Raw genomic sequence first — 95,786 nt, forward strand, 5'->3', positions numbered from 1 at the left:
CGGCTCTTTTCCACGTATACGACTGCACTCACTGAGATCTTTCTCCGAGAGCTTCGTGAGAAACACGATGTCGACGACGCGCTGTTTCTCGTTGATGATGCGGATTGGCTCCAAACTGCGCTGCAACGACACGGCCTCGATTTCAGATACGAACGCCACGGAAATCGGAACAGCGTCGAACGTGTCTTTCGTGAAGTAAAACGACGTACCTCTTCATTCTCAAACTGTTTTAGCCACGTTGATCCAAGCACAGCTGAAACGTGGTTACACACCTTCGCCGTCTGGCACAATGTTACAAACTAAACACGACCCGAGTGAGGGCCCGAAGGTATATCCCGGGTCGGGCGGGCAGGGGACGTATGGCGACACACGAACTCACGTCGATCGATATCGGATCGTTGCTCAGGATCGGCGCCGTTCTCGGCGCGCTCTACGGCGCGCTGTTCGGCGTCCCGCTCGGGCTGCTCAGCGTGCTGCTGGACAGCGGCTTCGGGCTCGTCGGGGCCGTCCTGATCGTCGTCATCAGCGCTCTCTCCGTCGCGGTCTCGGTGGCGATCACGGGCGTGGCCTACAACCTCATCGCGACGCTGGCCGGCGGCGGCGTCAAGGTCACCCTCGAGGGCGCCGGCCACGGCTCCGGGCACCAGCGCCGGTGAGAAGCCCCGACCCCGAACGCCGAGCCGCCGCCAGCCGATCGAACGCGGACCGGCCGAAACGTACTGGTCCGTCCCCGTGGATCCACTCGACGCCCTATGACCCGACCGTCGATCTGTGACCACTGCGGGGCAGATCCGATACGCGACCGCACCGGGGGTCCGCGTCCCCGTCTTGAGCCGAGCACCGCAGCGAGGACAGTGCCGCCTCACGCTGCGACACCCCCTCGATCCGGGGCGTTGTCTCCGCGCTTTGACACTCGGATCCGCGGGTTACCTGTCGTTATTTCCTTCTGATGTTTCTCCACCGTATTTTTGGCTCCCTGAACGGTGTTTTCGGCGGTTTGAGTGGAATCTCCTGTCCGTTGTGGAGAAACTATAACAAATTTTATGGGACCGCCGAGAATCGAACTCGGGTCATACCGACCCCATCGGCATAGGATACCACTACCCCACGGTCCCAGGGCGTATTCGAATCGAGGGGTGTCCGTTAATTAAGGGCTTCGTTTCATCGCCCGACCACCTGCGCCGACCGTCAGACCAACACGCGCTCGAGGGCGACGACGGTCCCCGCCTCGGCGCCGGGATCGCCGACGAGCCGGCCCAGACAGACCGCGCTCCCGTTCGGCAGGGAGCAGGCGACCAGCGGCGCGTCGGCGTCGTCGGGGACGGTGCCCGTGGTGACGATCTCGGCGGCGATGTCCGCGGCCGGACCGGAGCCGACGTCGACGTCGATCACGCCGGGTGCGTAGATCGGTGCACCGGTGGCGACGGTCGCGGCCGCCGAGGGGGCGATCGTGACCGTCGGCAGGTGGTCGAGGGCGTCCTCGGCGGGGCGAACGACCTCACGGAGGAACGCCGCGTCGCCCTCGCGAGCCCACGCCAGCGCGTCCCACAGGTCCTGCAGCGTGTGGAGGGCGGCGTCGTCGAAGGGGTCGGTCGCTGACCGACGCAACGCGCCCATATGGGCGCCCGTGCCCAGCGCGAGCCCGAGGTCGTGACACAGCTTACGCACGTAGGTTCCCGACTCACACCGGATCCGGAGGAGCGCGCGCCGGTCCGCGACTTCGAGGACGTCCAGTTCGTGGATCGTCCGCGTCCGAAGTCGGCGGGTCACGGCGCTCTTTCGCGGGGGTTTCTGGTAGATCTCGCCCTCGAACTCGGCGACGACGGCCGCCAGGTCCGACGGCGCGGACGCGTGCAGCTCCAACTCGGCGACGTACTCCTTGTGCCCCTCGAGGAACACCTGGGCCGCACGCGTCGCCGTCCCGGTGAGCGTCGGGAGACAGCCCGTCACCTTCGGGTCGAGCGTCCCCGAGTGGGCGACCCCGTCGATCCCGGGGCCGTCCGGGTCGAGGTCGGCGAGGGCGTCGTTGATCCCGTCCCGCACCCACGCCGACACCTGGTGGGAGGAGGGGCCGGCCGGCTTGTCCAGGTTGACCACGCCGAACCGCAACAGCTCGGCCGGCGACCGGTCCTCGGGAGCCGGCCGGAGGCGGTCGGCCGGGGATCCAGGATCCGACTCGGCCCCGTGTACGTCGCGTTCGTCGACCCCGTGCGTGTCGGCGTCGTGAGCATCGGCGTCGTGCTCGTCAGGGTCGCGTGCGTCGTCGTGCTCGTGACCGTCGGCGTCGTGTGTCCCGCGTTCGTCGGCGTCGGTGTCGTCGACCATTCGATGCGTTCCCGTGTTCGTTCCGTCCCGTCGCTTAAAAGTCGTACCGGACGCCCTCGACGGGGTGTTTGCCCTCGTCGAGCGCCGGCTCGTAGGCCTCCACGGTCGCCACGATCGACTCGAGGACGGCGTCGGGGCCCCAGCGGGACGTGTTGTAGACGATGTCGTAGATGGAGAGATCGCCGATGTCGATGTCGTAGTACTCCCGGTAGCGTTTCGCCTCGCTCTCCTCGCGCCGGCGCGTCTCCTCGCGGGCCCGATCGACGGCCTTGCCCTCGCGGTCGGCGATCCGGGCCGCGCGGACGTCGAGGGGGGCGTCGAGCCAGATCCGGACGTCGGCGTGATCGCCGGCCAGCCACCCGGCCAGCCGGGACTCGAGGACTACGTCGTCCTGCGTCGTCGCGATCTCCCGGAGGCGGCGGTCGAGGTCGCGGTCGATCCGGTCGTCGGTCTCGGCGTGTTCGTTGAACTCGACCGGCGTCATGTCGTTCTCGGCGGCCATCTCGCGGAAGATGTCGCCGCCGCTGACGTGCTCGAGGTCGAGCGCCTCCGCGAGTCCGACGGCCGTGGTACTCTTCCCGCTTCCCGGCGGGCCGGAGACGGTCAGTAACATATCCACACTCACTGGAGCGGCTTACAAACGGTTGTCGTTTCCACGTCGCTCGGCCGACGTCGAAGCGACCGTCGCCGACCACGCCCGAGCACGCCCCGGCCCTCACGGGCGGTCGTCGCGACGACTCGCAAACCCCTAAGTCCCGGCGCCCGAACCCCGGGTATGGTCGAGGCGCCACAAACCGACGAAGGATGGTTCGCCCTCCACGACGTCCGGTCGATCGACTGGGACGCCTGGCGGGCGGCACCCGAACACGAACGCGAACGGGCGATCGAGGAGGGCCGGCGCTTCCTGTCGGCCCGCGAGTCGCTCGCCGACGCCGAGGCGGGCGATTCCGCGGTCTTCTCGATCCTCGGGCACAAGGGCGACCTGCTGTTCCTCCATTTCCGTCCCGAACTCGACGATCTCTCGGCGATCGAGCGCCGGTTCGAGGACACCGCCTTCGCCGCGTTCACCGAGCAGGAGACCTCCTACGTCACGGTCACCGAGGTCTCGGGATACGTCTCCGACGACTACTTCGAGGGCAACGAGGAGGAGATCGACGAGGGCCTGCGCCGCTACATCGAGGGGAAACTCAAGCCCGACATCCCCGACGACGAGTACGTCTCCTTCTACCCGATGAGCAAGCGCCGCGGCGAGGAGTACAACTGGTACGACCTCTCCTTCGAGGAGCGCGCCGAGCTGATGGCGGGCCACGGCGAGGTGGGCCGGGAGTACGCCGGTCGCATCAAGCAGGTGATCGCCTCCTCGGTCGGCTTCGACGACCACGAGTGGGGCGTCACCCTCTTCGGGGCCGACCCAACGGACCTCAAGGACATCGTCTACGAGATGCGGTTTGACCCCGCCTCATCGCGATACGGCGAGTTCGGCGATTTCCTCGTCGGCCGCCGGTTCCCGCCGTCGGACCTCGGCGCGTACCTCGACGGCGCGAAGGTCCCGACGAGCGAGTACGGCGGCGGAGCGGGTGGACACCCCCACGGCGGCGATGAGGGCCATCACCACGGCGACGCCGACGGCCACCATCACGGCGACGGAGACGGTGAGAATGGCCATCACCACGACGGCGACGCCGGTACCGAGGACGCGGACGCCGACAGGAATGGGACCGATGCGGACTCGATCCGTGGTGAACTCGAGGACCTCGACGTCTACGCCGGCCAGCCCCACGGCGAGGACGTCTACGCCACTGTCCTCTACAGCGAGGCCGACGTCGACGACCTCTTCGAGGAGGTCGACGGGCTCCGCGGCAACTTCGACCACTACGACACGCACGTGAAGACGGCGGTCTACGAGGGACACGCGACCGACCGCGCCGCGGTCGTCTCCATCTGGGACACCGCCTCGGCGGCCGAGACCGCGGCCGGGTTCCTCTCGGAGCTGCCGGGGATCGTCGCCCGTGCGGGCGAGGAGTCCGGCTTCGGGACGATGGGGATGTTCTACACCGTCGTCCCCGACCACCGGGAGGACTTCGTCGACACCTTCGACGACGTCGCCGGACTGCTCGACGGGATGGACGGCCACCTCGAGACCGACCTGCTGGCCAACGTCGAGGACGAGAACGACATGTTCATCGCCAGCCAGTGGCGCGCCAAGGAGGACGCGATGGCGTTCTTCCGCTCCGAGGAGTTCTCGGAGACCGTCAAGTGGGGCCGGGAGGTTCTCGCGGACCGCCCGCGCCACGTCTTCCTGGCCTGACCGACCTCACTCGGCGTTCGTTCCCGCGTCGTCCACCGACCCGTCCTCGCCTCGGGGATCCGGATCGACGATCCGCACCGCCGCCGCCACGCAGCCGAGCGCGAGGACGATCCCGCCGAGGACGTCGATCAGCCAGTGGATCCCGAGGTACATCGTCGCGATCCAGACGGAGACGGCGATCCATGCCGTCAGGACGGCCCAGGCGGGGTCCGAACCGCGCGTCCGGTAGGCGAACGTCGCGACCGTCATCGACAGCGAGGTGTGCAGCGACGGGAAGACGTTCGCGTTCTCGTTGACCTGGGCGGCCAGCTCCTGGAAGTCCGGGTTGTAGGTAAAAAGCAGCGACGTCACGAGGTCGGGCATCACGTTTCGCGGGCCGTGCGCGAAGACGATCGTGTAGACGATCAGCCCGATCCCGTAGTTGAGCGCGTACGCGACGAGCAGTCGTCTGAGCGTCGTCGGCGTCCGTCGCGATCCGTAGACGATGACCGGAAAGACGAGCAGGAAGACGTACGCGTAGATGTATATCCACGAGAAGTATCGCGTCGCGATCGGCGAGAACAGCGACGCCTGTACCCACGCGACGAACTGGCCCTCGATCGCCACGATCGTCCCTGTGGCTCGCCACCCGTACACTTCCGAGACCGACTGGAGCGCGCCGCGTCCGACCGCGCTCGCGGCCAGCACGGCCAGGAGCCCCAGGATCTCTCGCCGGAGCTCCCAGGGGTACCGTCGCAGGTTCGTTTGGAGCCGGGCTATCCGACCGCGGTCGAGGAGCGCCATTCCGACCACGAGACACAGCGACGCGACGACGATGAACAGCCACGCCACCACCGAGATAACGACGATCATTCCGCGGAGTCCGGGACCAGTAGCGCGCCGTTCTCGTCGTATCGATAGCCGATCTCTCGAAGCGCCTCCCGCGCGGCTGCGGCGTCGAACTCGCCGTCGGACTCGAAGAAGGGGGTCGCCGGGTCACCGTCCGTCCAGCGTAACTCGTCGGCGAGCCACGACCCCGACAGCGCGAGCGGCGACGCTGTCGGCCGAGCGTATCCCTGGAACGCCGACCCCACGAGCGCGGCCTTGTCCAGCAGCCGAGCGAGCACCCGCCGGAAGTACGGGTTCGACAACGGCACCCGCCGCGTGTTGTAGCCGACGTGGTAGAACGCCCCCGACCGTTGGCTGACCAGACGAGCCGCCGCTTCCCTGCCGATTCGGGGGACGGCGTCCGGGCCGAGGTTCGAGGTGCTCGCGTCCGCGAGCCCGTCGCCGACCTGCTGGACCGCGGCGACGTCGGAGGGGACGACCCGCAGCTCCAGCGTCTCGAAGGCGGGCTTCCCGCGGACCCGCTCGGGGAACGACTCGGGCTCGGCCGCGATCGCGTGTGCAGGGTTTCGCTCGAAGACGACCCGCTCGTCCGCCTCCGCCTCGCGGAATCGGAGCGGGCCACAGCCCACGGGATCCGGGTTCTCCCACACCTGTGCCTCGGTCGTCATCTCGTTGATCGTGATCCCGGCGGGGAGCTCCACCAGGTCGGTTCGGGAGCGCCAGACGTGTTCGGGGAGGATCGGAACCGTCAGTCCCCGGCGCTGCGTCGCGGCCGCCGCGTCCGTGAACCGGACCTCGAGCGTTCGGTCCCCGATCGCGGTCGCCGAGTCGACGAGCGTCGACCGGCCGCGAAAGCGGGGCGACGGGATCGGCGTTTCGGCTTTCCCGAGCGAGGTGTCCGCCAGGAACGCGTAGGTGAACGCGGCGTCGGCGGCGGTGACGGGTTCCCCGTCGTGCCAGACCGCCTCGCGCATCTCGACCCGGACCGTCCGCTCGTCGACGCGGACGACCCGACGTGCGAGCCACGGAACCTCCTCGCCGTCGATCGCTCGCACGAGCGGGTCATACACGAGCCCCGTGAACGTTCCGTATCGACGGTGTTCCGGCGCTATCGGGTTGCGGTTGGTCGTGATCCGTGAGTCAGTCGTGACGAGACGCAGCCGCCGATCGTCCGTCGGGTCCCCGTCCCGGTCCTCACCGTTCGCCGGTTCCTCGTCCGTCGGTTCCCCGTCCCGGCCCTCATCGTCCGTCATCGTTCCGACGACGGCGTTCGCGTCCAACTCGAGCAGTCCCTCGGACGTGGCCGGGCGGGTCCGCTCCCACCCGATGAACCGGTCGTCGTGCACCGCGGTCAGCATGTCCGGGAACGCGACGACTGTGAACGGCTGTCTGCGAGCGACCGCGTCCTGTAGCTCCGCAACCGCCCGCCGTCGGTCCTCGTGGTCGGCTCGTCGCTGGCGGTCGAGAAGATCGTCGATCGCCGGGTCGGTGAGTCCGAAGGGGTTCTGCCACCCGGGCTCGGCGACGAACGAGGAGTGCAACAGCGAGTAGAGGGCGTCGGGATCGATCGGATCTGCGCTCGGGAACTGTCCCACGTAGGCGTCGAAGTCGTGGTTGATGAGGATCTCCCGATACAGGCCGGCGTCGTCGACCGTTCGGATGCGGGGCTCGATGCCGACCGCCTCGAGATGCTCGGCGAGGTGTCTGACGATCCGGATGGCGTGTGGATCGCTGTCGGCGGGAAGCGTCGTGATGGTGAGCGTCATCCGACTCGGCTGGTCGCGCCCGGCGACGTTCTTCTCCGCGCCGAGACACCCCGACACGCCGCCGCTCGCGGCCGTCGCAGCCGTGGCCGCCAGCACCTGTCGTCGGGTCGGCATCGATCCCATTCGTTCGAAATGCTTGGTATGCTGTCGTATAACAGTCCTGCGGTTACCGTTCCTTGTTCCGGGGGTACCACCGCACCTGCCCGCGGAACGTCGCGCGTCTCGCCCGGTCCGTGCCAAAGGATCGCGTTTCATCGAGCCTCGGGTCACGTCCGCGAGCGGTACTCAGATCACGTTCGCGAGCGGTAACGCCAGCACGATCGCCCAGCCGAACAGTCCCACGGCCACGATCGCCAGCCCCGGGAGGGTCTCCTCGGCGTTGTTATCGACCGCCAGCTCCCCGTCATCGTCAACCGTGTCTCGCCCGTCTACCACGCTTCGTCCGTCTACCGCGCTTCGCCCGTCCATCGCGTCTCGCCCCTCCATCGCCCGTCCGGCCGCGATCGTCGCCAGCGCGGCGACGACGGCGACACGATGGGCGAGCAGGCCAGCCGGCACGGCGACGCCGAGCGACGCGAAGTCGATCAGAAACCCGCCGCCGAGCCCGAGCGTCACGCCTAGCACCGCGACGTCCGGGTCGCAATGGTCCGCGATCGACGCAGTGAACGCGGGGAGGCCGACCGCAAGCACCAGGTACAGCGGCGCGGCGGCGACCTTCGGCGAGAGGGTTGGATACGCCGCTTCGAAGGCGATTCCGGACGCCCTGACGCCGAGAACGAGGGCGGCGAGTCCGACGCCGAGGAGGGCTGCGTATCGGTGCCGGACCGCGTCCGCAAGGAACCGCCGGCCGGCGACCCGGATCGACCGGCGCGTCGTCCGGCGGAGGAGGACCGCGAGGAACGGCAGCGCCGCGAGGTCGATCACCGACAGCCAGCCGTCGCTGCGCCCACCGTCGATCCCGTGGTACTCCCGGGCCACCGTGGCGCCCGAATCGATGAAGTCGTTCTCGACCGTCCGTGCCGACTCCGAGACGTCCGTGACCGTGTGTCGGAGCCGGAACCAGTCGTAGTACTCGCCGTGGGCCTGGACCGCCGTGTAGGTCCCGTCCGGGGACCCGTATCCGCGGATGTGGGTCCGCGTTCCGAGGTAGGTGCCGGCGTGCAGTTGGAACGTTTCGGCGACCCAGGTGCCGTGTCCGCCCTCGTGTTCGAAGTACGCGTACCGCCGCGAACCGTGCGCGCGCTGCCAGTCGGTGGTGACGGCCTCCTCGATGAGCTCCTCGTCGACGTCGCTCACGTTGACGTCGCTCGCGGGTTCGTCGCTCGCAGGTTCCTCGCTCGCGTTTGTGGGACTCGCATTCGTTTCCTCGGCAGTCGCGTTTGCGCTCCCGCCAGCGTCGGATGACTCCTCCTGCTCAGTCCCCGATGTGTCGGCGTCGGGCGGCTCCCGCCAGTCCGCGTCCGGGTCGTTCTGCAGCGCCTCCCGCACGGTCTCCGGATCGTCCCGAAAGACGACGTTGATCGCCAGCGTCCGCCCGGCGGACGACCGTTCGCGGCTCGTGTAGGGCCACAACGCGTACTCCCCGTCGACCGTCACGAGCGATCCCTCCGGGACCGACGGAGGGTCCGGTTCCGCCCCCTGGTCGGGTTCGACGCCCGGCTCGGGAACGACGCCGGAGACGGCGAGCCCGATCGCGACCGCGACGAGCAGGGCGGCGATCCCGACTGTCGATCGCTGCATACTCCCTTGTCGCTGCCGGGTACCAAAAGCGGTCGGCCGTTCATCGCGTCGGTCGGTGGCTGCTCACCGCGTCAGTCGGTGGCTGCTCACCGCGTCAGTCGGTGGCTGCTCACCGCGTCGGCTCCCGCGACCGCCGCCGATGGCACCGCCGGGGGACGATGGCGGTATCGAAACACCCATCCCACCTTGCCGGCAACGGACCGGTACCAGCCCCTCACATGACCGAGAAACGCGAGTACACCGGCGACTACGCGGACAAGACGCTGTACATCCCGGGCCCCACCGAGGTGCGCGAGGACGTCATCGAGGCGATGGCCAAGCCGATGTTCGGCCACCGGATGGACCGGATGACCGACCTGTACACGACGATCGTCGAGGACACGAAGACGTTCCTCGGGACCGACAACGACGTCATCGTGCTCACCGCCTCGGGGACGGAGTTCATGGAGAGCGCGATCTGCAACCTCGTCGATGAGAACGTCCTCGTGACGACCTGCGGCAGCTTCAGCGAGCGCCAGGCCAACGTCGCCGAGCGGCTCGGCAAGGACGTCGATACCCTCGAGTACGAGTGGGGGCAGGCCGTCAAGCCCGAGGACGTGCGCGCGACCCTCGAGAAGTCGGACACCGACTACGACGCCGTCACCTGCGTGATGAACGAGAGCTCAACCGGCGTTCGCAACCCCGTCGAGGAGATCGGCGACGTCCTCGCCGACTACCCGGACACGCTGTTCGTCGTCGACGCCGTCTCGGCGCTCGGCGGCGACTTCGTCGACATCGACGACCACGGCATCGACGTGCTCTTCACCTCGGTCCAGAAGGCGTTCGCGATGCCGCCCGGGCTGGCGGTCTGTGTCGTCAGCGACGACGCCTACGAGCGGGAGATCGCCGCCGAGTCGGCCTCGTGGTACGGCGGCTTCCAGCGCTCGCTCGACTACTACGACCGCAAGGGACAGACCCACTCCACGCCCGCGATTCCAGTTATGCTCGCGTACCGCAAACAGATGAAGCATATGCTCGATGAGGGCCACCACGAGCGCGACCGGCGACACCGCGAGATGGCGGAGTACACCCGCGAGTGGGCCCGCGACCACTTCGATCTGTTCCCCGAGGAGGGCTACGAGTCACAGACCGTGAGCTGCATCGAGAACACCCGGGACATCGACGTCGCCGAGACGATCGAGACCGTCTCCGCGGAGTACGACATGGTCTTCTCGAACGGCTACGGCTCGACGCTCGGCGAGCGGACGTTCCGGATCGGCCATATGGGCGAACACACCGTCGAGAGCATCGAGACGCTCACCGACGCGATCGAGGACGTCGCCGGGCTGTAGCGACGGGCACGTTCCTCGCGACGCGTCGTCGACGTTCCTTCGACCCCCGTGACGCCGCCCTTTTGCCTGCCGGTGCCCAATCGGGAGTATGACCGATCGACAGCTCGTCGTGTACTCCGACTACGTCTGCCCGTTCTGCTATCTCGGCCGCGTCGCCCTCGAGCGCTACGAGGACGACCGCGGGTCGTCCGTCGAGCTCGAGTGGCGCCCGTTCGACCTCCGGGGCCACAAACGCACCCCCGACGGGGAGATCCGAACCGACGTCGAGGACGGCAAGGACGACGACTACTACGAGCAGGCCGAGGCGAACGTCCGCAAGCTGCAGGAGCGGTACGGCGCCGAGATGGCCCAGACGCTCCGTCGGGACGTCGACTCCTGGCCGACCCAACAGGCCTCCCTGTACGTCCGCGAGACCACGCCCGAGACGTGGCGGGAGTTCGACGAGGCGCTCTTCGACGCGCTCTGGCGCGACGGCCGGGACATCGGCGACCCCGACGTGATCGCCGACGTCGCCGACGGCGTGGGGCTCGACGCCGATGCCGTCCGATCGGCCGCGACCGACGACGGGGAGTGGGATGACCGGCTCCGTGCCGCCTTCGACGACGCCCGCGAGTTCGGCGTCTCCGGCGTGCCGACCTGGATCTACGACGACCACGCCGCCCGCGGTGCGGTCCCGCCGGAGCACCTCGAACGCCTCATCGAGGGCGCCGACGCGTCCGCGTAGGCGGCTCGCGCGTCCGCGTCGGAGTCGGCCGTCGGCTGTCCGCGTCGGTGGCCACCGTCGCCGACGTCGCCGGCGTCGTCGCGGATGACCGCACTGACCGCACCGACCGCACCGACCGCACCGACCGCGCCGACCGCAGCGTTTTACCTTTCGACCGCCGGAGGGAGGGTATATGGCTACCGGGATCGTCGAGGAGTTCCTCGCGTTGAAAGCCGAGACGGACGCCGACCTCCTGACGATGCAGTGTGGCGACTTCTACGAGTTCTTCGCCGAGGACGCCGAAACCGTCGGCGAGGAACTCGACCTCAAGGTCTCCCAGAAGTCCTCCCACGGGTCCTCCTACCCGATGGCGGGCGTCCCGATCGACGACCTGACGCCCTACGTTCGCGCGCTCGTCGACCGGGGCTACCGCGTCGCCGTCGCCGACCAGTACGAGACGGACGACGGCCACGCCCGCGAGATCACCCGGATCGTTACGCCGGGGACCTTCCTCGAGACGACCGATGCCGAGGCGCAATACCTCGCGGCGATCGTTCGTGGGGACGGTCCGTCGACGGATGGACGGACCGACGGGCGAGCAGAAGACGCAGGCGACGGACGAGGCGACCGCGACGACCCGGACGGCCCCTTCGGGCTCGCGTTCGTCGACGTGACGACCGGGCGGTTCCGGGTGACGACCGCGGCCGACGCCGCCGAGCTTCGGGCGGAGCTGTACCGACACGACCCGGCCGAGATCGTCCCCGGACCCGCGGTGCGCGAGGACGACGCGCTGCTCGAGGGGATACGCGAGGCGGTCGAGACCACGCTATCGCTCCACACGAGCGAGGCGTTCGCCCCGGGTCGAGCGCGACGGACGGTCCGCGACCAGTTCGGTGAGGGGGCCCTCGAAGGCGTCGGTCTGGAGTCCGACCTCCCGATCCGCGCCGCCGGCGCCGCGCTCGCATACGTCGCGGACACGGGCGCCGGGGTCCTGGCGTCGATCACTCGGCTGCGGACCGACGGCGACGCCGACCGGGTCGCGCTCGACGCGACGACCCAGCGTAACCTCGAGCTGACCGAGACGATCCGCGGCACGTCGGACGGCTCGCTGTTCGAGACGATCGACCACACCGTCACGAGCGCCGGCGGTCGGCTGCTTCGCGAGTGGGTCACGCGCCCGCACCGCGACGCGTCCGAGCTCCGGCGGCGCCACGACGCCGTCGAGGCGCTTGCCGGCGCCGCGCTCGCTCGCGACGAACTCCGGGAGGTCCTCGAGGGTGCCTACGACCTCGAACGGCTGGCCGCCCGTGCCACCTCCGGCAGCGCGGGCCCGCGACAGCTGCTGTCGGTTCGCGACACGCTCGCGGTCCTGCCGCGCCTCGCGGAGGCGGTCGACGGAACGCCGCTCGCGGACTCGCCGTTCGCGACCGTGCTCGAGTCCCTCGACCGCGAGGCCGCGAGCGAGCTCCGGTCGGAGCTTGCGGACGCGCTCGCGGAGGATCCCCCGAGTTCGGCAGGACAGGGCGTCATCGCGCGGGGGTACGATGCCGAGGTCGACGAGCTGATCGAGCGCCACGAGGCGGCGAACGGGTGGCTCGACGGCCTGGCCGACCGCGAGAAGCGTCGGCACGACCTTTCGCACGTCACCGTGGACCGCAACAAGACCGACGGGTACTACATCCAGGTCGGCAAGTCCGCGGCCGACGGCGTCCCCGACGCCTATCGGGAGATCAAGACGCTCAAGAACTCGAAGCGGTTCGTCACCGAGGAGCTGCGCGAGCGCGAGCGGGAGATCCTCCGGATCGAGGAGGCGCGCGAGGAGCGCGAGGCCGACCTGTTCGACGACCTACGCGAGCGCGTCGCGACCCGATCCGGGCTGTTGCAGTCCGTCGGTCGAACGCTGGCGGAGATCGACGTCCTCTGCTCGCTGGCGGAGCACGCCGCCGCGAACGACTGGACGCGACCGACGATCGCCGACCCCGGCACGCTCGACATCGAGGCGGGCCGGCACCCCGTCGTCGAGCGAACGACCGACTTCGTCCCCAACGACCTCCGGCTCGATGAGGACCGCGGCTTCCTGATCGTCACTGGGCCCAACATGAGCGGAAAGTCGACGTATATGCGCCAGGCCGCGCTCATCACGCTGCTCGCGCAGATCGGGAGCTTCGTCCCGGCCCGGTCCGCCCGGATCGGCCTCGTGGACGGGATCTACACGCGCGTCGGCGCGCTCGACGAGCTGGCGCAGGGCCGGTCGACGTTCATGGTCGAGATGCAGGAGCTGTCGAACATCCTCCATTCGGCCACCGAGGAGTCGCTCGTCATCCTCGACGAGGTCGGCCGCGGAACGGCGACCTATGACGGGATCTCGATCGCGTGGGCGGCCACCGAGTACCTCCACAACCGGGTGCGCGCCCGGACACTGTTCGCGACCCATTACCACGAACTCACCACGCTGGCCGACCACCTCCCGCGCGTCGAGAACGTCCACGTCGCGGTCGATGACGGCGGGACCGGTGACGATGGCCGGGCCGGCAACGACACGGACGCCGGCGACGTCACCTTCCTGTGGACCGTTCGCGAGGGCCCGACCGACCGGTCCTACGGCGTCCACGTCGCCGACATCGCCGGCGTTCCGGCTCCCGTCGTCGACCGGGCAGGGGAGGTGCTCGACCGCCTCCGCGAGGAGAAGGCGATCGAGGCGCGCGGCGGCGAGGGCGGGACGAGCGGCGGATCGAGGGATGGCCCGACGCAGGCGGTCTTCGATCTCTCGGCCGGGTCGTTCACGGATGGATCCAGCGCCGGTGATGCGACCGACCCCGGCGACGCCGATGCCCCGGTCGCAAGCGACGGCCGTGGCGACCACGATCGCACGCCCGATCGTGGCTCCGACCACGATCTCGATCCCGCGGTCGACGCCGTGATCGAGGAGATCACCGACGTCGACGTCAACGAGACGCCGCCGCTGGAGCTCGCGACGCGGGTCCAGGAGTGGCAGCGACGGGTCGACGACGAGGAGTAGTCGGTCGTCTACAGGCGGAGCAGGGAGTGACTCGGGTCAAGCCCCGAGGCGGTTCACGTCACTCTCGCGAGCGTCTCGGCGATCGCGTCCCGGTACTCCCCGGCCTCGTAGCCGAGGCGCGCCCGCCAGACGTCCTGATAGGCGGGATGGAGGAGCGGCACGACCGGGCCCCCGACGCCGGCGTCGATCGGCTCGAGGACCGCCTCCAGAAAGCCATCGAGTTCGACCGCCGGTTCGCCGTCGGCGCCGTCCGTTTCCGCCCCGATCGCGAGAACGGACGTCGTCGCGTGTTTGCCGGTCGGACAGACGACGTCCGGTTCGACGCGCTCGAGTTCGGTTCGGAGATGGCGCCGACAGGTCGACAGCTCCGCCGCGGTCGGCTCCCGGTGCGTCGGCTCGTCGGCTTCCCGGTCCCGCGGGAAGCACTTCACCGCGTTGGTGTAGTAGGTCCGACCGCCGTAGTCGATCGACTCGAACAGCCGCCGGATGCGTCGCCCGGAGTGACTCGCCGTGTAGGCCTTTCCGGTCAGGTTCCCGCCGCGCCACCGCTCCGCGTCCGGATCCCCGGCGGCGGGCGCCTCGCCGATCACCATCACGGCGGCGTCGAGGGGGCCGGTTCCCCAGCTGATGCACGTTCGGTCCGCTGGAAGGCGGTCACAGCGGGAGCAATCCGGCTCGAGGACGTGTCTCCGCGTGGGGAAGTCGGGGTCTTCGTTCATCGCACCGGTCGTGATCTCGTTCTCCCGTCCGTCACAGTCTCGTCCATTCGGTCCGATCGCCCGGCCACCTATTCGGTCAGCGGCATCGCGATCCCGAACACGAGCACCGACAGGAGGGCAACGAGGGGGCCGAAGAACTCCATCGTGAGGAACGCGGCATCGAGCGTCGGGGAGATCCCGCCGCCGGCGCCGACGGTCAGCTCCGCGATCGCGCCGATCGCGAACAGCATCGCGCCGACGGCGACGCCACCTTTCGTCAACGATCCGTAATCCATCTCGCCGTATCGCCCGGCCATACCGACCATATCCGATCGACGGTGCTATACGCGTTTTGGTTCCGGGCTCGACCGTGGATCCGGGCTTCACGGTGGGGCCAGGCTGATGGCGGGTCCGTCCCTGGAGAAGGCGGTTCGGATCGCGGCCGACACAACGTCACGGCCGACTCAAAAGGTTCACGTCGCTCGGGCGCCGACGCGACGGTATGTCGAAACTCGCCGCGCCCGAGATCATCGAAGCCGTCGAACTCCTCGGGCTGACGCTTGGCACCGGCCTGGTCTCCTCGACCGGCATCTACCTGGAGGACCTCGGCCTCACGGCCGTCACCGGCGGCGAGCTCAAACTTGGCGCCTGGTTCCTTGGGATGGGGCTCGTCGCGCTGTACATCGGCGTCTACCTGCTCGGCTATGAAACCCTTCGCCCACGCCTGTTTGGCGACGGATCGTCGAACGGCGACGCCGCGTAGGGATCCGTGACAACCGCGCCGCCCTCACAACCGCGGCGCGATCGCCGGCGCGACCGAGACGTCGCTGCAGGCGCGCTCGACCGTGTCGGTCCCAAGGATCCGCTCGACGCCGGCCGCGCGAAGTTTGCTCACGGCGTTACTCGCCAACACCGGGTGCACGCAGGCGGCGACCACGCGGTCGGCGCCGCGCTCCTGGAGGACTGCGACCGATTTGCTCATCGTCGACCCCGTCGCGATGATGTCGTCGACGACGACCACGTCCCGGTCGGCGACCGGCGCGTCGGACGGAGTGATCTCGACGGAACCGTCCTCGCGGTCGCGGTGTTTCTCGAAGTAGTCGGTCGCTCCCGAGCCGTAGGCGTCCCGAACCGTCTCGGCGATCCCGATCGCGCCAGCGTCCGGCGAGAGGAAGAGCGGGTCACGCAGGGCCGGCAGCGGCTCCGCCAGCGCGTCGGCCGCGTCGACGATCTCGACGGGGACAGAGAAGAACTCCCGAACCGCCGTCTCGTGGGGGTTGACGAGGACGACCCGGTCGGTTCCGGTCGAGACCGCCCGCGCCATCGCGCGCGCCGAGACCGGCTGTCCCGGCTTGAACGCCCGGTCCTGGCGCGCATAACCGAGGTACGGGATCACCGTCGTCACCTCGGTCGCGCCGGCCTCCCGGACGGCGTCCTGCAGTTGGAGGAGTTCGATCCAGTCCCCGTCGGCGACCGTCGAGGCGACGACCGTCGCCGTCTCGCCGGTGAACTCGGGGACGGCCGCGAGCCGTTCGCCGTCCGCAAAGCGCTCGAACGTCGGCGTCGCAAGCGGTGATCCGGTCTCCTCGGCGAGGGCGGCGGCCAGCGTCTGCGTGCCGGAAGTCGGGACGATCATACCCGCCCGTTTCTCGAAGCGGGTTAAACCCGTTTTCGTTCGGGTCGCTGCCGATTCCGGCCGGTACCGGCTCGGGCCGCCACCGGTCCCGGTGATCCCTCACGCCACCGCGTGCGTCGCGATCCCGCCGACCTCGCGAACGCCGAGGATCTGGTGGCGCCAGCCGTCCCCGGCGTCGACGCACAGCGCGCCGGCGTCCGTCGCCGCGAGCGCGATCCCGGGCCCGTACGCGAGCGCCGTCACGTCCCCCGCGACCGGGAGCGACCGAGGCTCCCAGGCCTCCCGGCTCCAGTCGGTGCCCGCGTGCGCGACCAGTCCCTCGCCGGTGGCTGCGAGGGCGTGGCCGTCCCCGTCCGCGGCCACGTGTCCCGTTGCCGCCTCGATCGCCGCCATCCAGCCGTTCGCGAGCCAGTAGAGCCCATCATCGGCCGCCGCGAGCGGCACCCCGGTACCGGCCACGTCACGGACGGTACGCAATCCGACGCGTTCGAGGCCGGATCGCCCGTCCGAACCGCCGGTCCCACCCATCGTCCCGCCGCTGCTCGCCGCCCGGTGGACGCCGTCGGCGGCCGCGATCAGCCCGGAATCGACCGCGTGTGGCTCCTCGACGGACCCGATGGTGGTCGTCTCGATCGTGGGACGTGCCGTCTCCTCGTCCGCTCCGCTGAACCGGACGTCGACGACGTCTCCGTCGGCCGTCGCCGCGAGGAACCGGTCGCTCCCGCCGGACCCGGAGGGGCCGTCCGTGCCGTTACGGGGGACGCCACCGGTCCCGTCGTCGGACCCGTCACCGACTCCTCGACTTCGCGTCGCGTTCGTGAGTCCGACCGCGGCGGTCGAACCGATCCCGGCCGCCTCGAGGCCGCCGAGGCCGTCATCCAGCTCTCCAACCGCTCCAACCAGGAGGTCCTCGGGGGTCGCGACGGCGAGGAGGGCCGGAGCGTCCGGTCGCTCGTGGATCGCGACGTCCCGAGCCGCGACGTCCGCGACCATTCCGAACTCCCCGATCTTGTCCCCCGAGACGGCGACCCGGACGAGTCCGTCGGCGCTGGCGAGGTACACGTCGGTCCGACCGGCCGACCCGGCGTACACCCGTTTCTCCTCGATCGAGATGTCGTCCTCGGCGGGCATTGGGTGCCACTGCGGCCCGCATCGGGGAAAAGGTTCGCGAACGCCGGCGATCCCGACCCGGTCACGGACCGCCCGGTCACCATCCTCTCCCCCGCGTTTATGAGCGTTCGGCGAGAATCACCGCCGATGGCCCTCCCTTCGGATCTGCTTCGAGCGGTTCCTTCCCGGTCGATGCCTGCCCAAGCGATGTCCGACCTCGTCCCCGTCGAGTTTACCACGTCCGGCGGCGTCCTCGTCCTCCTCGGTCTTGCAGCGCTGTACGCGACGGTCGGGCGCTGGATCTACGTCGACGCCCGGGAACGCGGCAGCGAGTGGGCCTGGCAGTGGGGATTCGGGACCCCGTTAACCGTGTTCCTGGGGATCGACGTGTTCCTGTTGGTAATCGTGATCTACCTTCTGCTTCGGGCGTCGGCCGATCGTCCCATCGCCTCGAGCACGGACCGCTCCGACTGAGGCGGCTCAGGCTCCGATCGAGGCACCCACCGAACACGACTCAGGCCGCGTTCCGATCGACACCCGCGTCCGCACCCGGATCCGCCTTCTCGATCTCGACTTCGACGTCGTCCGGGTCGAGGCCGATCCGGGCGAACTGCGTTCGGACGTGCTCCTCGGCCGCCGCGATCGCTCGATCGCGGGACTTGAACCCGCGCGGGGCCGGCTCCTCGAAGGCGATCCGGATCTCCTCGCCGTCGACGGTCAGGGCGGATCCACCGCTGTCGACCTCGTAGAAGGCGTCACAGACCCAGACGTACGGCGCGTCCTCCTCGGGCGCACCCGCGTAGCTCGGGGGCTTCTCGCCCCGCTCGAAGACGGTCCCGGTCAACGCCGTCCCGCCGCCGCGTCCGGTCACGAGCAACATACGATCGACTACGGTCCCGACACGGTTAGCCGTCGGGATCCGATCCCGCCGGAGCCGAATCGAGCCGGACCGACCCTCCCCGAACCGGCTCCGACCGACCCCATCCGACCGACCGATCCACGACGCCTCGGGGGAAAGCGATTTGCCCCTGCCCCGGCGTGTGATAGGTATGACTCTCGAGGACTTCACCGAGTTCTCCGCCGATGACGACGACGCCGCGGCCGATGATCCCACGGCCGACGGTACCACGGTCGACGATCCCGCGGTCAGCGACGCCGCGACCGATGGTGTCGCGTCCGACGATCCCGCGGAGCAGGCGGACTCGGTCGAGACGGAGTCGCCGTCCGGCTCCGGTGCCTTCGAACGATACGCCGTCGAGGCGGCCGGCGAGGACGACGGCCTCGGCGTGATCTCGGTCTCACAGGGGCTTCGCGTCGCCGAGGACGCCGAGGAGACGACGCTGCGCGCGTTCGTGACGACCGGCAACCGCGACTCGGTCCGGCTCGGAAAGTACCTGATCGTGCCGTACCCGGACGGCGAACGCCTCTTCTGTCGCATCACCGGCCTCGAGTACGCCCAGGAGTTCCGATCCGATGACGCCACCGAGATCCACGCCCGTCGGCAGATGCGCCGCGACGAGTTCTCCGAGCGTGACTACAAGTTCGTGGCCGAACTGGAACCGATGTCGGTCGTCTACGACGACGGAGACGGCGGTGACGACAGCAAGCGGCGGATGACCGACCGCGTTCCGAAGCCGGGTGCGGTCGTCGAGGAGGCCGCCGACGCCGCGGAGATCAAGACCGGGTTGAAGATCCCGGCAGATGGCGTCTTCCTCGGCCACCTCTCGGTCGGCGGCGAGACCGTCACGACCGCGGCCAGCCCGCCGACCGTCGACTACCGGTTGAACGACGACGACGAGAACGGCGACCCGCTCGTCTTCCGGCACACCCTCGTGGCCGGCGGTACCGGCTCCGGCAAGACCCACGCCTCGAAGAACGTCCTCCGGCAGTACCTCGATGCCGACCGAACCTACGAGATGGACGACGGACGGGCGGTCCGGATGGCGGTGGTCCAGTTCGACCCGCAGGACGAGTACGCCCAGATGCACGACGACAACCCGGAGATCGACGACGACTACGCGCGCCGGTTCGAGCGGGAGGGGATCGCCCACGGCGGCCACGACGACACCGTCGCGCTGGTGCCGACGACCCCGACCGCGACGTATCCGGGTGAGGGACACCGCGCCGAGCGCGTCGCGTTCACGATCCCCTTCTCGATCGTCCGCGATCGACCGTGGCTCGTGGCGGGATCGAGCTTGAACGACAACCAGTACGCAGGGCTGGTAACGCTTCTCAAGCGGTTCTTCCGCGACTACGGCGACGACGGAACCTACGACCAGTTCGTCACGTCCCTCGACGACCCGGCGCTCAAAGAGGAACTCCACGAATCGGGCCGCGTTCACGAGGCGACCTTCGACGCGGTCAAGCGGCGTGTCCGCGCCGTTCCCGGCGGCGTCTTCGACGGCGACGCTCGCCCGATCACCGAGCTCGATCACACCCTGGTTCGGCCGGGCGGACTCACCGTGATCCCGACGTATCACCTCCCGACCTCCCGGCAAAAGGAAATGTTCGTGCTCGCCGTCTCGTCGTATCTGATCGACGACAAGCTCTCGAACGACCCGACGAGCGACCGGATCAAGGAGACGCCGCTGACGATCGGGATGGACGAGGCGCACAACTTCCTCGCGGACGCCGACACCGTTCAGGCGCGGAAGGTCATCGGGAAGTTCACTGAGGCGGCCAAACAGGGCCGCAAGGAACGGCTCGGGCTGTTCCTCATCACACAGGACCCGCAGGACATCGCCGAGTCCGTCTTCAAGCAGATCAACACCAAGATCGTGTTGAACCTCGGCGACGAGGACGCCATCGCGAGCGTCAACATCCCGACCGAACTCGCCGGGAAGGTGCCGTATATGGAGACCGGACAGATGGTCGTCTACTCGCCCGATAACTCCGAGCCGGTCGAGCTCAGCGGGCTCCCGCGATGTCTCACCCGTCACGGATCCTGAGCACGGTTCGGTGACTTTTGATCGGCCCGTCGATCCCGTGACGGCCACGACGCTTTTGACGGGGCCGCTTGAACCCCACGCTATGGTGAAACGGATACTCGTCCCCGTCGACGGCTCCGACTGCTCGAACGAGGCGCTCCAGTTCGCCGCCGAGGAGTGGCCCGCGGCGGAGTTGGTGCTGCTTCACGTGATCAATCCCGCCCGGTCGTCGGCCGGCTCGGAGCTGGGCGTTCCCGGCGCGGTCGAGCAGTGGTACGAGAACGCGACGACGCGTTCGGAGACGGTGCTTTCGAACGCCGCCGCGACCGTCGACCGCGACGTCGAGACGCTCACCGAGGTGGGCCGTCCGGGGAACACGATCCGGGACGTCGCCGAGGCCGAGGACGTCGACGCGATCGTCATCGGCAGCCACGGTCGCACCGGCGTCTCCCGCGTCCTTCTCGGCAGCGTCGCCGAGGGAGTGGTCCGGAAGGCGTCCGTGCCGGTCACCGTGGTTCGGTGACTCACGGGGCGGCGTTCCACGTTCAGCGGACGGTCCGCGTTCAGAAGATGTTCGCCTGCTGGTAGACCGAGATCCCCTCGCTCGTGATCTCGTAGGGTTTCGTCTCCCGTGAGTGGTTCGCGTTGCGGATCTTCTGGATCTCGATCGCCAGCCGGGTTTCGCGGAAGTCGGAGGGGCGGACGTACTGGAGGATGAACACCGCGTCGGTGAGGTACTCGACGATCCCGTGTCTGGAGGCGTAGGAGTTCGACTCGCTGGCCTCCGAGATGAGCATCGTCGTCACGCCGGCCTGTTTGAGTGACCTGGTAAATTCGAAGATCTCCGACCGGCGCTTGGCCGGGTGGTCGTACATCATCTCGAGCAGCGACACCGAGTCCAACACCAGCCGCTCGGCGTCGAACTCGCGGATGAGCCGGCCGAGTTCGTTGCCGATCGAGGCCAGCGAGTTGGCCATCTCGATCGGGTCGATGGAGACGACCGAGAGCATTCCATCGGATTCGTACTCACGGAAGCCGTATCCCTTCTCCTCGGCCGTCGAGAGGATCGCCTCCCGGCTCTCCTCGAGGGTGATATAGACTCCGCGATTGCCGTTCGTGAGCGCTTTGTGGATGAATTGCAGCCCGAAGGTCGTCTTTCCGGTTCCGGCTGACCCGATCGTCGTGATGAGCGACCGTCGCGGGACCCCGCCGAGGATCATCTTGTCGAGTCCCTCGATCCCCAGGTCCATCCGTTCGATATCGGATTCGAGTTCGGCGTCCTCAAAGTCAGTGCCGCCCGACGTCGGAGGGGGTCCCGCGTCGCCGTCGTCGCCGAACGACGCGAAGCCGAACTCGCCGTCGGACCCGCCGCCGGGTCCGCCTCCGGGACCGGCGTCGAAGTCGGGAGGCGTCCCCGGTTCGGTTTCCGTGGGGAAACCGACGTCGCCCGACTCATCGCGATCCGTCACGTCGCCCTCGCCGTCGTCGACATCTCCGAACTCGCTGTCGTCGACATCTCCGAACTCGCTGTCGTCGACATCTCCGAACTCGCCGTCGTCCTCACGGTCGCCGACGGTGGACGTATCACGGGGTCGCGACGAGCCCGGATCCGCCTCGGACGACGAGCCGCTGGCTGATGCCGGCTCGGGGTCGGTCCCTCCTGCTGGGTCGGCTCCGTCGGTTGGTTCCTCTCCGCCGGCACGACCCGCACCGGTGGTGTCGGACCCGCCTCCGGCCGCGTTCGCCTCCGAGAGTTCTCGGCGTGCCCGTTCGAACCAGTCTTCCTCCTCCGTCTCGTCGTCGACCGTCTCGTCGTCGGGTGTCCCCTCCTCGTCCAACCGATCGCGTTCACCGCTCCCGCCGTCTTCGGTCATCGGGCACCCCCGGACCGATCGGCATCGACGACATCCGACCGTCGGTGCGATCGCCGAAACCGATCGTTTCGGTGCTCGTGTGCCCGTGTTTTCCCCCGACGACGTCCCATATCCGATCGATGGGCGGGTCACGGCTTGAAACTTTACGTGTGGTTTTTGATTACGGCGCCGAACTCGGCGGTATGGACGTCGGGATCGTCGCACAAAAGGAGAACCCTCGCGCGGCAGCGCTCGTCGATTCGCTTGCGGACGCGCTCGCCGACCGCGGGGTGACCGTCCGGATCGACGAACTGACCGCTGACGCGCTTTCGGCGTCTGGAGCGCCCGTTTCGACGTTCGACACCTGTGATATCGTCGTGGCGATCGGCGGTGACGGGACGTTCCTGTTCGCCGCCCGCAACGCCGACGGAACGCCGATCCTCGGCGTCAATCTCGGAGAGGTCGGGTTTCTCAACGCGGTCGCACCCGCGAACGCGGAGGATGCGGTCCTTTCGGAGGTCGCCGCGTTCCGTGAGGGGACCATGAACGTCCGCGAGGTCCCGCGGCTCGTGGCAGCCGTCGACGACTGGCGGTCGACCCCGGCGGCGAACGAGGTGACGATACAGGGTGACCGCCGTGGCCACGGGGGTGGTCTCGACTACACGGTCAGTATCGATGGATCGCCGTATTCGGAGACCCACGCCGACGGCGTGATCGTGGCGACCCAGACCGGGTCGACCGCGTACAACCTCTCCGAGGGCGGGCCGATCGTCCACCCCGGCGTGAACGCGATCGTTCTCACCGAGATGTGCGCGGAGGCGGGGATGGCGCCGCTCGCGCTCGATCCCGACGTCGATCTGGCTGTCACGGTGACGGACTCCCGGACCGGCTCCGTGGCCGTCATCAGCGACGGTCGACGGCCGACCACGTTCGACCCGCCGGTCACGGTGACCGTCTCCAAAGCCTCGGTTCCGATGCGGATCGCCGGCCCTCGCTCGGACTTCTTCGAGGCGCTCGGCAAACTGGAGTGAGTTCGGATGACACGGATCGGCGTCGACGAGGCTGGCAAGGGGCCGGTTCTGGGGCCGATGATCGCCGCCGCCGTCCGGGCGGACCCGGCGGCCCTCCCCGACGGCATCGACGACTCGAAACGCATCGCCCCGGCGCGTCGCGACGCGCTCGATGAACGGCTGCGGGCGCATCCGGCCATCGACGTCGGCGTCGCCGCCGTCGAGCCCACGGAGATCGACGATCCCGAGACCGATATGAACGCCCTCACCGTCGCGGCACAGGCCCGTGCGGTGGTGGACCTGCTCGCGGCGAGCGGATCACCGGCCGATTCCGAAGCTCCCGTGACGGATTCTGAAGCCCCCGCGACCGCTCCCGACGACCCATCGACTGCCCCCGGCGCCTCCTCGACGACGTCCGACCGGTCGATCCGCCTGCTCGTCGACGCCGGGGACGTCTCGGAGGAGCGATTCGGCCGGCGGGTTCGGGAGGCCGTGGAGGCGGCGCTGCCCCGGGAAACCGGCCGTGACACCTCACCGAACGTCTCCGTCACCGCCAGACACGGAGCCGATGCCGACTCGCCGCTCGTGGGTGCGGCATCGATCGTGGCCAAGGTCGAACGCGACCGCCGGATGGCGGCGATCGACGAGCGACATCCCGACTACGACGGCGTCGGCAGCGGCTACCCGAGCGACCCCACGACGACGGCGTTTCTCGAGGCGTACGTGGACGACACCGGCGACGTTCCCGACTGCGCACGCCGGTCCTGGCGGACGTGTGAACGGCTGCTCGCGCGCCACGAGCAGTCGGGGCTTGGGGAGTTTTAACTGGAATTAGGCGCTAAGTCCCCTTCCTCAAGGAGCAACGCAGGGAGCGAAGCGACCGAGTAGCGCAGTAGGGAGGGGATACAGCGTCCCCAGAAATCTTTGAAAGTCGAAGCCGGGTCTGCCGACGCTCGTCCGTCAGCGGTCGGTCAGCAGCATCCGGAGGATGTCCCCGTAGGCCGGTCGCGTGACGAGGACGCCGATGAGGACCCCGAGGATCGTGAAGATGGCGAACCCGGAGAGGTCACCGAGACTCAACACCATCAGCGGTGACATCGCGATGATCGTCGTCGCCGCCGCGGCGCCGATCACCCAGAACGCCCGGCGGAACCGGGAGTCGAAGACCGTCTTCGAGCTGACGTCGCCCTCGCTCATCACCTCGTCGGCGATGATCACGAGGTCGTCGACGCCGGTCCCGACCACCGCGATGAACCCGGCGATGACCGCGAGATCGAGCGGGTATCCGAGGAGCGCGGCGAACCCGAGGAGGGTGTAGACCTCCGTCAGCGCGGTGACGACCATCGGCAGCGCGACCTTCGGCTCGCGGTAGCGGAGGAAGACCATCCCGGCCACGGCGAATACGGAGAGGATACCGATGATGAGCGAGTAGGTCTTGAACTGCTCGCCCTGGGTCGGGGAGATGTACGAGGAGGAACCCTCGCCCAATTCGGCCGGGAGCGCGCCGGCACGCAGATTGATCGAGATCTGCTGGGCGCGCTGGAAGGAATCCTCGCCGGCGCCGGTCGTCAGCCGGAACCCGGGGTCGTTCGCCCACGTTCCCTGGACCATCGACTGGAGGAGGCCGCCGTCCATCCCGAAGTCGTTGACCACCCGGTCGTTGACGACGAGTAGCAGCCGCGGTTCCTCCGACTGCGTGTAGTCGCCGGCACACTTCCCTCGATCGGCCGGATTCGCGGCGCACTTCCAGCCGTCAGTTCCCGGGTTCCCCGCCTGTTGGTTCGCCTGACCGATCGCTTGCTGAAGCTGCTGGGCCGGCGTGGGTTCCCCCGCCGGCGCGGTATCGACGATCGAGACCGGAACGTACGAGCCGCCGCCATCGGACCGGCTCGCGGTCCCGACGTTCTCGAAGTCATCCTGAGTGACCACGGCGCGGTTGCGGGTTCCGTTCCCGTCGTTCGGGATGAAGATGTCGATCCGGACGGTGCCGCGTTCGGCGATCAGCTCCTCGACGTCATTTCGGTCCTCGCCCGGGACCTCGATCAGGACGAACGAGCGCCCGCTCGCGTCGACGATCTCGCGGACGCTCCCGCCCGAGAGCCCGGCCTCGTTGATCTTCCCCTCAATGACCTCGATGGTCGCCTCGAGGGTCTCCTCGGTGACGCCCGGCCGGACGCCGTCATAGGCGTAGCCGGCGGCCTCGATCGCCGCCGTGAACTCCGTCTCGGAGACGTTGGCATCGGTCACCTCGACGGCGCCGGTGCCGCCTTCGCTGGGGTCATCCAACTCCGCATTCACACCGGTGCTCGTCGTATTCGAGAGCTGTCCGGCGACGTTACTCGCGACTGTTGCCGGGTCGTCGCCGTTGAACTCCACATCCGTTGCCGTATAGCCGACAAGTGGCGCACGGATGCGGGTTCCGCCGTCGAGATCGAGACCGAACTGGAGGTTCGTGATCCCGTCGGCGCTGCCGGTATCCGTCCCGTTCCCGATCCCTTCCGCCCCGGGGTCGGGTGCGAACATCGGGGTGAAGAGGACGATCGTGGCGCCCAGCACGGCGACCACGAGGAGCCCGACGCGCCAGTTGCGTTTGATCGCGTCGATCATCTACCGGCTCACCCCCTCGAAGGAGTACCAGCGAAGCAGCGAGACGTTGAGCAGGTACGTGTTCATCAGGTCGGCACACAGTCCGACCGCGAGGATGACGCCGATGTCGCGAAGCAGGTCGATCCCGAAGACCCACGCGACGATCGTCATCACGATCATCGCGGCGATGGACGTGATCGTCATCGTCACGCCGGTGCGCATCGCGCGCTGGACGGACTCGTAGAAGCCGCCGGTCCGGCGCAACACGGAGTTGTTCAACAGGATGTCCGAGTCGACCGAGTACCCGATGATCATCAGCAGCGCCGCGACCGTCCCGAGCGTCATATCGATCCCGAGGAGGTTCATCACGGCGACGGGGATGATGATGTCGGAGAACGCCGAGGCGACGACCGCGATCGACGGCACGAACGTGCGGAACATCGCGAAGACGAGCACGCTCATTCCGAGGAACGCGATCACGACCCCGCCGAGCGCCTGCGTCTGTACGCCGCTGCCGAAGCTCGCGGAGACGATGTCCTCGCCGGTGACCGCGAAGCCGGCCGCCTCGGCCTCGCCCGCGATGTCGCCGAAGTCACCGCTTCCGGCATCCTCCGGAAGGTCCTCCGGCCGGAACGTCACGATGTAGGTCTCATCCCCCGGCGCGTACTGGATCGAGGAGGGCTCGATCGAGAAGGTGTCCGGATCCTCGAGCGCCGCGCGTGCCTCGGGGGTTCCCATCTCGAGATCCGACGTTTCTGACGCCGACAACCGCAGCTCGGCGCCGCCCGTGAACTCGACGCCCAGATCGGCCGGGGCACCCGTCGCGAGGTACCACCCGCCGAGGATCAGAAGCGCCACCGCCAGGACCGCGAGCGGGATCGCGACCAGCTGACGGTTGGTGTAGTCCGTGTACTCGACCTCCGGTACCTCGATCGCTACCATATGTCTCCGGGGTCCGGCTGCGCGCCGAATAAGCTTTCTTATCGCCAGCCACGGCGTCGGTCGATCCGGATTCCCGTTGCGGCGTCGATTGAGCCGCCCCCAGTCACGATGCAGGATCGGCGTGATGCTGAATCCATAACAACGACGTCGCCGAGAGTCAAGTGGCGACAACTATGGTCGGCGAAAGGCGTTACTCCCGTCGCCCCGTATGGGTGAATATGTCACAGTCCGACTCGACGGACTCGACAGATTCGACGGCGACCGCCACGTCGGCGCGACCGACCGCGACGCGGGTCGTCCTCTCGATGCCGGAGGGCGTGAGCGGCTGGGTTCGATCCCAGATCGATACCGACCGCTATCGAGGCTACTTCCGCCGGACCCTCGGCGAGGTCTCGGTCGGCGACGTGACCGAGGAGTTCGTCGACATCGGCTGCTGCGGGAACAACCTCGACATCCCGTTTCGCGTCGAGCGGATCGAGGTCGATGACGGCGGGAATACCGGGTCCACGGACGGGACCGCCGTCGAGGTGGCCGTCGTCGACGAGCAGACGGCGATCGAGTACGTCGATCGTGAGGGCGACGTCGAGGGAGGCTGGAAGGTCCAGAGCGCGGACGGGCCGACGCGGTGAGGTACTGTATGGCGCGGTGAGAAGGCTATATAATGCGGTGAGGTGGTCGAACGACCGACTGCGGCGACGGAATCCTTATCCCGAGCGATCGCCTACCGCCGCCTGGACAGAGGGAGCTCGACTCCCGTGCCGCGGGCGGCGTCGCCGTCCAACGCATGAGGAAAGTCCCCCCACCGGCCGGACGGGCGACCGGGCGCAAGCCCGGAGCCGGAGACGGCTGGCGCTGGAACAGAAACGAGACCCCCTGCCCCGACCGATGAGGCGTGCGAACCGACCCGCAAGGAGAGGGAGCTAACCCGCCGAGGGGCATGCGACGTCTCACGTCGCAGACGGGCAGGAAGGGATGGAACGGCGAATCCTCGCCGGTGCAAGTCCGCGCCGATAGGTAGTCCGGCCACGGCGCGGACGCTCAGCCGAATGTCGAGCCGAACGGAAGGGGGCTTACTCCCCTCAGTCCGCCACTATTCGCCAGCGGCGGCGCCGTTCCGGCCGAACGGACGCCCTTATACGCGTTCACGCGCAACCGGACGTATGATATTCGAGGACCTCCAGACGACCCCGCGCGCGGAGGAACTCATCGACAAGGCGTTCTCGCGGGCCGCGCGAGCCGGCCGGGCGAAGTCCGGCCACGAGGCCCAGGAGTCGATGCTGCGGACCGCCGGCAACGTGCTCTCCGATAACCTCTCGAACGTGGTGACGTCCTGGCCCGACTTCGAGTACGACGTCGACCCGTTCTACTACGAGCTCGCGGACGCGATCGTCGACGTCGACGAGCTCCGCCAGTCGCTGTCGGAGGTAATGTGGGCGAGCCGCCAGATCGAGTCGATCCGCGACGAGTACACGACGAAGCTGCGTCGGAGCGACGTCGACACGGCGCGGAAACACCGCAAGCAGGCGTTCGCACGGATGGCCGACATCGCCGAGGAGGTCGCGGACGACCTCCGCCTGATCGGCGACGCCCGCGACGACCTGAAGACGCTGCCCGACATCCGGACCGACGAACCCGCGATCGTCGTCGCCGGCTACCCGAACGTCGGCAAGTCCTCGTTCGTCAACCGGGTTACCCGTGCCTCCAACGAGATCGCGGAGTACCCCTTCACCACCCGTGGCGTGCAGATCGGTCACTTCGAGCGGGACCACGTTCGCTATCAGATCATCGATACGCCGGGGCTGCTCGATCGCCCTCTCGAGGAGCGCAACGACATCGAGCGCCAGGCGGTCTCCGCCCTCGAGCACCTCGCCGACTGCGTCCTCTTCGTCGTCGATGCCTCCGGCGACTGCGGCTACCCGCTCGAGGTCCAGCTGGCGCTCCTGGAGGAAGTCGACTCGCTGTTCGGCGCGGACGTCCCCCTGCTCACCGTCTGCAACAAGCAGGACCGGTCGACCGACGTGGATGCGGACGCCTATATGAGCGTCACCGAGGACGAGAACGTCGAGGGCGTCCTCGATATGGCGGTCGAAGCCGTCGGGTACGAACCGGACCTTCCCTCGCGGGAGTGACGATCGGCCCGGATCATCCGGGATCAGCGTCCCCCGAACGTGTGTTCGGCACTCAACAGCAGAAGATGAACGGGTAGACGAGCGCGACGCGGTCGCCGTCCGCAAGTGTCGTGTCGAACCCCTGTTGGTTCTCGTTGAACCGTCCGTTCACGAGCACGCGAGCGTACGCGACCGTCTGCTCACCGACGGGATTCTTCCGCCACGTGCCGGGCAGTTCCTCGGGCGTCGGTGCCCAGCCGTGTGCGGTCGACTCCGACTCCGACTCGGCGATGAGTAGCTCCTGGAGCTCCGGATACTCCTCGAACAGGGCGTCGAGGAACTCCCGGAGGGTGTCACCCTCGAACCGGTACTCGAACTCCGACCGGTCGAGCGCGGTCCGAACGTGGCCGGTACACCGGACCGTGACGGTCGTTTCACCCTCCCGGTTCGACGGCGTCGCCGTCGCGGCGTCGGCCTCGGCGGCCTCGGTCGTCGTCTGCATATCGTCTCGTTCGTGCCCGACGTCCCTCCCCGTTGTGCCGAATATGTTCGCTATCGTCGAACCGGAGTGGACGCGCGGGTCACCCGGTCGTCTCGGCCTCAAAGATGACGTGGACCTGTACGTCGACGCTCACCTCTCCCGTCTCGATGGACGTCGAGGACCCGCCGTTGCCCGCGGCGTCCTCGGTGACCGCCATCGGCTCGGCGCGGTACGGCGAGACGCGGTCGTCCATCGTCGAGATGGTGTAGACGTCGATGACCTCGAGTCCGGTGTTGTTCGCGAGCATCCGGGCGCGCCCGTCCGCGTTCTCGACCGCGTTCTCGAAGGCCGTGGTTCGCAGTTCCTCCTCGCGCTCGTCGCTCAGCCCGAACTGCACGCGGTTGACGCTGTCGGCGCCGGAATCGACCGCGACGTCGATGACCTCGCCGACCGCCTCCACGTCGTGGACCTCGATCTCGTACTGGTGAACCCCGACGTATTCGGGCTCCGTACCCTCACGCTCGGCCTCCGGTACCGGACGGCGCTCTCGAATGTCGTAGCGTGTCGTCCGGATCTGGTCGTCCTCGATCCCCCAGTCCTGGAGGGCCGATCGAAGCGACGCCTCGTCGGCGGCGATCTCCTCTCGGACGGCCGACGAGGAGTTACCTCGTGCCTCAACGGCCACGGTGATCGTCGCTCGGTCGGGCTCGGCGGTCGCCTCGCCGTCCGCAGTCACCTCGATCGTTCGGTCCGGTTCGCCGTCATCCGTTGGCGTGGCGTCGCCGGCGACGCCCGCACAGCCCGCCAGGAGGAGGGTCGCGGCCAGCGCCAGCGCACCGATCAGTCGTCTGTCCATACCGACACTGTGTCGGGAACGGGCCTTAAGCCAGCGATGACACAAAGAACGTTTTGTCCCAGCACGGCGCTCGACCGAAGTCGGCGGCGATGGCTGTGGCCGAAGCGCTCGCCGGCCGGTCGTCGACCATCAGTCGGATCGGTCCACGTCCGAATGGCGATCAGCCGGAGCGATCGACCGTCAATACGCGTACCTCGACGGCGACCTGTCCATCGACGACCGGCTCGATGCGGTCGTCGAGACGCGCGGCGAGCCCGGCGACGGTGGTCCCCGGCTCGGATCCAACCGTTATCACCACGCGTTCGGTCCGTAATGGAGGTATGCTGCCGGTTCGATGTACCTCCAGGTCGATCAGGTCCAGCTGTGCCTCCGCCAGCGCCAGCTCCGACTCGACCGCCTCCCGAACGTCCTGTTCGGTCGTGGTCGCGACGTAGGTGTCGTAGGTGACGCCGCCGAGGAAGACCGACAGGATCGCGATGGCCGCCAGAAGCGCCGTCACACGCTTGAGGAGCGCCGATTTGGCCTCCGCCTCACGGAACCACGAGTCCGGTCGATAGCCTTCATACCACAGGACGACGAGTGCCGCGAGGTTGATCGAGAGCACGTTGACAAGCACGAGCACGCCCGCCCCCAGCGCGAGTCGTGGGATCCCGAAGGCGATCCCGATCCCGACTGCCGCGGCCGGCGGGATCAACGCAACGGCGATCATCACGCCCACGAGCGCGGATGAGACGCCGGTCATCAGCGAGAGAACCCCGGCGATCCCGGCTCCGAGTGCCACCGCGAGGACGAGCACGTTCGGAGCGAGCCGCTCGGAGACCTCCGCGAGCGCGAGCGGGTCGAGGCCGGGCGGAACCAGGTTGAGCGTGCGGAGCCCTGCGGCGAAGACCGCGGCGGATCCGACCGCGAGGACGACGCCGAGTATCTGGAGCCGGACGCCGCGTCCGAACAGCTCGTCGTCGTCGACGACGGTTCCGACGGCGGCCGACATCGCCGGGCCGATGAGGGGCGCGATCACCATCGATCCCACGACCGTCGCCGGCGAGTCGAGCAGCAGCCCCGCGGTGGCGATGACCGCCGAGATGACCGTCATCAGGACGTACGTCCGGATGCCCGAGACGAGACCCGTCGCCTTCGTCTGCAGCTCCTCCTTGGCGATCCGGTCCTCGCTGTGGTCCGATTCCTCGGCGTACCGCTCCTCGAGCTGCTCGAAGCGCCGGGAGATGACCGTCTCGGCGTCGACGATGACGGTGTAGGTCTCCTCGTCGATCCCGGCCTCCCGGAGCCGGTCGAGTACCGGTTCGACGGCCGCGGTTGGAAGCGGGAACGAGACGACGCCCGTGTACTTTCGCCCGCTCGTCTCGTCGGTCACCACGTAGTCGATCCCCTCCTCGTCGAGCGCGTCGAGGATCGCCGCACGCTTGCCGGCCGGGATCATGACCTGTACGAGTCGCACACTCCCCGATGGAGTCGTGATCGGTTAAAAACTCGGGGGTCGCAACCGTCACGGGCGCCGCGGGGCGGTCGTCACCGCGTGTACGTCCGCAGCGACGCGAAACCGCGTCCGTTCTCGGCGGTCTCGAAGACGTCCACGAAGGCGAAAAGCGGCTCGCCCGACGCCGCCAGTAGCCGGCCGTGGACGGCGACGTCGTCGCCGTTAGCGTAGACGTCGTCGATCGCGTGTGAGGTATCGGTTCTGGGGCGGTCCTCGCGCATGAACTCGACAAACCGGTCGCGTCCCCGGAGCGTTCGGTCGGGTCGGTCGTGAACGAACTCGGCGTCCAGAAGCGTCCGAAGGTCCTCATAGCGAGCCTCGTCGATCGCCTCGTAGTACCGCCGTGCCCGTCGCCGTGCGTCGCGGCCGTCCATACGGACGTGGTCGGGTTCACGAGCCAAAACGTCACGGATCGATGCGGGGATTCGATCCACGTCGCTTTTCTCGACGCCCCATCTACGGTTATGGGTGAGCGATCCCGTTTCACTCGGCTGTGACCCGCTCGACGATCTGCTCGGCGGCGGGTTCGAACGCGGCGTGGTCACCCAGGTCTACGGGCCGCCCGCGGCGGGCAAGACGAACCTCGCGCTGTCGGCCGCCGTCGAGGTGGCCGCCGAGGGTGGAAGCGTCCTCTATATCGACACCGAGGGGCTCTCGATCGACCGGTTTCGACAGATCGCCGAGGCGAGAACCGACGACGACGTCGAGTCGGTTGCCTCCCGACTGATCATCACCGAAGCGTACGACTTCGACGACCAGCAGGAGGCGGTTCGGGACGCCGCCGAGTTCGCCCCGGAGGTCGACCTCATCGTTCTCGACTCCGCGACCGGCTTCTACCGGCTGGAGCGAACCGCCGACACCGAGGGCGGGGAGTCGCTCCGGAAGGTCGCCGATCAGGTCACCCACCTCCTCTCGCTGGCCCGGCGCCACGACCTGGCGGTCGTCGTCACCAACCAGGTCTTCACCGATCCCGAAAGCGACCGTGCTCGGCCGCTGGGCGGTCACACCCTCGAACACTGGACCGGCGCGGTCGTTCGCGTCGACCGCTTCCGCGGCGGCAATCGGCGGGCGACGCTGGAGAAGCATCGATCGACGGAAACCGGCGGCCACGCGACGTTCCAACTCACCGGGGGCGGGATCGAACCCGCTGGTTCCTCGGACGGAGTTGACCCGTTCTGAATCGCGGTGATCCTCGTCCGGAGTGAGCCGCTTACAGCTCGCCGATCTTCCGGAGCAGCTGCCCGCGGTACTTCTCGTCGGCGTTGACGCCCTTGAGCTCGAGGACGTTCCGTTCGAGTTTGTCGAGGGCGACGTGGAAGCCGTGTTCGGCGCCGTAGCCCTCGCCGGTCCCGATGACCTGTCCCTTGCTCGTCCGGAGCCGGATCTGACACTGGATGAGCGGCGTGCCACGGAGCTTCTCCTTGTGTTCCTGCAGGCGGACGTGCGCGTGGAACACCTGCATCTTCCCGTATTTGTTCGTCACGTCCTGGATCGACTCGATGACGTGGTCACGGGAGATCGTATCGAGGAGCTCGATGTTGGTGATCTGGACGTCCATCGACTCCTCCTCGGTGAAGGTGAGCGACCGAAGGATGTCGGTTTTGGTGATGATCCCGGTGACGGTATCCTCGTCGTTCGGCGTGACGACGAGTCCGGCCACATTGTTGTCGAACATTCGCTCCAGGGCGGCCTTGGTGGTCTCGTCGGTGCGGGCGGTGAGCGCCGGGCTCGACATCAGGTCGTAGACGGGGAGATCGAGCATCCGGTCGATGTCACCCGCCCGGTCGCCGCTCCCTTGTCGGTCCTGGTCGCGGACGACGAAGTCGACGATGTCGTTGGTGGTCACGACGCCGGTGAGGCTCCCGTTCTCGTTGAGCACCGGTAGCCGCGAGATGCCGTGTTTACGGAGCCGGTTGATCGCCTGCCCGACGTGTTCCTTCTCGCCGATCGTGACGACGTCGGCGGTGTACACCTGCTCGACGGTGTTGGCGTCGAAGCTGTCGATGACGGCCTCGAGGATCGCGTCCTCGGTGATGATCCCGTCCAGCTTCTCACCGTCGTAGACGGGTGCGATCTTGACGTTCCCCTCGATGAGCAGCCGGGCGGCCTCCCGGATGTCCTCGCGGAGCGCGATCTCGGGAGCGGGTTTCATCACCGCCGAGACCTTCGTGTCGTCCCCCATCCGCGAGCGGATCAGCTGTTTCTCACCGACGACGCCGGCGTAATCGCCGTCCTCGGTAACGATGATCCCCTTCGGGTTCTCCCGATCGAACAGGGATCGGACCTTGGCAAGACGCTCGTCGACGTCGACCTCGACGTATTCCGGCACCGCGATATCAGCAATATTCATGGTCCAAGCCGAACCTAGAGCCGGACGGGTATTGAAAGTACGGGAGTCACTCTTCGTCGATCGACTCCTCGTCGATGAGGACGTCCTCGATCAGCCGCGCCGATCCGCGACGGATCCGACCGCTGACGGCCGTTCGGGAGATCTCGAGCAGCTCCGAGAGCCCCTCGAGGGTGATCTCGCGAGGATCGTCGTAGTAGCCGTTGCGGTACGCGTTGACCAGCGCCTCGATCTGTGGCTCGGTCAGCCCGAACCCGGATTCCTCGGCCGCGTCCTCGGTCTGCCGGAGCTCGAGAACGGTGAAACGGATCCCGTTCCGGTCGGCGAAGGCGCTCAGATCCTCCATCGTCTCGTGATCCTGCAGCTCCAGGCGCAGCTTCCAGCCGTCGCGGTGGCTTCGCGACTCGAGAACGAGCCCGCCGGCTGCCGAGACCGGTGGCGTGATCAGCGTCGCGGCGTCGGTGTACTCGATCCGATAGGTGCGACGCGGGTCAGCCTCGGTGACCGGCGTGAAGGACGCGACGGTGTGATCCGCCGCCAACGCCTCCTCGAACGCCTCGAAGTCGGCGGCTTCAACCCAAAAGAAGTGCCCGTCGTTGACCGGGTCCGTTCCGGTGTCGGAGACGACGCCGATCTCCGCGTCCGGGAGCGCTCGGATCGTGGGCGCAAGCGCGAGATCGGAATGGGCCACGTAGACGCTGGTCGAGACGATCATCGTGTGCGTCGGTGTGACTGTGTCGGGCCCGTCAGCCGACCACGGGGGACCGTTACGTGGCAGTCACGGGGAGGTGATCGGGCGATCGTCGGGCGTCGAGCAGCGGGCGATCGTCGGACGGTTGCGGGACGTCGGTCGCGTCTGCGTCGGCCACTCACCACGGTGGTATCAGTGATCACGGATCGTCGGATGCGTCCCCTTCGTCGATCCGACATAAAACGTTTGCCCGGAACGGCCCGAACACGAGCCGGAACCGCACGGGGAGAACTCGAGGGACGATCCGGTTCAGCGGTTTCGCGTCACCGGTGCGGTCGATCCGAACGATCGACGAGGAGCGTCCGCTCGATCAGTGCGCGGATCCCGCGTTTGAGGCGACCGCCGACCGCCGAGGCGGAGTAACCGAGTTCCGCGGCGACGTCAGCCAGGGAGGCCTCGCGAGGGTCCGCGAAGTACCCGAGTTCGTACGCGACGACGAGCGCCTCCCGCTGTTTCTCCGTGAGCGCATCACGGACCGGATACTCCGCGTCGGCTCCCGGAAGCTGCCGGACGTCGACGACCTCGAAGCTGAAGCCCGCCTCGCGGGCGTGCTCCCAGACGTCGTGAAGGGCCTCCCGGTCGGGCAGCAGCCACTGCTCGTGCCATCCTCGCGGCGTGGTCTCGAGTCCCGACGCTGCGCTTCGGGCGTCGATCACGAACCCGCCGTGGCGCGTGACCTGTGGCCCGAGCAGAACCGCGGTCTCCGCGAAGGTGACGCCCCAGAGGTTTCGCCGGTCGAACTCGGGCATCGGGTGCACCGTCTCGACCGTGCGGTCACGCTCGAGGGTCTCGGCGACCACGTCGGGAGCCACGGCGTCACACTTCAGCACGTAGATCTCGCGTTCGGGATCCGTGCTCGTTTCGGGGAGGATGCGAACGTCCATATCCGGGGTCGACGCGAAGGTGTCCGCGAGCGCGCCGTCCTCGTGGGCGAACCGTACCTCGGCGAAGGTGGTCATCGACGGAGTGTCCGATCGGAGGAACGCACTCGTCCGGCAAAATACCACCGGCAGTACCGATGCCGATCGGTTCCTGCGACCGGAGGAGCGGAGACCAGCCGACGGCGAGTCACCGTGCGGCCGGGGATTCACGCAGGCACGCGATGATGTCCTCGTGGGTCGTCTCGCGTTCCCCCTCGGTCGCGAGTTGGCCGACGACGAACTCCAGGAGGTTCAGCTCCTTGAGCAGCTCGAGGGCGTCCTCCCGGTCGACGTCGACGTCACGTTTGACCTCGTAGATCGTGTTCGACTGCATCACCGTCTCGATGAGCGCGTCGACGGTCACGTCCTCCGGGAGACCGATCCCGTCCGAGAGGACGACGGGCTGGTCGACGTCGGTACCGTCGGGAGATGGAGCCGGGTGACCGGCGTCGCGGGACTCGGTCTCCGACGCGGGCCGGTCAGGCTTTGACGCGGGTCCCTCGCTCTCGGGTTTCGCTGCGGGTCCGTCAGGTTTCGCTGCGGGGCGGTCGGTCGGCGTCGACGGATCGATCGACGATTCCGGGTCGTCCTGTCGGTCGTCGGCGTCGTCCGTCGTATTGCCGGTCCGGTAGGTGTTCGGTTCGTGAATGTCGTAGTCGATCATGTACCGACGGACCGTCTCGCCGGTGACGTCCATCTCCAGGGCAGCGGCCATCTCGGCGAACGTCTCACAGGCCTCGTAAACCTCCGCCAGCAGGTCGGGATCCTTAAACGGCGGCACGTCGCGGTCGGAGGTAAACGCGGCCGTCGTCTCGCGACTATCCGGTTCCGTTCGGGCATCGCTTGGCGTCGGATGATCGTTGCCGGTCGACGTCGCCGTCGACGGTTCCGCGTCAGCGTCGCCGTCGATCTCGGCGCCAGCGTCCGCTTCCACGTCCGGGCCGGTTCCGTCGGCCCTCGCCTCGTCCGCCGGAACCGTCGCCGCGAACGTCACCGTGACCGTCCCGTCCACGTCGAGGTCGGCGCCGGTCGGACGCGCGGCGACGTCGTGGTCGGCTGCGGGCATCAGACCGGCCGTCGACGGGAGCGCGAACCGCACGGTTCCGTCGGGGCCGACCTGCGGGTCCCGAAGGGCGGTCCGGTCCGCGGTCGTATCGATCGATAGCGTCACTTCGAGGTCCGCCGTGAGCCGGTCCGCCTCGACGCCGGTGATCGCCGCCACGTCGACGTCGTCGACGGCCTCGCCGCGACGCTCACACTCGTCGAGGAACCGGCCCAGATCCTGGAGTCGGTTACCGATGCCCATAATACATCGATCCATCGATCCACGACCGCATGAAGACACACGATGAATTATGAAGGTTTTTAAGACGGTCGCCGTCGGGCGGATCCGCCGCGGCGGCGTCGTGTGTGATGGGCTGGCGACGTCGCGGGAGTGTGGACTGGCGGTCCGCGATATGTCGTCACTCGGTGACACGCAGCAGTGGAACCGGCGAAGTGATACCGTTTTATTCCCGCGCTACGGACCGTAACGCAATGGAACGGGTGAAGACCACGCCGGGTCCGGACGCCGCCCACGCGTTCCGGTTGGGACTCATCGCGGCCGCCCTCCTCGGCGTGGTCGCGATGGCCAGCCTCTACGCGGCGGGCGAGGCCTCGCTGCTCCTCGTCGGCTTCCTCTTGGTGGCCTGCTTCCCGGTGTATCTCGTGTTCGTGGCGTCCGCGTTGAGCGTCTGGCTCGGCTACGACAAGGACGCCACCGATCTCCGGCCGGTCCACCGTGAGCGCGGCCGCCGACGGGGCTGAGCCCGCACTGGGGCTGGGCCCGCACTGAGCGTACTGGAGCTGATCCTACTCCTCGGCCTCCTGCTTGGCGCTCAGCTTGGCCTGCTCGCGGGCGCTCGGGTTGACCGACTCCTTGAAGGGAACCTTCGCGACGGTCGCAAACACCGACTCGCCGGGCTCCTCGGCGTACTCGTCGGGGAGGTGGACGCGGAACTCGGTGTCGAGGTCGGCGTCGTAGACGCGGTCGTCGAGCGGCGCCTCGAGCTTCTCGGCGGGGACGAACCCGAGCGCGATGTTGGTCTCGAGGTCCGGACTCCACCACGGCGAGGTGACGTAGCCGCACTCCTCGCCCGTCTCGGGATCGGAGATCAGCCAGAAGTCGGATGCGTAATCGCGGATCGGCTCGCCGGCCAGCTTCAGCCCGACGAGCTTGTGGTTGAACGGATATTCGCCGTCCTCGATCCGTGCCTTCTGTTGCTCCAGCGCCTCCTTGCCGATGTACTCGCCCTCCTTGTCATCGGGGACGTGGTACCCGAGGTTGACCTGGAACGGCGAGGTCTCGTGATCCATGTCCTGGCCCCACGAGAGGATGCCGGCCGCGATCCGTCGATGGTGGCCCGGCGCGATCTGCATCCCGCCGTGGTCCTTGACGGTGTCGAGGACCGGGTCCCAGACGCGCTCGGCGTGTTTGGTCGCGTCCTTGACGTAGATCTCGAAGCCCTTCTCGCCGGAGAAGCCGGTCTGGCTCACCAGCACGTCCGCGCCGTTGATCTCCGCCTCCATCAGGCCGTAGTAGGGGATCTCCGAGACCTCATCGCCGACCACCTCGACAAGCACGTCCTCCGAGAGCGGTCCCTGGATCTGCATCGGCGCGACGTCGATCTCGTCGACCTCGACGTCGAAGTCCATCCCCACGTTGACACCCTGGATCCACTGCATCAGCGTGGAGTCAGAGATGGAGAACCAGAACTCGTCCTCGGCGACCCGCAGCAGGACGGGGTCGTTGAGGATCCCGCCGTCCTCGTTACAGAGGATGACGTACCGGCCGTGCATCGATTCGATGTCGGTGGCGTCGCGCGTGATGAGGTAGTCGGTCAGGGCCTCGGCGTCGGGCCCTTTGACCCGGATCTGACGCTCGACGGCGACGTCCCAGAGGGTGACGCTGTTCGTCAGCGCCTCGTACTCGGCCATCGCGCCGCCGTCCTCGGGATCGACGAGTCCGCGGGGGTGATAGATCCGGTTGTAGACCGTACATCGCCAGGCGCCCTCCTCGTTGAACGACTTGTGGAAGAAGGGCGACTTGCGGACGCGCGTGGACACGAGCATCTCGATGCCCGGATCACCCGTCTGTCGGAGGTTCCTGGGAAGGACGCGATCGGACTGGTCGACGCTCGGATGGTTCGGATGGTCGTCTTTCGACATCGGTACTTGGTATCCTCACCCAACCACTATAAAAGAAAGGCGTCACTTTCGAGATCCGAACGAGTCCGGGATCGGGTTCGATCAGATATTGTCGACATAGAGGGCCTATATCGCACGAATATGCGCGAATCGGGACATCAACACGGTTCGAACCGATCGCACTGGTGTGGGTTCGGGAACCACTATATATCAAAACAAATATGGTTTGTGGATTCGGATCCAACGCGATTCAACCGTCGCCGGGATCGTCGCGGACTGCACTGTCACCGGGACCGATCCGATCACATCCCTATCGACGGTATGAGGCAGTATACCACCCGCTACGGTCGATTTCGGAATCCTTTCACGGGTTGGGTTCGAAGGAACGGGTATGACGAACCAGTCCACGACCGGAAGCGATTCCGGCTCCCACGACGACGCATCGCGAACCGACGGATCCGTTGACTTCGAGAACTACCTGCCGGGGTCCCCGCAGCCGTCGACCGAGCCGGGTCGCCTCGAGCGGTTCCTGACGCGGCTGTTCCGCCGTCGTGGCGGTCTCCGTGTGGTCTACCGGCGGAAGTAGTCACGTAGCGCCACGAACCGATCGTCGAGGATCACGAAGTAGTTGATTGTCGAGGTAGTTGATTGTCGAGGTAGTTGATTGTCGAGGTAGTTGATTGTCGAGGTAGTTGATTGTCGACGTAATGGAGTGCGATGTCCGGGTTCACGACGACGATTCACGCGACGTCGAACTCTTCAGTTCTCGAGCCGACCGAGCCGCCAGGATTCGGTGTCCGGCACCTGATTGAACGTATAGATGTGGACGCCGCGGATGTCGTAGTGCGGATCGGCGGCGTGTGGTGCGAGCCCGTCGATCAGCTCGTCGGGGGCGTACTGGCCGCGCGAGCCGACGAGTTCCTTAATAAACCCGAGGACGCCGCTGGTCTTCCGGAGGAACCGGACCGAATCGCCGACGCCGACCTTCTTGGAGATGCCGAGCAGTCGCTGGTAGTTCATCACGCCGGGAATGCCGACCTCGACGGGTAGGTCGACGCCGCGGTCACGGACCGTGTCGATCCACTCGAGGATCGTCTCGGGGTCGTAACACAGCTGCGTGACGAGGTAGCTGGCGTACGGTTCCTTCCGCTCCATCGCCTCGGCGAGGGTCTCCTCGCTCAGGAAGTCGTGGCCCTCCGGATAGCCGGTGATGCCGACCTCCTCGAACTCGTACTCGAGGTCCTCGAGCGCCACGAGCAGGTCGTGGGCGGACTCGAACTCGCCCGCGGGCTCCTCCCGATCACCGCCGGGGACGAAGACGTCGGTGACGCCGGCCTCCCGGAGCCGCCCGGCGATCGCATCCAGGTGGTCCCGGTCCCGGACGTACCGGGCTGCGACGTGCGGGATGACCTCGTAGCCCGCCTCGCTTGCGGTTTCGGTCCACTCGACGGTGGCGTCGATCCCGAGCGTCGGCGACGTCGTGACCGCGATCGCTGCCCCATCGGGGAGGTGGCCCATCTGTTCGCCGAAGCTGTCGAACGGCATCAGCTCGAATCGGGGATCGGCGAGCAGCGTCGCCGCCCCGTCGTTCGTCGTCGAAGGTGTCTCGAGTGACATTGTGGATTCTCGGGGCCGGTTCCCGGCACGGCGCATCGAACCGACTGGGTATGACAAGGGTCGACACCGTCATTAGGTCTTTCCCGGCCGTGGAGTCGGCCGGCTCGTCGACAACACCTCACGGGAATCTGACGTGATGTGGACGAGATGGTCCGATCGAGCGCCACGACACCGCTTGCGATGATCGGCGTCATCTTGATGGCGGTCGGAACCCCGTCTTTCGGACGGACAATGTACACTGTTTACACGACTCAATGGACCGGCCGATCGAAGGTCCCACGACGGAGATCGATCGGTGATCGCCCGTGACCGACGCCGGGACCGAGACGGTCACGTTCGCGGACGTCGAGGCGGCAGCCGAGCGGATCGACGACCCGACGGTCGTCAAGCCCACGCCCGTGGAGCGCAGCACCGCGTTGGAGGGGATGACCGGTGCGGATCGGGTGATGCTGAAGCTCGAGCATCTCCAGTGGACGGGATCGTTCAAGACGCGCGGCGCGTACAACAAGATCCGCGCAAGCCTCGAAACGGGGGACCCGGACCACGTCGTGGCCGCGAGCGCGGGTAACCACGCGCAGGGCGTTGCGCTCGCGGCCACGACCCTCGGTGTGGATGCCACGATCGTGATGCCGACGACGGCACCGCAGACGAAGGTGGACGCAACCCGTGGGTACGGCGCGAGCGTCGAGCTGGTCGGGCAGGACTTCCAGGCGGCGATGGCGTACGCCCAGGAGCTCGTGACCGAGACCGACGCCGAGTTCGTCCACGCGTTCGACGACCCGGAGATCGTTGCCGGCCAGGGGACCCTCGGCGTCGAGATGTGCGAGAACGTCCCCGACGCCGACACGATCGTCGTCCCGATCGGCGGCGGCGGGCTGATCTCGGGGATCGCCACCGCCGTCGCGGAGTTGAGTCCCGAGACGCGCGTCGTCGGCGTGCAGGCCACGGGCGCCGCCACGGTCCCCGCCAGCCTCGAGAAGGGAATCCCCCAGACCCTCGAGTCGGTCGACACGATCGCCGACGGGATCGCGACGGGCGGGATCTCGGAGCTGACGCTGTCGATCATCGAGCGCCACGTCGACGAGATCGTTACGGTGACGAACGGCGAGATCGCGGACGCGATCCTGCTGTTGATGGAGCGGGCCAAACAGGTGGTCGAGGGCGCCGGCGCGGCCTCGGTCGCGGCGATCCGGAGCGACGACCTCGACGTCGCCGGCGAGACGGTGGTGCCGCTGCTGTGCGGCGGCAACCTCGATATGACGATGCTGCGGACCGTCCTGGTCCACGCGCTGACGCGACGCCGACAGATCCTCCGGGTGCGGGTCCACATCGAGGATCGACCCGGCAAGATGGCCGAGATCTCCAGCCTGATCGCCGACCACGACGCGAACATCCAGACGGTGCGACACGACCGTGCGCTCGAGGACCTCGACGTCGGCGAGGCCTACCTCATCTTCCAGGTGGAAACCAGCGGCGCCCAGCACGCCCGCCGGATCGTCGACGCGATCGCCGACAGCGGCTACCCGGTCGACGTCATCAACCACCCCGACGTCACCGTGCTCGCCACGGACGCCGAACGTGAGTGAGTTCGCCGCCGTTTTTCGGTCCCCGGCGTGAGTGAAACGACGGCAGCAGCCGAGCCGCTCGGCGGTGCGTATTTAAAGACCGCCATAATTGCGGATGAACGTTTATTAAGGATACTGTACGTATATTCATCGAGGCGCTGTCATATGGTACCTATCAACACGGAGGCTCCGGCGGGCGCGTCACCGAACGGAGTGAGGTATCGTGCGTCGAACGCCCTCGAAACCGCCCGTTTGGGGGTGAGCGTATGAGCGACGGCGAGGAGGAGGAGGAGGCCGTCGGCGAGATGTCCGACGGGCTGCAGGTGGAGTTGTTCCATCCGGACTCCGACCGGGAGCCCGGTGACACCAACATCCAGAAACTCGGGTTCGATATTCACCCGATCGTGTTCCCGGTCGCGCTGTTGATCATCGCCGCGTTCATCGTATTGACGGTCGGACTCGGCGAGCAGGCTTCGGCCGCGTACACGTGGCTGTTCAACTTCATCGGGGAGAACTTCGGCTGGTTCTACCTGCTTGCGGTGAACGTCTTCATCGCCGTGCTGCTGTTCTTCGCGTTCAGCAAGTACGGAAAAATCAAGATCGGCGGCGTCGAGGCCGAAAAGGAGTTCAGCGACTTCTCCTGGATGGCGATGCTGTTCAGCGCCGGAATGGGGATCGGCCTGATGTTCTTCAGCGTTTCCGAGCCGCTGTATTACCTCCAGACGGTGCCCGGCTTCTTCGGCGTCGAGGCCGAAACCGGAGCGGCCGCCTCGGCCGCGATGGCCCAGACGTTCTTCCACTGGGGATTCCACCCGTGGGCGATCTACGGACTCGTCGGCCTCGGGCTGGCGTTCTTCTCGTTCAACCGCGGACTCCCGCTGACGTTCCGATCGATCTTCTGGCCGTTGCTCGGCGACCGGATCTACGGTTGGCCCGGCCACGTCATCGACCTCGTGACGGTGTTCGCGACGCTGTTCGGCCTTGCGACCTCGCTCGGGCTCGGCGTGGCACAGGTCAACACGGGGCTGTCCTACGTCGGGGGCGATATGCTCGGACTGTTCGCCATCCCGACGGGAACGATCCCGCAGATCGCGCTCATCGCGGTCATCACCGGGATCGCGACGCTGTCGGTCGCCGCGGGGCTCGACGGCGGCGTCAAGCGGCTGAGCACGCTTAACCTCTATCTGATGTTCGCCCTGCTCGGGTTCCTGCTGATCGTCGGTCCCACCGTCTACATCTTCGGGACGTGGGTCGAGGGGCTCGGCGCCTACTTCGGAAACATCCTGGCGCTCAGCTTCTTCACCGGCACGCTCGGCGAGGGCGCCTCGACGGTCACCGCGTGGACCGTCTTCTACTGGGGCTGGTGGATCGCGTGGTCGCCGTTCGTGGGAATGTTCATCGCGCGCATTTCGCGGGGGCGAACCGTCCGGGAGTTCGTCCTCGGCGTCCTGTTCCTGCCGGCGCTGTTCTCGACGCTCTGGCTGTCGACCTTCGGCGGGAGCGCGCTGTTCAACACTCTTGAGGGCAGCGGCGCGGCGATGGCGACCTACAATGAGCTCGGCCAGACGGTCGCGATGTTCGCGATGCTGGAGCAGTTCCCGCTTGGCGCAGTCACGGGGATCCTCGCGACGCTGCTCGTGATAACGTTCTTCGTGACGTCCTCGGACTCCGGGTCGCTGGTCATCGACCACCTGACCTCCGGCGGCAAACACGACGTGCCGCGCGCCCAGCGCATCTTCTGGGCGATCACCGAGGGTCTCGTCGCCGCGATCCTGCTGTGGGGCGGCGGCCTGAACGCGCTGCAGACGGCGGCGATCACGACCGGCCTGCCGTTCGCGTTCATCCTCTGTCTGATGTGTTACACGGTCTATCTCGGGCTCAGCAATGAGTACGAGATCCTCGAGTCCGAGGAGTTCGCCGAGACGATCGAGGAGCTCACCGACGACGAGAACGTGGACGTCGTCACGACCGGCGACCAGATGGTGACCGACATCTCGGCCGAGGACGACGAGGCCGTGGGGGGTGACTGAGCAGTCTCACGTCGCTCCGTCCCCCGGACCGTCTCGCTCGCGAACTGCCTCTTTTTTTGATCGACTCCCGACACGTCAGTAGTACTTCCACTCGTCGTCCTCGCTCCCGCGCCGCAGCGTCGTGCCATCATCCTCGTCGTCCTCCGGGCTACGCTCGCCGCCGGCGCCAGCACCCAACTCACCGGCCTCGTCGCCGGTGCGATCGTCGGGCCACTCGATCCCGCCGCCACGCAGGTGTTTGTACGCGATCCCGCCGAGCGCCACGAGGAACAGGATCAAAAGCAGCGTGCCGGCGAGCGCGGCCGCCTGTCCGGCCCACTCGAGGATCCCGCCGTCGATCTGGATCGTCGCGCCTCGCATATCCGGATCCACGGCGGCGATCGTGAAGTATGGTTCGGGGGGTGCCGGCCGGGTCGGCGCCGCGACTCGGGACTCACCCCTCGATGTCGGCGGGGACCGTCCGCGAGCTGTGGATCCAGGTTCGGGTTCGACCGCCGACGCCGACGGACGCGATCGCAACCCAGACGAGCGCGGCGCCCACGGTCGGGAGGACCAGCCAGCCGACCGCGCTGAGCGTCGCGCCGACCAGCAGTCCGCTGCGAGTGCGCCGACCGCCGAACAGGTCAGTCACGATCGTCCCGACGACCAGGAACCCGAGACCACCCAAAAACGAGAGTCCGGCGACGAGAACGGCGGCGGCAAGGTATCCCATCGGCGGGCCGGCGAGTCCGACCCGCGTCAGGAGGTCGTTGGCGTATAAACCCGCGAACGCGGCGAGACCGTACGCCGCCAGCCCGTACGGAACCGCGGCTGCCGGCCGGGCCATCGTGTCCTCGATCGCCCGATCGACGAGGTCGCGGCGACGAACGATGATCCCTCCACCGAACGCCACGACCAGGAGGAACGACACGGCGGCCCTGATGACCGGCGTCGAAGGATCACCGAGCGCCGGGGCGATCGTCGCCGGAGCGACCGTCGAGGGATCGGTCCCCGCCGGCGTGATCGGTCGTGCGGCGGCGACGCTCGGCACAGTCGCGAGCGCGATCAGGACGCCGACCGCTCGCGCCACGTGGGATACCGCCGCGTGGGGTGAACGCATACCGCGTGCGTGGGGAGTCGGGGTCGAAAAGCTGTCGGCTCGACGAGCGATTTATGCCCGTGTACGTTGAACGGTACCACGTGACGGGCGCGCTACACGCCCTCCTCGCCGGCTTAAAACGGGTCGGAAACCGACTGGTCGCGCCGCTGCGCCGCGGCGAGGGACCAAACAAGTTCCGGCTCTCGAGCGTCGACACCGCGACTACGACCATCGACGGATCTGTGGGATGGCGCAACCGACCGCCAGCGACGCTCGCGTGCCCCCAGTGTGACAGCGAGATTTACCAGCGACACGCCCACGACACCATCGACTGTCCGCGGTGTCGCGCGACGTTCGACGGTAACGAGTTCGACGATCTCGAGCTGATCGCGTTCGAGTGTCCGGTTTGTCGCACCGAGATGCGACACGGAACGCGACATCCGGAGCGGTTCGGGTTCCCCGAGTGGGCGACCTGTGACGCCTGTCGGTACCACTGGGAGTTCAGACACTCGTACTGATCGGCCCGCGGAGGAGGCGTATCCGAGGCGGCCGGCCCGCGGGGGAAACGTATTCGGGGTCGGGCGTCGTTGGTGGAACGAACGACGATGGAGATCACCACCACTGGCGACCCGGTCGCGATCGCACTTGCGGCGTTGGCAGTCGGCCTGTTCGCGGTCGCGCTGATCGCGATGTCCACGGACCGCCTGACCGCCGCCGGGATGAGTTTTCTGGCCGCGAGCCTGGTGATCTATCTCCGGGAGAACCGGGTCGCCGACCGGAACGCCGAGGAGTGACCGGCAGCCTCAGTCCTCGACGGACATCCGGTCGGTTATCACCGGCACCGAGGAGGTGCGGACGACCTTGTCCGAGGTGCCGCCGAGTATCGCTCGGAACTTGCCCTGGTACGCGCTCCCGAGAACGATGACGTCCATCCCGTTCTCCTCCGCGTAGTCGACGATCTCCTCCGCGGGCGATCCGGTCCGGATGGCGGTGGTGCACTCGACGCCCTGCTCGCCGGCCATCCCGCATAGCTCCTCGGTCACCCGCTCGCCGTAGTCCCGGTGTTCCTCGCGGATCTGCTCCTCATCGTCGCGGATGTAGACCGTTCGCGGCGCGCCCGGCAGGTCGACCACGTACAGCGCGTGGACCGACGCCCCGAGGGCGGCCGCGAGTTCGATTCCGTGTTCGGCGCCACGCCGCGCTTCGTCGCTCCCGTCGTAGGGGATCAGGATGGTGTCGTACATACTCGTCCCTCGTTACCGATACTCATATCACGTAAAAATAACTTTGGGCGGACGCGGTTATGGGCGGATCCTCGGCGGTCGCCGAACCTCGGATCGATCGGGTACGTCGCCGAACCGATCGGACTCGGGGACTGCAGGGCGCTCTCATCACGTGGGCGCCGCCGCACACGTTTCATCCCGAAACAGAAAATAACTGTAGATCGACACGTTGTGGATGGAGACGGCGGACGCGGCGAGGGCCCGGCCGTCCGTTTCCGTCACCGGCGTCACGTATCGTCGACAGCGTCGGCTTTCGTCACCGGCGTCACGCCTCGTCGTCGGGGTTCGCTGCGGTCTCGGCTCCGGCCGCGTCGGCGAGGAGGTCCGCAACCGGGTCGGCGTCCCCGCCGATCACCGCCCGACCGAGTAGCCGACCGCCGATGACGGTCGGCGTAATGACGCGGTCGGCTCCCACGTTCTCGAGCTTGTCGACGTGTCGGCGGTCGGTCGCCGCCGCAACGATCCGAACGTCGGGATTCGCCTGTCGGGCCGCGAGGACGGCCAACACGTCGCTGGCGTCGTCCTCCGTGGCGACGACGACGCCGGCGGCGTCGGCGATCCGGGCGCCGCGGAGCGCCTCGGCATCGGTCGGGTCCGCGGTCACCACGTTGATCCCGTTCTCGCGGAGCCCGGCGGCCGTCTCCGTGTCGGCCGTCACCACCACGAGGTCGGTCGTGCCGTGCAGTTCCTCCAGGAGCGGTTCGGTGACGTCGCCGTGGCCGAGGACCAGCACGTGGTCCTCGAGCAGCGAGAGTTCGGATGCGTTCATGTTTCCGAATGCGCTCGATATCCGCGATTCGATCGCCGGAATGAGCAGCGATCCCGTCGCGACGGTGAACGAGCCGGTCCCGAGCACGATGACCGACAGCGTGAACAGCTTGGTGAGCTGCGTCGTCGGCGTCGCGTCGCCGTAGCCGACGGTGGTTCCGGTGACGACGATGTAGTAGACGGCGTCGGTGGTCGACTCGACGCCCACGAACTCCTCGCGCAACGCGTAGGTCCCGACGGTGCCGTAGATCTGGACGGCCAGGAACGCAACCAGCGCCGCGGTCTGGAACGCGGTGAGATCGAGCGCCCGGTCGAACTCCTCGCGGTTCACGAGCACGTGACCGACCGCGACCGTGGCCGCCGCGAACAGCGGGACGTCGGTGGGGTCGGCCGTCAACAGCGGCAACAACGCCGCGAGCGGGAGCGCGAGGACCGCACCGTACCACGCGAGCCGGAGGCGCCGCCGGAGCCCGACGGTCACGGCCCCGATCAGGAAGGCGAAGAAGACGCCGTAGAGCCGGACGAGCCCGGTCGCGCCGGGGAAGAGGCCGCCGAGCGGTCCCGCCAGGGTGACCGTCGTCGCGCTCAGGTCCGACAGGCCGGTGATGAAGGCGAGGACCGCGACCGCCGCCGACAACACGACCGACGTCTTCGGGCCCGAGGCGGCCGCCCACTCGACCAGCCGGACCCGCTCGGGATGCTCGAACAGCTCGTCGACCGCGGGCTCGGGCCGTCGATCGCGTTGGTCACCCGACACGAACGGCGATACGGGCGTTCGGGATAAAAGGGTATGCCACAAATTGACAACCTCATTCGGTCGTTCGGCTTCCGACATCGGCACCGGTTCCGTCGCCGACGCCGGTGAGACACGACTGGAGCCGACGAGGCGCGACCGGTACTGACGATACGCCTTTACCGCGGGCCGCATACATTGTACTATGTCAACGAGGGACACTCTCGTCGAGCGTGCCCTCCGGGCGACGCTGGTCCCCGTCTTCGTGCTCTCGGGGATCGTCGTGGTCTCCGGGTTCTTCTTCCCGTGGGTCGTCGGATCGGTGGTGTCCGGTCGGGGCTGGGTCGTCGTCGCGTTGGTCTTCTTCGGGACCGGCCTCTCCTGGCTCGCGCTGCTGCCGGCGCGGGCCGACGACGCCCCGGGAGCGGACGCCGCCGCCGCGCAGGACCCCACCGTGCGTCGGCTTCTGTACATCCGCCACGGCCGGTTCCGCCCGGTCGTCCTCCCGTTCGTCGAGCGACAGGACCGGATCGTCTTTTGGGTCCCGATCATCGGGACGCTCGCCTTCTTTCTGGCCTGGATCGGGGCCCCGAACGCGACCGGCGCGGCGGTCGAGGCCGTGACCGGGTTCGTGTTCACGGACCTGGCGTGGCTCTTTCTCGCGACGGTCTTTCTGTCCGTCCTGTTCTGTGCGGCTCTCGTCGTCGGGCCCTGGGGGAGCGTTCGGCTCGGGGGCGCCGACGCCGAGCCCTCCTACACCTATCCGACGTACTTCGCGCTGTTTTTCGCCGCGGGGATCGCGGCCGGAATCGTCTTCTGGGGCCCCGCCGAGTCGCTGTTCCACTACCGGACGCCGCCGCCGTACTTCGACGCGGCGCCGCGGTCGGCCGCGGCCATCGACGGCGCGCTCGCGTACGCGCTGTTCCACTGGGGCGTTTCGGCCTGGAGCACCTACCTCGTGGTCGGGCTCCCGATCGCGTACTTCGTCCACGACCGGGGCGCGCCGCTGCGCGTCTCCACGGTTCTCGCGCCGTTCGTGGGGCTCGACCGGCTCGACTCGTGGTGGGCCCGCGCCGTCGACGTCCTCGCCGTCTTCGCCACCGTCGGCGGCGTCGGCACGTCGATCGCGTTCGTCGGCCGACAGTTCCTGGTCGGGATCGAGTACCAGTGGGACGTCATCACGGGCGCGTTCGGTCCGATCGCGCTGGTCGTCGGGCTGACCGCGACCGCCGTGATCGCGGCCGCGACCGGCGTGCACCGCGGGATCCGTCGGCTCTCGGGAGTAACGATCGCCCTCTTCGCCGCGTTCGTCCTCGTGCTCCTGGCGGTGGGACCCCGGTCGTTCGTGCTCGAACGGGGCGGCCGTGCGCTCGGGATCTACGTCGTCGAGTTCGTCCCGTTGAGCCTGTTTCGGGACGGCGGCTGGGTCGTCGACTGGACGGTCTGGAACTGGGCATGGTGGTTCTCGTGGGCCCCCTTCGCCGGCCTCTTCCTCGCGGCCGTCTCGCGGGGGCGGACGGTGCGAACGGTCACCGTCACCGCGGTCGGCGCGACCGCGCTCGCCTCGATGACCTGGTTCCTCGTGATGGGTGGTACCACCCTCGCGCTCCAGCACGCCGGGCGTGCGAACGTCCTCAACGCCGTCGATGCCTACGGCGGCTCCGAGGCGGTCGCCGGGTTCCCCATCCTTGCCGCGCTCCCGATGAGCCGGCTGCTGCTGTTGGCGTTTTTGGCGCTGATCGTTGTCTTCATCGCGACCTCGGCCGCGGTCTCCACGCTCGTCGTCTCGGTGCTCGCGACGAAGCGGGGGCACGCGCCCACGACCGGGAGCATCGTCCTGTGGGGGGTCATCCAGGGCGTCGTCGCCGCTGCGGTCCTCCTGCTCGGCAACGCCCAGGCGCTGCAGGACGTTGCGGTGCTGGCGGGCGCTCCCGTCGCGGTCCTCGCGGTCGCCGCGATGGGGGGCCTGGCGGCGACGTTCCGCCGCGACGAGCGCGGCCACCGGTCGGTGGTCGGCGAGCTTCGCCACGCACTCGAGCGCCGGGAGATCACGCTCGTCCCGGAACGGCCGGATCTGCACGATATGGGGTCGTCCGGACCCGCCGGACGCGATCGATCGGACCCGGCGAGCGACGGGACCGAGGACGGGATGGAGGACGCGGAGAACGGCGGGACGAACACGGAGAACCGCAGGACGAACGCGAGAATCGACGACGAAAGCGCTGCGGGTAACCGGTCCGACCGAGAGTGATCCGCGATCAGCACTCCCGAACGAGTCCGGATCGCCGGACGGTGATCGGGAAATCGATCGCGGTCACTGCGGCCTCTGTGGTCACTGCGCGTCGCGGATCGCCTCGTTGAGCGCCGGCACGACCTCGTGGAGGTCGGCGATGACGGCGTACTCGGCCTTCTGGATGATCGCGGCCTCGGGGTCGGTGTTGATCGCGAGGATGGTGTCGGCCCCCTTGCAGCCGACCATGTGCTGCACCGCGCCGCTGATCCCGCAGGCGATGTAGAGGGTGGGCGAGATCTTCGCGCCGGTCTGGCCGACCTGGTCGTCGTGCGGGCGCCACCCCTCGTTGACGGCGGCGCGGGAGGCACCGACCGCCCCACCGAGGAGGTCGGCGAGCTCCTCGAGTTCGTCGTAGCCCTCAGGTCCGCCGACGCCGCGGCCGCCGCTCACGACGACCCGGGCTTCGCCCAGCGGGACGCCCTCCTCGTCGGACTCCTCGTAACGGTCCACCTGCACGCGGAGGTGTTCGTCCGCGAGGTCGGGCGTGACCGCGTGGACGGACGGGTCGGCGGGGTCGGCGGCCGGTTCGAAGCCGACCTCGTGTTCGGCTGCGGTGAGCAGCTTCGGGTCGCCGCCGAGGAGCGCCTCCTCGATGAGCGTGCCACCCCACCGCTGGCGAGTGAGCGCGTAGCTGCCGTCCGCGTCCGGGAGTTCGACCGTGTCGCCGCCGACGTCGGCATCCGCGTCGACGGACTCGACGGCCAGACAGTTGGCCGCCATCGACTGCCCGCGGCTCGCGGCGACCCGGGAGAGAACCTCCTGGCCGCGGTCGCTGCCGGGCGCCACGACCGCGTCCGGATCGCGGTCCGCGACGACCGCCTCGACCCCCGCGGCGTACGCTTCGGGCGCGTAGGCGTCGAGACGGTCGTGGGAAACGACGTGAACGTCGCCCACGCCGTACTCGCCGAGATCGTCGGCGATGGCGTCGCCGATCGATCCGCCGGCGTCGCCGCCCGCACCGGCGCCCTCGCCCGGACCGGCGACGTCGAAGACGACCGCCTCGAGCGGTTCGTCGGTCCGGTCCGCGACGTCCCGGGCGAGCGTGACCGCCTCCAGCGACGACTCGGTGGGGGCGTCGCCGTCGGTCTCGACGATCGCGAGGACCATCTACAGCACCTCCACGTCGTCCCGCAGCACCTCGAGGACGTCGTCGGCGGCGTCGGCACTCTCGCCGAGTATCTCCGCGGCGCCCTCGTCGTCGTCGGGGGATTCCAGCCTGACCATCTCGAGGCAGTCGGCGCCGGCGGGCTCGGGGGTCGCCGACGCGACCTCCTGTTTGCGGGCCCGCATCTTCGAGCGCATCGAGGGATACCGCGGCTCGTTGAGCCCCTCCTTGACGGCGATCACCGCCGGGAGGTCGACCTCGTAGACCTCCTCGCCGCCCGCCACCTCGCGCTTGGCGATCGCGGTGCCGTCCTCGACGTCCAGCGACTTGATCCCGGCCACGAACGGGCGGTCGAGCCGGCTGGCCAGGTGGGTGCCGACCTGGTAGTTCGCGGCGTCGGCCGACTCGTTGCCGACGAGCAGGACGTCGAAGTCGGTCTCCGCCTCGGCGACGTAGTCGGCGATCGCGGTCGCGGTGTCGACCGGGCCCCACTCCCCGTCGCCGGTCTCGAGCAGGGTGGCCTCGTCGGCCCCCATCGCCAGGGCGGTCCGAAGCTGTTCGTCGGCCTCCTCGGGGCCGAGGGTGAGCGCCGTCGCGGTCCCGTCGCGATTCTCCGCGATCCGGACCGCCTCCTCGAGGGCGCACTCCTCGTGCGGGCTCATCGTGAACCCGAGGGTGCTCGTGTCGATCCCCCGCTGGTCGTCGGTCAATACGATCTTCGCGCCGGTGTCCGGCACGCGTTTGACGCAGGCGAGTGTGTTCATGCGTGGTGGGTGTGATGGTGGTCGTGTGTGGTAGCCGTGGATGGTCGGCGGAGCGGTCGATCGAGGCGGGGCTCGGCCGGGATGATCGCATCCGGCCGGGTCGGACCGGTCGCAGTCAGCCGGGTGACCGCGTCCGGCCGGACTGCCCCGATCCCGCAGCTTCGCTAGCTCCGGATGCGCTCGTTGTCGGGGTCGAACAGCGGCCGGCTGCCGGCGACCTCGACGGTGACCGGATACTGCTCCCCGAAGTACTCGACGGACAGCTGCTGGCCCTCCTCGGCGTACCCCGGCGGGAGGTACGCCATCAGCAGGTGCTTCCCGAGGCTCGGAGCGGTCCCGGCGCTGGTGACGTACGATTCGCGTCCCTCCTCGTCGACGATCACCTCGCCGTCGGGGTCGAGCACGGGCTCGTTGCCGAGCATGAACCGGCGTTCTCCGGTCTCGGAGAGGTGGTCGTCGACCGAGAGGGTACACAGCGTCGCCGCGTTCTCCTCCTCGATCGCCGTCGCGTACGCCTCCTTGCCGATGAAGTCGGCGTCCTTGACGCCGTGGAAGGTCAGCCCGGCCTCGGCGGGATCGTACTCGAGCTCGAGCTCGTGGCCGTAGAGGCGGTAGCCCTTCTCCATCCGGCCGGTGGTTCCGTACACGCCCATCCCGACCGGGCGGACGTCGTACTCCTGGCCGGCCTCCCAGAGGGTGTCCCAGAGCCGGCCGCCCTGCTCGCTAGGCGCGTAGATCTCCCAGCCGCGCTCGCCGACGTAGGAGATGCGCAGCGCCCACGCGTCGACCTCGCCGATCGTGATCTCCCGGGCGGTGTAGGGCGGGAACGCCTCGTGGGACATGTCCTCCTCGGCCACCGAGTCGACCAGGTTTCGGGCGTCCGGTCCCCAGACGCCGAGGGTACACAGCGAGGAGGTCTGGTCGACGAGCTGGACCGAGCCGTCCTCGGGCAGGTGGTCCCGGAACCAGGCCTTATCGGCACCGCCCATCCCGCCGCCGGTGATGACCCGGTAGCGGTTCTCCCCGACCCGGACGATCGACAGGTCGGAGACGAAGCCGCCGTTCTCGGCGAGGATCGGCGTGTACACCGATTTCCCGACGTCGACGTCCATCCGGCCGACCGCCATCCGCTCGGCGAACTCGGTCGCGCCGGGACCGACGAGATCGAAGATGGTGAAGCCCATGTCCCCGACCATCGCGACCTTGTCACGCATGTGCAGATGCTCGGCGAGGATGATCGGCGACCACCACCGCGAGTCCCACTCGTTGGGACGGGTGAGCCCCGAGAGCGCCTCGTTGTATCGAGTCAGCAGGTCCCGGTTCGACTCGAACCACTGGGGGCGCTCCCAGCCGGCCGACTCGAAGAACCGGGCGTCGAGGTCCTCCTGTCGGTCGTGGAAGGGGCTCGTCCGGAGCGGGCGCGAGGACTGCCACTGCTCGGACGGATGGACGATCCCGTAGATCTTCTGGAACCCCTCGTGGGCCCGGTTCTTCACGAACTCGCGGGAGGTACCGTACTCGTAGAACCGGTTGACGTCGGACCCGTGGATGTCGATGTCGGTCCAGCCGCGGGTCATTCGTTGGGCCATCGCCTCGCCGATCGCCGGTGCCTCCTTGATCCAGATCGCCGCCGCGGACCAGAGCCCGTCGACGTCCTGTAACTCCCCGAGCAGCGGCGCCCCGTCCGGGGTCTGTGAGAGCAGGCCGTCGATCTCGTGGCGCACGCCGGCCTCGGGGTCGTCGAGCAGCTCGGGAACGATCTCGAGCGCGTCCGCCATCGACTGCTCGAAGGCGTCGTCGGTGAGCGGGGGCTGGGTCGGCGACAGCGGCGACTCCTCGATCGACGGCACGTCCTCGACGTCCCAGAGGATCGGCCGGTGCTGGTAGGAGCCGACCTCGAGGTCGTTGCCGTGCTGACGCTCGTACATCTGGGTGTCCATATCGCGGACGACCGGGAAGGAGATCTCCCCCTCATAATCCTCGAAGAAGGAGATCGGCCCGACGCTCACCATCTGGTGGACCGCGGGCGTCAGCGGGATCTCGACGCCGGCCATCTTCGCGAGCTTCGGGCTCCAGAGCCCGGCAGCGATGACGACCTCGTCGGCCTCGATCGTTCCGCGGTCGGTCTCGACCGCCGTGATCTTCCCGCCCTCGACGTGGAGGTCGAACACCTCCGTGTTCGGCGAGAGATGAAGCCCGCCGTCGCCGCTGCGTTCAGCGGCGGGGATCACGTCCTCGTCGGGTTCGAGGTCGCCGGCGTCGGCCGGGTCGACCTCGCCTGCCGCGATCGCGTCGGCCCGCGCCCGCATCACCTCGCCGGCCCGAAGCGGGTCACACGTCCCCGCACCGGGGCTGTGGAAGCCGGCCTTGATGAGGTCGGTGTTGACGTACGGCACCATGTCCTCGACCTCCTCGGGCGTGAGCAGCTCGCCGGGCTCCCCCCAGGACTTCGCCGACTGGACGCGGCGTTTCAGCTCCTCGACGCGCTCGTCGGTGCGAGCGACCTCGATCCCGCCGCTGTTGGTGAACGTGTCGAAGTCCTTGTACTGCTCGATGCTGCGCCGGGTGAGGTGGCTCATCTCCTTGGAGTGCTCGACGGGCATCAGGAAGTTCGACGCGTGGCCCGTCGATCCGCCGGGATCCGGAAGCGGTCCCTTGTCGATGAGAACGATGTCCTCCCGGCCGTACCTGGCGAGATGATACGACAGGCTGTTCCCGACGATCCCGGCGCCGAGGATGACCGTCTCCGCGCTCTCGGGCAGGTCGCGCTCGCTCATCGACGCTCACCCGTCCGGATCGTCGATCGGTGGGTCGTAGACCGATATCGATGGGTCGACCGGTATCGATGGGTCGACCGGTATCGATGGGTCGACCGGTATCGATGGGTCGTCGATCGACGGATCGATCCCGCGTCGAGGTCTATGTCATTGGCTGTCGATGTCATACTCGTTCGAGGATCGATCCCCGGACGACATTAAAAGACCGCCTCCTTCGGGATCGGTCCCGCGATCACCGGTCTCGACCACACAATCTATCACTTTTCGCATATTTCGTGTTTCCGGTTCATCCGTATCGTCTTTCCATGTCGGATGTATCCCGTCACGTCGGACGTGTCGCATCACTTCGGACGCGTCACGTCGGAGATACCGCGTGTCGGCGATGCGATCGCCGATCACGAGCCGTCGATCGATGCCGCGGTGGCCACGGCGGCCCCGACCGCCGCGACGTTCTCGGCGACGTCGTGGACCCGCACCAGGTCGACACCCCGTTCGGCGGCCAGGGCCGTTGCCGACACCGTCGCCGCGAGACGGTCGGGAGCATCCCCGTCAGCGGCACCGGCCGTCTCCGAGCGGGCTCTCGATCCCACTCCGTCGAACATCGACTTATGGGAGTGGCCGACGAGCACGGACGTGTCCAGCGCCCGGAACTCCCCGAGGCGGTCGAGCAGTTGGAAGCTCTCGCTCGGGTGCTTCCCGAACCCGAGACCGGGATCGACGATCACGTCCTCGCGGTCGATCCCCGCCCGTTCGGCGAGCAGGAGCCGTTCGCGAAGCTCGTCGAACACCTCGTCGACGACGTCGTCGTAGGGATACCGCTCCGCGGGATCGACCGGCGCCGAGAGGCTGTGCATCACGACGACCTGACAGCCGGCCTCGGCGACGACCGCGCGCATCCGGGCGTCGGCCAGCCCGGTGACGTCGTTCACCACGTCCGCGCCCGCCTCGAGGGCCGCGCGGGCGACCGACGGTTTCCGGGTATCGACCGACACCGTGACGTCGAGATCGGCGAGGCGCTCGATCACCGGGACGACGCGGTCGCGCTCGACCGCCGCGGAAACGGGGTCGGCGTCGGGGCGCGTGGACTCGCCGCCCACGTCGATCACGTCCGCGCCGGCCGCGACCAGTTCGCGGCCGCGCTCGACCGCCGCAGGAACGCGGCGGTATTCGCCGCCGTCGTGGAAGGAGTCCGGCGTGACGTTGAGGATCCCCATCACCGCCGTGCCGTCGGCGTCGGTGCCCGCCTCCGATCGCGTTGCCGCGATCGACGATCCGCCGTCACCGACCGCCCCGTTCAGATCGCGATCCACCGCGGTCGCGATGGCCGACGCGAGTCGGCGATCCGCGGGCGATGACTCGCGGAGCCGGGTCAGAAACACGTCGAATCGGGCTCGCGTCCCCGAAAGTACGGTCTCAACGTGTCGGTCCGGGGCGTCGAGGCCGGAGACGACGCCGGTACCGCCGAGGTCGTCCATCGCGTCGGCCAGCTCGTGTGCCGTCCCCTGTCGGACGTGGACGCGAACCGTCAGTCCGGAGAACCGGTCGACGTGACGCTCGCGAGCCGACTTCGGGACGTTCGCGCTTCGCATCACCGACCGAGCGCGGGCGGGAGTGTCGGCGCGCACGACGCGTGGCGCACGCGTCCACCGATCGCGGGCCTCCGCGACGACGTACAGCGATCCCGTGATCAGCACGCAGTCGTCCGGGTCGGCCGACGCGAGCGCGCGCTCGACCGCGTCGAGGACCGAGTCGTGGCGTTCTACGGCGTTGAGCGCGCTCGCCGCGCGATCGGTCCCGGCCACCTGGTCGAGGGCCGTCTCGAGCGTCTCGACGTCGGCGGCGCGCTCGACCGCGGGCGCAGTCAGGTGGATCCGGTCGGCGTGGGGCAGCGACCGAGCCATTCCGACGTGGTCCTTCTCGCGCACCGCGCCGAGGACGAGATGGAGGTCGTCGTGGTCGAATCGGTCGAGAGTGTCGGCAACCGTCGCGCAGGCGGCGGGGTTGTGCGCCCCGTCCAGCACCACGAGCGGCTCGGCGGAACACACCTCGAAGCGGCCCGGGACGGTCGTGTTCCGGATCCCCGCGACGACGTTCGCCGCGGTCGGTTCGACGTCGGCAAGCGCCGGTTCGCGGCCGAGTTGGGCCGCGAGAGCCGCGGCGACTCCGGCGTTGACCGCTTGATGGGCGCCGATCAGTTGCGTTCTCGTTTGGACGTCGAGATCCGGTCCCTCGATCGAGACGACGGACGCGGGCGGGCGGCGGTCGGACGTCGCCGTCTCGGTCACGCGAACGTCGGCTGCCTCCGCGCCCGTTCCGGCGTCCCGGCCGACGGTGACGACGTCGGTCACCTCGCGGATCGCGGCGAGAGCATCCCCGGTGGCGCCGGTGACCAGTGGCACGTCGGCGGGCGCGACCTGCGCGAGATCGCGGGCGATCGTCGGCAGGTCCTCGCCCAGCACGTCCGTGTGCTCGTGGCTCACGGACGTGACCGCGGCCGCGACCGGATCGACGACGCTCGTGGCGTCGTAGCGCCCGCCGATCCCGACCTCGAGCACCGCGATGTCGACGTCACGCCGGTCGAAATGCCACAGAGCGAGCCCGGTGAACGCCTCGAAGAACGTCGGCTCGGTGCCGTCCGGCGCGGCCGCGACCGCATCCACCCACTTGTCGGCGACGAATCGGACGATCTCCCGCTCCGGGATCCGCCGCCCGTTCACCCGGATCCGGTCCCGAAGGTCGTTCAGATCGGGCGAGGTGTACAAGCCGACGTCGGCGCCCGCCTCCCGGAGCACGCGGGCCAGGACGCGCGCGGTGCTGCCCTTGCCGTTCGAGCCGGCGACCTGCACGGCCGGGACCGCCGTTTGGGGGTCGCCGAGTCGCGCCAGCAGGGAGGCGGTCGCATCCGTCCCCAGGTCGGGGCGAAGATGCGGCAGTTCCTCCAGGGCGGCGACCGCCTCGTGGTACTCCATACGGGAGCGGTCCGTGCGGTCGCCAGTAAAGACTCCGCCGCGCGGCCGTTCCACCGAGCCGGAGCACAACGTGTCAGTTATATGGTTTGTGTGGCTTCGATTCGGTCGTCGTACGGAACGATCGGGGACGGATCATCGGGGTGACGTCACGTATGGATCCGATCGAGCCGGAATCGGTGCGTTTCGAACGCGCCGGTAACTATGACTACTGATATTTCTGATACGTATGGGAAGTATTGATAACGCGCACGCCGGAACGATTCGAACACGATGGCACCTGACACGGACGCCGAGGACGACGCGTCGTTCCCGACCGACTACGAGATCGCCGACGCGGCCGAGACCGAACACATCGCCGACGTCGTCGAACCGTTCGGGCTCGACCGGGAGGATCTCGAGCTCCACGGGGAGGACAAAGCGAAGGTACGTCTCGACGCGATCGAGGAGACCGTCGCCGAGCACGAGGCAGACGGCAAGCTCGTGCTCGTCACCGGTATGACGCCGACGCCGCTCGGGGAGGGCAAGACCGTCACGACGGTCGGGCTCGGACAGGCCTTCAACCGGATCGGCAAGGACGCGCTGGTGGCGATCCGCGAGCCCTCGCTCGGACCGGTCTTCGGCGTCAAGGGCGGCGCCGCCGGCGGCGGCTACTCGCAGGTGCTCCCGATGGAGGACATCAACCTCCACTTCACCGGCGACCTCCACGCGCTCACGGCCGCGCACAACCTCATCTCGACGATGCTTGATAACCACATCAAGCAGGGCAACGAGCTCGACGTCGCGGTCAACTGGGTCAATTGGCCGCGCGCGATGGACATGAACGACCGCGTCCTGCGCGAGACCGTGATCGGCCTCGGCGGCGACGTGACCGGCGTCCCCCGCGAGGACGGGTTCATCCTCACGGCCGCCTCGGAACTGATGGCGGTGCTGTGTCTGGCCGACAGCCTCGCGGACCTCAAGGAGCGCGTGGCCCGGATCATCGTCGCCTACGACGGCGACGGCGACCCGATCACCGTCGACGACATCGACGCCACGGGGGCGGTCACGATCCTCCTCAAGGACGCGATCAAGCCGAACGTCGTCCAGACGATCGAGGGGACGCCCGCGTTCGTTCACGGCGGCCCCTTCGCCAACATCGCCCACGGCACCAACTCCCTGATGGCCGACCGGCTCGCCTCCCACCTCTCGGAGTACCTCGTGACCGAGGCCGGCTTCGGGTCCGACCTCGGCGCCGAGAAGTTCATGAACATCGTCTGCCGGTTCGGCGAGATGGAGCCGGACGCGGTCACCCTCGTGGCCTCCGTCCGGGCGCTGAAGTACCACGGGCAGGATATGTGGCCGCCCGAACTCGACGAGCTCGAGGACGAGGACGTCGCGGCGGTCGAGCGCGGCTTCGAGAACCTCGACAAACACGTTCGGAACCTCCAGCAGTTCGGCGTCCCGGTCGTCGTGGCGATAAACCGGTTCCCCGGCGACACCGACGCCGAGGTACAGGCGGTGGTCGACCACTGCGAGGAGGATCTGGGGGTCCGCGTCTCGGAGTCGACCGTCTTCAGCGACGGCGGCGCGGGCGGGGAGGACCTCGCCGAGAAGCTCGTGGACGCCGCCGAGTCGGACTCCGACTTCGAGTACCTCTATGAGGCCGACGTCCCGATCACGGAGAAGATCGAGACGATCGCCACGGAGATCTACGGCGCCGACGGCGTGGAGTACCACGGCGACGCCGAGGAGGACATCGAACGACTCACCGACCTCGGGTTCGACGACATGCCGGTCTGTATGTCCAAGACGTTCCACTCGCTCAGCGACGACCCGAGCCGCAAGGGCGCGCCCGAGGACTGGACCCTGGAGGTGACCGAGGTCTACCCGTCGACCGGCGCCGGGTTCCTCGTCGTGCTCACCGGCGACGTCCTCACGCTGCCCGGCCTGCCGGCCGAGCCCGCGGCCGCCGGCATGGACATCGACGAGGACGGCACGATCTCGGGGCTGTTCTGAGCCAGGCGGCCGCAACCGGGCGATCGTCTCCTGCGTCAGTCCGAATCCGAACGGTTCGGGTCGTCGGCTGTCTCGAGCGCGTCCTCGAGCTCCGCGACCGTTCCCTCGAGCGACTCGACCCGGTTCCGGAGGGTCTCGTTCTCGCGGGCGAGGTGCGTGAGTGTGTCGTCGATCCGCGCCAGTTCGTCGGTGATCTCGATGAAGGCGAAGCCGGCACCGAGCCCGATAAGCAGGCCGATGACGCCCGCCGAGAGGAAGCCGGCGACCGCGGCGACGAGGAGCACGATCGCGTCGATCACGTCCTGACCGTCGATCGGAACCCCGATCAGGGGGAGGGCAAGGGGCATACCGCGTTGGCCTCCGTCGCGAAGTTCCTTAAAAACCGTGTCGAGTGGGTTCCGCTCCGCTCGTCGTTGCCCCCTCGCTGACGACGGTCACCCGACGATCGTCGTCGCGCGATCAGCTCGCGTCGGCGACGACCTCGATCTCCAGGGCTGCTCCCTTCGGAACGGCGCCGACCTCGACCGCGCTTCGGGCCGGTGGCTCCTCCTCGAAGTGGGCGCCGTAGGTCTCGTTCATCTCCTCGAAGTCGTCGATGTCGCCGAGGTAGATCGTCGTCTTGAGCACGTCCTCGAGGCCGAGTCCCTCGGACTCGAGGATCGCCTCGACGTTGGCGAGACAGCGCTCGGTCTGGACCGAGACCGGCTCGTCGTCCAACAGCTCGCCATCCGGCGTCAGGGGGAGCTGGCCGGCCGTGAACAGGAGGTCGCCGTTCGTCGTCGCCTGGCTATACGCGCCGACCGCGGCGGCGGCGTCGTCGGTGCTGACGAGTCGCTTCATACGCTCCCGGATCGAACCTCCCGGTGCAAATACGTACCGTTCGCTCGCCGCGAGCCCGCCCCACGCTCGATCGGAATCCACAACATATCAATATATTATTATTTCGTTGAACAACGGTTTTCAATGTTCGATTCGACGGAGGATGGAAAAATATCGACGGACTGCAACGTGTTCGTCCGGACTTTCGGATCGAACCGACGCGATCGCGTAAACCCTTATAAGTCGCTGTTGAAAACACGTTGACAGTGTCTCGCTTCCACACAGGGCCCTCGGCCGGGATGTCGATCGACCCGTTCGGCGAGGCGGGGATCGAGGCCGTTCACGAGGCGTCGATCCGCGTCCTCGAGGAGCTCGGCATCCAACTGGACCACGAGCGGGCCCGTGCGGTGCTGCGGGACCACGGGGCCGCGGTCACCGCGGACGACGTCGTCCGGATCCCGCGGGATCTCGTGGCCGAGGCGGTCAAGCAAGCGCCGGCATCGTTCACGCTCCACGCCCGGAACCCGGACCACGACGTCGTCGTGGGTGGCGAGGGACCGCCGGTCCGGGCTCCGAGCTACGGTCCCGCGACGATCCACACGGCGGCCGACGGGCGACGCGACGCCCGCCTCGCCGACTACGAACGGCTCACGCGGCTCGCGCAGGCGACCGACGTCATCACCTGTGCGGGGTATCACCTCTGTCAACCTGCCGACGTCGACCGCAGCGATCGCCACCTCGCGATGCTCGATCGGTCGCTGACGCTGTCGGACAAGCCCGTTCTCGGGCCGACGTACGGCGCCGAGCGCGCCCGCGAGGGGCTCGAACTCGTGGGGATCGCGACCGACGATCCGGACCTGTCGCGACCGGTGGTCGCCGGGCTGATCAACACGGTGCCGCCGCGACGCATCGGGACGGACATGCTCGCGGGGTTGTTGGCCTATGCGGACCGTCGACAGCCGCTCGTGGTCTCCTCGTTCACGATGGCCGGCGCCTCCGGCCCGCCGACGTTGGCGGCCGCGATGGCGCAGGCGAACGCGGAGAACCTCGCGGCGATCACGCTGGCGCAGCTGGTGGCACCGGGAACGCCGGTCGTCTACGGCGTTCCGTCGGCGGTCGTCGACGACCGGTACGGATCGCTGTCGATCGGCGGCCCCGAGTCCGCGCTGTTCGCCGCCTTCGCCGGCCGGATGGCGGCCCGCTACGGGCTGCCCTCCCGCGGCGGCGGAAGCCTCTCGGACGCCAAGCGGGTCGGCCACCAGAGCGGCTTCGAGTCGACTCTCGTCGGCGCTGCAACCGCGCTCGGCGGGGTCGACTTCGTCCTCAACGCCGCGGGCATCCTCGAGTCCTACTCGGCCGTCTCCCCGGAGAAGTTCGTCCTCGATTGCGAGACGATCCGGGCGATCGACCGGCTTCGAGAGGGGATCAGGGTCGACGCGGAGACGCTCTCGCTCGACCGGCTCGCCGCGGTCGACCCCGGGGGACACTTCCTCGAGGACCTCGAGCCCGAGTCGGCGGCGAATCCGCGATTTTATCGGTCCGCCGTCGTCGACAAGCGGTCCCACGAGGCGTGGGCCGACGACGGGGCGCGGACGGCGTTCGAGTCCGCGACCGATCGGGTCCGGACGCTGCAGGAGTCCTACGATCGGCCCCCGATGAACGAGGAAATCGCCCGCGACGTGGCGGCGTACGTCGACGATCGGACCGATCTGGAGCCGATCGCGGCGACCGACGGCGAGCGAACGGGACGGTAGTCGGCGGCGAGCGAACGGGACGGTAGTCGGCGGCGAGCGAACGTGGCGGTAACCGGCGGATCGACGATCCGGATTCCGATGCGTGTGCTTATATACGACGATCACTAACCTTACGTCAATGGACTCCGCGGTGTTGCTCGATCTCCTCGGCAACGAGAACCGTCGACGCATCCTCCGCCTGCTTTCGAAGAAGTCCTGTTACGTGACGGAGATCTCCGAATATCTGGGCGTCAGCCCGAAGGCCGTGATCGACCACCTCCGGAAGCTGGAGGAGGCCGGCCTCATCGAGTCGACGACCGACGAGAAACGCCGCAAGTACTTCCACATCTCCCGCAGCCTCCGGCTCGAGGTCAACGTCTCACCGTACGGGTTCGGCGCCAAGAGCGCCTATCCGGCGAGTCCCGGGCTGGACATGTCGGGGCGGTGTCCCCACCTCTCGATCGAGATCGATCCCACGGAGCCGACGGCGTCGGAGGACGGAGCGACGGATCCCACGGCCATCGAGGAGTCGGCCGAGTTGGCCGACCTCGCGATGGAATACGACCGGCTTCGGGATCTCGACCGGGAACTCTCGCTGGCACAACGATGGGTTCACGGCCGCATCGAGGCCGTTCTCTCGCGGATCGACGACCGGTTCGGCCTCGACGCCGACAGCCAGTTCTACGTCGAGGTCATCGCTGCGGTGATCGAGACCGACGGGACGCCGGAGGCGGTCGCTTCCGAGGTCGGGACCTCGACGGACGTGATCGACGACGTCCTCTCCCGGCTCCACGGCGCCGGGTTGCTCTCGCGTGACGGCGATCGGTTCTCGGTTCGGTGATCGCTCCGTCCGGTGATCAGCCGCCGATATCGCGTGTGAGTCCGTCGCGGAGATCGCGGCCGAAGTAGTACCCGCCGATCGACAGGACCACGCCGAGCACCGCACCGAATCCGGCGACGCCGACGCCGTACTCCCCCAGAAATCGGACCCCGACCGGGAGAAAGCCGACGGTGAGAAGCCCGAGAAGGGCCGTGGCCGCGCCGATGAGGAGTCCAGCCAGCCCCGTCTCCAGGTACCGTCGGTCGGCGAGGACCGCGCCGAGCAGGAACGCCGTGCCGGCGATCCCGACCGCCCGGCCCAGGGTCCCCCCGACGATCGGAACCATCCCTCCGAGGAACCCGCCGACCGCAAGGGCGAGCGCGGCGACCGCGAAGGCACGCACGCCGAACAGCCGGCCGCGCATTCCGATCCGGGACCGGCCGCCCGCCGCCCCCCGTTCGTCGGTGCCCTCGGCTGGCGGATCGACGTCGATGGAGGTATCCATACGTCCGGTTCGGCCGGTATCGTCTTGGCTCTTGTGCCGGGCGAGCGACGCGGTGGCCATATGCACGTCGGACCCCAGCACCCGGCGATCGCGCCGGTGTCACGTCGTCGCCCGGTCCGACACCCTCAGTCGGTCGTCAACCGGAGCGTCGTCTCGGCGAACGTTCGCGCGCCGGTGACACAGTCCTCCCAGGACGTGAACTCCGCTTCATTGTGGGTGTTGCCGTCCGCGCTGGGTACGAACAGCATCGCGGTGTCGGTGATCTCGTTCAGGTATTTCGCGTCGTGGCCGGCCCCGGAGACCATCCGCTCGTAGGCGGCGTCGACCGACTCGGCGGCCGCGGCCGCGGCGTCCGCGACCGACGGGGCGAATTCGGTGTGTGGGATGCGCCAGATCTGCTCGAGGTCGTACTCCCCGCCGGCCCGATCGGCGGCGGTCGCGACCTCGAACTCAGCTTCGTCGATCGCGCGGTCGACGACGTCGTCGTCGTAGCTCCGGACGTCGATCGTGAACTCCGCGCGGCTCGGAATGACGTTGATCGAATCGGGCTCGACGTCGATCCGACCGACGGTCGCGACGGCGTCCTCCGAGAGCCGGAGCGGAAGCGACTCGACCTCCCGAATCGCCTTCGCGGCGGCGGTCAGCGCGTCGGTCCGGGTGTGCATCGGGGTCGGGCCGGCGTGGTCCGCGTGACCGTGGATCGTGGCCTGGAGCCACGCCATCCCGTAGACGCCCTCGACGACGCCGACGCCGTTCCCGTGTTCCTCGAGGTAGGGGCCCTGCTCGATGTGCAACTCGAGGGCCGCGTGAAGCGGCCGCGGTTCACACGACGCATCGCCCTTATACCCGATGCGCTCGAGGGCGTCCTCGAGCCGGACGCCGTCGTCGTCGGTGAGGTCGTAGGCGTCCTGGAGCGGCGTGTTGCCGACGAAGACGCCGCTGCCGAGCATCGGGCTCTCGAAGCGGGACCCCTCCTCGTTCGTCCAGTTCACGATCTCGACGGGGCGGTCGGTCTCGATCCCGGCGTCCTCGAGCGCGCGCATCGTCTCCAGGGCGACGAGCACGCCGAGCTGGCCGTCGAACCGGCCGCCCTTGGGCTGGGAGTCGAGGTGCGACCCGATCAGCACGGGGTCGGCATCCGGATCGGCCCCCTCCCGGCGTCCGAAGACGTTGCCCATCTCGTCGACCGTCACGTCCAACCCGAGCGATTCGAGGTCCGAGACGAACAGGTCACGCACCTCGGCGTCCTCGTCCGTGAGTGTCAATCTGTGCAGACCGTCGTCGTCCGTGGCGCCGATCGCCGAGTACTCCTCGAAGCTGCGGCGGAATCGATCCGGATCGATCGCCAGCGTGTGGTCCATACCGACATCCCACACGGCTCGGGAATAGTTCTGTCGGTGCCCAATATATTGTCTCCAGATCGACTTCTAACAATATATCCGTATTTCATCCAAACTCTTGGTTACGGAGCGATAACTAATTAACGGCGCGGCCGCCTCGTACAGTCACTCGTATGCCAAGATCAGGAGCCGACCTCTTCGTGGAGACGCTATCGGAGTACGGCGTCGAGTACCTCTTCGGGAACCCCGGAACGACCGAGGTTCCGGTCGTCGAGGCGGTCGACGACGCCGATCTCGACTATATCCTCGGCCTTCAGGAGGACATCGCGGTCGGAATGGCCTCGGGATACGCCTGCACGCTTCGGGACCGGATCGGAGCGCCGATCGGCGAGGCCGTCCGATCGGGGGAAACGCCGCCGGTCGGGGTGGTCAACCTCCACATCGCGCCGGGGATGGCCCACGGCCTCGGCAACCTCTACGCGGCGAGCGTCTCGAACGCGCCGCTGGTCGTGACCGCCGGCTGTCACCGAACCGACGTCCAGCATCAGGAGCCGATCCTGCACGGCGACCTGCTCGAGATGACCCAGCAGTTCACGAAGTGGAGCGCCGAGGTGAAACGCGTCGGCGCGCTCCCGCAGATGCTCCGTCGGGCGTTCAAGGTTGCGATGACGCCGCCGACGGGGCCGGTCTTCCTCGCGTTGCCGCTGGACGTGGTGACCGCCGAGACCGATGCCGCGGTTCGTCCCCTGGAGGCGCCCCCCTCGATCGGCGCCGCCGACCCCGCGGCCGTCGACCGCGCGGCCGAGGTCATCGCCGACGCGGAAGAACCGGCACTCATCGTCGGCGACCAGATCGCCTGGTCGGGAGCGGACGCGGTCGCGGCGGCGGTCCGCTTCGCCGAGGCGGCCGGCGTCCGTGTCCACGGCGAGGTCCTCCAGTCGAGCGTCGACTTCCCGACCGACCACGACCAGTGGATCGGGGTCTCGGGGGCAACCGTCGACGACGTCCGTGACGTGACCGACACCGACACGCTGGTTCGCGTCGGCTGTTCGACCAACACGCCGACGCTCGGCTTCACCGATCCGGTCGTTCCCGCGGACACGACGGTCATCGACGTCGGGACCGACCCCTGGGAGCTCGGAAAGAACGAGCCGGCGGACGTGAGCGTCGTCGGCGATATCGAGACGACCCTTACGGACCTCACGGACGCAGTCGACTCGCGCATCTCGGCCGCCGAGCGTGACCGCCGCCTGGAGGCGGTCGCCGCGACGAAACGCGACCGCGCCGCCGCTGCGGACGACTCGACCGACTCCTCGGCCGAGTCGGGCACACCGGCCGATACGACCGGGACAACCGGGACGACCGGGACGCCGGCCGACGCCGACGGGCGGATCTCGAAGGCAGCGCTCGTGGAGACGATCGAGTCTGTTGCGCCCGATGCGTACCTCGTCGACGAGAGCGTGACGACGCGTCGCGCCGTCTTCTCCGAATTCGATCTCGGTCCGGAGGGACTTCACGGCAACAAATCCGGGGGACTGGGATACGGGCTCCCGGCGTCCGTCGGGGCCGCGATCGCCGAGAACGACCGCGAGGATCCCCGGCCGGTGATCGGGATCATCGGCGACGGATCCTATCTCTATTATCCGAACACGATCTACTCCGCGGTCAGACACGACGTCGATCTCACCGTCGTCGTCTCCAACAACGCGAACTACCGGATCCTCAAGGACAACACGCTTCGCGTCCTCGGCGGCGAGGAGTCGGAGTACGGGTTCACCGCGATGGATTTCGACCCGCACGTCGACATCGCGACCAACGCTGAAAGCCACGGCGCGACCGGCCGCGACGTCGTCGGCCGCGAGGCCTTCACGACGGAGCTCGAGGACGCGATCGACGAGCGGGGGCCGACCGTGCTCGACGTCGCCGTTCGGGATTGAGACCGCGATCGACCGTCGACGTCGCCGGCTCGGCAACTCACGACCCGGCGCCGTCACCGATCTCCGGCGTTACCGATATCCGGCGTCAGGACCCGCCTCGGAGTGACTGTTCGGTCAGCATCTATCGTCTTCACTACGTGTTATTCAGCCGTCTGTACGGATTCTTGGATCCTTTCGGTTTCTCGAACCCTCACCTCCGACAGTCTTATTTGTGAGAGTTTAGATCGGTAGTCTATGGCACTCGAGATGGAATACCGAACGACGGCGCGATGTGACGGAGGATCGTATGCGTAAGTTCAGTCTCGACTCGGGCGTCTCCCGGCGCCGGTTCCTGCAGGGGGCTGCGGGAACGGGCCTCGCGGCGACGGCGGGTTGCCTCGGCGGTGGCGGCGGTGGCGGCGACGACCGCGTTCCGATGGACGTCACCGAGTGGCCGCCGGAGGACATCAGCTCGAGCCTGAATATGTGGAACTGGTACGACGACTGGGCCGAGTGGGCGATCGACGCCTTCGGCGATGAGTACGACGTCGAGGTGAGCAACAGCGGGTTCTCCTCGCCCGACCAGTGGTACTCACAGCTCGAGGCCGGCAATGAGGACATCGACAACATCGCGGCGACGACGAACTGGGTCGAGCGGTCGATCGAGAACGACTTCCTCCACGAGATTCCGGTCGACGTGATGCCAGCGTGGGACAACATCACCGACCGGATCAAGGAAGCCAGTTCCTACCGACAGGACGGCAGCGTCTACGCGGTTCCCGAGGCGCTCGTGTTGTATCCGCTGACGTACAACGACGAGTACTTCGACTCGGCGCCGGACTCGTGGGGCGTCCTCTGGGACGACGAACACGAGGGCGAGCTGTGTATGTGGGACAACGCGACGGTTTCCTGTCAGATCGCCGCGCTCTACACCGGCCAGGACCCGATCCAGCCGGACGACTTCGACGAGATCGAGGAGGTCCTCATCCAGCAGAAGCCGCTGTTGCGGACCTACTGGGGCGACTACCAGCAGGGAATGAGCCTCTTCGTCAACGAGGACGTCGTCGCCGGGCCGCTCACGATGGGTCGGACCTACACCGCCCGCTTCAGCGAGGGTGCGCCGGTCCACTACACCGCGCCACAGGAGGGTGCGATGTACACGAGCGACCTGTTCGTGATCCCGAGGGGTGCGCCGAACCCGATCGCGAGCCTCCAGTTCACCAACTGGGCGAGCCAAACGGAGAACGCCGCACAGCTGTTCGAGACGATGGGCTACCAGCCCGCCGTCGACATCAGCGACGAGCTCTCCGAGGAGGATGCGGAGTTCACGAACTGGCCGGACGACTGGAACCTCGTCTTCTCGGAGACGCTCTCGGACGAGGTCCGGTCCCGGTATGACGAGATCTGGACCGCGGTACAGGCCGCCTAGGATGTCGCTGCTACACGTCAGCGGGCTCACCAAGGAGTTCGGGGACCTCGTGGCAGTCGACGACGTCGACTTCGACGTCGAGGACGGCGAGTTCGTCTCGATCCTCGGGCCCAGCGGCTCGGGGAAATCGACCGTCCTTCGGATGGTTGCCGGCTTCGAGGAGCCCACCGCCGGGACGATCGCCCTCGAGGGCGAGGAGATCGTCGGCAAGCCCCCGTTCGAGCGCGACGTCAACATGGTCTTTCAGGACCTCGCGCTGTTCCCGCACCTGACGGTCGCCGAGAACATCGGCTACGGGCTCAAACAGCAGGGCGTCCCGAAGGCGGAGCGGCGCGAGCGGAGCGAGCGGATGCTCGAGATGGTCCGGCTGGAGGGGTACGGCGACCGAACCCCGGCGGAGCTGTCCGGCGGCGAACAGCAGCGCGTCGCGCTGGCGCGCGCGCTGGTGAACGAGCCCGCGCTCGTCCTGTTTGACGAGCCGCTCTCCTCGCTCGATCGGAAGCTTCGGCAGCACATGCAGACCGAGCTCCAGCGGATCCAGACCGAGACGGACACAACGTTTCTGTACGTTACCCACGATCAGGAGGTCGCACTCGCCGTCTCCGACCGACTCATCGTGCTCAATGACGGGGGCACCCAGCAGATCGGGACCGTCGAGGATCTCTATGAGGACCCTGCAAGCAGGTTCGTCGCGGACTTCATCGGCGACGTCAACACCGTCACGGGTCGGGTCACCGACCTCGACGACGACCGCGCCCTCATCGACGCCGGCACGGGCGAGATCCCCGTTCCGCGGACGGCGATCGCGGCCGACGTCGCCGCGGGCGACGACGTGGACGTCTGTGTGCGTCCCTATCAGGTTAGCCTGCGTGACGCAGCGACCACGGAAACGGACGCGACCGACGCCTTCGCCAGCACGGGAACCGTCCTGAGCCGGAGCTATCAGGGCAGCGACTCCCTGTACGACGTGGACACGGATGCGTGGGGCACCGTCTCGGCGGAGGTCCGTGAGGACGCCTTCCGGAACGGCGAGGACGTGACCGTCACGTGGGCGCCCGAGCACGTCCACGTCTACCGGCGTGACGACGAGGACCGGCCTGACGGCGGAGAGACGGAGGACCGGCCTGACGGCGGAGAGACGGAGGACGAGTGATGGCGGGGCGATCCGACGCCGGCTCCGCGATCGGCGACCGGATCGACGCGATCACGGCGTACTTCCGGTCGCGCCCGCGCCTGCGGACGCTCGTGGTGGCCGGGCCGCCGTACGCCGTCCTCGTGTTGTTCTTCGCGATCCCCCTGCTCGTGATGCTCGTCGTCTCCTTCCAGACGAGTGAGATCGGCGGGCCGTGGACGCTCAGCAACTACACGAACTTCCTCACCTCCGAGACCTATCTCACCGTCGTTTGGCAGACGCTCGTGATCAGCCTGCAGGTGACGGCGATCATCGCGGTCGTGGGCTACGCGCTCGCGTACAGCATCGTCCGGTTCTCGCGGCGGACGACGCTGTTGCTGCTGTTGGTCATCCTCCCGTTTTGGACCAGCTACATCATCCGGATGTACGCGTGGATCAACATCCTGCAAAGCGACGGCGTGCTCGACTCCACGCTGAACCTCTTCGGGCTCCCGGCGGTGGGACTGTTGTATAGCCAGCCGGCGGTGCTCATCGGGTTCACCTACGTCTGGCTGCCGCTGGCGATCCTGCCGTTCTACGCCTCGTTGACCAATCTCGACCCGGACCTCATCGAGGCCTCGAAGGACCTCGGCGCGGGCCCGATCCGGACGTTCACGTCGGTGACGCTACCGATGACCAAAAACGGCGTGATAACCGGCCTCATCCTCACGTTCATCCCGACGTTCGGTTCGTTCATCACGCCCAGACTGCTCGGCGGCACGAACAACATCATGATCGGAATGGTGATCGAGAACCAGTTCAAGAGCGCGTTCAACTGGCCCTTCGGCGCCGCGATCGGGATGGTGATCTCCGTCGTCGTCGTCGCCCTCCTGATCCTCGCAACGCGGTTCGGCGGCGGCCTCTTCGGCCAGCGGAGCCAGGGAGGTGCGGAGGCGTGAGCGCGCTTTCGAGCCTGTCCGCGGCCGTCGAACGGACGGTGCACACCCACGCCGCACGGATGGCCACGGCCGTGATCGCGCTCGTGATCGCGTTCCTGTGGATTCCGATCGCCGTGTTGGTGTTCATGTCCTTCGCGGCCGGCGGGGTGCTGTCGTTCCCGCCCGAGCAGCTCACGCTGGAGTGGTACCGCGTGTTCCTCACGAACGACGCCGCGATCGACGCGATCGTGACCACGATCACGATCTCCGTGCCGGCGACCATCATCACCGTCACGCTGTCGACGATGATCGCCTACGCGATCGACCGATACGTCTTCCCGGGGCGGGACTGGCTGCAGATGCTGGCGACGCTCCCGATCATCGTCCCGCTCGTCGTCACGGGCGTGGCGATGGTGCTGTTCTTCAACGGCACCCTCGGGCTGCCGGAGTACGTCTCCGTCGTCGTCGCCCACGTCATCCGGACGATCCCCTTCGCGACGCTGGTCATCCTGCCGACGTTCCTCACCTTCGATCGACGACTCGAGGAGGCCTCGAAGGACCTCGGCGCCGACGAGCTTCGGACGTTCTGGCAGGTGACGCTCCCGAACATCTTCCCCGGGATCGTCGCCGGCGGGCTGTTGGCGTTCACCCTCTCGTTCAACGAGTTCGTCTACACGTACTTCGTGAAGGGGTCCGGCGACCCGACCCTGCCCGTCTACATCTGGAACCAGATCCGGTACAACGTCACCCCCGAGGTGAACGTGATCAGCGTCGTCTTCCTCGTCGTCGCGGTGACGATGGTGCTCGTCGCCGTCTCGTTGACCCGCGTCGACCTTCTCACGCGGCAGTGACGGCGGATCGAGGACCAACTATTTGCCCGTCGGGACCCCTTGGAGAGTGTAATGGACGATCGCGAGAGGGATCGGATGCGGACCGGGGGCCGATCGCGGACCGGGGGCCGATCGCGGACCGGGGGCCGATCGCGGACCGGGGGCCGATCGCGGACCGGGGGTCGAACGGGCCACCAGCGAGCGTCCGGCATCCGCGAGGACCGTCGCGCCCAGTCGGTGCAGATCGGTGCCGTGTTGCTGTTCGGGTTCCTGATCGTCTCGATCTCGGTGATGCAGGCGACGGTGATCCCCGACCAGAACCGGCAGGTTGAGTTCGACGCCTACCAGGACGCGGCTGCCGATCTCGTCGACGTCCGCAACGACGTCCTCGCGGCTGCCGGGCAGGACACGACCCGCGGCACGACGGTACACACCGGGGCGTCGTACCCGAACCGGCTGGTGTTCGTCAACCCTGGTCCCCCGCCGAACCGACTCGCAGCGACCGGCGAGCGGACGATCGCGATCGAGAACATCGAGGCGGTCGATAGTGAACCCGCAAACACCCAAGCGTTCATCGGGTCGAACGTGAGCGGCAGTACCTACACGACACGGGACCTCCAGTTCGAGCCGAACTACAACGTTCTCAATGCACAACCGATGGTCGTCACCGGCCAGGAGGCGTACCGAGTTACTGACGGCGGGCCCCTTCCGTTGGCGAGCCAGACGCTCGTCGGCGGCGAAGACGGCGAGCGGATCCACCTGATGACGGTCGATGGCGATCTCTCGGCCGGCGGGCAAGACGCCGTGATCACGACCGAGTCCGTGAGTACCTCGACCCGGTCGGTCGGCGTGCGATCGCCGGACGGAAGTGACATCACGATCCGAATGGCGACACCGACGGGCGTGACCGCCGACGAGTGGGTTGCCCGGACAGGGACCGCGCTCACCGATCGGTACAGCCGGGTGCTGTCCGCCGACAACGTCACCGCCGCCGGCGACGACACCGAGCGCGTCGCGCTCACGCTGAACGGCAGCGCCGATCTCACCTATCAACTCCGCCTCTCGCGGGTCGAACTCCGAAGCACCGACACGTCGTCGACGGTTCCTGACCCCGATCCGGCCTACATCGTTGCGACGGACGGGACCAGCCAGACTTTCAGTACCGATCAAGCGCGCGCCGAGACGCGCGTGCGTGTCAACGATGCGTTCACCAATCCCGTCGAGGGTGCCTCGGTTCGGCTCGAGGCGTCGGGGACGACGCTGCTCGACGAGACCGGTACCGATCGTGGCTCCTCGTTCGTCACCACCACCGACGCCGATGGGACCGTCCCGATCCGGGTGGACACCGACGGCGTCACCGATCCGGTCAGCGTCACTGCCACCGCGATCGACGCCACGTCGACCGCCGACCAAACGACGATCGATCTGTACCCCGCCGGGAGTGGCGGTGGTGGGCAGCCACAGGATGTCAGCTCGTCGCCGGCTGCAAGCGTCTACGTGGATCCGCCGTCGACGATCGGGAACGGAAATAACGACAATCAAGTCACCGTTACGCTGGAGGCGAGCGAAGAAGTGACGATTGAGGCGCTCGGGTTCAGTTATTATTACCCAATTCCCGAAAATCCCGGTCAAGGTATAACTCGAGAGATCGATTCCGCGACTATCGGATCTACATCGTTCACGGTTCCTGGTGAATTCAAAAAACTCGGCCAACCGATAACGATTCCGCAGGACGGAACCAGTATAACGGTTGACTTCAGCAACAGCAACGATGCCCCAGCAGAAGATGACTTCTTCGTCATCACCGTGCAGTTCTCGGACGGCGTCACCCGGACGTTCTTCGTCCGTGTGAGCGAGTGATCCCGCCGACTCAGTCTTCTTCGACGACTTCCGGATCCTGGATCGCCGACTGCAGTGAGTCGAGCCCGTTGACCCACTCCGAGACGAGGCCGTACTCGATGTTCTCCACAAGCTCGATGTCGAGCTGATCGCCATCGATGATGCGCGTGCCGGCTTGGACGATGTAGCCAAGAGCGGCGTCGAGGTCCTCGTCGGCTTCGGCGTCGGCGGCTGCGCCGACGTACTCGTCGAGATCGCCTTCGACGACGCCGCCGACGATGTACTCCTCGGCCGCGTAGAAGACGGGGACGAGCGAGGTCTGGACGCCGTCGATCAGCATCGTCTTGTCCTCGTCGTCGAAGTCCACCTCGGTCAGCACGATCTCGCGGACGTCCTCGATCTCCTCGAGCGCGCGGTCCTCGTCGATCCGGCCGTCCTCGTACGCCGAGAGGACCTTGGCGACGGCGATCGCGGCGTCATCCTGGAGGTTGATCAGGAGGCGGGCGGAGTCCTCGTTCTCGGGGTCGAGCTCCTCCTCCTCGATCCGGGAGATCCAGTTCTGCCAGCGTTCCTCGGAATAGAAGGTCTCTACGGCCTCGTCGGCGTCCTCGGTCATGTCCCAACTGTCACGTGGCCCACTCAAATGCCTTTCCTATCGCCCGGGCTCGCGAGACTCGGTGGCACGGCGGCGGGGACGGTGCAGCGATGGGGGATGCAGCGACGGAGATGATCCGGCGGCGACCCGATCCGCGGCTGTAAGCTTCAAGTGCGGTCCGCGAGTTGGTCCGATATGGACCTCTATGCGGCCATCGCCGACCTGCCGGTCACCATCGAGTCGGAGGCCCGAACTCGCCACCGCGCGGACACCACGAGCGGCTTCGAACGCGTCACCACGGAGATCGCGCTGTCGGGCGACGGCGAAACCGGCCGCGGCGAGGACGTCGCCTACGAGACGGCGGATCACGAGGCGTTCGCCGACGCCCCGCCCGTCGGGATCGAGGGCGAGTGGACGATCGATTCGCTGTCGAACCGGCTCGCCGAGCTGGACCTGTTCGAGACGAAGCCCCCCGAGCGGGAGGGCTTCCGGGCGTACCGTCGGTGGGCCTACGAGAGCGCGGCCCTCGATCTGGCCCTCCGGCAGGCTGACACCGACCTCGCGAGCGTGCTCGACCGGGCGCTCGATCCGGTTCGGTTCGTCGTCTCGACCCGGCTCGGGGACCCGCCGAGCGTCGACCGCGTACGGCGGCTGCTCGAGGCGGACCCCGACCTGGCGTTCAAGCTCGACCCGACGCCGGAGTGGGCCGCGGACCTGGTCGAAGCGCTCACGGAGACGGGTGCCGTTCGGGTGCTCGACCTGAAGGGCTGGTACGAGGGGACCGACGTCGACGTCCCGGCCGATCCCGCCCTGTACGACCGTGTCCTCGACGGGTTTCCCGAGGCGGTCATCGAGGACGCCGCGTTTACCGATGACACCCGTGATCGGCTCGCGAGCGCGGCTGACCGACTCTCGTTTGATTATCCAGTCACTAGTCTCGAGAGCCTCCGATCCCTGCCGGTCGATCCGGGGTGGTGTAACGTCAAACCCTCCCGGTTCGGCTCGATCCGGTCGCTGTTCGAGACGGTCGAGTACTGCCGCGAGAACGGGATCCGGCTCTACGGCGGCGGGCAATTCGAGCTCGGCGTCGGCCGCGGACAGATACAGATCCTCGCGTCGCTGTTGTACCCCGACGGGCCGAACGACGTGGCACCACGCGTCTTCAACGATCCCGCCACCGAGCCGCCCTACCCGTCGAGCCCGATCGCGATCGACGACCTCGAGGGGTTCCGTCGGTCGCGATGACTTCGGGATCGATCCGATCGATCGGATCGCTGCGATCGATCTGGCGTGATCCGACCCGCCGCCGGTGGGCCCTGTGGGCGATCCTCGCGGCGTCGTTCCTCCTCGTGAGCCTCTACCGGCTCTCGACGGCGGTGCTGGCCGAGAACCTGATGCGGGCGCTCTCGATGAGCGGCACCCAACTCGGCACGCTTCACGCGGTCTTTTTCCTCGTGTACGCCCTGCTGCAGCTCCCGACGGGGATTCTCGTCGACCGGTTCGGTCCCCGGTTGACCGCCGCTGCCGGCGCGACGGTGATGAACCTCGCGGCGGTCTGGTTCGCGCTGGCGGGCAGCTACGCGACCGCGCTGGCCGCTCGGCTGCTCATCGGCCTCGGCGGGAGCCTCATCTTCGTCGCGGTGTTGCGATTCTGTGCGAACTGGTACCGCCCGGACGAGTTCGGCACGATGAGCGGCATCTCGTTCGCCGTCGGCGGCGCGGGCGGCCTGCTGGCCACCACACCCCTTGCGGTCGTCGTCTCGGCGGCCGGCTGGCGACCCACTGTCGCCGGTCTCGGCGTCGCCGGCCTCGTGGTCGCTGCGGCGACCTTGATCTTCGTCCGGGATACCGCCTCGGCGGCCGGACTGGAACCGGTGACCGGCGTCCCCGATCAGGACCGCCCATCGATGGGGGAGATCGGCGGCTACGCCGTGCGGGTCCTCTCCGACCGGTGGGCGTGGGCCGTCGCGGTGTTGCTGTACTGCACCGGCGGGGTCCAGCTCACGCTCATCGGTCTGTGGGGCATTCCCTACGTCGTCCAGGTCTACGACGTCTCGGTGACGACCGCCTCGACGATCACCCTCCTGGGCGGCATCGGCACGGCCGCTGGCCCGCCGGCGTTCGGCTGGCTCTCGGACCGGACCGGCGTCCGAACCACGTTCGTCGTCGGCGCTGCGATCGCACAGACCGCCGCGTTGGGGATCATCGCGGCGGTCGGGGACCCGCCGTTCTTCGTCGTCGGGGTCGTCTTCCTCGCCGTCGGCGGCCTGGTTGGCGCCTTCGTCCTCACCTACCCGATGGTCCGATCGCGGTACGATGACCGCGCGAGTGGCGTCGCGATCGGGGCTATCAACGGCGCCTCCTTCTTCGGCGCCGCGACCTTCCCCACGCTGATGGGGACGGTGCTCGACGCCTACTGGACGGGCGAACTGCTCGACGGTGTGCGCGTGTACACGATGACGGGCTATCGCGTCGCGTTCGCCATCGGCGCCGTCGCGGGCGTGATCGCGATCGGCTGTGCGACCTGGCTCCACCGGCACGATGGGGCATCCACGACGACGTGATCACCGCGCGAGCGGCATGTTGTAGCTCGTCTCCGCGGCCATCACGTGCTCCCAGGTCCGCTCGCACTCGCAGTCGACCTGCTCGAAGACGCTCGGGTCCTGCCGGAGGTCGAAGTCCTTGATCGCCGTCTGTACGCGGTCGTCACACTCGCCGCAGTTGTGGGCGCCGCGATCGGAGCCGTGTCCGACCGGGTCGGAGACGACGATCGCGTCCGCGTCCGCGGTCTCCGCGAGGATATGTGCCACGCTCCAGAGCCATGGCGGGCGGTAGCCCCCCTCGAAGAACAGCTCGTCCACCATCGTGTACCGTTGGACGTTACACGGGTTCATCGAGACGGTGTGACACCCATCGACGTCCGCACAGCGCCGGATCGACGCGATCATGTCGTTGACGGCCTCCGGCTCCGCGAGGAAGGGAGGCTTCAACAGGAGGTACGCCTTCACGCCCGCGCTCACGTCGTCGGTTTCCGCGTCGACCGCACGGACCTCCTCGCAGGCGGCCTCGAAGTCCGAGAACTCGAAGTACTTGTTCACGCAGTCGTGCCGGACGCGGTCGGTCGCCGTCTCGAGGCCGATCGCGACGTCGGTCGACAGCCCGACGTCGGTGAAGTCGCTGACGGCATCGGCAGTGACGAAATCCGGGAGCGATTCGAGGACGATCCGGTCGCGGTCGGCGAACGTCTCGGCGATCGCCGCGCGCGTCTCGGCCGGGACCTCCCGCTCGTCGAGGAACGACCCGGAGGTGTAGATCTTGACCAGCCGCGAGGGCTCGTCGGCGTTGGCCTGCTCGTGATCCAGACAGACGTCGATCTGGTCCATCAGGGCCTCGTGGGTGACGCTGCCGCCCTCGACGGACTCGGCGACGTAGCCACACATCGTACAGCCGCCGGCGCGGGCCCACCGGCAGCCGCCGGTGTTGAGGATGATGGTCAACGATTGGCGGACGCCGTCGGGAGTGTTGTCCTCGTCGATCCAGACGCGGGTCGGCTCGTGGGGGTCGTACGTCTCGTCCCGCTCGGCGCGGACCTCGCGCATCACGGCGTTGTGCGCGTCCATCCCGCGCCCCTGTTCGGCGGCCTCGGGGGTCGGCGTGCTCATTACGGGGACCTCGGGGACCGGCGCGTAAATCCGCTTCGTCCGGACCCGATCGTCGAATCGCCCGGATTCGATCGTTGAGTCGTCCGAATCCGGTCGTCAGTTCGACCGCGAGCGCCGGTTCGCGTTCGGGTCCTCTCTCACGATTCCGCGCACATCCCGACCATCCTTCGAGTTTTCACCGATCATTTGTACGGAATAAATGATTATTTTATTATTCTCACATATGATATAGGTTGAATCGCCCCATAATATTAAGTATGAACGAGCCGATCCAATACCTACCGAATGGTCTCCACTACTGTGGACGCCGATGTCGAGACCGTTCTCGAATCGGCGACCGCTGATTCCGATGACGATCTCCTCGTCGTCAACCCCTCCACTGAAGCGATCGAGGCGATCGTTTCCGCCGGTATCGATCCCGACACACCAGCCATTCCGCACGTTCGGCTGCTCGTCGAGGAAGCGACGATCGCGGACGCGATGGACGGATTCCTGCGTGCCTCGAAGGCTGCAGCGTTGATCGACCGGCGAACCTTGACGATCCGAACGCCGTCGACGGACCTCTCGACGACCCTGCTCGTCACGTCGACGGACGTCTCGGCGATCGTCGAGTCGACCGGCGGCGTCGGCGTGCTCTCCAGTTCCGATCCCGCGTTCGCCGGGTCGGTCGGCGACGCGTACCGCGACCGGTTCGCCGACGCGACGGACTACCGACTTCGCACGCCGGCGCTCGACCGCGTCCGCGAGACGATGGATGAGGCGATCGGCGAGGAGCCCCGAGCCGATTTCGAGGCGATCCTCGAGGCGATCGAGGACACCGAGACCGGTGACCGGCTCGATGCCGTCGCGGTCGCGTTGCTCGTGGCCGCGAAACACGGCGTCCTGTTGTACGACCTCTCGAAATGGGGCGAGGACGTCGGTCTCGCCTCGAAGGCCACCTTCTCCCGAACGAAGACCGATCTCGAGGACCACGGCGTGATCGAGACGGAGAAGGTACCGATCGACGTGGGTCGCCCCCGGCTTCGGCTACAACTCGGCGACGACCGGCTTCGAGGCCTGTCCCCGGTCGAACTCGCGTCGACGACCGCCGAACTGCTCGAGTAGCCCGGCCGACGGTCCGAACGACGGAGACGTGCGACCTCGGCCACCCGGTCGGGTCGCGGTCGTCACTCGACGTCCGATGACTCGTCGTCCACGCTTTCGTTACTGGCGGGCACGATGCCCGTGATCTCGAACCGTGCGCCGCCCTCCTCGGCGTCGGTCACGTCGATCTCCCAGCCGTGGGCGTCGACGATCTCCGCGACGATGGCGAGGCCGAATCCGGTTCCGCCCTCGGCGGTCGTATAGCCGGACTCGAACACCGTCTCGCGTTCGTCCTCGGGGATCCCCGGGCCGTCGTCCGCCACGTAGAATCCCGTCCCGTCCGGGAGGTCGCCGATGGTGATCGTCACGGCGTCGCCGCCGGGTTCGACGGCGTCCTCGCGAGCGTCAGCGAGGGAGGGCTCGTCGGAGCAAGCTCCGACGGCGTCCTCGCGAGCGTCAGCGAGGGAGGGCTCGTCGGAGCAAGCTCCGACGGCGTCCTCGCGAGCGTCAGCGAGGGAGGGCTCGTCGGAGCAAGCTCCGACGGCGTCCTCGCGAGCCTGCGAGCGGGGGCTGGTCGAGCCATGCTCGACCGCGTTGCCGAGGAGGTTCTCGAGCAGCTGCTGGAGCCGGTCGCGGTCAGCCTGGACCGTCGCGTCCGTCTCGACCGAGAGCCGCGCGTCACCGCCATCGATCGTCGTCCAGGCTTCGCGTGCGACGGAGTTCAGGTCGACGGGTTCGGTCTCGCCGATCGACTCGCCCTGCCGAGCGAGCGTCAGCAGATCGTCGATGAGTTGCTCCATCCGGCCCAGCGCGGTCTCCACGTGTTCGATCGCCGCGGCGTCGCCGGCCTCGGCGAGTTCGAGGTAGCCGGTCGCGACGTTGAGCGGATTCCTGAGGTCGTGGCTGACGATGCTCGTGAACTCCTCGAGGCGGGCGTTCTGCTCGGCCAGCTCGCGCTCGCGGGCCCGCAGCTTCTGTTCGCGTCGGGCGCCGTCGAGGGCGCTCCGAACGTTTGCGCCGAGGATCCGCGCCAGCGCGACGTCGGCCTCGTCGAAGTCGTCGACCGTTGTCGACCCCGCGATGAACACCCCGTGATCGCCGAGGGGAACGATCAGCTCGCTGCGGATCGGTGTCTCGGAGTTGTGGAGACGGTCGGCGGTTCGGACGTCATCGAAGTGGACCACGGACCCGGACTCGTAGGCCCGCCACGCGAGCGACTCCCCGGGTTCGAAGGTCGGGATCTCCGCAAACGTCCGCCTGGCGCCCTCGGTAACGGCGATCGGCTCCAACGCCGGACCCTCGGCCGTCTCCGTGTGGAAGTAGATCCCCGATATTTCGAGATCGAGCAGGGTCGCTCCGGCGTCGACACCGCGGTCGGCGACCGCCTCGCGCGTCCCCGCGTCGATCAGGTCGCGGGTCGCCTCGTGGAGCGCGTCGAGCCGATCCGCATACCGCCGCGTTTCGGTGATGTCGGTGTAGACGGTGAACCCGTCGGCGGTCACGACGCCGTCCGACAGCGGAACGAACCGGACGACGAAGACGCCGGTCGTTCCATCGGCCCGCTCGCGTTCGATCTCAGTCTCGTACCGCTCTCGCCGTCGGGCGTGCTCGCGAAACTGCGAGAGGTCGTCGGTCGAGCGTGTGTCCGGAAACAACTCGTCGAACGACCGGCCGCGGGCCTCCCCGGCGGTGTATCCGAACGTCTCCGCGAAGGCGGGGTTGACGTCGACGACGATCGGCTCACCGTCCGTGAAGACGATCCGGGAGACCGCATCGGAGGTGTTCTCGAAGAGGGCTTCGAGCCGCGACTTTTCGACCGCGAGTTCACGCTGTCGCCGCCGCTGTCTGTCGCTGTAGACGCCGATCACGATCCCGCCGAGGATCGCGGCAGCCGACAGCTGTGCGACGATGATCCGTGGTTTGATCTTCCCCTGGGACCGCTGGATGAGGTAGACCCAGGCCGCAAGCGCAAGCGCGCCGCCGAGGCTCAGGACCGTCCATCGGAGGATCCTGCCGCCGTCGACGCCGTCGTCCATCACGCCGATCCACAGTCCGGCGGCCAGGATGGCGGCGCTCAACAGATACGGGACGCTGTTCTCGAGTAGGGCCGTCCACAGTGCGTTCCCCTCGAGGATCACGTCCTGGTAGACGTCGACCGTGAAGATGCTCGCGAGGAGGACTCCGAGCGCGGCTATCAGCGCCGCGGATAACAGCCGCGTCGTCTCGGATCGGTCCATCGTGTCTCGTTTTACCGTTCAAGGCAGTCGTCGGCTTGTAGTCCTTTCGACTGTCGGTCCGTTTCGGTTGCGGGATGCGTGGTCGGTCCGGTTGCGGGACGTCTCAGTGTGGTGTCAGGCGAACGCGCCAGCCACCAGCAGCGGGAACACGAGCGTCGCCTCGGCCTCGACCTGCGTGTAGTTCGTCTCGGTTTCGTCCTTGATCTTCCCCCAGGAGACCGCCTCGTTGGGTGGCGCGCCGGACAGCGATCCGTCGCCCTCCATCCCGGTGGAGATGTAGACGGCGTAGTCGGCGCCGCCGCGGAAGAGGTTCGTCATGATCGCGTGGTGTTTCGGCACCCCGCCGCCGACGGCGATGAGCCCGGTTTTCCCCGCCAGGAGGCCGTCCTCGATCAGCGAGTCGTAGTCGTCGAGGATCTCGATGCCGATCTCGGAGTCGTAGCCCTGCCGGTAGTAGTAGAGGAAGTTGCCGACCTCGGCGTCGGTCAGGGCCGGACAGTAGACGGGAACGTCGTTGTCCGCGGCCTGTTTCAACACGGAGTCGTCGTCCTCGAGCGTCTGGCCGACCTCCCGGGCGAAGGCCGTCGGCGTCCGGACCTTCTGCTCGGCGAAGAAGTCGTCGAAGAAGTCGTAGAGGAACTCCTCGAGCCAAACGTACCGGTCGGAGGGGACGTAGATGTTCCCGAGCCGGTTGATCCCGCGCTCGCGGAGCTCGGCCTCGTCGGCGTCCCACTCGCCCATCTTGAACGGCTTGGCCGTCTTGATGATGTCCTCGGTCAGCGACCCCGAGGTCGTGATGAGCACGTCGACGTAGCCCTCCCGGACGAGGTACGCGACCGTCTCTCGCAGTCCCGAGGAGATGATGTTCGAGGTGAAGGTGAGATACACCGTCGCGTCATCCTCCTGCATCCGCTCGGCGATATCGATCGCCTCGGCGAGGTGAGTCGCCTGAAAGCCGGTCGTCGCGTACGTCTCGAGCAGCTCGCCGATGTCGAGGTCGCCGCGGAAGTCCGGCCCGCGAACGTCGGGCGTGGACAGCTCCTCCTCGCTGCCCGGCACGACGTTGTCCCGGGTCTCCTCGTCGGGGGAATCGCCCTCGTGATCGTCGGCGTGAGAATCGCCCGTCTGGGCGTCGTCGTCGTCCATACGGACGCATACGCCCCGACGGGTTTGAATCGATCGGGTTCCAATCCGGATCGTCACGCGAGCACATCCCACAGCCCAACGGCCGTTCGCATGCGCTGACGATCAGCGCGGGGCATTTATATATCGGGACGTAACCACGGGTATGGATCGGCGTCACTATATACGATCGCTTGCGGGCGCCGGCGTCGTCGGGACCGCCGGCTGTCTCGGATCGGTGCCCGGATTCGGGAACGAAAACACCGTCCTCGGCCCGCCCGAGCAGGACCTGAGTGAGGCGTCCCACCCGAGCTACGGCGACGAGCTCCCCGCGGTGACGCTTCCCGACCCGATCGCGGGTGAGGAGATCTCGACCGAGAGGATCTTCGACGAACGCGACCGCGCCGTATTGCTGACGTTCTTTTATACGCACTGTCCTGATGGGATTTGCGCCGCACTCATTCGCTATCTACGACGAGCACAGATCGTCGCATCGGAGCAGGGAGCCGCTGATGAAGCTGCATTCCTCCCTATCACCTTCGATCCGGAACGTGATACTGCTGCGGTACTCCGCGAATATGCCGATCGGATGAATGTGAATCTTGATGCAGGCAATTGGCATTTCCTCCGGCCCGAAAGTTTCGAAGCCAGTCAATCCCTCATCAGGGAACAGTTCGGATTGGCGACGAAGAAAGTGTATGATCACGACTACCAAGAGAGTCTCGAATATACATTCACCCACCTTGGATACATTTTCCTTGTTAACAAACAGGGTATCATCGAACGTGTCTACCCGGGCGGAAAAGCCATTTCGATCGAACGGGTCGAAGAAGACTTCACACGAGTTCTAAACCAATAACATGCAACGCCGCCACGTCCTCGCTGGAGTCGCAAGTGTGGGTACGCTCGCTGGTGCAGGGCTTTCGATAACGGGGGGTCTCTCACGTCGTTCCGACGTCGAACCAGCCGATCCCGTGACGCTCAACACGATCGATGCGCCGGGAAGCCGTGATGGGGAAGTGACGATTCCGGCGACAGATCGACCGACCTTTGTCGACTTTTTCGCGACGTGGTGTGACCCGTGTGTCGAACAGATGCCCGCTCTCGCGGAAGCAAACGATCGCGTAGACGACTCCGTGCTATTCATTTCGGTGACAACCGAGGCAGTGGGTGAGTCCGTTGCTGAGGAAACGATCGTTGAGTGGTGGCGAAAATATAACGGCGATTGGCTACTTGGCGCCGATCCGTCCATCGAACTCTCCTCAAGTCTGGGCGTCAGCCCGCGGATCCCCACTGCAGTCGCGATCGACGATACCGGCCGCGTTCAATGGTCAGAGTCGGGCGTCCACACCGCCGATGAACTGCTCGACGGCATCGAGACCATCTTATAAGTGATCCCGCAATGACCGACGCCTCGATCGCCACGAACCTGCCCTTCGCAGTCGCCGCCGGGGTCGCGACGTTCTTCTCGCCGTGCGCGTATCCCCTGTTACCCGGCTACGTGGGGTTCTACGTGAACCAGGCGGACGCCGACTCGGTGTCGATCGCGGGGGCGAGCACGCGCGGGATCGCTGCCGGGATCGGCGTGCTCGCGACCTTCGCGGTGCTTGCGGGCGCGACGGTCCGGATCGGGCACTCGACGATCTCGAACCTCACGGTCTTCGAGTCGCTCGTTGGGGGGTTGCTCGTCGTCTTCGGCCTCCTCGTCGTGGCGGGACGCGCGCCCTCGCTGTCGATCCCGTTGCCGAAGCGCCGATCGAGCGTGCTCGGGTTCGGCCTGTTCGGCGCCGGCTACGCGCTCGCCGGTGCGGGCTGTGTCGCGCCGATATTCCTCGGCGTCGTGGCACGGGCGATCGCGCTCCCCTCGGAGATGGCCCTGATCGTCCTCGCGACGTATGCGGGAGTCGTCGCGGTGCTGCTCGTGGCCACCACCGTCGCGACGGGGATGGGATTGCTCACGAACGCTGGCCGACTGATGGCCTACTCCGGACGGTTGAAACAGATCGCCGGCGTCGTGATGGTGATCGCCGGGATCGGACAGATATACCTCGCGATCGTCGTGTACTGATCGCGGGACGCGGCGCTCCGACCGACTTCCGGAACCGATCGCCCGGACCGATGGATATAGTGTCGCCCGTCGAGGAGCCCCGATGAATGACCGTTCGTGACCGAGCGACCGAACTCCGCGCGGTCGCGGCGGAGCTGCGTTCCGACGGCCGCGGCGGGATCCTCGCCGCGGTCGCTGGCGGCTGGTTCCTCTCGATCGGCGTCCGGATGGTGTACCCCGCGATCCTCCCGCAGCTACGGGCGACGTACGGCTTCGATCTCACCACTGCCGGCCTGCTGGTCACGGCCCTGTGGCTCGCCTACGCGATCGGGCAGCTACCGGGCGGGATGCTCGACGACCGCCTCGGCGGCGGTCGCGTCCTCGTGGCGAGCACGGCGGTGTCGGCGACGGCGCTTTCGCTCGTCGTTCTGGCGGGCTCGACGGTCGTGCTCTTCGGTGCGACGGTGCTGTTCGGGCTCGCGACGTCGCTGTACGGCGTCGCCCGGTTCACGATCCTTTCGAGCAACTTCGACGACCGGGCGGGAACCGCCATCGGCGCGACGATGGCCGCCGGCGACTTCGGGAACGCCCTGCTGCCGCCGATCGCGGGCGTTCTCGCCGTGACGATCGCTTGGGAGGTCGGGCTCGGCCTCGCCGTCCCGTGCTTCCTGCTTGCCGCGGTCGGGATCCAGCTCGTTGTTCCCGACGACGGACGGAGCGATGCCGTCGCCGCCGACGGCTCCGGGACGGCGGAGACGGGGGAGACGACCGCGGACGCCGAGCCCACCGACGGGATCGCGACGACCGCTCGGCGGCTCGTCGCGGTGCTTCGCGAGCCGGCGGTGCGCCGGGTGGCCACGATACAGCTGCTCGGGTACTGTTCCTGGCAGGGGTTCACCGCCTTCTACCCGACGTACGTCGTGACGGAGACGTCGATCGCCCAGCCGACCGCCACCGCGCTGTTCGGCGGCTTCTTCGGGCTGGGGATCGTCTCGAAGCTGGCGGCCGGCTCCGCCTACGACGGCTACGGGATCCGCCGAACGCTGCCGGTCGTCCTCGGCGTCGGTGCGGTCGCGATCGTGCTGTTGACCGCCGTGGAGGGACTGCTCGCCGTCGCCGGCGTCACCGCCCTCGCCAGCGTGATCCTCGGCTACTCGACGATCACGTTGACCGCGCTCACCGGCGCCTTTCCGGACGACGTCCAGGGGACCGGCCTGGGACTGCTCCGGACCGGCTACATGCTCGTCGGCGCCGGTGTGCCGACGGTGATCGGAGTGTTTGCGGATGCCGACCGTTTCTCGGAGGCCTTCCTGCTCGTGGCCGTCGTGGCCGCGGTCGCCGCCCTCCTCGCGCTCCGGATCCCCCCGAGCGACCCGTCCCCGGAACGGGCGGCGTGAGACCGATCCGGGGATCCGCCGATGGAACCAACATTTATACCTGGATACGAACTACGGCGGAGTATGACTCTCGACGAGTTCGCCCTCGCGGCCACGACCAGCGACCTGTCGCGTGAGGCGGACGCGCGGGACGTGGCCGACCTCGTCGAGTTCCGGATGGACAAGGCCACGGACCCGATCGACCAGCTCGCAGCCTACGACGGCGAGTTGCCGATCCTCGCCACCAACCGAAACCGCTGGTTCGGTGGGACGGCCGACGACGACGGCCGCCTCGACACTCTCGTTGCTGCCTCCCGGTTCGACGACGTCGCCCTCGTCGACCTCGAGTTGGAGACGGCCCGGGGCACCTCGTGGATCGTCGACGACCTCCGCGCGAACGACGTCGACGTCGTCGTCTCCCACCACGACTTCGAGTCGACGCCCGACGAGGAGGTACTCGCGGCGATCGTCGCCGAATGTGCCGAGTACGGCGACGTCGCCAAGGTCGCGACGTTCCCATCCGACCTCTCGGACACGCTCACGGTGCTCGAGGTCGTCCGCGCGGCCACCGCGGCCGGTCGATCCGTCGCGGGGATCGCGATGGGCGAACTCGGGAGCCACGTCCGCGTGATCGCCCACGTTTACGGGTCGAAACTCGGATACGCGCCGCTCGTCGACGACGACGCCGACTACGCGCCAGGACAGATCCCGCTGCGGCAGCTCGCCGCGCTCATCGAGTCCACGCGCGTGGAGGATGCGACGTTCGATGCCGGCGACGTTCCCGCGGTGCTCGACGGAACGGACGCCGCACCGCCCGAGCGCCCGCGATCGGATTGATAGCGCCGATCGTTCGTCGCCGACCGATCGCCGTCGATCGTGGCGGTGAACGCGCCGAGTGCGGCGACGACAGGCGGATCGATCCGCCGCGAGCGTGCGTGACCTCGGCCTCTATTCGTGCGCGAGTCGGTCGACGTCGGCGAGGATTGCGCTCGCCGTCTCCGGGCCGCCGGCGCCCGGACCGGAGACGTTGAGCTGGCCGGCGTGCTCGGTCTCCAGTTGGACCGCGTTCGTCGTCCCGGTCGGCGCGAGCGCGGCGTTCTCGGGAACGAGCCGCGGGCCGACGCGGATCTCACCCGCACGAACCTCGACGATCAGCCGAACGGTACGCCCGTCCTCACGGGCCAACTCGAGCACGCTGCCGGGGATGTCGACGATCCCCTCGACGTCCGCGTCCGCGAGGGTGTACTCGCGTCCGTCCGCGAGGACGTTCGCGAGGATGACCCCCTTCAGCGCGGTGTCCGTTCCCTCGACGTCGAAGGACGGGTCCGTCTCGGCGACGCCCATGTCCTGTGCCTCCGCGAGGACGTGCTCGTAATCGAGCCCCTCGGCGGCCATTCGCGAGAGCACGAAGTTCACCGTGCCGTTGAGCACGCCCCGGACGGCGGTGATGTGGTCCGGGCCGATGTCGGTGATCGTCGAGAGGACGGGCATCGCGCCGCCGACGGTCGCCTCGAAGAGGACCCGCCCCTCGCTGTCGGCCTCCAGCTCGCGAACGTCGCCGTAGCGTTCGGCGACCGGCCCCTTGTTCGCCAGCACGACGTGTCGGTCGCGACGCAGAGCGGCCTCGACGTGGGACATTCCCGGCTCGGCGTCGCCGAGCGTGGTCGGCGTCGCCTCCACGAGGACGTCGTAGGTGGCTGCAAGCGCCTCCTCCGGGTCCGCGTCGCCGACGACTCCCTCGTGCTCCTTGCGCTCGAGGACGGTCGGCGCGTCGATGCCGTCGGCGTCCACGACGGCGCTCCGGGAGTCCGCGAACGCGGTCACGTCGTGACCGTACTCGCCGGCGAGCTCGACGACCGAGGAGCCGACGGCGCCGGCTCCCATCACCGCGAGCCTCATCGGTCGCCTCCCGTGGTGAGCGGCTCGATGAGACGGAGGTCCTTCTCCTCGGCGACCTCGCGGATCCCCTCGAGCACGGAGTCGGTCGCGCCCGATTCGGCCGCGATGTCGAGCCGTGCACTCGAGGTGTCGGCGGTGCCCTCCGGCGCCGACAGCGAGAGGTCGGTCACGGTGGCGTTCGCCGACGCCTGGATCCGCGAGAGCGTGTCCGAGAGGTCCGTCTCGATCACGTCCCCCGACAGCACGATCGTCAGGCCCTCGCTGTAGCGCTCCGTGCCCGCCTGCACGACGTTGATCCCCGCATCGTGGAGCGCGTCCACGATCTTCTCGAAGCGGTCCGGGGTGGCCTCGATGTCGACCTCGACGGGGACGTGCCCGCGCGGCGTGACGTTCCCGCGTTCGTGGAAGATCGACAGGAGGTTACCGCCGTTGTCCGCGATCGGCTGGAGCGACCGGAGCAGCTCGCCCGGCTCGTCGACGAGCTCGAGCCGGAGGGTGTACGCCCGGATGTCGTTCTGGGAGTCACTCATCGATCGACCACCGTCCGTTCGCGAAGGCGCTCATTATCGGGACCAGTCGTGGGACTCGTATAAGTATTGACTTTCCGGTGGATCGTCGGGCGTGGACGACGCCGCCGGGACGATCACGACCCGGAGATCGTTGACGTTCGTCCCCGTCGGTCCGGAGACGAGCAACGCGTCGCGTCGATCGAGGAACGGCAACGCATCGTTGTCGGCCAGTCGCGCCTGGGCCTCCCGGAGGATGCCGTCCGTCCCATCGGTAGAGGTCGTCCCGTCATCCGGAACCGTCTCCTCGGTGACGATCGCGCCCGCCGCGTCGGTCGGGCCATCGATCCCGTCCGTGTCGACCGTGGCGACCGTGGCGACCGTCGCCCGGTCCGTCAGTTCGATCGCGGCACTCAACGCGAACTCCCCGTTCGGGCCGCCCCTCCCGTCGCCGTCGACCGTGACCGTCGTCTCACCGCCCGAAACGACCGCGGCCGGGGGCGAGACCGGCTCGCCCGACTGACGGATCTCCTCGGCGATGGCGACGTGCGTCTTCGCGGCCTCACGCGCCTCGCCCCGGACCGACGTGGAGAGCAACAGCGTCTCGAATCCGGCCGTCTCGCAGGCCTCGGCGGCGGCGGCACAGGCGGTCCGGTTGGTCGCCAGGACGTGGATCGATGCGGCGGCGACCGCCGGATCAGCCGGCGTCGGCGTCTCGAGGCGGTCCCCTTCGATCCCGGCGCGGAGCAGTCGGCGGACCGAGTCGGGGGCGTCGACGCCGTACTCCGTCAGGACCGCGAGCGCGTCGCGATACGTGGTCGGATCGGCCGCGAGCGGCCCGCTCGCGACGACCGCCGGATCGTCGCCGGTTACGTCACTGATGAGCAGGCCGACGGTCGTCGCGGGCGCGAGCGTGCGGGCAAGCCGGCCGCCCTTGATCGCCGAGACGTGTTTTCGGACCGCGTTGATCCGTTCGATCGGCGCGCCGCTCTCGAGAAGGGCATCGGTCAGGGACGCGAGTTCGTCGGTCGTGATCCCCTCTGCCGGGGCGGTCAACAGCGCGCTGCCGCCGCCGGTGAGCGGCGCCAAGACGAGCGTTCCCTCATCGGCATCGCGTGCTCGGCGGCGGAGGCGGCGCGTCCCCGCAGCGTTCGCCTCGCTCGGGACGGGATGGGTTCCCTCGACGACCTCGATCGGCCCCGCGGGAACCGGCTCGTCCGTCACGACTACCCCGCCGTCGAGTCCGTCGCCGAGCCGGTCGGCGAGAGCGCCGGCCAGCCGGCCGGCGGCGTTCCCGCCGCCGAGCACGATCACCTCGTCGTATGCGGCCAGGTCGTATCGATCCGTCCCGACCCGGAGCGTGTCCGTCGAGACGGAGACTGTCTCGTCCACGACCGTCTCGGGACGGGCGGCGTCGATCCCGTCCGCGATCGCCGCGACGGCCGTAGCTCCGGGTTCGGAGGCAGCCGCCGGCGTCGGATCGAACATAGCGTGGCTGTGGCGCGTACGGCCAAAAGGATTGCCGCGATCGATGTCCGTCGAGCCTCGTTGCCGCTTCCGCTTCGGCCCGCTTCCGCTTCGGCCCGCTTCCGCTTCGGCCCGCTTCCGCTTCGGCCCGCTTCCGCTTCGGCCCGCTTCCGCTCCGGCTCGAATCCGGGCGCTCAATAGAGCGCGTCGGCGATGGAGTCGTCGAGGTCCGAGAACTGCGCGAGGTGTTCCTCGCGTTCCCGCCGAAGCTCGGTGAGCCGCTCCTCGTGGTTCTCCAGGGTGCTCGCGACGTCGAACCGGCTCACGTCCATCCCGGGAACCGCCGCGGGAACCGTCAGGTCCGTCGCCTCGTCGGTCGTCCACTCGACGGTCCCGCGCGCGATGGACCGCAGCAGCGTGATGGTGTCCTCGACGCCGACGTCGACGTCGCCCACGCTGCCGGTGTTGAGCACGTAGCAGTCGACGTCCAGGTCGGCGATGAGGTCGCGGAATCGGTTGCCCTCCTCGCCCTCCGAGCCGACGATGAAGGGGTTGGTCCCGACGACGCGGATCGACTCGCCGGCCGCCGTGGGGTCGCCGGCGCTCGTCTGGATCGACTCGCCGAGCATGAACGCGACCGCCGCCTCCTCCGGGGTAAGCTTCGCGACGGGGGGCATCGCGGGGTTGCGCGTGATGAAGAAGACCTGATCGACCGTGTCGAGGTCGATGTCCTCGCCGGCCGAGGACAGCTCCTCGCGCTGAATGATCGCGCGGCCGTTGGTCGTGTATCGGTCGCTGTCGAAGTCGACCGTCCCGTCCTCGGCGACGTCGACGTTCTCGAGGATCGCGCTCTCGTCGGTGGTCGCGTCGTACATCGCGGGCTCGGTCTTCCGGTCGAGCCCGTGGGTCTTCACGAACAGGCCCTGTCCCTCGCTGCCCGCCACGGATCCGTCCGGAAGCAGGGCACAGACGTCGTCCTGTAGCATCGTCGCGTCCTCGGGCTCGTCCAGCCAGAGGCCGTGTGCCGTCAGGGTCGACTTGCCGGTTCCCGACAGCCCCAAGAAGAGCTGGCCGATCGTCTCGAGCCCCTCGGCATCGTCGGCGTCGATCGCCTCGCCGACGTCGTCGGCGGGCGACTCGACGTCCTCCGTCAGCAGCCGAACGCGCTTGCTGCCGGCGTGCAGCCCCAGCCCGCCCTGCCGTTTCGCGTAGTACATAAACAGCCGCAGGAAGGACTTCTTCGCCTCGCCGGTGTAATCGCTCCCGACGATGGCCGTGAAACCGGCCTCCGGCAGGATCCGGACGGCGACGTCCTCCCACTCCGGGATCTGGACGGTGTAGAAGTCGGGCTCACGATCGCCGTCGACGGGTTCGAACAGCTTCGCGACGGCCAGCGCGATGCGTCCGTACGACTTCGGGACGTAGAATCGACAGACGTAGGTGTTGTCCGGATGCCGGCCGACCTGGCGGTCCAGACAGACCATCTCGGCGTCCGCCGCGAACTGGACGACGTCCGCGATGAGTTCCTCGTCTTCGGCGTCGAACTCGTGGTCGATCGCGTTCGTCGTCGCGTCGGCGTTCCGCGACCGCTCGCGACTGACGTACGAGGGCGACCCGAACTCCGTGGTGGTTTCGAGGTCGCGTGAGAACGATCGTAACCGTTCGAGCGACGGATTGTAGATGACGTTCTCGGCTGTCTCCGGATCCGGGAGCGCCGAGGATGGGTGCCGAGCCGCCATCAGTGGCTTGGACATCGTGTCTAAACAGGGCGCAGGCAGACTCATAAATCTGTATGGATCCTCGTTCCCGTTCCGATCGGTACCTTTTCGCATACCGGAGACAGCCCCGCCTTCGCTCTCTGGAGTACGTTCGCCATCGTTCGTTGGTGGCGATCGTTGGTTCGGTTGGTGGCGATCGTTCATTGGTGGCGATCGTTGGTCCGGTTGGTGGCGATCGTTCGTTGGTGACGATCGATGGTCCGGTGGACGGAGGCCGTTGGTCCGCCGGTTGGGAGACCACCATCGATCCGCTCTCCACGCGCCTGCCGATGGGGTTTGACGACGGCTCCATCTCATCTGAAATCTGTCCATTCTACGTTCATAACGGATTTTTTACCGGTTTATATTGAATTATTAATCGATCGGTTTTACACCGATATATTTGTAATCTCTCGGAACGAACGGGCCGGTATGAGCGAGACATCACGGCCGAACACGAAGGTCGCACGCGTCATCGATGAGTACGACCTGGTCGGGAAGGGAGCGGAACTGGAGGATGCCTGGACCGGCGCGACTGGAGAGCGAACGAGCCTGCGAGATCTGGCCGAGGAGTTCAACCGATCCGTTCTCGAGGCCGCGCTCAGGCAGGCTGGCGAAGCGGTCGCCGAGACCGACATCGACAGCGCTTATCAAACGCTCACCGACGACGACGTTCCGCGGGCCGACGAGATGCGCAAACGGCGTGACCTCGAGGATTCGGGCGTCGACGTTGACGAGGTTCTCTCGGATTTCGTCACCCATCAGGCTATTTATACGTACTTGACTGAATACCGCGAGGCGGAGCTGCCGGACCGGTCTGAGAACCTGCTCGAACGGAAGACCGAGACGCTCGAGCGGCTGCAGGGACGGACCACGGCCGTCACCGAGTCCACGATCGAGACGTTGGTTTCGGGGGACAAACTCACCGACCGGGACTACGAGGTGTTCGTCGACGTCCGTGTCGTCTGTAGTGACTGCGGTACCGATTACACCGCGAGCGAACTGCTTCGACAGGGTGGCTGCGACTGCGACGCCGGAACCACCTGATCGATCGTCCGCCGGAATCGCCTGATCGCCCCGCCCATCGAAACCGTCCGATCGACCATCCGTCGGGATCGTCGATCCGCTGTGAGCGCTCTTCGACCCCGGTTGTGACGGTTCAAGAGGTGAACAGTTATCAGTGAGGCGTTCGTTACGCCACCAATGAGTAGTCGCGAGACGCCCGCGCGAGAGGTCCGCGTGGCGGCTGAAAACATCGGGGGAATCGACTCGGACGAACTGACGTTTGCACCCGGAGTGACGGTACTGAGCGGTCGGAACGCGACGAACAGAACGTCGTTCCTGCAGGCGATCATGGCCGGACTCGGCAGCGAACGGTCCTCGTTGAAGGGCGACGCCGACGAGGGGTTCGTCGATCTGGAGATCGGCGAGGAGACATACACGCGAACGCTCACTCGACACGGCGATCAGGTCTCCTACGGCGGCGATCCGTATCTCGACGACCCACAGCTGGCCGACCTGTTCGCGTTCCTGCTCGAGAACAACGAGGCTCGTCGTGCCGTCGAGCGCGGCGACGACCTTCGCGAGCTCATCATGCGCCCGGTCGACACAGCGGACATCGAATCGGAGATCACGGAGCTCGAACGCGAGAAACAGCGCATCGACTCCCAGATCGACGAGTACGAGCGCCTCCAAAGCGAGCTGCCGTCGCTCGAGACGGAGCGGACCGAGATCGAGGCGGACCTCGAGGAGGCGCGCGCCGAACGCGAGGAGGTGCAGGCGGCGATCGAGGAGGCCGACGTCAGCCTCGAGGAGAGCCGGTCACAGAAACAGGAGATCGAGGATGCCTTCGACCGGCTCCGGGAGGCCCGGTCGGATCTCGAGGACCTCGAGTTCGAGCTCGAGGCGGAACGGACGACCCTCGCGGACCTCACCGATGAACGCGACGAGTTGGAGTCGCGGCTCGCGGAGGCCGAGGCGGCCGATGAGGACCCACAGCGGCTTGCGGGACGCATCGAGGAGCTTCGAAACCGCCAGCGCGCACTGAACGAGACGCTCAGCCAGCTGGGCAGCGTCATCAGCTTCAACGAGGAGATGCTCGAGGGTGACGGCCTCGATCTCGAGGAGGCCGACGTCGCGGGCGACGGCGGCACCGGCGAGCTGACCGACCAGCTCGTCGCCGAGGCGGATCGGACGGTCTGTTGGACCTGTGGGTCGGAAGTCGACGCCGACCGGATCGAGGAGACCGTCGACCGTCTGCGTGACCTCCGCACCGAGAAGCTCAGCGAGCGCAACGAGCTGCAGGAGCAGATCAACGACCTCACGTCAAAGAAGTCCGAGATCGAGCGAACCGAACGCGAGCTCGATCGCGCTCGCCGCCGGCTGTCGGAGATCGAAACCGAGATCGAGACGACCGAGGAGCGGATCGCGGACCTCGAGGAACGGATCGACGACCAGGAGGAGCGCGTCGAGGAGCTCGAGGACGAGACCGAAACCGTCGGCGGGGAGTACGACGACGTGCTCGAACTTCACCGCGAGGCCAACGAGTTGGACCTCCGGATCGACCGGCTCGAGTCCGACCTCCAGGACATCGACGACCAGATCGAGGAGCGCGAGAGCGCCGAGGCACAGCACGAATCGTTGCAGGATCGACGCGAGGAGATCGCCGAGGAACTCACCGAACTCCGGACGCGCGTCGACCGGATCGAGGAGGAGTCGGTCGAGTCGTTCAACGAGCACATGGCGTCCGTCCTCGAGGTGCTCGAGTACGACAACATCGAGCGCATATGGATCGAGCGGAAGACGCGGAACGTCCGTGAGGGGCGCCGCAAGGTGACCAAGAGCACGTTCGATCTCCAGATCGTCCGCGTGGCCGACGACGGAACCACCTACCGGGACACGATCGACCATCTGTCGGAGAGCGAACGGGAAGTCATCGGCCTCGTGTTCGCGCTCGCGGGCTACCTCGTTCACGAGGTCTACGAGGAGCTGCCGGTGATGCTGTTCGACTCGCTCGAGGCGATCGACTCCGACCGGATCGCGCGCGTCATCGACTACTTCGAGGAGTTCGCCGACTACCTGGTCGTCGCGCTGCTGCCCGAGGACGCCGAAGCCGTCATCGACGCGTCGACGGCGGTCGCGGAGTTCTAACCGCCGGCGTCGGCTTGACGGATCGGTCTGGATGGGTTGGGATCGGCTCGGTCATCTCGTAACATCGATCACCCGAACCTGTCCGTTCACAATTATTGATTCACGGTTGATGTGTCTCGATCGCGAATCCGGGGATCGCCGGGATCGGGTCCGCGTTTCGGCCGTGGAGCGGGCGGGAGCGCCGGTCAGGAGAAGTCGGGGCTGCGCCCCTCGAGGAACGCGGAGACGCCCTCCTCGTGGTCGGGCGTTCCGTAGGCCAACGACTGGGTCAACAGCTCCTGTTCGAGCGCTTCCCGCCAGTAGGTTCCCAGGTTTTCGTGCATCGCCCGCTTGGCGAGCCCGATCGTTTCGGAGGGCCGTTTTCCGAGCGTCTCCAGGAGGTCGGCGACGGTATCCTCGAGCTCGTCCGCCGGGACGGCATCGTTGATCAGTCCCAGCTCGGCCGCCTCGGCGGCGTCGAAGAAGTCGGCGGTGAACGCGAGCCGTTTCGCCGCCCGCAGTCCGACGAGCTTCGGCAGGAGGAACGTTCCGCCGGTGTCCGGCACGAGTCCGACGCGGACGAACGCACAGCCGAAGGTGGCGTCCTCGGCCGCGTACGCGAAGTCGCTGACCGCGGTCACGGCCAGCCCGGCGCCGACGGCATCGCCGTTCACCTTCGCGACGATGGGAACCGGGCTCGTCATCGCTGACTCGACGACTTGCCCGAGCGTGTCCTGTACGCGCTCGAAGGATTCGGCCGCCGTCTCCTCGCGGGCGGCCATCGCCTCAATGTCGCCACCCGCGCTGAACGCGTCGCCCTCCCCCGTGAGCACGATCGCGTCGTGGTCGTCCGTCGACGTCCCCGATATCGCCTCCGCAAGGTCCCGTGCGGCCTGTTCGGTGAACGCGTTCTTCGCGTCGGGCCGGTCGAACGTCACCGTTCGCACCCCATCGCTGTCGCTGATTTGCATACCTATACGGTCGGATCGCGGCCTCAAAAGCGTTCGCAGACGTGCCGGACCCATCGAGGCGGGGCAAACGGCACGCGACCTCGCGACCTCGCGACGCCGCCGTCGATCCCCTCGGCCCGACACGACCCGGTTCGGGCGCGCGGCGACGCCGCGCGTCCGCTCCCGACGCGAGACTGATTCAGAATTCGGTACATAAGTACCGATTATACAGCATCGAGGAGAATACCTGACCCTTTAGGGTCAGGATGAATCCGACAACCCCTACACAATCCACCGTCGATAGCCCGACTGGATATTTCACCGTCCTCAAACCGAACATCTATAAGAGATTCGAGTATAAGTGATTATACGGGCATTCAGAATGCTGGAACTCCACCGCACTCACCGAGCGAAAATCCTCAACCACAGCCAAGTGGCTGAGATGCTCGACCGGCACGGGTGGTCGGCCAGCAAGCTCTGGAACGTCGCTAACTATCACTCCCGCCAAGTGTGGGAGGATACGGGTGAGATTCCCGACCACGGCGACCTCAAAGACGAGTTGAAGACTCACAACAAGTACAAAGGATTGCATTCGCAGTCCAGTCAGCGCGTTCTGGAGGAACTCGCTGAAGCCTTCAACTCATGGTACGGCAAGAGGCAGTCCGATAATCGAGCGAATCCGCCCGGCTACCGCAAGACAAACTACTACGACCAAGAAGGCCGTCGCGTCCACGAAGAACACCCCCGTTCGACGGTGACGTGGAAGCAGAACG

General features: G+C 67.6%; 86 protein-coding genes, 1 tRNA gene, 1 other RNA gene and 2 pseudogenes. 45 read left to right on the forward strand and 45 right to left on the reverse strand.

Translation table 11 applies throughout. From position 1 onward, the window contains the following. A pseudogene (locus BLW38_RS11240) lies at nucleotides 1-303 on the forward strand (IS6 family transposase); the annotation flags it as partial. A 56-nt stretch (nucleotides 304-359) separates the two neighbouring features. After that, nucleotides 360-656: a hypothetical protein gene (locus BLW38_RS11245; protein ID WP_092817327.1), complete on the forward strand. Its 297-nt coding sequence runs from the start codon at nucleotides 360-362 to the stop codon at nucleotides 654-656. A gap of 388 nt (nucleotides 657-1,044) precedes the next feature. On the opposite strand, the gene BLW38_RS11250 is transcribed toward BLW38_RS11245, so the two are convergent. The 3 genes from BLW38_RS11250 to cmk form a co-directional block, all read right to left on the reverse strand. After that, nucleotides 1,045-1,115 (reverse strand) — tRNA-Pro (locus BLW38_RS11250). 73 nt (nucleotides 1,116-1,188) lie between these two features. Further along, nucleotides 1,189-2,325: an RNA-guided pseudouridylation complex pseudouridine synthase subunit Cbf5 gene (locus BLW38_RS11255; protein ID WP_092817328.1), complete on the reverse strand. Its 1,137-nt coding sequence runs from the start codon at nucleotides 2,323-2,325 to the stop codon at nucleotides 1,189-1,191. 34 nt (nucleotides 2,326-2,359) lie between these two features. Then, nucleotides 2,360-2,938, reverse strand: a complete 579-nt coding sequence (gene cmk, locus BLW38_RS11260; protein WP_092817329.1) for a (d)CMP kinase — start codon at nucleotides 2,936-2,938, stop codon at nucleotides 2,360-2,362. A 162-nt stretch (nucleotides 2,939-3,100) separates the two neighbouring features. Here cmk and BLW38_RS11265 point away from each other — a divergent pair, with 162 nt between their 5' ends. Continuing rightward, a complete protein-coding gene (locus BLW38_RS11265) occupies nucleotides 3,101-4,633 on the forward strand; it encodes a heme-binding protein (protein WP_092817330.1) in 1,533 nt (510 codons plus the stop codon). Between the two features lie 6 nt (nucleotides 4,634-4,639). On the opposite strand, the gene BLW38_RS11270 is transcribed toward BLW38_RS11265, so the two are convergent. The 3 genes from BLW38_RS11270 to BLW38_RS11280 all read right to left on the reverse strand — a co-directional run bounded on the left by BLW38_RS11270 (nucleotide 4,640) and on the right by BLW38_RS11280 (nucleotide 8,967). After that, nucleotides 4,640-5,485: a phosphatase PAP2 family protein gene (locus BLW38_RS11270; RefSeq protein WP_092817331.1), complete on the reverse strand. Its 846-nt coding sequence runs from the start codon at nucleotides 5,483-5,485 to the stop codon at nucleotides 4,640-4,642. After that, complete coding sequence (locus BLW38_RS11275) at nucleotides 5,482-7,350, reverse strand: ABC transporter substrate-binding protein (protein ID WP_092817332.1); 1,869 nt, start codon at nucleotides 7,348-7,350, stop codon at nucleotides 5,482-5,484. The genes BLW38_RS11270 and BLW38_RS11275 overlap by 4 nt, the downstream gene beginning before the upstream one ends. 162 nt (nucleotides 7,351-7,512) lie before the next feature. Further along, nucleotides 7,513-8,967 carry a hypothetical protein gene (locus BLW38_RS11280; protein ID WP_092817333.1) on the reverse strand — a complete coding sequence of 485 codons (1,455 nt, stop codon included), beginning with the start codon at nucleotides 8,965-8,967 and terminating at the stop codon, nucleotides 7,513-7,515. A 218-nt stretch (nucleotides 8,968-9,185) separates the two neighbouring features. Between BLW38_RS11280 and BLW38_RS11285 the strand changes: the two genes are divergently transcribed. The 4 genes from BLW38_RS11285 to mutS all read left to right on the forward strand — a co-directional run bounded on the left by BLW38_RS11285 (nucleotide 9,186) and on the right by mutS (nucleotide 14,020). Then, nucleotides 9,186-10,298: a pyridoxal-phosphate-dependent aminotransferase family protein gene (locus BLW38_RS11285; RefSeq protein ID WP_092817334.1), complete on the forward strand. Its 1,113-nt coding sequence runs from the start codon at nucleotides 9,186-9,188 to the stop codon at nucleotides 10,296-10,298. Between the two features lie 88 nt (nucleotides 10,299-10,386). Continuing rightward, nucleotides 10,387-11,022, forward strand: coding sequence for a DsbA family oxidoreductase (locus tag BLW38_RS11290; protein ID WP_092817335.1), 636 nt, complete (start codon nucleotides 10,387-10,389; stop codon nucleotides 11,020-11,022). Between the two features lie 47 nt (nucleotides 11,023-11,069). Beyond that, a complete protein-coding gene (locus tag BLW38_RS16285; RefSeq protein ID WP_177167489.1) occupies nucleotides 11,070-11,231 on the forward strand; it encodes a hypothetical protein in 162 nt (53 codons plus the stop codon). After that, nucleotides 11,195-14,020, forward strand: coding sequence for a DNA mismatch repair protein MutS (gene mutS / locus BLW38_RS11295; protein WP_092817336.1), 2,826 nt, complete (start codon nucleotides 11,195-11,197; stop codon nucleotides 14,018-14,020). Before BLW38_RS16285 ends, mutS begins: the two co-directional genes overlap by 37 nt. 53 nt (nucleotides 14,021-14,073) lie before the next feature. Here the strand turns inward: mutS and BLW38_RS11300 are convergent, their stop codons facing one another. Together BLW38_RS11300 and BLW38_RS11305 are read right to left on the reverse strand one after the other, a co-directional pair. Continuing rightward, nucleotides 14,074-14,739: a uracil-DNA glycosylase gene (locus tag BLW38_RS11300; RefSeq protein ID WP_092817337.1), complete on the reverse strand. Its 666-nt coding sequence runs from the start codon at nucleotides 14,737-14,739 to the stop codon at nucleotides 14,074-14,076. Nucleotides 14,740-14,807: 68 nt separating this feature from the next. Then, nucleotides 14,808-15,035 carry a DUF7860 family protein gene (locus tag BLW38_RS11305; RefSeq protein ID WP_245710180.1) on the reverse strand — a complete coding sequence of 76 codons (228 nt, stop codon included), beginning with the start codon at nucleotides 15,033-15,035 and terminating at the stop codon, nucleotides 14,808-14,810. 185 nt (nucleotides 15,036-15,220) lie between these two features. Here BLW38_RS11305 and BLW38_RS11310 point away from each other — a divergent pair, with 185 nt between their 5' ends. Then, complete coding sequence (locus tag BLW38_RS11310) at nucleotides 15,221-15,481, forward strand: hypothetical protein (RefSeq protein ID WP_092817339.1); 261 nt, start codon at nucleotides 15,221-15,223, stop codon at nucleotides 15,479-15,481. A 24-nt stretch (nucleotides 15,482-15,505) separates the two neighbouring features. On the opposite strand, the gene prs is transcribed toward BLW38_RS11310, so the two are convergent. Beyond that, a complete protein-coding gene (gene prs, locus BLW38_RS11315; RefSeq protein ID WP_092817340.1) occupies nucleotides 15,506-16,354 on the reverse strand; it encodes a ribose-phosphate diphosphokinase in 849 nt (282 codons plus the stop codon). A gap of 99 nt (nucleotides 16,355-16,453) precedes the next feature. Beyond that, nucleotides 16,454-17,485, reverse strand: a complete 1,032-nt coding sequence (locus BLW38_RS11320; RefSeq protein ID WP_092817341.1) for an HVO_0234 family beta-propeller protein — start codon at nucleotides 17,483-17,485, stop codon at nucleotides 16,454-16,456. Nucleotides 17,486-17,611: 126 nt separating this feature from the next. Between BLW38_RS11320 and BLW38_RS11325 the strand changes: the two genes are divergently transcribed. Further along, the gene (locus tag BLW38_RS11325) at nucleotides 17,612-17,938 is read left to right on the forward strand and encodes a hypothetical protein (protein WP_177167490.1); all 327 of its coding nucleotides are present in this window, start codon (nucleotides 17,612-17,614) and stop codon (nucleotides 17,936-17,938) included. Between the two features lie 40 nt (nucleotides 17,939-17,978). Here the strand turns inward: BLW38_RS11325 and BLW38_RS11330 are convergent, their stop codons facing one another. Further along, complete coding sequence (locus tag BLW38_RS11330; protein WP_092817342.1) at nucleotides 17,979-18,344, reverse strand: DUF7113 family protein; 366 nt, start codon at nucleotides 18,342-18,344, stop codon at nucleotides 17,979-17,981. Between the two features lie 169 nt (nucleotides 18,345-18,513). Between BLW38_RS11330 and BLW38_RS11335 the strand changes: the two genes are divergently transcribed. Next, on the forward strand, nucleotides 18,514-20,412 hold the full coding sequence (locus tag BLW38_RS11335) for an ATP-binding protein (RefSeq protein ID WP_092817343.1): 1,899 nt from the start codon (nucleotides 18,514-18,516) through the stop codon (nucleotides 20,410-20,412). A gap of 82 nt (nucleotides 20,413-20,494) precedes the next feature. After that, nucleotides 20,495-20,914 (forward strand): universal stress protein, encoded by a 420-nt coding sequence (locus tag BLW38_RS11340; protein WP_092817344.1) that lies wholly within the window; start codon nucleotides 20,495-20,497, stop codon nucleotides 20,912-20,914. Between the two features lie 40 nt (nucleotides 20,915-20,954). On the opposite strand, the gene BLW38_RS11345 is transcribed toward BLW38_RS11340, so the two are convergent. Further along, nucleotides 20,955-22,265, reverse strand: a complete 1,311-nt coding sequence (locus BLW38_RS11345) for a KaiC domain-containing protein (RefSeq protein ID WP_092817345.1) — start codon at nucleotides 22,263-22,265, stop codon at nucleotides 20,955-20,957. 182 nt (nucleotides 22,266-22,447) lie between these two features. Between BLW38_RS11345 and BLW38_RS11350 the strand changes: the two genes are divergently transcribed. Continuing rightward, nucleotides 22,448-23,275: an NAD(+)/NADH kinase gene (locus tag BLW38_RS11350; protein WP_092817404.1), complete on the forward strand. Its 828-nt coding sequence runs from the start codon at nucleotides 22,448-22,450 to the stop codon at nucleotides 23,273-23,275. A 6-nt stretch (nucleotides 23,276-23,281) separates the two neighbouring features. Further along, nucleotides 23,282-24,079, forward strand: coding sequence for a ribonuclease HII (locus BLW38_RS11355; protein WP_092817346.1), 798 nt, complete (start codon nucleotides 23,282-23,284; stop codon nucleotides 24,077-24,079). A 135-nt stretch (nucleotides 24,080-24,214) separates the two neighbouring features. Here the strand turns inward: BLW38_RS11355 and BLW38_RS11360 are convergent, their stop codons facing one another. Both BLW38_RS11360 and secF read right to left on the reverse strand, forming a co-directional pair. After that, the gene (locus BLW38_RS11360) at nucleotides 24,215-25,861 is read right to left on the reverse strand and encodes a preprotein translocase subunit SecD (RefSeq protein WP_092817347.1); all 1,647 of its coding nucleotides are present in this window, start codon (nucleotides 25,859-25,861) and stop codon (nucleotides 24,215-24,217) included. Then, entirely contained in the window at nucleotides 25,862-26,782 is a 921-nt protein-coding gene (gene secF, locus BLW38_RS11365) for a protein translocase subunit SecF (protein ID WP_092817348.1), read from the reverse strand. A gap of 218 nt (nucleotides 26,783-27,000) precedes the next feature. Here secF and BLW38_RS11370 point away from each other — a divergent pair, with 218 nt between their 5' ends. The 3 genes from BLW38_RS11370 to BLW38_RS11380 all read left to right on the forward strand — a co-directional run bounded on the left by BLW38_RS11370 (nucleotide 27,001) and on the right by BLW38_RS11380 (nucleotide 28,911). Then, a complete protein-coding gene (locus BLW38_RS11370; protein WP_245710182.1) occupies nucleotides 27,001-27,411 on the forward strand; it encodes a hypothetical protein in 411 nt (136 codons plus the stop codon). Nucleotides 27,412-27,516: 105 nt separating this feature from the next. After that, nucleotides 27,517-27,867: RNase P RNA component (rnpB, locus tag BLW38_RS11375), an RNA gene on the forward strand. Between the two features lie 75 nt (nucleotides 27,868-27,942). Next, entirely contained in the window at nucleotides 27,943-28,911 is a 969-nt protein-coding gene (locus tag BLW38_RS11380) for an NOG1 family protein (RefSeq protein WP_092817349.1), read from the forward strand. 52 nt (nucleotides 28,912-28,963) lie between these two features. On the opposite strand, the gene BLW38_RS11385 is transcribed toward BLW38_RS11380, so the two are convergent. The 4 genes from BLW38_RS11385 to BLW38_RS11400 form a co-directional block, all read right to left on the reverse strand. Then, complete coding sequence (locus BLW38_RS11385) at nucleotides 28,964-29,392, reverse strand: MoaD/ThiS family protein (protein ID WP_092817350.1); 429 nt, start codon at nucleotides 29,390-29,392, stop codon at nucleotides 28,964-28,966. Between the two features lie 79 nt (nucleotides 29,393-29,471). Next, the gene (locus BLW38_RS11390) at nucleotides 29,472-30,227 is read right to left on the reverse strand and encodes an SIMPL domain-containing protein (protein ID WP_092817351.1); all 756 of its coding nucleotides are present in this window, start codon (nucleotides 30,225-30,227) and stop codon (nucleotides 29,472-29,474) included. 160 nt (nucleotides 30,228-30,387) lie between these two features. Continuing rightward, on the reverse strand, nucleotides 30,388-31,683 hold the full coding sequence (locus BLW38_RS11395; RefSeq protein ID WP_394327081.1) for a TIGR00341 family protein: 1,296 nt from the start codon (nucleotides 31,681-31,683) through the stop codon (nucleotides 30,388-30,390). A gap of 71 nt (nucleotides 31,684-31,754) precedes the next feature. Beyond that, nucleotides 31,755-32,096, reverse strand: coding sequence for a nuclear transport factor 2 family protein (locus BLW38_RS11400; RefSeq protein ID WP_092817352.1), 342 nt, complete (start codon nucleotides 32,094-32,096; stop codon nucleotides 31,755-31,757). A 94-nt stretch (nucleotides 32,097-32,190) separates the two neighbouring features. Here BLW38_RS11400 and radB point away from each other — a divergent pair, with 94 nt between their 5' ends. Continuing rightward, the gene (gene radB, locus BLW38_RS11405; RefSeq protein WP_092817353.1) at nucleotides 32,191-32,901 is read left to right on the forward strand and encodes a DNA repair and recombination protein RadB; all 711 of its coding nucleotides are present in this window, start codon (nucleotides 32,191-32,193) and stop codon (nucleotides 32,899-32,901) included. Nucleotides 32,902-32,932: 31 nt separating this feature from the next. Here radB and BLW38_RS11410 read toward each other — a convergent pair whose 3' ends face one another. From BLW38_RS11410 to BLW38_RS11425, 4 genes are all read right to left on the reverse strand, one after another. Next, on the reverse strand, nucleotides 32,933-34,072 hold the full coding sequence (locus BLW38_RS11410) for a CBS domain-containing protein (RefSeq protein ID WP_092817354.1): 1,140 nt from the start codon (nucleotides 34,070-34,072) through the stop codon (nucleotides 32,933-32,935). A gap of 46 nt (nucleotides 34,073-34,118) precedes the next feature. Further along, the gene (locus tag BLW38_RS11415; RefSeq protein WP_218143057.1) at nucleotides 34,119-34,784 is read right to left on the reverse strand and encodes a helix-turn-helix domain-containing protein; all 666 of its coding nucleotides are present in this window, start codon (nucleotides 34,782-34,784) and stop codon (nucleotides 34,119-34,121) included. 299 nt (nucleotides 34,785-35,083) lie between these two features. After that, nucleotides 35,084-35,779 carry a helix-turn-helix domain-containing protein gene (locus tag BLW38_RS11420; RefSeq protein ID WP_092817355.1) on the reverse strand — a complete coding sequence of 232 codons (696 nt, stop codon included), beginning with the start codon at nucleotides 35,777-35,779 and terminating at the stop codon, nucleotides 35,084-35,086. 109 nt (nucleotides 35,780-35,888) lie between these two features. After that, complete coding sequence (locus tag BLW38_RS11425) at nucleotides 35,889-37,061, reverse strand: hypothetical protein (protein WP_218143058.1); 1,173 nt, start codon at nucleotides 37,059-37,061, stop codon at nucleotides 35,889-35,891. Between the two features lie 215 nt (nucleotides 37,062-37,276). Between BLW38_RS11425 and BLW38_RS11430 the strand changes: the two genes are divergently transcribed. Further along, a complete protein-coding gene (locus BLW38_RS11430; RefSeq protein ID WP_092817357.1) occupies nucleotides 37,277-37,546 on the forward strand; it encodes a hypothetical protein in 270 nt (89 codons plus the stop codon). A gap of 45 nt (nucleotides 37,547-37,591) precedes the next feature. On the opposite strand, the gene BLW38_RS11435 is transcribed toward BLW38_RS11430, so the two are convergent. Continuing rightward, nucleotides 37,592-38,947, reverse strand: coding sequence for a glycine cleavage T C-terminal barrel domain-containing protein (locus BLW38_RS11435; RefSeq protein ID WP_092817358.1), 1,356 nt, complete (start codon nucleotides 38,945-38,947; stop codon nucleotides 37,592-37,594). A gap of 370 nt (nucleotides 38,948-39,317) precedes the next feature. Here BLW38_RS11435 and BLW38_RS11440 point away from each other — a divergent pair, with 370 nt between their 5' ends. Beyond that, nucleotides 39,318-39,512, forward strand: coding sequence for a hypothetical protein (locus BLW38_RS11440; protein ID WP_092817359.1), 195 nt, complete (start codon nucleotides 39,318-39,320; stop codon nucleotides 39,510-39,512). A 173-nt stretch (nucleotides 39,513-39,685) separates the two neighbouring features. Here BLW38_RS11440 and BLW38_RS11445 read toward each other — a convergent pair whose 3' ends face one another. Continuing rightward, nucleotides 39,686-40,543 carry a methylenetetrahydrofolate reductase gene (locus BLW38_RS11445; RefSeq protein ID WP_092817360.1) on the reverse strand — a complete coding sequence of 286 codons (858 nt, stop codon included), beginning with the start codon at nucleotides 40,541-40,543 and terminating at the stop codon, nucleotides 39,686-39,688. Between the two features lie 305 nt (nucleotides 40,544-40,848). On the opposite strand from BLW38_RS11445, the gene ilvA reads away from it, so the two are divergent. Continuing rightward, the gene (gene ilvA, locus BLW38_RS11450; protein ID WP_092817361.1) at nucleotides 40,849-42,129 is read left to right on the forward strand and encodes a threonine ammonia-lyase; all 1,281 of its coding nucleotides are present in this window, start codon (nucleotides 40,849-40,851) and stop codon (nucleotides 42,127-42,129) included. Between the two features lie 245 nt (nucleotides 42,130-42,374). Then, nucleotides 42,375-44,138, forward strand: coding sequence for a BCCT family transporter (locus BLW38_RS11455; RefSeq protein ID WP_092817362.1), 1,764 nt, complete (start codon nucleotides 42,375-42,377; stop codon nucleotides 44,136-44,138). A 75-nt stretch (nucleotides 44,139-44,213) separates the two neighbouring features. Here the strand turns inward: BLW38_RS11455 and BLW38_RS11460 are convergent, their stop codons facing one another. Together BLW38_RS11460 and BLW38_RS11465 are read right to left on the reverse strand one after the other, a co-directional pair. Then, a complete protein-coding gene (locus BLW38_RS11460) occupies nucleotides 44,214-44,498 on the reverse strand; it encodes a hypothetical protein (RefSeq protein WP_092817363.1) in 285 nt (94 codons plus the stop codon). 73 nt (nucleotides 44,499-44,571) lie between these two features. Continuing rightward, nucleotides 44,572-45,237 carry a hypothetical protein gene (locus tag BLW38_RS11465; protein WP_143040870.1) on the reverse strand — a complete coding sequence of 222 codons (666 nt, stop codon included), beginning with the start codon at nucleotides 45,235-45,237 and terminating at the stop codon, nucleotides 44,572-44,574. Nucleotides 45,238-45,290: 53 nt separating this feature from the next. Here BLW38_RS11465 and BLW38_RS11470 point away from each other — a divergent pair, with 53 nt between their 5' ends. Next, nucleotides 45,291-45,734: a hypothetical protein gene (locus BLW38_RS11470; protein ID WP_092817408.1), complete on the forward strand. Its 444-nt coding sequence runs from the start codon at nucleotides 45,291-45,293 to the stop codon at nucleotides 45,732-45,734. Nucleotides 45,735-45,806: 72 nt separating this feature from the next. Then, the gene (locus BLW38_RS11475; protein ID WP_245710184.1) at nucleotides 45,807-46,010 is read left to right on the forward strand and encodes a hypothetical protein; all 204 of its coding nucleotides are present in this window, start codon (nucleotides 45,807-45,809) and stop codon (nucleotides 46,008-46,010) included. Between the two features lie 9 nt (nucleotides 46,011-46,019). Here the strand turns inward: BLW38_RS11475 and BLW38_RS11480 are convergent, their stop codons facing one another. Continuing rightward, nucleotides 46,020-46,460, reverse strand: a complete 441-nt coding sequence (locus BLW38_RS11480) for a universal stress protein (RefSeq protein WP_092817366.1) — start codon at nucleotides 46,458-46,460, stop codon at nucleotides 46,020-46,022. Between the two features lie 304 nt (nucleotides 46,461-46,764). After that, nucleotides 46,765-48,024: an NAD-binding protein gene (locus BLW38_RS11485; protein WP_218143059.1), complete on the reverse strand. Its 1,260-nt coding sequence runs from the start codon at nucleotides 48,022-48,024 to the stop codon at nucleotides 46,765-46,767. Nucleotides 48,025-48,205: 181 nt separating this feature from the next. Here BLW38_RS11485 and BLW38_RS11490 point away from each other — a divergent pair, with 181 nt between their 5' ends. Then, nucleotides 48,206-50,251: a BCCT family transporter gene (locus BLW38_RS11490; protein ID WP_092817368.1), complete on the forward strand. Its 2,046-nt coding sequence runs from the start codon at nucleotides 48,206-48,208 to the stop codon at nucleotides 50,249-50,251. Nucleotides 50,252-50,332: 81 nt separating this feature from the next. On the opposite strand, the gene BLW38_RS11495 is transcribed toward BLW38_RS11490, so the two are convergent. The 4 genes from BLW38_RS11495 to folP all read right to left on the reverse strand — a co-directional run bounded on the left by BLW38_RS11495 (nucleotide 50,333) and on the right by folP (nucleotide 57,908). Beyond that, nucleotides 50,333-51,400, reverse strand: a complete 1,068-nt coding sequence (locus BLW38_RS11495; protein ID WP_092817369.1) for an electron transfer flavoprotein subunit alpha/FixB family protein — start codon at nucleotides 51,398-51,400, stop codon at nucleotides 50,333-50,335. Beyond that, a complete protein-coding gene (locus BLW38_RS11500) occupies nucleotides 51,401-52,162 on the reverse strand; it encodes an electron transfer flavoprotein subunit beta/FixA family protein (protein WP_092817370.1) in 762 nt (253 codons plus the stop codon). Between the two features lie 164 nt (nucleotides 52,163-52,326). Next, a complete protein-coding gene (locus BLW38_RS11505; RefSeq protein WP_092817371.1) occupies nucleotides 52,327-54,939 on the reverse strand; it encodes a GcvT family protein in 2,613 nt (870 codons plus the stop codon). Nucleotides 54,940-55,334: 395 nt separating this feature from the next. Then, a complete protein-coding gene (gene folP / locus BLW38_RS11515) occupies nucleotides 55,335-57,908 on the reverse strand; it encodes a dihydropteroate synthase (RefSeq protein ID WP_092817373.1) in 2,574 nt (857 codons plus the stop codon). Nucleotides 57,909-58,178: 270 nt separating this feature from the next. Here folP and BLW38_RS11520 point away from each other — a divergent pair, with 270 nt between their 5' ends. Beyond that, a complete protein-coding gene (locus BLW38_RS11520; RefSeq protein ID WP_092817374.1) occupies nucleotides 58,179-59,903 on the forward strand; it encodes a formate--tetrahydrofolate ligase in 1,725 nt (574 codons plus the stop codon). Nucleotides 59,904-59,938: 35 nt separating this feature from the next. Here BLW38_RS11520 and BLW38_RS11525 read toward each other — a convergent pair whose 3' ends face one another. Further along, nucleotides 59,939-60,250, reverse strand: coding sequence for a hypothetical protein (locus BLW38_RS11525; protein ID WP_092817375.1), 312 nt, complete (start codon nucleotides 60,248-60,250; stop codon nucleotides 59,939-59,941). Nucleotides 60,251-60,362: 112 nt separating this feature from the next. Continuing rightward, nucleotides 60,363-60,743 carry a Rid family detoxifying hydrolase gene (locus BLW38_RS11530; protein WP_092817376.1) on the reverse strand — a complete coding sequence of 127 codons (381 nt, stop codon included), beginning with the start codon at nucleotides 60,741-60,743 and terminating at the stop codon, nucleotides 60,363-60,365. Nucleotides 60,744-60,988: 245 nt separating this feature from the next. Between BLW38_RS11530 and BLW38_RS11535 the strand changes: the two genes are divergently transcribed. Together BLW38_RS11535 and BLW38_RS11540 are read left to right on the forward strand one after the other, a co-directional pair. Next, entirely contained in the window at nucleotides 60,989-62,476 is a 1,488-nt protein-coding gene (locus BLW38_RS11535) for a trimethylamine methyltransferase family protein (protein WP_143040871.1), read from the forward strand. A gap of 118 nt (nucleotides 62,477-62,594) precedes the next feature. Continuing rightward, nucleotides 62,595-63,296, forward strand: coding sequence for an ArsR/SmtB family transcription factor (locus tag BLW38_RS11540; protein WP_092817378.1), 702 nt, complete (start codon nucleotides 62,595-62,597; stop codon nucleotides 63,294-63,296). A 16-nt stretch (nucleotides 63,297-63,312) separates the two neighbouring features. Here BLW38_RS11540 and BLW38_RS11545 read toward each other — a convergent pair whose 3' ends face one another. Next, nucleotides 63,313-63,780 (reverse strand): hypothetical protein, encoded by a 468-nt coding sequence (locus tag BLW38_RS11545; RefSeq protein ID WP_143040872.1) that lies wholly within the window; start codon nucleotides 63,778-63,780, stop codon nucleotides 63,313-63,315. 125 nt (nucleotides 63,781-63,905) lie between these two features. Beyond that, nucleotides 63,906-65,141 carry a Zn-dependent hydrolase gene (locus tag BLW38_RS11550; protein WP_092817380.1) on the reverse strand — a complete coding sequence of 412 codons (1,236 nt, stop codon included), beginning with the start codon at nucleotides 65,139-65,141 and terminating at the stop codon, nucleotides 63,906-63,908. A 152-nt stretch (nucleotides 65,142-65,293) separates the two neighbouring features. On the opposite strand from BLW38_RS11550, the gene BLW38_RS11555 reads away from it, so the two are divergent. The 6 genes from BLW38_RS11555 to BLW38_RS11580 all read left to right on the forward strand — a co-directional run bounded on the left by BLW38_RS11555 (nucleotide 65,294) and on the right by BLW38_RS11580 (nucleotide 73,204). Next, nucleotides 65,294-67,057 (forward strand): thiamine pyrophosphate-binding protein, encoded by a 1,764-nt coding sequence (locus tag BLW38_RS11555; RefSeq protein WP_092817381.1) that lies wholly within the window; start codon nucleotides 65,294-65,296, stop codon nucleotides 67,055-67,057. 286 nt (nucleotides 67,058-67,343) lie between these two features. Then, entirely contained in the window at nucleotides 67,344-68,465 is a 1,122-nt protein-coding gene (locus BLW38_RS11560; RefSeq protein WP_092817409.1) for an ABC transporter substrate-binding protein, read from the forward strand. A gap of 1 nt (nucleotide 68,466) precedes the next feature. Further along, nucleotides 68,467-69,618: an ABC transporter ATP-binding protein gene (locus BLW38_RS11565; RefSeq protein WP_092817382.1), complete on the forward strand. Its 1,152-nt coding sequence runs from the start codon at nucleotides 68,467-68,469 to the stop codon at nucleotides 69,616-69,618. Next, nucleotides 69,618-70,535, forward strand: a complete 918-nt coding sequence (locus tag BLW38_RS11570) for an ABC transporter permease (RefSeq protein ID WP_092817383.1) — start codon at nucleotides 69,618-69,620, stop codon at nucleotides 70,533-70,535. The genes BLW38_RS11565 and BLW38_RS11570 overlap by 1 nt, the downstream gene beginning before the upstream one ends. Beyond that, a complete protein-coding gene (locus BLW38_RS11575; protein WP_245710186.1) occupies nucleotides 70,532-71,365 on the forward strand; it encodes an ABC transporter permease in 834 nt (277 codons plus the stop codon). The genes BLW38_RS11570 and BLW38_RS11575 overlap by 4 nt, the downstream gene beginning before the upstream one ends. A 51-nt stretch (nucleotides 71,366-71,416) precedes the next feature. Continuing rightward, a complete protein-coding gene (locus BLW38_RS11580; protein WP_092817384.1) occupies nucleotides 71,417-73,204 on the forward strand; it encodes a hypothetical protein in 1,788 nt (595 codons plus the stop codon). A gap of 10 nt (nucleotides 73,205-73,214) precedes the next feature. Here BLW38_RS11580 and BLW38_RS11585 read toward each other — a convergent pair whose 3' ends face one another. Beyond that, nucleotides 73,215-73,799, reverse strand: coding sequence for a DUF2150 family protein (locus BLW38_RS11585; protein ID WP_092817385.1), 585 nt, complete (start codon nucleotides 73,797-73,799; stop codon nucleotides 73,215-73,217). Nucleotides 73,800-73,973: 174 nt separating this feature from the next. Here BLW38_RS11585 and BLW38_RS11590 point away from each other — a divergent pair, with 174 nt between their 5' ends. Together BLW38_RS11590 and BLW38_RS11595 are read left to right on the forward strand one after the other, a co-directional pair. Then, nucleotides 73,974-75,023: an enolase-like domain-containing protein gene (locus BLW38_RS11590; RefSeq protein WP_092817386.1), complete on the forward strand. Its 1,050-nt coding sequence runs from the start codon at nucleotides 73,974-73,976 to the stop codon at nucleotides 75,021-75,023. Then, the gene (locus BLW38_RS11595) at nucleotides 75,020-76,342 is read left to right on the forward strand and encodes an MFS transporter (protein WP_092817387.1); all 1,323 of its coding nucleotides are present in this window, start codon (nucleotides 75,020-75,022) and stop codon (nucleotides 76,340-76,342) included. Before BLW38_RS11590 ends, BLW38_RS11595 begins: the two co-directional genes overlap by 4 nt. Here the strand turns inward: BLW38_RS11595 and BLW38_RS11600 are convergent, their stop codons facing one another. Next, nucleotides 76,343-77,440 carry an archaeosine biosynthesis radical SAM protein RaSEA gene (locus tag BLW38_RS11600; protein ID WP_092817388.1) on the reverse strand — a complete coding sequence of 366 codons (1,098 nt, stop codon included), beginning with the start codon at nucleotides 77,438-77,440 and terminating at the stop codon, nucleotides 76,343-76,345. 285 nt (nucleotides 77,441-77,725) lie between these two features. On the opposite strand from BLW38_RS11600, the gene tbsP reads away from it, so the two are divergent. Then, complete coding sequence (gene tbsP / locus BLW38_RS11605; RefSeq protein ID WP_092817389.1) at nucleotides 77,726-78,544, forward strand: transcriptional regulator TbsP; 819 nt, start codon at nucleotides 77,726-77,728, stop codon at nucleotides 78,542-78,544. 62 nt (nucleotides 78,545-78,606) lie between these two features. Here tbsP and BLW38_RS11610 read toward each other — a convergent pair whose 3' ends face one another. Continuing rightward, the gene (locus BLW38_RS11610; protein ID WP_092817390.1) at nucleotides 78,607-80,760 is read right to left on the reverse strand and encodes a PAS domain-containing sensor histidine kinase; all 2,154 of its coding nucleotides are present in this window, start codon (nucleotides 80,758-80,760) and stop codon (nucleotides 78,607-78,609) included. A 114-nt stretch (nucleotides 80,761-80,874) separates the two neighbouring features. Then, entirely contained in the window at nucleotides 80,875-81,906 is a 1,032-nt protein-coding gene (locus BLW38_RS11615; protein WP_092817391.1) for a deoxyhypusine synthase, read from the reverse strand. Nucleotides 81,907-82,048: 142 nt separating this feature from the next. Here BLW38_RS11615 and BLW38_RS11620 point away from each other — a divergent pair, with 142 nt between their 5' ends. The 5 genes from BLW38_RS11620 to BLW38_RS11640 all read left to right on the forward strand — a co-directional run bounded on the left by BLW38_RS11620 (nucleotide 82,049) and on the right by BLW38_RS11640 (nucleotide 86,142). Beyond that, nucleotides 82,049-82,741, forward strand: a complete 693-nt coding sequence (locus BLW38_RS11620; RefSeq protein WP_092817392.1) for an SCO family protein — start codon at nucleotides 82,049-82,051, stop codon at nucleotides 82,739-82,741. Between the two features lies 1 nt (nucleotide 82,742). Next, nucleotides 82,743-83,273, forward strand: a complete 531-nt coding sequence (locus BLW38_RS11625; RefSeq protein ID WP_092817393.1) for a TlpA family protein disulfide reductase — start codon at nucleotides 82,743-82,745, stop codon at nucleotides 83,271-83,273. Between the two features lie 11 nt (nucleotides 83,274-83,284). Then, nucleotides 83,285-83,950 (forward strand): cytochrome c biogenesis protein CcdA, encoded by a 666-nt coding sequence (locus BLW38_RS11630; protein WP_092817394.1) that lies wholly within the window; start codon nucleotides 83,285-83,287, stop codon nucleotides 83,948-83,950. An 86-nt stretch (nucleotides 83,951-84,036) separates the two neighbouring features. Then, nucleotides 84,037-85,326: an MFS transporter gene (locus BLW38_RS11635; RefSeq protein ID WP_092817395.1), complete on the forward strand. Its 1,290-nt coding sequence runs from the start codon at nucleotides 84,037-84,039 to the stop codon at nucleotides 85,324-85,326. 132 nt (nucleotides 85,327-85,458) lie between these two features. Beyond that, nucleotides 85,459-86,142 (forward strand): type I 3-dehydroquinate dehydratase, encoded by a 684-nt coding sequence (locus BLW38_RS11640; protein ID WP_218143060.1) that lies wholly within the window; start codon nucleotides 85,459-85,461, stop codon nucleotides 86,140-86,142. A 111-nt stretch (nucleotides 86,143-86,253) separates the two neighbouring features. On the opposite strand, the gene BLW38_RS11645 is transcribed toward BLW38_RS11640, so the two are convergent. The 4 genes from BLW38_RS11645 to BLW38_RS11660 all read right to left on the reverse strand — a co-directional run bounded on the left by BLW38_RS11645 (nucleotide 86,254) and on the right by BLW38_RS11660 (nucleotide 90,931). Then, nucleotides 86,254-87,204 (reverse strand): homoserine dehydrogenase, encoded by a 951-nt coding sequence (locus BLW38_RS11645; protein ID WP_092817397.1) that lies wholly within the window; start codon nucleotides 87,202-87,204, stop codon nucleotides 86,254-86,256. Then, nucleotides 87,201-87,734: an amino acid-binding protein gene (locus BLW38_RS11650; RefSeq protein WP_092817398.1), complete on the reverse strand. Its 534-nt coding sequence runs from the start codon at nucleotides 87,732-87,734 to the stop codon at nucleotides 87,201-87,203. The genes BLW38_RS11645 and BLW38_RS11650 overlap by 4 nt, the downstream gene beginning before the upstream one ends. Before the next feature lie 33 nt (nucleotides 87,735-87,767). Beyond that, complete coding sequence (locus tag BLW38_RS11655) at nucleotides 87,768-89,198, reverse strand: glycerate kinase type-2 family protein (RefSeq protein WP_092817399.1); 1,431 nt, start codon at nucleotides 89,196-89,198, stop codon at nucleotides 87,768-87,770. A gap of 173 nt (nucleotides 89,199-89,371) precedes the next feature. Then, nucleotides 89,372-90,931 carry a phosphoenolpyruvate carboxykinase (ATP) gene (locus BLW38_RS11660; RefSeq protein ID WP_092817400.1) on the reverse strand — a complete coding sequence of 520 codons (1,560 nt, stop codon included), beginning with the start codon at nucleotides 90,929-90,931 and terminating at the stop codon, nucleotides 89,372-89,374. Between the two features lie 131 nt (nucleotides 90,932-91,062). Here BLW38_RS11660 and BLW38_RS15920 point away from each other — a divergent pair, with 131 nt between their 5' ends. From BLW38_RS15920 to BLW38_RS11670, 3 genes are all read left to right on the forward strand, one after another. Then, on the forward strand, nucleotides 91,063-91,305 hold the full coding sequence (locus tag BLW38_RS15920; RefSeq protein WP_143040873.1) for a hypothetical protein: 243 nt from the start codon (nucleotides 91,063-91,065) through the stop codon (nucleotides 91,303-91,305). A gap of 61 nt (nucleotides 91,306-91,366) precedes the next feature. Then, nucleotides 91,367-91,981 (forward strand): rod-determining factor RdfA, encoded by a 615-nt coding sequence (gene rdfA, locus BLW38_RS11665; RefSeq protein WP_092817401.1) that lies wholly within the window; start codon nucleotides 91,367-91,369, stop codon nucleotides 91,979-91,981. Between the two features lie 156 nt (nucleotides 91,982-92,137). Further along, a complete protein-coding gene (locus BLW38_RS11670; RefSeq protein ID WP_092817402.1) occupies nucleotides 92,138-94,084 on the forward strand; it encodes an archaea-specific SMC-related protein in 1,947 nt (648 codons plus the stop codon). A gap of 185 nt (nucleotides 94,085-94,269) precedes the next feature. Here the strand turns inward: BLW38_RS11670 and BLW38_RS11675 are convergent, their stop codons facing one another. After that, a complete protein-coding gene (locus BLW38_RS11675) occupies nucleotides 94,270-95,034 on the reverse strand; it encodes an enoyl-CoA hydratase/isomerase family protein (RefSeq protein ID WP_092817403.1) in 765 nt (254 codons plus the stop codon). A gap of 361 nt (nucleotides 95,035-95,395) precedes the next feature. Between BLW38_RS11675 and BLW38_RS11680 the strand changes: the two are divergent. Then, nucleotides 95,396-95,786 (forward strand): annotated as a pseudogene (locus tag BLW38_RS11680) (RNA-guided endonuclease InsQ/TnpB family protein); the annotation flags it as partial.

The sequence above is a fragment of the Halopenitus malekzadehii genome (genome assembly GCF_900108505.1).
In the GTDB taxonomy this organism is placed as follows: domain Archaea; phylum Halobacteriota; class Halobacteria; order Halobacteriales; family Haloferacaceae; genus Halopenitus; species Halopenitus malekzadehii.

Bases quoted from the DNA above. Each gene is read 5' to 3' on its own strand.
- BLW38_RS11245 (WP_092817327.1), top strand. From the start codon at position 360: ATGGCGACACACGAACTCACGTCGATCGATATCGGATCGTTGCTCAGG.
- BLW38_RS11255 (WP_092817328.1), bottom strand. From the start codon at position 2,325: ATGGTCGACGACACCGACGCCGACGAACGCGGGACACACGACGCCGAC.
- cmk (WP_092817329.1), bottom strand. From the start codon at position 2,938: ATGTTACTGACCGTCTCCGGCCCGCCGGGAAGCGGGAAGAGTACCACG.
- BLW38_RS11265 (WP_092817330.1), top strand. From the start codon at position 3,101: ATGGTCGAGGCGCCACAAACCGACGAAGGATGGTTCGCCCTCCACGAC.
- BLW38_RS11270 (WP_092817331.1), bottom strand. From the start codon at position 5,485: ATGATCGTCGTTATCTCGGTGGTGGCGTGGCTGTTCATCGTCGTCGCG.
- BLW38_RS11275 (WP_092817332.1), bottom strand. From the start codon at position 7,350: ATGGGATCGATGCCGACCCGACGACAGGTGCTGGCGGCCACGGCTGCG.
- BLW38_RS11280 (WP_092817333.1), bottom strand. From the start codon at position 8,967: ATGCAGCGATCGACAGTCGGGATCGCCGCCCTGCTCGTCGCGGTCGCG.
- BLW38_RS11285 (WP_092817334.1), top strand. From the start codon at position 9,186: ATGACCGAGAAACGCGAGTACACCGGCGACTACGCGGACAAGACGCTG.
- BLW38_RS11290 (WP_092817335.1), top strand. From the start codon at position 10,387: ATGACCGATCGACAGCTCGTCGTGTACTCCGACTACGTCTGCCCGTTC.
- mutS (WP_092817336.1), top strand. From the start codon at position 11,195: ATGGCTACCGGGATCGTCGAGGAGTTCCTCGCGTTGAAAGCCGAGACG.
- BLW38_RS11300 (WP_092817337.1), bottom strand. From the start codon at position 14,739: ATGAACGAAGACCCCGACTTCCCCACGCGGAGACACGTCCTCGAGCCG.
- BLW38_RS11305 (WP_245710180.1), bottom strand. From the start codon at position 15,035: ATGGCCGGGCGATACGGCGAGATGGATTACGGATCGTTGACGAAAGGT.
- BLW38_RS11310 (WP_092817339.1), top strand. From the start codon at position 15,221: ATGTCGAAACTCGCCGCGCCCGAGATCATCGAAGCCGTCGAACTCCTC.
- prs (WP_092817340.1), bottom strand. From the start codon at position 16,354: ATGATCGTCCCGACTTCCGGCACGCAGACGCTGGCCGCCGCCCTCGCC.
- BLW38_RS11320 (WP_092817341.1), bottom strand. From the start codon at position 17,485: ATGCCCGCCGAGGACGACATCTCGATCGAGGAGAAACGGGTGTACGCC.
- BLW38_RS11325 (WP_177167490.1), top strand. From the start codon at position 17,612: ATGGCCCTCCCTTCGGATCTGCTTCGAGCGGTTCCTTCCCGGTCGATG.
- BLW38_RS11330 (WP_092817342.1), bottom strand. From the start codon at position 18,344: ATGTTGCTCGTGACCGGACGCGGCGGCGGGACGGCGTTGACCGGGACC.
- BLW38_RS11335 (WP_092817343.1), top strand. From the start codon at position 18,514: ATGACTCTCGAGGACTTCACCGAGTTCTCCGCCGATGACGACGACGCC.
- BLW38_RS11340 (WP_092817344.1), top strand. From the start codon at position 20,495: ATGGTGAAACGGATACTCGTCCCCGTCGACGGCTCCGACTGCTCGAAC.
- BLW38_RS11345 (WP_092817345.1), bottom strand. From the start codon at position 22,265: ATGACCGAAGACGGCGGGAGCGGTGAACGCGATCGGTTGGACGAGGAG.
- BLW38_RS11350 (WP_092817404.1), top strand. From the start codon at position 22,448: ATGGACGTCGGGATCGTCGCACAAAAGGAGAACCCTCGCGCGGCAGCG.
- BLW38_RS11355 (WP_092817346.1), top strand. From the start codon at position 23,282: ATGACACGGATCGGCGTCGACGAGGCTGGCAAGGGGCCGGTTCTGGGG.
- BLW38_RS11360 (WP_092817347.1), bottom strand. From the start codon at position 25,861: ATGATCGACGCGATCAAACGCAACTGGCGCGTCGGGCTCCTCGTGGTC.
- secF (WP_092817348.1), bottom strand. From the start codon at position 26,782: ATGGTAGCGATCGAGGTACCGGAGGTCGAGTACACGGACTACACCAAC.
- BLW38_RS11370 (WP_245710182.1), top strand. From the start codon at position 27,001: ATGTCACAGTCCGACTCGACGGACTCGACAGATTCGACGGCGACCGCC.
- BLW38_RS11380 (WP_092817349.1), top strand. From the start codon at position 27,943: ATGATATTCGAGGACCTCCAGACGACCCCGCGCGCGGAGGAACTCATC.
- BLW38_RS11385 (WP_092817350.1), bottom strand. From the start codon at position 29,392: ATGCAGACGACGACCGAGGCCGCCGAGGCCGACGCCGCGACGGCGACG.
- BLW38_RS11390 (WP_092817351.1), bottom strand. From the start codon at position 30,227: ATGGACAGACGACTGATCGGTGCGCTGGCGCTGGCCGCGACCCTCCTC.
- BLW38_RS11400 (WP_092817352.1), bottom strand. From the start codon at position 32,096: ATGGACGGCCGCGACGCACGGCGACGGGCACGGCGGTACTACGAGGCG.
- BLW38_RS11410 (WP_092817354.1), bottom strand. From the start codon at position 34,072: ATGAATATTGCTGATATCGCGGTGCCGGAATACGTCGAGGTCGACGTC.
- BLW38_RS11415 (WP_218143057.1), bottom strand. From the start codon at position 34,784: ATGATCGTCTCGACCAGCGTCTACGTGGCCCATTCCGATCTCGCGCTT.
- BLW38_RS11420 (WP_092817355.1), bottom strand. From the start codon at position 35,779: ATGACCACCTTCGCCGAGGTACGGTTCGCCCACGAGGACGGCGCGCTC.
- BLW38_RS11425 (WP_218143058.1), bottom strand. From the start codon at position 37,061: ATGGATCGATGTATTATGGGCATCGGTAACCGACTCCAGGATCTGGGC.
- BLW38_RS11430 (WP_092817357.1), top strand. From the start codon at position 37,277: ATGGAACGGGTGAAGACCACGCCGGGTCCGGACGCCGCCCACGCGTTC.
- BLW38_RS11435 (WP_092817358.1), bottom strand. From the start codon at position 38,947: ATGTCGAAAGACGACCATCCGAACCATCCGAGCGTCGACCAGTCCGAT.
- BLW38_RS11440 (WP_092817359.1), top strand. From the start codon at position 39,318: ATGACGAACCAGTCCACGACCGGAAGCGATTCCGGCTCCCACGACGAC.
- BLW38_RS11445 (WP_092817360.1), bottom strand. From the start codon at position 40,543: ATGTCACTCGAGACACCTTCGACGACGAACGACGGGGCGGCGACGCTG.
- BLW38_RS11455 (WP_092817362.1), top strand. From the start codon at position 42,375: ATGAGCGACGGCGAGGAGGAGGAGGAGGCCGTCGGCGAGATGTCCGAC.
- BLW38_RS11460 (WP_092817363.1), bottom strand. From the start codon at position 44,498: ATGCGAGGCGCGACGATCCAGATCGACGGCGGGATCCTCGAGTGGGCC.
- BLW38_RS11465 (WP_143040870.1), bottom strand. From the start codon at position 45,237: ATGCGTTCACCCCACGCGGCGGTATCCCACGTGGCGCGAGCGGTCGGC.
- BLW38_RS11470 (WP_092817408.1), top strand. From the start codon at position 45,291: ATGCCCGTGTACGTTGAACGGTACCACGTGACGGGCGCGCTACACGCC.
- BLW38_RS11480 (WP_092817366.1), bottom strand. From the start codon at position 46,460: ATGTACGACACCATCCTGATCCCCTACGACGGGAGCGACGAAGCGCGG.
- BLW38_RS11490 (WP_092817368.1), top strand. From the start codon at position 48,206: ATGTCAACGAGGGACACTCTCGTCGAGCGTGCCCTCCGGGCGACGCTG.
- BLW38_RS11495 (WP_092817369.1), bottom strand. From the start codon at position 51,400: ATGGTCCTCGCGATCGTCGAGACCGACGGCGACGCCCCCACCGAGTCG.
- BLW38_RS11500 (WP_092817370.1), bottom strand. From the start codon at position 52,162: ATGAACACACTCGCCTGCGTCAAACGCGTGCCGGACACCGGCGCGAAG.
- BLW38_RS11505 (WP_092817371.1), bottom strand. From the start codon at position 54,939: ATGAGCGAGCGCGACCTGCCCGAGAGCGCGGAGACGGTCATCCTCGGC.
- folP (WP_092817373.1), bottom strand. From the start codon at position 57,908: ATGGAGTACCACGAGGCGGTCGCCGCCCTGGAGGAACTGCCGCATCTT.
- BLW38_RS11520 (WP_092817374.1), top strand. From the start codon at position 58,179: ATGGCACCTGACACGGACGCCGAGGACGACGCGTCGTTCCCGACCGAC.
- BLW38_RS11525 (WP_092817375.1), bottom strand. From the start codon at position 60,250: ATGCCCCTTGCCCTCCCCCTGATCGGGGTTCCGATCGACGGTCAGGAC.
- BLW38_RS11530 (WP_092817376.1), bottom strand. From the start codon at position 60,743: ATGAAGCGACTCGTCAGCACCGACGACGCCGCCGCCGCGGTCGGCGCG.
- BLW38_RS11540 (WP_092817378.1), top strand. From the start codon at position 62,595: ATGGACTCCGCGGTGTTGCTCGATCTCCTCGGCAACGAGAACCGTCGA.
- BLW38_RS11545 (WP_143040872.1), bottom strand. From the start codon at position 63,780: ATGGATACCTCCATCGACGTCGATCCGCCAGCCGAGGGCACCGACGAA.
- BLW38_RS11550 (WP_092817380.1), bottom strand. From the start codon at position 65,141: ATGGACCACACGCTGGCGATCGATCCGGATCGATTCCGCCGCAGCTTC.
- BLW38_RS11555 (WP_092817381.1), top strand. From the start codon at position 65,294: ATGCCAAGATCAGGAGCCGACCTCTTCGTGGAGACGCTATCGGAGTAC.
- BLW38_RS11560 (WP_092817409.1), top strand. From the start codon at position 67,344: ATGCGTAAGTTCAGTCTCGACTCGGGCGTCTCCCGGCGCCGGTTCCTG.
- BLW38_RS11565 (WP_092817382.1), top strand. From the start codon at position 68,467: ATGTCGCTGCTACACGTCAGCGGGCTCACCAAGGAGTTCGGGGACCTC.
- BLW38_RS11570 (WP_092817383.1), top strand. From the start codon at position 69,618: ATGGCGGGGCGATCCGACGCCGGCTCCGCGATCGGCGACCGGATCGAC.
- BLW38_RS11580 (WP_092817384.1), top strand. From the start codon at position 71,417: ATGGACGATCGCGAGAGGGATCGGATGCGGACCGGGGGCCGATCGCGG.
- BLW38_RS11585 (WP_092817385.1), bottom strand. From the start codon at position 73,799: ATGACCGAGGACGCCGACGAGGCCGTAGAGACCTTCTATTCCGAGGAA.
- BLW38_RS11590 (WP_092817386.1), top strand. From the start codon at position 73,974: ATGGACCTCTATGCGGCCATCGCCGACCTGCCGGTCACCATCGAGTCG.
- BLW38_RS11595 (WP_092817387.1), top strand. From the start codon at position 75,020: ATGACTTCGGGATCGATCCGATCGATCGGATCGCTGCGATCGATCTGG.
- BLW38_RS11600 (WP_092817388.1), bottom strand. From the start codon at position 77,440: ATGAGCACGCCGACCCCCGAGGCCGCCGAACAGGGGCGCGGGATGGAC.
- tbsP (WP_092817389.1), top strand. From the start codon at position 77,726: ATGGTCTCCACTACTGTGGACGCCGATGTCGAGACCGTTCTCGAATCG.
- BLW38_RS11610 (WP_092817390.1), bottom strand. From the start codon at position 80,760: ATGGACCGATCCGAGACGACGCGGCTGTTATCCGCGGCGCTGATAGCC.
- BLW38_RS11615 (WP_092817391.1), bottom strand. From the start codon at position 81,906: ATGGACGACGACGACGCCCAGACGGGCGATTCTCACGCCGACGATCAC.
- BLW38_RS11620 (WP_092817392.1), top strand. From the start codon at position 82,049: ATGGATCGGCGTCACTATATACGATCGCTTGCGGGCGCCGGCGTCGTC.
- BLW38_RS11625 (WP_092817393.1), top strand. From the start codon at position 82,743: ATGCAACGCCGCCACGTCCTCGCTGGAGTCGCAAGTGTGGGTACGCTC.
- BLW38_RS11630 (WP_092817394.1), top strand. From the start codon at position 83,285: ATGACCGACGCCTCGATCGCCACGAACCTGCCCTTCGCAGTCGCCGCC.
- BLW38_RS11635 (WP_092817395.1), top strand. From the start codon at position 84,037: ATGACCGTTCGTGACCGAGCGACCGAACTCCGCGCGGTCGCGGCGGAG.
- BLW38_RS11645 (WP_092817397.1), bottom strand. From the start codon at position 87,204: ATGAGGCTCGCGGTGATGGGAGCCGGCGCCGTCGGCTCCTCGGTCGTC.
- BLW38_RS11650 (WP_092817398.1), bottom strand. From the start codon at position 87,734: ATGAGTGACTCCCAGAACGACATCCGGGCGTACACCCTCCGGCTCGAG.
- BLW38_RS11655 (WP_092817399.1), bottom strand. From the start codon at position 89,198: ATGTTCGATCCGACGCCGGCGGCTGCCTCCGAACCCGGAGCTACGGCC.
- BLW38_RS11660 (WP_092817400.1), bottom strand. From the start codon at position 90,931: ATGTCCAAGCCACTGATGGCGGCTCGGCACCCATCCTCGGCGCTCCCG.
- rdfA (WP_092817401.1), top strand. From the start codon at position 91,367: ATGAGCGAGACATCACGGCCGAACACGAAGGTCGCACGCGTCATCGAT.
- BLW38_RS11670 (WP_092817402.1), top strand. From the start codon at position 92,138: ATGAGTAGTCGCGAGACGCCCGCGCGAGAGGTCCGCGTGGCGGCTGAA.
- BLW38_RS11675 (WP_092817403.1), bottom strand. From the start codon at position 95,034: ATGCAAATCAGCGACAGCGATGGGGTGCGAACGGTGACGTTCGACCGG.